Here is a 115,343-nt window from a genome sequence, read left to right as displayed (position 1 = left end):
ATGGCGCGGGTAGGCCTGCGCCAGGGCCTGGCACTCGATCAGGCGACGCACGCGGTAGATGTCGATGATGGAGGCAATACTGGGGATTGCCACCGATACGCCGCAATTCGGTGCATGCCGCACCAAGCCTTCCTTGGTGAGGATACGGAAAACCTCGCGCAAAGTATTTCGGGATATCTCCAGACTCGCGCTCAGAGCCGCCTCAGACAGACGCTGGCCGGGTAAAAACTCGCCTTTCACGATCTTCTGGCGGATCAGATCGGCCGTACGTTCATTCAGTGTCAGCTTGTTTGCCGGGAGTTTTGGTGTCATACCTGAAAAAAAAGTTACGGCAGTACGCAGCGCTGTCGAAGATTCGCGGCTCTCAAGCCGAAGTAGATTGCGCTTTTTACCAGATTTCGACCGCAGTACACCTGAATTTCTTTGCCGAATGCCTGTCGCTGCTGGAATTTTGACAACTTTTATAAGGGTTTACACGGCTGTCTGGGTTGCACTATTGCTGAGCATAATTCACGGAATGAGGGGTAATATTTTTTATATTGTTAGATTAAAAAATACTATTGTTCGACAATACATTGTTTATCAGTAACCGATATTTCATTTATTGTTCACAAGCTGGCATGAATTTTGCTAAATTTATCGAGTTGACGAGCGCGAAAAGTCAGCACGAGGACTGGATTTTTACAGGTACAAGGAAAGATCAACATGATTAGTGGTGTCAATCTGTGGCCGCTCATTGGGGTAGCCGTCATCATCGCGGGTTTCATCCTGCGTTTTAACCCCATGCTGGTCGTGATCATCACGGCCATCGCGACCGCCTTCGCGGCCGGTTTTCCTCTCGACAAAATACTGACCACCATCGGCAACGGGTTCATCAAGACCCGCAACCTGCCGTTGATCATCTTGCTGCCGCTGGCGGTCATTGGTCTGCTGGAGCGCCACGGACTGCGCCAACATGCGCAGAGCTGGATCAGCCGCATCAAGTCGGCCACCGCCGGTCGCCTGCTCCTGATTTACCTAGGCGCACGCCAGCTTACTGCCGCCATCGGTCTGACTAGCCTGGGCGGGCATCCGCAAATGGTGCGTCCGCTGCTGGTTCCCATGGTCGAAGGCACGGCCGAAGTGCGCTACGGCAAGCTGCCCGAGCCCATTCGCTATAAGTTACGCGCCTATTGCGCGGCCACCGACAACGTCGGCCTGTTTTTCGGCGAGGATCTCTTTGTGGCGTTCGGCGCTATCGTGCTGATGACCACCTTCCTGCACGAAGCGGGCATCGATGTCGAGCCGCTGCACGTCGCTGTATGGGGCATCCCGACGGCGATCTGCGCCTTTGTCATTCACGGCTGGCGACTCCATCGCCTGGACAAGATGTTGTCGCGTGAACTGACGCAACTCGCGCCACGCTCCGGCCCGGATGGCGCTGCCAGCGCAACGGCCAAGGGAGTCTGACCATGATTTTTTCCATTCAATACCTGTACTACCTGGTCGGCGCTATTTTGCTCATCACGGCGGGCATGACGCTGGCCGACGCTGGCCATCCAAAGCGCTATTCAAGCGCCTTGTTCTGGGCGCTTTATGCCTCGGTTTTCCTGATCGGGGAGCAATTGCCGCCCATGTGGGTCGGCACGGGCGTGGTCGTCATGGCCTTGATTGCCGGCTTCGGCGGCGTTGGCGCGGGTCGCCACCGCGAGCGCACGACCGAACAGTACCTGGCCAGCGCCAAGCGGCTGGGCAACAAGCTGTTCATGCCGGCACTGGCGATTCCGCTGGTCACGGTCATTGGCACCTTGTCGGCCAAGTACCTCAGTGTCGGCGGCCTGCCCCTGATTGATCCAAAAAACACCACGCTGGTAAGTTTGGGCATCGGCTGCGTCATTTCGTTCGGGTTGGCCTGCTGGCTGACGAAGGAAAGCCCGGTGCAAGGCATCCGCGAATCGCGCCGCCTGACTGACGCGCTGGGCTGGGCGCTGGTGCTGCCGCAGATGCTGGGCATGCTGGGCCTGGTGTTCTCGGACGCAGGCGTGGGCAAGGCCGTGGCCTTTGCCACCACCAGCTACATCAACATGGACATCCGGTTTGTGGCCGTGGCGGTTTATGTCATCGGCATGGCGCTGTTCACCGTGGTCATGGGCAACGGTTTTGCGGCTTTCCCGGTGATGACCGGCGGTGTGGGTGTGCCCATTCTGGTGGGCGTGTACCACGGTAATCCTGCCGTCATGGCCGCCATCGGGATGATGTCGGGCTACTGCGGCACCTTGCTCACGCCCATGGCCGCCAACTTCAACGTCGTGCCCGCCGCGTTGCTGGAGCTACCCGACAAAAATGCGGTCATCCGGGCGCAGGTTCCGACGGCGCTCACCTTGCTGCTGGCCAATGTCTTCTTGCTATACTTTTTGATGTTCCGCTAACCAGGACGCACCATGCCAGTCGCTGCCCCCCTGCGTATTTTGCTCACCGGCTTCGAGCCCTTCGAGCGCGATTCCGTCAATCCCTCCTGGGAAGTGGCGCACGCGCTGGAGGGCTGGTCGTGTGAAGGTGCCACGGTACATGCCGTGCAATTGCCTTGCGTCTTTGGCCGCGCCATCGAGCGTCTGGATGAGGCGCTGCTTCAGTGGCAGCCGCAGTTGGTGCTGGCACTGGGACTGGCGGGCGGGCGCAGCGAAGTGTCGCTGGAGCGGGTCGCCATCAATGTGGACGACGCCCGTATTACCGACAATGCGGGCCAAAACCCGGTTGATACACTGGTGGTGCCTGACGCGCCTGCGGCCTACTTCTCGACACTGCCCATCAAAGCCATCGTGCGTGACTTGCGCGCGGCCGGGTTGCCCGGTGTGGTCTCCAACACGGCGGGCACCTTTGTTTGCAATCATATTTTTTACGCCTTGATGCACCGCCTGGCCAGCCAGCCGGCCTTGTCGCAAACGCGCGGTGGCTTTATCCACCTGCCTTATCTACCTGAACAAGCGGCCCGCACCCCGGGCGCGCCCAGCATGGCGCTGGTCAACCAAATTGAGGCCCTGCAGGTGGTGATCCGAACCGCGCTGGTCGTGCGCCAGGATGTGCGCGAGACCGCAGGCCAATTGCACTGACAAACGCTGCCCGGTCCAGCAGCCGCGCAGCCTTTTTGGAGAGCCCTATGAAAATGGATCTGAATAGCGACCTGGGTGAGAGTCTGGGCGCATGGCGCATGGGCGACGACGCCGCGATGCTGAGTATTGTGAGCAGCGCCAACGTGGCCTGCGGCTTTCACGCCGGCGACCCGGCCGGGATACTGCGCACGCTGCGCCAGGCGCACGCCAACGGCGTGGTGGTGGGGGCGCATGTAGCCTACCGCGACCTCGTCGGTTTTGGCCGGCGCAACATGGACGTGGCAAGTGCCGACCTGATCGCTGATGTGATCTACCAGATCGGCGCACTCAAGGGTCTGGCCGCTGCAGCGGGCACCAGCGTGCGTTACGTCAAACCCCACGGCGCGCTCTACAACACCATCGCCCACGACGCCCGTCAGGCGAACGACGTCATCACCGCCATCCGCGAAGTAGACCCCCGCCTGACGCTGGTGGCGTTGGCGGGCTCGCCGCTGCTGGGCTGGGCGCAAGCGCAGGGTCTGCGCGTGGTGGCCGAAGCTTTTGCAGACCGTGCCTACACACCGGCGGGCGCGCTGGTGTCGCGGCGCGAACAAGGTGCCGTGCTGCATGACGCCGACCTGATTGCCGAACGCATGCTGCGCCTGGTTTGCGACGGGGTGATCGAAGCCATCGACGGCAGCCGGGTAAGTATTCAGGCCGATTCGATTTGTGTGCATGGCGACAATCCCGACGCGGTGGCCATCGCCCGCCAGGTGCGTGCACGCTTGACGCAGGCGGGCGTGGTCATCGAATCGTTTGAAGTGGCGGCGGCATGATGCGGTTTTTGCCGGTCAACTTGAACGCCTTGCTGGTCGAGTTGGACAACCTGGAGCAGACCCTGGCCCTGCTGGCTTCGCTCAAGGACGAGCCGATCGCCGGCATTGAGGAGTTGGTGCCTGCGGCCCGCACCATCTTGATCCGCTGGCGTCCGACCGCCTGCAGCATGGCCGACCTGGTGCGCGAGATCGGGCAGCGCGATGTCAGCGCCCGTGCCCAGCGCAGCGCTACGCTAATCGAGATTCCCGTGCATTACACCGGCGAAGACCTGGCCGATGTAGCCCAGCTGCTGGGCATCACGCCCGAAGAAGTTATTCGCCGCCACACCGGCAGCGAGTACACGGTCGCCTTCACCGGCTTTGCGCCGGGTTTTGCCTACCTGAGCGGCGGCCACCCCAGCTTCAACGTGCCGCGCCGCAGCACGCCGCGCACGCGCATTCCTGCGGGTGCGGTCGGCCTGGCGGGCACCTTCAGCGGCATCTATCCGCAGGCCAGCCCAGGCGGCTGGCAGATCATCGGCGTCACGCCCACGGCGATGTGGGATCTCGCGCGTGAAGTACCCGCGCTGCTGCAGCCCGGCTACCGGGTAAAGTTTATCGATATCGCTACTATTTCAAGCGCTCAAAATACAAAAGCAACAGAGGCTGGAAGTCAAAAATTCTTGGCGTCTTTGGCATCGCAAAGTCTCACCCACGTGCTGGGCGACGCCGCGCTGGAAGTCCAGTCCCCCGGCCTGCAGACCCTGTTTCAGGACCTGGGCCGCAGCGGCCAGGCCGGGCAAGGCGTGTCGGCCTCCGGCGCCATGGACCAGACCGCGCTCAAGGTCGCCAACCGCCTGGTGGGCAATGCCTCGGACAGCGCCGGTCTGGAAACCGCCGGCGGCGGCCTGTGCCTGCGCAGCCGCGGCGACACAGTAGTGGCCGTAACTGGCGCCGATGTGCCCCTCACCGTCACCGTCACCAGCGCCAACGGCCATCGCTGGCAGGCCGCGCGTTACCAGCCGCTCGCACTGGCCGATGGCGACACCCTGACGATGGGCCCACCTCAGGCCGGTCTGCGCACCTATCTGGCGGTGCGCGGCGGTTTTTCCGTGCAGCCGGTGTTGGGCAGTTGCTCGACCGACACGCTGGCTCATATCGGGCCCCCGCCTCTAGTGGTCGGCGACGTGCTGGCGATCCGGCCGGTTCAGCATGGGGCGGTGGTGGGCCTTCGCGAGGAACCGCCCACCGACCTGCCGACGACGCAGCAGGTAGTCACGCTGGACGTGGTGCTGGGGCCGCGCACCGATTGGTTCACAGCCGAGTCGCTGGAGCGCCTGCACAGCCAGCCATGGCAAGTGACACCGCAGTCCAACCGCGTCGGCATCCGTTTGTTGGGCGAAGTGGCGTTGGCGCGGGCCGTGCCGGATGAATTACCCAGCGAAGGCACTGCGTGGGGGGCTATTCAGGTGCCCCCGAGCGGCCAGCCGGTGCTGTTTCTGGCGGATCATCCGCTCACCGGCGGCTATCCCGTGATCGGCTGCGTTGCAACCTACCACCTGGACCGGGCCGGGCAGATTCCGATCCATGCCTGGGTCCGATTTAACCCCATCCGCGACTTTGAGCCGACCACGACCGGGGCGCGCGACACCGCTTGCCCCACCGACAATTGCTAGAGACTCGTCATGAAAAAAGTTTTGATTGCCAACCGGGGCGAAATCGCCGTCCGCATCACCCGCGCTTGTGCTGATTACGGCGTCAAATCCGTGGCGGTGTATGCCGATGCCGACCTCGGCGCCCTGCATGCCCGCATGGCTGACGAGGCCTATGGACTGGGCGGCGACCGCCCCGCCGACAGCTATCTGAACATCGAGAAGCTGCTGGCCGTGGCCGTGCGTAGCGGGGCCGACGCGGTGCATCCCGGCTACGGTTTTCTGTCCGAAAGCGCCACGTTTGCCCAGGCGGTGATCGATGCCGGCCTGCTCTGGATCGGCCCGTCGCCCACCGCGATTGCGCGCCTGGGTGACAAGGTGCAGGCCCGCAAGATAGCGCTGAAAGTAGGCGCCCCGCTGGTGGCCGGCACGACAGAGCCCGTTAAAGACGCCAGCGAAGTGTTGGCCTTTGCCGAGCAGCATGGCCTGCCGGTCATCATCAAAGCGGCGTTTGGTGGTGGCGGTCGCGGTATGAAAATCGCGTGGCGCATGGACGAGGTGGCCGAGCTTTTTGAATCTGCCGTGCGCGAGGCCATCACCGCGTTTGGGCGCGGCGAGTGTTTTGTCGAGCAGTTCCTGGACTGCCCGCGTCACATCGAGGCCCAGGTACTGGCCGACACCCATGGCCATGTAATCGTGCTGGGCACGCGCGACTGCTCGCTGCAGCGGCGCAACCAAAAGCTGGTCGAGGAAGCGCCCGCGCCGTTCCTGAGCGACGCGCAGCGCAGCCGCATCCACCAGGCGGCGCACGACATCTGCACCGAAGCCGGCTACACCAACGCCGGCACGGTCGAGTTCCTGCTCAGCGGCAGCGGCGCCATCTCCTTCCTCGAAGTCAACACGCGCCTTCAGGTCGAACACACCGTCACCGAGCAGACTACCGGCATCGACCTGGTTGTCGAGCAGTTGCGCATCGCCGATGGCCACGCGCTGACCATCACCGAGACACCGGCACCACAAGGCCACGCCTTTGAGTTCCGCATCAACGCCGAAGACGTGGGACGTGGCTTTCTGCCGTCGCCGGGTCTGGTCACGATGTTTGCACCGCCGTCGGGTCCGGGCGTGCGCGTAGACGCCGGCGTCGAGTCCATGTCCACCGTGCCCGGCACGTTCGATTCTCTGATGGCCAAGCTCATCGTCACCGGCGCCACCCGCCAGCAGGCCATAGCTCGTGCGCGCCGGGCGCTACAGGAGTTCCGCATCGAAGGCGTCGCCACGGTGTTGCCCTTTCACCGGGCGGTCATGGCGCACCCGGATTTTGTCTCCGAAGAACCTTTCAAGGTCCACACGCGCTGGATCGAAACCAACTTTGCCAACACCGTGGCCGCCGCCGCCCGCGCTGAACCGGTCCCGGACGCCAGCCTCTTTCGCACCGCGATGGAAATCGACGGGCGCCGTGTCTCCCTTGGCCTGCCCGCCGAACTGTTGCGCGGCATGCTGACACCCCAGAGCAGCGCAGACGGCGCACCTGCAGGCCCGGCTGAAACCACCGAAGATAGCGACGCCGTGGCATCGCCCATCGCCGGTACCTTGCAGTCATGGAGCGTGGCTGACGGCAGCGAGGTCAACAAGGGCGACGTGATTGCCGTCATGGAAGCCATGAAAATGGAGCTGCAGGTCACCGCCCATCGCAGCGGGCGCATCACACTGCAGGCCCGGGCCGGCAGTTACCAGTCCGCAGGCGCGAGTCTGGCCAGCATTGAATAACCCGGGCAGGGGCCAGAAGGACAGGCGCCGCAGGTCTCTATGAACGACGCCTCAAAGCCGCGAGGATTTACCGGGTGCCAAAGGGAACCATGCAGCCAGACGTCATGCTGAAGATTCAAAACAGGCCCTCGGAGTGACTGCTTCTGTTTTACAGGTGGTGGCCGGGAATGACCGGTCTTCAAAACCGTGACGGTGACTGATTTAGCCCAAAAATTTCAGCAATACTATGGCCTATTTTCGGACCAGGCGCAGCGCCAGTTCATGCGAAAGTCTGGGATGGGATACTCTGGCGTAGGGCGGCTTCGGCCACACCCAATCAGCCTCACGGAACAGAACTCTCATGGCGTTAATGTCGCAGTGATAGGGCGGACCCTCGATGAAACCCTCCTGACTGGCGGCTGGCCGTATCACCTGCATGAACATCGCCCATAGACTACCGCCTTGTTTTAGCCACTGAAGCAATTGCCGGGAATAATCGAGCCAATACTCCGGATGAATCGCGCACAAGCAGGTTTGCTCGTAAATGGCATCAAACGGTTTTCCGGGTTGGAAGCTCAGCACATCCGCTTGAATGACCTCTGCGTGGAGGCCCTGGGCGTCCACAAGAGCCCGCGTTGTTTCTACAGCGGCTGCGGTGTAGTCGATTGCCAGGACTTCAAAGCCGCGTTTCGCGAGTTCTGCGACTTCCCAGCCACTACCGCAGCCTGGGACGGCGATACGGCAGGGTTGAAGTTCACCACTATCGAGCCACGCTGTAAGCTGAGGACTTGGGCCAGCTCGGTCCCATCCTGTCTGCTTTTTCTCGAAACGTTCTTGCCAAAACTCAGTCGTCGGGCCCGCCATGTCAAATACTCCGTGGTTAAGGTGAGTGGCTGCAGCAGGCGGCCCAACACGGCTTACAGCCCGAGCCCCTTCCAACCTTCGTGCCCAAGCTTCTCCAGCGTCTTGATGTTCACTTCAAAAATGGCTTCGGCTTCGGGAAATGCTTCTACTGCGCGATCAATACTTGCCTCGCGAATCAGATGCATGATGGCAAACGGAGCGCGGTTGGTGTAGTTGCCAATATCTTCTGGCGCAGTTCCGTCGAACTGGAACTTCGGGTGAAAGCTTGCCAATTGCACAACACCTTCAAGCCCATGCTCGTTGACGACGTCTTCCGCAATTGCCAGAAAATCATTGAAGTCGAGGAATTCTTCAAACAGCGTGGGGTGAATCAGCAAGGTGGTGTCCACCTCCTCCGCCGGCGTCGCAACGAAAAGCTTGAGCTCGCGGTCGAGCTCTTCCAGCAGGTCGTCGGCGTGCCGGGCGTGGCTCACGACCATCCTCACCTGGTTTTTCACATACACCGCTTTGGCGAACGGGCATAAGTTCAGCCCGATCACGGCTACTTCGAGCCACTGCCGGGTCTGCTTTAAAACTTCTTGGTCGGTCATCGCTTAAGGTCCCGGAATTAATGCAAGGCTTTGAAACGAACGCGCTTCGGTTTGGCACCCTCTTCGCCCAGACGTTTTTTCTTGTCGGCTTCATATTCCTGATAGTTGCCGTTGAAAAATGTCCATTGACTGTCGCCCTCCGCCGCGAGAATGTGCGTCGCGATGCGGTCCAGGAACCAGCGATCGTGGCTGATCACCAGCACCGAGCCCGCAAACTCCAGCAGCGCATCTTCCAGTGCGCGCAAGGTTTCCACGTCGAGGTCGTTTGACGGCTCGTCAAGCATCAGCACGTTACCGCCGGCAATCAAAGTTTTAGCCAAATGAAGGCGCCCGCGCTCCCCACCTGACAGCGTACCGACGCGTTTTTGCTGGTCGGCGCCATTGAAGTTGAAGCGCCCCGCATAGGCGCGACTGGGCATGGTGAACTTGCCGACGGTCAACATGTCCAGCCCGCCTGAAATGTCTTCCCAGACGGTCTTTTCGTTCGCCAGGTTATCGCGATGCTGGTCTACAAAAGCCATGCGGGCGGTCTTGCCGATCACCACTTCGCCGCTGTCGGGCTGCTCCTTGCCGGCGATCAGTTTGAACAGTGTCGATTTACCGGCGCCGTTAGGGCCGATGATGCCGACGATGGCGCCGGCCGGCACCTTGAAACTCAGATTGTCGATGAGCAGCCGGTCTCCGAAGGACTTACTGACGCCCTTGAACTCGATGACTTCGTTGCCCAGGCGCTCGGCGACGGGAATGAAAATCTCCTGGGTTTCGTTGCGCTGCTGGTATTCGAAATCTGACAGCTCTTCAAACCGCGCCAAGCGCGATTTGCTCTTAGCCTGGCGCGCTTTCGGATTCTGGCGCGACCATTCGAGCTCTTTCTTCAAGGCTTTGGCTCGGGCTTCTTCGCCTTTGTGCTCGAGCGCAAGCCGCTCGCCTTTTTGATCCAGCCAGCTGCTGTAATTACCTTTCCACGGAATGCCGTGACCGCGATCGAGTTCCAGAATCCACTCAGCGGCGTTGTCAAGGAAGTAGCGATCATGGGTAATGGCCACCACGGTACCCGGGTAGCGCTGCAGGTATTGCTCCAGCCAGTCCACTGATTCGGCGTCCAGGTGGTTGGTCGGCTCGTCGAGCAGCAGCATGTCGGGCTTGGACAGGAGCATGCTACATAGAGCCACACGACGCTTCTCACCACCCGAGAGCAGGCCGATTTTGGCGTCCCAGGGCGGCAGGCGCAACGCGTCGGCGGCAATTTCAAGCTGGTGCTCGGAATCGGTGCCTGCAGTGGCGATGATGGCTTCAAGCCGGGCCTGTTCGGCGGCCAGCGCGTCGAAATCCGCATCGGGCTCACCATAGGCTGTGTAGACCGCATCGAGCTGAGCCTTGGCGGCAAACACCGCACCCATACCCGCTTCGACACTCTCGCGCACGGTGTGCTCGGGATTGAGCTTGGGTTCTTGCGGCAGGTACCCAATGTTCAGACCCGGCATGGGCGTGGCCTCGCCTTCGATCTCGGTGTCGAGGCCTGCCATGATCTTGAGCAACGTCGACTTGCCCGAGCCGTTGGTGCCAAGCATGCCAATCTTTGCACCGGGAAAGAAGCTGAGAGAAACATCCTTCAAAATGTGGCGTTTGGGCGGCACGATTTTGCCGACCTTGTTCATGGTAAATACGTACTGAGCCATCAGAATTACTTTGATAAAAATAGGAAACAACGCAAAGAAACGGACTGCTAGCCGCCTGTGCACAGGATTTTTACAGGCATTTGCAATTGTCTTCGCAGACTAAAACCACACGCCATCCTCTGCAGGCCGACACCTCAAACCAAGGCGCGTTTTTAACGTGAATACCCAGATTATCGTTCCGTGCCACAATACTTAGGTTGGTGGTTCCAGTTGCCTTCAATATTCGGGCATATTCTGGGTAGTACCTTCAGTCACTACTTACAGGGTTTTTAGCCCAACTTTCTGACTCCATCTGCCTTTGACTGGCGGGTTGCTTTCAAACAAAGCGCCCAACGGGCCGATCTAAAGCGTCCACTGGGCGCAACACCATGACATTTGAAGAATTGAACTTGGCCCCGGCCATTCTTAAAGCTGTGCTTGAGCAAGGCTACGAAACTCCCACGCCCATTCAGGCACAGGCCATTCCGGCCATGCTTGCGGGCAACGACTTGCTCGGCGGCGCTCAAACCGGCACCGGCAAGACGGCCGCGTTTACCCTGCCGATGCTGCAGCGCCTGAGCACGGAGCCCCGGCTAACCAATCGGCGCGGCGTCAATGCGGTGCGCGCGCTCATCATGACGCCCACACGCGAGCTGGCCGCCCAGGTGGAAGAAAGCGTACGCACTTACGGCAAATACCTGGACCTCACCTCGATGGTGATGTTCGGCGGCGTCGGCATGGGCGCGCAAATCGAAAAACTGCGTCGTGGCGTGGACATTCTGGTCGCCACTCCCGGACGCCTGCTCGATCATGCCGGCCAAGGCACGCTGGATCTGAGCCAGGTACAAATTTTGGTGCTCGACGAAGCCGACCGCATGTTGGACATGGGCTTCATTCACGACATTAAAAAGGTGCTGGCCCTGGTGCCCAAGCAGAAGCAGACGCTGCTGTTCAGCGCCACCTTTAGCGACGAAATACGCGAACTGGCCAATGGCCTGCTGCGCAGCCCGGTATCCATTCAGGTGACTCCGCGCAACACCACCGTGCAGCGCATCACGCAAACGATTCACCCGGTTGGTCGCGGCAAAAAGAAAGCGCTGCTGACGCACATCATCAACGAGCACAACTGGAGTCAGGTGCTGGTGTTCACGCGCACCAAGTTCGGCGCCAATAACGTCGCGGAACACCTGACCAAAAACGGCATCGTCGCCATGGCGCTGCACGGAAATAAAAGCCAGACGGCCCGCACGCAAGCCCTGCAGGGCTTCAAGAGCGGCGACATCCGCGCACTGGTAGCCACCGACATTGCCGCTCGCGGCATTGATATCGATGAGCTGCCACATGTGGTGAATTACGAGATCCCTAACGTCAGCGAAGACTATGTGCACCGTATCGGCCGCACTGGCCGCGCGGGCAACAGCGGCGAGGCGGTGAGTCTGGTGTGCCTGGACGAAGAAGGCTTCATGCAAGACATCGAGCGCTTCACCAAACAGAATATCGAGAAAGTGGTCGTACCTGGTTTTGAAGCCGAACCGGGCGAAAAAGCCGAGCCTCTGGCGATGGGCCGCCAGACCATTTGGGGTGGCCTGGGCAAACCGCCCAGCCGCGACGTCATGCAGGCTGCCGCAAAAGCAGCACGCAGCGAAATGATGACGCGCATCCGCGACACCAAAGGTGCCCAGCCAGGGCGTGGCGGCGAACGCAGCGCCGGCGGCGGTAGCAATGGCGGTGGGCGCGGTCGCAATCCAGTCGGTGGCAATGGCGGTGAAAGCCGTGGCGACAGCCGCGGCGGTAATGCGGGTAATGGCGGTCGTCGCGGCCCTGCCCCGCAAGGCCAACCACGCCAAAACTCGGGTTATTCACAAGGTGGCCAACCTTCGGGGCAACCCAGAAACGCCTACGCACAAGCGCCTCGTCAACGCGACAGCGAGCCACGCAACAACTTCGATGACCAGCAGCCGGCCAGCCACGCTTCTTCGGGATTTCCTTCCTCTGGACAACCGACGGGCAACCGCAACAACTTCCGCGGAAACCGTTCCGGCGGTGGCTCTGGTGGCGGCGGCGGTGCTGGGGGTCGTAACAACGGACCGCGTCGGTCCGGCGGACCTGGCTCGTTTTCCGGCCGATAGGACTTAGGGCTTCTGTGCAAGGCTCATGCGCAGCTATTTATTCAATAGCAGCAGAGCGTTCACCTGGTTTTCGATCCGAGCGCTGACACCATCCCGCCATGCGTGGGCTTTTCGGCTGCGATGGTGCCTGCTCCGTCACGAGCAGGACGTCGGAGTGGACGGATCAAACGCGGTGGGTCAAAGCCAAGGCGATTGAAATAAAAATGCCGTGGATATTCGCGGCGGCGATCGTTTCCTTGATGGCTGGCGTCAGTCGCGCGGGATTATCTGCCTCCGCAAGCAGCCGTCGGCTGGCCTTGACAGACCAAACGGCTGGCAAGAGTCCCGCGACACACGACGGCGGCAAAGCGCCCAGAACGACGGAAAACGCGAGCCAAAGATAAGCCGCCGAAATCAGAACGATGTAGCCCCAGCGCGCTTTTTGCGGGCCGAGGAGGACCACCAGCGTACGCTTGCCGCTGGCTGCATCAGCCAGCGCGTCGGGAAACTGGTTGAGGTAAAGAATGGCGGCGACCAAAAGCGCGAAGGGGAATCCGGCCACCAGCGGGTGGGAAGAGAATTCTCCGCGTTGCACGAAATCGGTACCCAGCACCACCAGGAGCCAGCCGCCGGTAATCGCGCCCTCACCGACGCCGCGCGCCATCAGCTGCAAAGGCGGCGCAGAGTAGGCCCAGGCCATCAGCAACCCGATCAGACCAATCAAAAGAAGACCGCCAGCCGAATGCGCGGTCAACCACAAACCAGCTGGAATCACCGCACCAAGAAGGGCATAGCCAAAGCGCCGAGTTTCGCGCAGGGTCAAGACACCATTCTGGATGAATCGGCTACCCCCGGTGAACGGAAACAATCGCGTTTGATTGTTGGCGTCCGCACCGTTCAGTGCATCGTAGTAATCGTTCACCACGTTTGCGCCGGCATGAGCCACGAGCGCGAACAATACCGTCAGCAGCGCTTTCACCCCGTTGATCGTCAGACCGTCGGCGCTAGCCGTCGCCAGGCCAATCAAAGTCCCCACCAGCGTCACGCTCAGAAAGGCAGGTCGCGTCGCGGCAAAGTACTTGACAAACGGGTTACCAAAACGCTGCCGGTTAGGTTCGGGTGGGTTCATGGTGCTACTTTGCGCGCGCGCCGCGCCGTGTCTTCGTCGCGCGCCGCATCGATCACCCGCATGACGGCATTGAGGTCGGCAAGTTTTTCATGACGCCTGCAGTGCCCGGTGAGCACGCTCTCCGGCTGTAGCATGCCGGTTTCATAGAGTGACCAGATTTCCTTGCCGTAATTGGTGCGCAGAAGCTCGGGAGCAAATTGACCGAAGTAAGTCGCGAGGTTGTCGACGTCGCGTTCCAGCATTCGGCTGGCGTTATTGTTGGCCGCGGCGTCGATCGCCTGCGGCAGGTCGATGATCACCGGGCCGTCGCTATCGACCAGCACGTTGTACTCTGAAAGATCGCCGTGCACGATGCCAGCGCAGAGCATCCGGACCACCTGCCGGATCAAAACGGCGTGGTAGCGCCGGGCATCGTCCGGGCTCAATACCACGTCGTTGAGCCGCGGCGCCGGTGCACCGTTTTCGTCGGTCACCAGTTCCATCAACAACACGCCTTCGTGGAAATTGTAGGGGGTCGGCACTCGCACCCCGGCTGCGGCAAGGCGGTACAACGCGTCAACCTCCGCATGCTGCCAGGCGGCTTCCTGTTCCTGACGACCGTATTTGGAGCCCTTTGCCATCGCTCGGGCCTGCCGGCTGTTCTTGATCTTGCGACCTTCGGTGTAATCGACGGCCTGCCGGAAACTGCGTTTGTTGGCCTCCTTGTAGACCTTGGCGCAGAGCACTTCGTCGCCGCTCTGGACCACGTAAACCATGGCCTCCTTGCCGCTCATGAGCTGGCGGATTACCTTGTCGACCAACCCGTCGGTGACCAGAGGCTCGATTCTGCTGGGCGTCTTCATGCTGTCTGTTCGCTTTTGTGAAGCTTGCCGTAGGCGGCGAGCAAGCGTTGGTGCATGTCGCAGTTGACGAGATTCATGCCGAGAGAGGGCTGGCCGAAGAAGCGTAGCTCGCCTCCAAGCAGTGCCTGCGCCTGGCGCAACGTCTCGGCACCGTACAAAATTTGGAGAGTCGCTGCAAAACTGGCCGAATCTTCAAGCTTCTGCAGACTCTCGATACAGCCGTAAACACGTCGCCGCTCGATGTTGATCTGTCCGAAATGGCGAATCCATTCACAGCCTTCGTCGACGGCTTCTCGGTTACCGCAAGCCAGCGCCAACAGCGTTTTGAGTTCACCAACGCGCAGGTCTCTCCAGAACGCGTCGTCGCCAGGCGCCAGGCCGATCAAGGCCGCAACCAGGCGATCCTCCGTCAAGCCACTTTCATTGAGCGTGTCGAGCAAATCGGCACATTCCGCCTGATCGAGTTCGGGCAAATGCAGGATCGCTTCGCGAATGCTGTTGGCCACGCTGTTGTTTTCCCATTCAAGTTCGTCGATCGGGTAGATCTCTGACATTCCCGGAACCAGAACCCGGCAGGCATAGACCCCCAGATGGTTGAAGTCAGCCACGTAAATATCATGGCCGCTGGCGTGAACGCATTCAACCAGCCAGGCGTAGTCTTCGGCGGTGCTGGTGCTGAAGTTCCAGTCGTGAAAGGCAAAGTCCGGCTTCGTGCCGAGGAAGTTCCAACTGATGATGCCGCTGGAATCGACAAAGTGGATCTCGATGTTGGGCGAACTGGCGATTTCTTCGAGGTCGAAACCAGGTTCGGGGAATCCGGCGAGGGCGTCAAGCGCACGGCCTTGAAGCAGCTCCGTCAAGGCGCGTTCCAATGCAATCTCAAAGCGCGGGTGCGCGCCGAAGCTGGAGAAGCAGCCCTGGTCCTGCGGATTCAGCAGCGTCACATTCATCACCGGATAGTTGCCGCCGAGCGAGGCGTCCTTGACCAGAATGCCGAAGCCGGCGTCGCGCAAGCCCTGTACGCCGGCCGCGATGCGCGGATAGCGGGCGATGACGTCCTCGGGCACGTCAGGCAGACACAGCCCTTCGCTGATGATGCGGAACTTGATGTGGCGTTCAAAAATTTCCGACAGCGCTTGCGTCCGCGCCTCGGCCCGCGTATTACCGGCTGACATGCCATTGCTGACGTACAGGTTGCCGATGACGTTAACAGGGAAATAAACAGTCGCGTTGTCGCGCTGGCGGACATAGGGAATGGCGCAAATGCCGCGTTCGGCGTTGCCCGAGTTAAAGTCCACTAGCATGCTGGCGTGGATACTTCCCTTGGGGTTGTAGAACTGCTGAAGTTCGGGTGTCAGCAGCGCCTGCGGCCATTCGCCGTCTTCTTCGGGCTGAAACCATTGCTCATGCGGATAATGCACAAAACTGCGGTCCCCTCCCCCTTTTTCGCTTTCGGCGTAGCGTTGGCCGAGGTAGTAATGGTTCCAGAAATAGTTGCAGGAAAGGCGCTCAAAGAACTCACCCAGCGCACTGGCCAGCGACGCTAATTTTGAGGCGCCCTTGCCGTTGGTGAACATCAGTGGGCAATCCCGGTCGCGCACATGCACGGACCAGATACCGTCGACAGGGTTAAGCCACGAGCGTTCTTCGATATGAAAGCCAAGGCCTTCCAGTTTGGCCTGCATGGTGTTGATCGAGGATTCGAGCGAGGCATCCTTGCCGACGATGAAACTTTCTGCTTGCATAGATAGGTCCTGCTAAGTCCTGGGTACTGACTAATCACTGTTTGAGCACCGACAATAAATCACGGCCTTCCGAGGTGCCCCCCCGGCGAAGCGCCGGGACGTCGAGGCATTTAAGGGCCAGCAGCGGTTTACCGCATAAGAGTCGATATCCGCCGATCGTTGTCGGAGAGCTAGGCTTGGCAACCGGTCATGAGCGCGTTCCGGCGAATAGGAAGTGCGAGTCTGGATTATCCTGCATCCGCGCTTCAGATTCGCTCGCCGTTATCGCCCTGCGCGCCCGCAGTCGGTTCGCAAGCGTGGGTCGCGCCGACGCCAGCATCATGGGGGCGAGACCCCGGTGCGAGAACGCGACCGTTCATGTTTCTGTTGAATGCGTCTGCGGTCCGCTCTAGACCTGAAGGTGACTGCACCCCCAAATAGCTGCTACTCTAGAAGAAAACGAAGGTCGCCAAAGCAAAGAGCTGCGCCCCCTCAACCGCGATTAACCGGTTGGCGAGAGCGCGTCAGGACTGACTTTTGCGCGCGTCGTCGCTTCGCTGCGGCCGGACTGATTGGGAGTGCACCGTGATCCAAGAACTACTGACCCGAAGTTGGGCCACGTGGCATAGCCTGTTTGCGATATTGGGTCTTGCCACTTACGTCATCGCCTCGCACGCACGTCGGCAGCGCCGTCACCCGTCAGCGGCCATTGCCTGGGTCGTGTCGCTCACATTGGTGCCCTATTTGGCCCTTCCGCTGTATCTGCTGCTCGGTAATCGAAAGGTCGTTCGCGACCAGTCGGCCCGACCAACGCTGGCGTCGGTGCACGCGGTTCACCCGTCCAACGCACCCGCAGCCAGATTTCAGCATCTCGCTGCCGCGATGGGTCTTCCCCCTGCATCGTCTTATCAGCAACTCGCCATTCATAAAGATGGACTCGACGCCCTGCAGGCGCTCCGGACTGTGATGCTTGGCGCAACCCGCACGCTGGATCTTTCCACTTTTCTTCTGGGACGAGACGTGCTGGGTGACGAAGTGAGCCAAATTCTTATGCGGCGAGCTCAAGAAGGCGTACGGGTGCGTCTTCTGATTGACGGAATCGGCGTCTATTTGGGAGGTCGTCCGCACCTGAAACGGCTGTCCGCTGCAGGCGTTCAGGTTGCATTGTTTGTTTCACCGCTGCGCTCACCTCTGCCAGGCCGCACCAACCTGCGAAACCACCGGAAGATGGTGATTGCAGATGGAGAGCGAATCTGGTTGGGCGGCCGCAATATGGCCGCTGAATACTTCACCGGCGACCCGGCTTTGAAGTCTAAAAAAACGCCCTGGATCGATTTGACTTTTGACTTTAGCGGTGCCCTCGCACGGCAGGCGCAGCATCGGTTCAATCAGGATTGGATCTTCGCAACACAGGCACCCGAGTCTGACGTGTCCCCGCCGGAGGTGCAGGCTCCGGCGTCTGGCACGGCGGGTGGCCAGCTAATTGCAAGTGGACCGGATCAGGTCGACGACACGGTTTACTCACTGCTCATCTCTAGCTGCTTCACCGCCCGGACACGAATCCTGGCAGTGACGCCCTACTTCGTGCCAGACGCGACGCTATTGATGGCGTTGACATTGGCCGCGCGGCGCGGGATCGAAGTGGATCTGGTGCTTCCGCACCGATCCAACCACCGGCTGGCCGACATGGCACGCCCTGCCGCACTGCGCGACATGTCGGGGGCGGGTGCCCGCGTCTGGTTGCTTCCAGGGATGATTCATGCCAAGGCGATCATCGTCGACGACCACCTCGCCTTAGCCGGTTCGGCCAATCTCGATGAACGCAGCCTGTTTTTGAACTACGAGTTGATGGTTGCTTTTTTCGAGCCCCATGACGTCCAACGCTTCGCGCAATGGATCGCCCAGCAACGCGAAGGCGCTCGACTGTACCGTGGCCGGCCGCCCGGCGTGCTGCGTGAGTTCTCAGAGGGACTGGTCCGGTGGCTGGCATTCCAGCTCTGAGCAGGCCATCCAAATCAATGCCGTGTTGGGGCCGATGATGGCAATGGCCTGCTTGTTCTTTGCAAAAAACGTCGCCATCACACCACGCGCAAAGTTCACCGTCTATGAGGTCGGCGGTTAAAGAAAGGCACATCGGCATTTCCAATCCCGGGTGCTTCATTAGCGCCCGGTAAGGTGCTTTTCAGGGGGCACCAAGGTCCTCTCGGATGAGCGACCGCCCGCGTTGCTGTTGCGACATCTCCGGCAAAAAATGACCTCGTTGCGAGAAACGTTGTCTTACACGGCGCTCCTAGTTTGCGTTGACATAGATCAATGCGGGTGATACCTTGCATGCGCAAACTCAACCCCATACCAGCAGTAAGGAAAAGAGATCGCGCCATGAAAAACCCGACCATCCATTCAGGTGTTTACACCTTGAAACTTATGTGGGTCCTAGCGATCCTCGCCGCAGTTTTCATCGCCTCGATGCCTCAGACCGCCCGAGCGCTCCCCCTGTTTGCACGCCAGACCGGGCAAAACTGCGTGGCCTGCCATGCTGGCGGACAGTTCCCTGAACTCACGCCCTACGGCCGCCTGTTCAAGCTGACGGGCTACACCATGGGCGAACGGACCGTTCCGGTGTCCGTCATGGGCGTACTCTCGAATGCCATGGTTGCCGACACCTCCAAGACCGACGATGCAGGTGCCGACTTCCAGAAAAACGGGCAGACCGTTTTCGCGACAGGGAGTCTGTTCCTGGGCGGCAAGGTGACCGACAACATAGGCGCATTGACCCAGATCACTTTCAACCCGTATGCAACGCAGGGCGTGGATGGAAAGTTTCACGGGCACACCAACGCCGACAACATGGACATTCGCTTTGCCGATCGCTTCGTCGATGAAAAACGAGACCTGATCGTCGGCCTGTCCGTCAACAACAACCCGTCGGTTTCTGACCCCTGGAACTCGTCGGCCGCCTGGATGCAGTATGTGCCTTCGTCAAGCCTCACCAGCAACCGATTTATCGACGCGACCACGCCCTATCCCAGCTACTCGACCGGCGGCAACATCGCGGGCGTCACGGCTTACACCTACTTGAACCAGTCGCTTTATGCCGAGTTCGGCGGATACAGCACGTCCCGAGGGCTGTTGTCCTTCATGAGCGCCGGTTTGGGGGACGACAGAACCACCAAGCTCAGGGGCATCAATCCTTACTTGCGGCTGGCGTGGAACCATGAATGGGGTGCCCACAGCCTGATGGTCGGAACCTCCGCCATGGCGGCCCAGATTTATGACAGTAATCTCGACACGTCCGATCCCACCACGACCCGTCACACCAGGGATTGGAAGATCGACGCACAGTACCAGTATTTACTGGATCCGCATACCGTGACCGGACAGCTCGTCTTCGCGCGCAACCGCACCCGTTATTCCGACGCTCAACAGGCCAACCCAACGGCGTCTGCCTTTGTCGACGCGGCGGGCAACCCCTTGGCCGGCCCCAACGCCGAGGACACAACCAACCTGATGCGGGCCAAACTGACTTACACCTACCAGGCACGGTATGGTGGAAGCGTTGCGTTTTTCAACCGGACCGGCAGCACGAATACCGCCAATCAAACCTCAGGCTATGACCCTGTCACGATGAGCATCACGTCCGACCCGGGCGCTCAAGCGCCTTCCTTACGGGTCGGCGGTAACCTCTCTGGCAATCCTGCGACCCGCGGCTTGACCTTCGAAACGTTCTGGCTCCCGACCCAGTACGTGCGAATCGGTGCCCAGTACACGGCTTACAGCCGCTATAACGGCGCGTCGGACAACTACGACGGCTTCGGACGTAACGCCCGGGACAACAACACGCTGCTCTTCTATCTCTGGGCCGCGTACTGATTCGGCCTCGGACCTACGACCTGTCAAGCCGCCTTGAAACCATCCAGGAAATTCACATGAAGCTCGCATACCTCGTTCTCGCTCTTGCTGGCGCAGGGCTCGCCGTTGGATGTTCGAATCCAACCCGCTCGCGAAATTTAGCGGACCCCACGGTGACATCGCTCACAATGGCGCAGCAAGTTTGCGCTAACTGCCACGGGGTCACGGGAAACTCTGTGTCGCCCAACTTTCCCAATCTGGCGGGCCAAACACCGACTTATTTCATGGCCCAGCTGAACGGCTTCAAGGGCCACGGCCGGCAAGATCCGGCAGGCTTCGAATACATGTGGGGCATAAGCCGAAGCCTGACGGACGCGCAAATCAGTGGGCTGGCAAGTTACTACGCGAACCAGAAGCCCGCGCACCAGGCCATCGAAGGGGCCGCTTCTCGCATGTCGGCGGGCAAGGAGATTTTTGAAGCCGGTGTGCCCGCCAAAAATGTTCCCGCCTGCTTGGGCTGCCACGGCGCGGAAGGACAGGGCAACGACACTTTTCCGCGCATCGCGGGCCAGCACGCCGACTACCTCGTCAAGCAGTTAACGGTGTTCCAGCGGACCAACGACCGGCCACTGGGCGCGATCATGGAGACCGTCGCCCATGAACTCACCCGAGATGACATCGAGAACGTCGCCGCTTATGTACAAGCCATGCCCAATCGGTAGCCGGGTCCGGTACCGATAACGCGGGAGCTATCAGGGAGACAAGCCACGTAATGCGCCGTGCGGCTGAGCGTCGCACCCCTCAAAAATTAACGCTTGAAATTTAACGCGCTAAAAACCACGGCGAGTTTTCTGTGACCGACTGAGTTCGCCTCCGAGGCAGTTCCAGCGTTTTTGAAAATCGACACCGGGGTTGCAAGGGCTGACAATGTGCCCTTCTCCCAGATTGCACACCGTGCACCTCTCTATGTCATTTTCTACCGATTGCAGCCTTCCAGGAAACCTGGATTCTGTTCATACGCTGGCCGAACTCTTCGCGTGGCGTATTGCGAAAACACCGCAGGCGGATGCCTACCTTCAATACGACACAGCCACCCGTCGCTGGAAAGGCCTCTCCTGGCATAGCACCGGGGAGCGAATGGCCCGCTTTGCCGCGGCCCTCGAACGCCTGGCGCTGCCGCGCGGTGCCCGCATTGCAATCCTGCTTCCCAACGGTCTCGATGCGGTATGCATCGACCAGGCAGCGCTGGCTCAGGCTTGCGTTCCAGTGCCGCTGCATGCGATCGACAATTCCGCCAGCATTGCCTACATCCTTGGCGACAGCGATGCCTCGGTACTGGTGGCTTTCTCCGAGGGGCAGTGGCAGGCCATTGCCGCCACCGGGGTGGTACTGCCTTCGCTGCGCCAAGTGGTCGTCGTGCAAAAGGCCTCGGGCACGCCGTCCGTCGCGGGCAGCGTGCCGGTAAGCTCGCTGACCGACTGGCTATCACCGGCCGACGCTTCCGCCGATAGCCGGCTCGCACCGCAGCCGCCCGAGCCTGGCGAACTGGCCGCGCTGGTGTATACATCTGGCACAACGGGCAAGCCCAAGGGGGTGATGCTGACCCACGATAACGTGCTGGAGAACGTGAAGGCCACGCTGCAGCGCGTGTCCCCGGCGGCGGCGGACGTGTTTCTTTCGTTCCTGCCGCTGTCTCACACCTTCGAGCGCACCGCTGGCTACTATTTACCGATAGCCGCCGGCTGCAGTGTGGCGCATGCGCGGTCGGTCGCGCAGCTGTCCGAGGACCTGAGGGCCGTGCGGCCCACGATCCTGATCTCGGTACCGCGCATCTACGAGCGTGTGTACGCGACGCTTCAGGAGCGACTGTCTGGATCGGTGCTGAAATTGCGCTTCTTCGACTGGGCGCAGGCGGTCGGTTGGCGGCGCTTTTGCCGCGCCAATCAATTGCCCGTAACGAGCACGGTGCCGGCGCTATTAGACCGCCTGACGTGGCCGCTGCTGGAGTGGTTGGTTGCGAGGCCGCTGCTGATGCACTTCGGCGGCCGGCTGCGCGTGGCCGTGAGCGGCGGCGCGCCGCTGTCTCAGACCATTGCCCATAGCTTTCTCGGGCTCGGGCTGCCGATCCTGCAGGGCTACGGCATGACGGAGACGTCCCCCGTGGTCGCCGCTAACGGCCTGGATGACAACGACCCGTCCACCGTCGGCCGCCCGCTGCCGGGCGTTGAAGTGTGCATTGGCGATCACCAGGAGTTGCTGGTACGCAGCCGCAGCGTCATGCGCGGCTACTGGAAGCGCGAGGAAGACACCGCGGCAGCTTTCGTCGATGGCTGGTTGCGCACCGGCGACCAGGCGGCGATTGAGAATGGGCGAATTCGCATCCTCGGTCGATTGAAGGAAATCATCGTGACCTCCACCGGCGAGAAAATCGCGCCGGCCGACCTGGAACTCGCAATCACCACCAACCTGTTGTTCGAACAGGCCTACGCGTTCGGCGACAACCGTCCCTTCATCGCCTGCATCGTGGTGCTCAGCCGGACCGGGTGGAAGCACCTGGCCGTTGCGCTGGAACTCAACCCGGACGACAGGGAGAACCTGAACGCGCCCAGCGCACGCGAGGCGGCGCTGCAACGGATACGCGAGCTCACTGCCACGCTGCCGTACTATGCCCAGCCCCGTGCGGTAGCGCTCACCCTTGACCCGTGGACCATCGAGAACACGCTGATGACGCCAACGCTAAAGCTCAAGCGCAAAAACCTGGCGGCACATTTCGCCGGGGTGATCGAGCGGCTCTACCAGCGCTGACGGGTACCGCCTTCACCCCCGCACGGCCCCGAGCGCCGGATAACCACCCGGTTGCGGATTCGGCCCCTTGCGCAATACGGCCATCCTTCCCCGCATGGACGCAATCTCCACCGTCTGGCTCGCGATGATTTCCTCGGCGAGTTGCCGCACCATCGGGTCGCGCCCATGAATCAGCACCAGACGCGCCATCTCGACAGCGCCCTCATGATGAGGAATCATCATCGCGAGGAAGTCGGAGTCGGGCTGCCCGGTGTAGCCTGATTGATGCATGTCGCTCATCATGCGCGCCATGCCAGTGCTCATCCCGGCCTCAAAACTGCCCTTTTCTTGATCCTTGCCATGACCATTTTCTTGGTGCGCGTTGTGGTCTGTCATGCGGTCTGCCCCTTGGTTCCGGGCCGCACATAAACCAAATTAATACTTTTCTTGTTACGCAACTCGCCAGACGGAAGCTTCAGTGCACCCAAGGGAATCTGAGTGATCAGTTTGGGTTGCAGCGGTGTCGAGACGTCAAAGGCCGAACAAACGACCTGGCCAGCGTTGGGGGTGCCGGGCAGTTCGTCCTGCTCGTGGGCCACGTAGAGCAAATTGTTGGCTGGGTTGGTCCATAGACCATGGGCCTCGCGACCCCCGGTGTACACCATGCCGACGACTTTCTGTTGGGAAATCGGCACCGAGCGGTCAATGATCGCGAGGCGACTTGACGCCGCGCCGTTGGGTCCGCCGTCGTCCACTCGTGCGAGGCTCATATAGGTTACCTGGCCGCGTGCGTTATCAACAAACTCAAGGTGGTTGGGTCGCGCCATCTCGCCCAGTGGGATCGTCGCCAGCACGGTGCCAGGATCTTTCACCGAAACGAGAGACACGGCATCGGCGAGCTTATGCGACAGCCACATCTGACTACCATCCGGCGAGAGTTTTTGAAACGGCGTAAACGCTGGTTTGTCCTGCATGCTCAAATCGACCAACCGCAAGCGCTTGGGCCGCGAATAGCCCTGTGCATCAGGATTCACGTGAAGAATTTCGAGCTGCGCCACTTTCTGGCTGATGACGAATGCGAGCTTGCCGTCCTTGGAGAACCATACCTGTGCAGGGCCATTGAGCGTGGGCACATAAGCACGCACCGCATTGGAAGGCGCACCGCCAACTTGTTTTTTTGCCTGCTCCACATCGAGAATGGCGATGCGATCCTCGCCGCGCAAGGTAACCCACAGCTCGCGGCCGTTGCGCGTGAAGGTGGGTTCGTGCGGCTCCCGGCCCAACAAAATGCCGCTGGATAAGCGCTCTGGATTCGTCGTCGGACCGGCTTGCGGATTGGTCACGTTGCCGAGCACGCGCCGATTCACCGAGTCAATGAGGTAAATGTTGCTGCTGCCCCGGCCCGAGGTGGCGAGCAGTGTGCCGTCGGGGTTAGGCACCGCGCCGTGGGCGTCAACGCAGCCGTGGTACAGCGGTTTGTGGATCATTGCCGCATGCGTCGGCATCACACCCCCGGTGACAAAACGAAACGGCGGACGTGCGTCCTCGTCAAAACTGGTCAGGTTGATCGTGGTTTCCACCTGGTTGCTCATCGGATCGATGACGCTGATGGTGTTGGAATCCTCGTTGGTGATGAACACCCGGTCCACGGCGGCAATGTCAGCAGCCGTCGCCATAGGGGAGACAGCCGTTGCGACGGGGCCTTGCGCCAATGCCCAGGGTGCTGCTACGGTGGCGGGCAGTACTGCCGCCATCTTGAGGAAATCGCGGCGTGCGTCGTTCAGTGGTTCGCTCATAGGTACCTTTTTAAAATCGGTTAATGTGATAAATCCCGGCCAAAAAGCGACTGGGAGGCGATCTGTTTTATCGGGTGAATAATGCCCACCCGATCTTTAAAGCGGTTTTTAAAAGTCGGCTGCGACCGCCAACTTCAGGTTAATTTGCCAGGTTTCGCTGACAATCCTGCCCTGGCCGAACGTCAACACGTAGCAAACCTGGATAAGCACCACCAAGCGGTAGACGTAACTCTGCCCCCATTTATTCCGTGGACCAGGGTTTTATTGCATGGAGCTCCTTTTTTGGCGCTGCTAGGGATGCTCTGAATACCTGATCGTGCTGTCGAGTAGTGCGCCGTTGATTTTCAAAAAGTTGAATTCACGGACACGCCACACGAAGCTTTTTATTTTTACTTCCGTTTTGGGGCCTTCACCAATGTAGCTCACATGGCCGGAGCTGGTCGGTGGCGAAAGCGCGGAGTGGTGGACTCGTCGGGCAGGCGCTCAAACGCCTGGAGCTGGAGAAACTAACGACACTTAGGAAGCGTTAGTCAATCGCCCTTCAGTCGTCCGGGAATTAGGGAAAACACCGAACAATACCAATCGGTATTTATTTATACTTGTGGTTCGTGATTAGTCTGGACCCCACCGGGGATCACTGAAATCATGACAGGTGAAGAACCGAAAGGTTCTTCGGTACAACTGGTCATGCATTTTCAGGGAAACCCGCATGCTACTGAATCACTTTTTTTCCAAAACGCTTGCAAGCTTGACTTTCGGACTTGCATTGTGTTTCGTCACCACCCACGCTTCAGCCGCATCCAGCGCGATGTTAAAACCTGATGACTTTGTCGGGATATCCTTTTGGCTTATTTCGATGGCGCTGATCGCATCGACGGTCTTTTTCTTCCTGGAGCGTGACCGCGTTTCTGCCAAATGGAAGACATCGCTCACCGTCTCCGGCCTTGTGACGCTGGTGGCCGCAGTGCACTATTTCTATATGCGGGAAGTGTGGGTCACCACCGGCTCAACGCCAACCGTGTTTCGCTACATTGACTGGCTGATCACCGTGCCTTTGCTGATGATTGAGTTTTACCTGATCTTGTCAGCCATCACGAAGGTGCCCGTCGGTATCTTCTGGCGTCTCATGATCGGCACGCTCGTCATGCTGATTGGCGGCTATGTGGGCGAGGCAGGGTACATGTCGGTGCTGCCAGCCTTCATCATTGGTATGGCGGGCTGGGCGTTCATTCTCTATGAAATTTTCATGGGCCAGGCCAGCAAAATCAACGCACAAAGCGCGCCGCCATCGGTGCAGTCAGCGTTTAATACCATGCGTTTGATTGTGACTTTCGGCTGGGCAATTTACCCAATCGGCTATTTCTTTGGCTACTTCACCGGCAGCAGCCCAGCCAACAGCGCAAATGCATTGAACATTATTTATAACCTGGCTGATGTGCTCAACAAGATTGCCTTCGGTCTGATTATCTGGACGGTCGCCGTGAACGAGTCCGAGAGCATGAGCAAAAAGCAAACGCTGTAATTTCCCGGCGCTTTCTCCATCCGGAGCATCGGAAACAATTCTTTTCCGGGCCTGCACAGCGATGTGTCTTACCGACTGAAACGGAGACTTTCAATGCCTTCACCTGTCCACCTGCGGATCGCAAATCCGCATGAGAAGCTGGAGACCTTGCTCCCTCAGGTGGAATCGCGTATGCGCGACGCAGCAGGGTCTCGAGCTGGTTTTTCGGAATCCGGTGAGATTGGCGCGAGGTCGGCTGCAGCCTATCATCTGGGAGCCGGAGGCCAACGTGTGAGGGCTCGACTAGGTCTTGCTGCGGGTCTGGCGCTGGGGCTGTCGGACAACGACGTGTTGTGCATTGCAACCTGTGCAGAATTAATGCACAACGCCTCGCTAATCCATGACGACTTGCAAGACCGGGATCACTTCAGACGCGGGCAGCAAGCCGTGTGGGCAAAGTATGGCGGCAACATCGCCATCTGCAGCGGGGACTTTTTGCTGTCAGCAGCTTATTGCGCGCTGTGCACGATCAGCCAGCCCGCTGCTTTGCCGTCCCTGCTGGCGCTGCTCCATGAGCGCACCGCCATGGCTATCGACGGGCAATGTGCAGACCTTGCCGGGCTTGACGCCCAGGCCGATGGCGTTGGGCTTTATACAAAAATTGTCATGGCCAAATCCGGTGCATTGCTGGGCTTACCGCTGGAACTTGCGCTGCTGGCATCAGGATACGAAGACGCTGTACCAGTGGCGCGGCAAGCTTGTGAAAACTTTGCCGTCGGCTATCAGATATTTGATGACATGGAAGACCTGGTTGGCGATGCCGAGCGCATTGACGGCGGCGGAAATAAGCGCCCGGCTCTGAATATTGTTCTCGTTTCCATCCAGTCCCAGTCTCGTGCTGCGGCAACTCTTCGTGCAAGAAATCTTGGCCTACAGCACTTGGCGCTGTGCGAGTCCAACGCTGCAAAGCTGCCGTCCGGCGCGGGCGCCTTACTGCTTGGGTTTTCCGCCGATATGCGCCGTAAGCTGACGGGTAACTTGTTGCGGGAGACCCGCTGATGCAAGCCCTGGTCATCGGCGCCGGATTCGGTGGCATGGCGGCTGCATTGCGTCTGCGGGCCAAGGGTTACCGCGTGACTCTGGTGGACCGCTGCGCCCAGCTCGGCGGACGTGCGCAGGTGTTCGAGCGCAATGGTTTTCGCCACGATGCCGGCCCTACCGTCATCACGGCGCCGTTTTTGTTTGACGAGTTGTTCGCCTTGTTCGGCGAAAAATTTTCCGACCATGTCACGCTGGTTCCGTTGAAGCCTTGGTACCGGTTTTATTTCGCCGATGGCGATACCTTTGACTATGGCGGCACGCTCGAAGAGACCCTGGCTGAGATTGCGCGCATCGAGCCACGCGATTGCGACGGCTACCGCAATTTGTTGAGTCATTCGAAGCGTATCTTCGACGTCGGTTTTACCGAATTGTCGGCGATGCCGTTTCACCGGCTGCGGACCATGCTCAAGCAGATTCCCAGACTGCTGGCCCTGCGCAGCCACGAAACGGTCTGGCAGCTGGTGTCCCGCTACCTGAGCCACCCGAAGCTGCGCCAAGCGTTCTCCATCCAGCCTCTGCTGGTGGGCGGCAATCCTTTTGACACGACCAGCATCTACGGCTTGATCCATTATCTGGAGCGCGCTTATGGGGTGCATTTCGCGATGGGGGGAACTGCGGCCATTACCCGAGCTTTGGGCGCGTTGATGGCGCGGCAAGGGATTGAAATCCAACTCGGTCAGACGGTGGCCTCGCTGACGATTGATGAAGGCGTCGTCAAGGGCATCGTCATGGCTGACGGGCGGAAGGTGATGGCCGATCTCGTGGTTTCCAACGCAGATCCAGCGCATCTATACAGCCAAATGGTCAAGCCCTCCGAGCAAGCCATTTCAACGCGGCTGAAGCTCGGTGCCGCCGCGTTTTCAATGGGGCTTTTCGTTTTGTATTTCGGCACCACGCAAACCTATCCCGAGGTCGCGCACCACACCATCTGGATGGGTGAGCGCTACCGCGAACTGCTGGCCGACATTTTCGACCGTAAGACTTTGGCCGAAGACTTTTCGCTCTATCTGCACCGGCCAACGGCCACGGACCCGAGCTTTGCGCCGGCGGGCTGCGACAGTTTCTATGTGCTGTGCCCGGTGCCCAATTTGCTGGGAAAACTGGATTGGGCCAAGGAAGGCCAGGCCCTGCGCGACCGAATCGTTGCCGCGCTGGGTAAAACCATCCTACCCAACCTGGCGGCGACAATTACCGAAGAATTCTTCATGACACCGAAGGACTTCGAGCATGATTATTTAAGCCAGCACGGCGCCGGGTTTTCAGTGTCCCCGTTGTTTCGGCAGTCGGCCTGGTTTCGTTTTCATAACCGGGCAGAAGGGCTGAAAAATCTTTATCTGGTCGGCGCCGGGACCCATCCGGGGGCCGGGCTACCGGGTGTCCTGTGCTCCGCCAAGGTCATGGATGCACTGATTCCACTCGCTGGATCTGCATGACAGAGTTGGTTCAAGCGGCGGTTGCAGGGCCTGCGCTGACAGCCAGCGCCAACAGCGTGCTGGCCGCAAAAGGGCGCAGCTTTTATTGGGCCCGTCAATTGCTCGGACCCGTGCATGCCGCCCGGGCCACGCGCCTTTATCGACTCTGCCGCTACATTGACGACCTGGCCGACGAGACCAGCTCGGTGCTGTTGGCAAAAGAAGCGCTGGCCGGCGCTGCTGCGTCGATACGCGGCGGCCATTCAAACCAGCCAGTGATCCAGGATGGACTGGCTTTGCTGCAAGAGTGCAGCATTGATTCCGATATCTTCCTGGATCTCATAGCGGGTGTGCAGTCCGATCTTGAACGGGTCCGCATGCCCGATATGGATGCACTGCTGCGCTACTGCTATCAGGTTGCAGGAACGGTGGGGCTGATGATGTGCAAGGTGCTGGATACTGACGAGCCAGCCGCTTTTCCGCACGCGGTTGACCTGGGCATCGCGATGCAACTAACGAATATCTGCCGCGATATTGCCGCCGATGCAGTCCTTGACCGTCGCTATTTGCCGGCCGATCTGGTGGGCGATCTGGCGCCTGAGGCGCTGATCAATCCGACTGGAATACTGCGCGATACGCTACGGCAATGCGTCGCCACCCTGCTCGACTGTGCGGATACCTATTACCAAAGCGGCGAACTCGGCCTGTCCTATCTGCCGGCGCGCGCGCGCAGCAGTATCCTGGTGGCGGCTCGGATGTACCACGCCATAGGCCGGCAGCTCAGAGCGTGCAACTATGCCTATTGGACCGGGCGCATCGTCGTGCCGCCATGGCGAAAGGCCGTCATCACGACACGAGCGCTGGTAGCGATTCCCGTAAGCCGCTCATTCTGGCGGCATCCGGAACTTCACGACAAGCGCCTGCACTTCGCACTCTCGAATTGTCCGAGTTTGAGCAGCGCGTCTTTCCTGCATCATGCGGCGTGACGTTGAACTGTTGATTCTGGGAGGCGGCTGCGCCGGGCTGAGTCTGGCCATGCGACTAGCCCAGCTCGGTCATCGCGCGCCTGCGACATTGATCCTCGAGCAGCGGCCGCGCTATCTCAACGATCGGACCTGGTGTTTTTGGGGCGGCGAAGCGACGCCTTTCGCCCAATTGGCACAGCATCAATGGCCCGTCGTCAAAGTACGCAACGCAGATCAGACCGTGCGTATCGATTGCGCCAGCACTCCCTATCGCATGCTGGCCGCCGAGCAGTTTCAAGCGGTTGCACAGGCCGCGTTGATGGATGCGCCGCAGCTGCATCTGCAAATGGACACGCCGGTCCTGTCAGAGCCACAGTTTCACGGCGGGCGCTGGCATCTGGACACCGCGGTCGGGCAACTGACAGCGGCCATGGTCGTGGACACCCGGCCCCTACAGATGCCGGCGCTTGGCGGTGCATTGCTGTGGCAGTCTTTTTATGGCTATGAAATTGACTGTTCTCAGACTGTTTTTGAGCCAGGGTGCGCTGACCTGATGGATTTTTTACCCGCAAACCCTGAGCGGGTTGCTTTCACCTATGTGCTGCCGATTTCAAAAACGCGGGCGCTGGTGGAGTTCACGGTCTTTGCCGTTGCGCCCCTCGCAGCCGATGATCTAGCGGCTGAGCTGAATGCTGCTATTGCGCAGCGTGTCAACGGTGCCCATTTCACCGTGCTGCGCACAGAGCATGGGGTGCTTCCCATGGGCCTCGATCGCTCGGCTTCTGGTTGGGCCGAATTTAAGCCGGCTTATGTGCGGGTGGGCGTTTCGGCAGGGGCTGCCCGGCCAGCAACAGGCTATGCATTTCAACGCATTCAGCGCTGGGCTGCTGGCTGCGCGCAGGCAATAGCCGGGGGCGGTTGGCCGATCGGGCACGTCAAGGATCCCGCTTTACTCTGGCAGATGGACCGCCTCTTTTTAAACCTCATTCGCCGCCAGCCCGAATTGGCGCCGCAACTGTTTATGACGCTGTTTGTCCGTGCGGACAGCCAAAAGGTGATCCGTTTTCTGAGCGACTGCGGCAGTCTTCTTGATTACACGTCCATTATTCTGGCCTTGCCAGTCAAACCGTTTTTACAACAATTGTTTAGCGCCGCCAGTTCTGGCCAAAGCTTGCCAGCAGGCTCGTAACATGGCAAACCATTCCTACCCGCGAATGAACGCCGTGCGCCTTCAGGGGATCGTATTTTGTGCGGTTGCCGTGATAACGGTAGGCTTTTCAGTACTGCTGGCCCCGATGAATCCTCGGCACGAGCTAGTGCTTGTAGCCTTGCTGGTGGTGTTGCTGGGCGTCCCGCACGGTGCGCTTGATCCAATTTTCGCGCAGTCGTTGCAACGCATCCAAGGGCGTGCGCGCTGGATCGGGTTTGTGGTTTTGTATCTGCTACTGGCGGCCCTGGCAGTGGCGCTGTGGTGGCTTATGCCGACGCTATTTTTGATCGGTTTCCTGCTGTTGTCAGTGCTTCATTTTTCGGGTGACCCAGCGCCCGGTGCCGGGTTCGCGGCGCGCCTGCTTTACGGCATCGCCGTGATAGCCCTGCCCGCCGCGCTGCATGCGACTGAACTTTTCAGGCTTTTCTCCATGCTGGTGGGGAGCCCTGCGGCGCTCCACGTTACTGCCGGACTTCAGCTGATTGCCTGGCCTTCGGTGCTAGCCCTCGCGCTGCTGGTGCTGCGCGACGCGCGGCGCGATCGCCTGGCTGCGCTAGAGATGGCGGCAGTTGGCCTGTTGGCCCTGATGGCGACGCCGCTGCTGGGGTTTGCTGTCTTTTTCTGCGGCATGCACAGCGCGCGACACATATTGCGCACGCAAAAGTACGCCAGCGTCACGCCGCAACGGCTCTTTTTGGTGGCCGTCACGCCTATGTTGGCAGTTCTCGCAATGGCCGGCGCAGGCTGGGCTCTGCTCCCCGATTCTCCACCCGACGAGCGCTTGCTACAGTTTGTGTTTGTGGCACTGGCAGCGCTGACAGTCCCGCACATGCTACTGGTGGAACGGGTGCGTTTCACAGGCTGGAAGCATTCAGTGTGATGCGGTAAAGAGAGTTTGAATAACGGATCGTGCAAACACATCACTTGGCCTCCGGGTCATTGTCCGGAAGCTCAATCCTTGTTCATGCCCTGTGGCAACGGTCTGCCAATCCTGGGGGTCAAGCTGGCTGTAATGAGATTGGAGCTTCATAGTCACGCCTTACCGGGGTCATTGCAGCTGTATTGCACTTCAAAGTTAAGACCGCGAGAAAAACCTGGTTCGCTCTATTTTCATGAAGATGCCTCGAAACGATAGACGAGCCGTCCTGCCCGATTTTTTCTCCCCTTTCAAAGTCGGGCGCCGCACACCCTCATGGCGAGAGCGCGAAGTAAGTGACCAGCGTCAGCGCTATGGCCGTCAACGCAATACCCATCCAGACGCCGGCATCCGTCCAGTACCCTGGCGGAATTTCTTCCGTACTCAATCCTTTGGTGATCCGGCGGAACTGCACAATTGCGATCACGTTTGCCGCCGCGCCCAGCAGCAACAAGGTGATGCCGATCCAGAGCGTGAACCCGCGATGCAGCGAACTGGGGGGCGTTCGAGCAACCACTTGCAGGAAGAGCCCAAAGCGCTCCACCACGAAGCCGAATCCCATCAGCGCAATGGCTGAGCGTTGCCACGCCAGGAGGGTCCGTTCCGCTGCAAACAAAACGCGTGGATCTGAAAGATAGGCCATGCTGCTTTGCTTCAGCTTACTGTTTGAACACGAACTCGGCCAAGGCCTTGACCTGCGCGTCGCTCAACCCGGCAAACGGCGGCATCGGGACTTGGCCCCACTTGCCGACGCCCCCCTGCCGGATGCTGGCTTCGAGTTTGACGAGCGCTTGGGCGTCCCCCTTGTATTTGACCGCTACATCGTGATAAGCCGGTCCAACGATCTTCTGGGAGATAGCATGGCAACTGAGGCAGGCGTTAGCGTTGAGTAAGGCCTGTACATCGATGGCGGGGCCTACCCCGGCCGGGGTTGATGGCACGGCCGGGTCTGTTGGCAAAACAGCGCCCGGCGCGGGAGGAGCCGACACAGCAATCACGCTGTCGTCGGTGGCCTTGGCCGTGCCGTAGGCTACCGCCAGGTAGGCCCCGATCTGCTTCACCTCGCTGTCGCTGAGGGGTGCGCCGTAGGCATGCTGCATCTTTACCATCTCAGCCGTCCACTGGGGCTGGGTCATGCCCGGTGGCTGGTAATTGACGTAGTCGGCCGAATGACAGATGGCGCACTTTTCCATCGCCATCGCGTAGCCCGGTAGTTGCGAAGGGCGTAGCTTGGCGGTTTCGGCGGGAAGCTGGATGGTATTGGGCGCTGACGTGGCCTGAGTGGCCAAAAATAGGGCTCCACCGGCGAGTGCGAGGCCTGATACGAAACGCGAAATGGAATTCATACAGTACTCCTCAGACGACCGTGACGGCGGTGGACTCGATCACGTGGCGACGATAGCCGCCCGGGTTCCAGTCCGCTGTAGCAGGCTGTACCTCGCCCTGCTGGTTGCTGGCACGCACCATTAATAGCGTGCGCCCTCTTTTGGCGAAACTTATAGGAAGCCGCCATTCTCGAAATGAGTAGCGTCCCAGATCCGCGCCAAGGTTCGCGGTTCGCCAACTCTGCCCGCCGTCGATCGATACCTCAACCGTCTTCAAGCCCGCCCCGCTGTCAAAGGCAATGCCTTTGAGGTCGAGCCTTCGCCCGACCGGAAGCACCCCGCCTGCCACCACGCTCGTGATGAAGCTACGCACCGGCAAGGTCGAGATGGGCCGTGTTTTAGCGGCGGTGGTGCCGGGCGCCACGCACTGGCAGTCGTTATCAGGCATGCGATAGGCGGTCGTCATAAAAAACGCATCATGTCCGTCGAAGGTGTGGTCGATCACTTCGATCTCCGACAGGTGCTTGACCCAGTAAGTGCCAAAGTAGCCCGGAACGATCAGCTTGATCGGATAGCCGTTCAGGAACGGAAGCGCCTCGCCATTCATGCTCCAAGCCAGCATCACGTCGGAGTGGAGGGCGTGCTCGACGTCCAGAGCTTTGCGGAAGTCGGGCGTGCTGGGCAGTACGGGGGTGTCCAAGCCGTTGAAAGTCACCTGCTTGGCGCCGGCGGCAATTCCGGCTTTTTCCAGCACTTTCTTGAGCGGTACGCCGACCCAACGCGCATTGCCCATCGCACCGTTGGCGAGCTGGGCGCCAAACACTCGCGGGGACGAGTAGCCGCGGCTATTGCCGGAGCACTGATTCACAGCAACGATCTCAACCGGCTCCGCCAGGCCCTTGAGGTCGTCGAGCGACAAAGACAAAGGCGTGCTCACCAGGCCCTTCACGGCAAGCCGGTAAGTAGCGGGATCAACGGAGGTTGGAATGTTGGCCAGGTGATAGCGTACGAAGAAGGCGTCGTTGGCGGTGATTGGCCCCTCATTGAACACTTCGAACGGGGTTTCCAGGTGCGGCGGTCGCGTCGTCACACTAATCAATGGACGCTTGCCTGGATACTTCAATAGCGGACGCGGACCGTTGGCAAACGTAACGCCCTCGCCGGTATCCAGTCCACGCGCTGCCAGGGCGGCCAGTGGCGACGCGGCCAGCGCGAGCAGACCGGCGCCCCCCACGAAGCGGCGCCGGGAAGACACGAACCGTTCCGATGGGTTGAGAAAATTGAGATCAGAGTTCACGGGCAAGTTCTCCTAGGTTTAACGCTTCGAACTGACTCAGGACATCACTGGAATAACGCACCAGCTGATCCAAAACAATTAAATCCACGGCACGGAAACGCTCATATCATGCCAAACATTACAAAAAAGAGCTGATCTGCGACGCGGGCGCGTTATCGCCACAGACGTCCGGTGCATTCGGTTTATTCCATCCAGAAAATATTTTGAGTGTCTAGCTCAACCATCCGAACACCCACCGGTTGATCAGCGCACCGCCAACCACCAGCCAAACAAACAGAATCAGCGCCAGCAGCAACGGCTTGATGCCGGCTTTGCGGATGGACGAAATATGTGTCGTAAGACCCAGGGCCGCCATCGCCATGGCAAGCAACACGGTGTCGATCTCGTTGGTCAGGGCCACTGCGCTGGCGGGCAGCAGGCGCAGCGAATTGAAGAGCACTACAGCCACAAAGGCAAAAGCAAACCAAGGCACTGCGAGCTTGGCTTTGGGTAGCGCTGCATAACCGTCGCCAGCCTGCCCGCCGCCGGCTCGCTTCGCGTCGTGACGCGCCAACCAGGCAGACAGCATGATGAGGAACGGCGCCAGCATCATCACGCGAACCATCTTGGCGATGACTGCGGTATCTGCTGCATGGGGACCGACCGATCGTGCGGCTGCCACGACCTGCGCCACCTCGTGAATAGTGGACCCGGCATAGATACCAAATCCTTCGGCGCCGCCGGGAATGAGCGCCCAATGCTGATTTAACTCGAACAGCGCAGGGTACAAAAAGATAGCAAATGTGCCAAACACCACCACGGTCGCCACGGCAACAGTGACCTGTTCGGCGCGAGCCCGCACCACGGGCTCGGAGGCCATCACGGCAGCAGCCCCGCAAATCGAGCTGCCGGCACCAATCAACATAGCGGTATTGCGGTCCAATCCCAGCCACTTGATACCGATGTAGCAAGCCAGCGCGAAGGTAGAGCTCAGCACCAGGGCGTCAGTGGCTACTCCGGCAAACCCGACATGGCCAATGTCCTGCACCGTCAGCCGCAGACCATACAGCACCACACCCAGGCGCAGCAGGCTTTGTTTGGAGAAGCTCACGCCCCCGCCACAAGTCGCAGCAAAGCGCGGGTACAGCGTATTTCCGACCAGTATGCCGAGCACGATGGCCAGAGTCAGTGCGCTGAAGCCATGCGCTTGCAGCCAGCCAATGCGGCCGAGTGTCATCCCGGCTGCCGCCAGGGCAGCGCTGATCGCCAGACCAGGCAACAGCCGTACAAATGCGTTCGAGGCTGGCTCTACGGACATAGCGGCAGGGTTTATTGACGAAGCGGATACGGTCGTGGTCATGGCTGTTCTCTCTTTATCAATGCAGTTGGCTTTGAATGTAGAGATTCTTGAATAACCTGTAAAACAGCTTATTTAAGTAAGATATAGCTATTTAATTGGTATAGAAACGGAACTTAAGCCATGGACATACTGCGTCTCACCCTGCGCCAATTGCAAATTTTCGTAGCGGTGGCCCGCATGGGAAGCACCACGGCAGCGAGCGCCGAAGTGTCGTTGTGCCAATCAGCCACAAGTTCTGCGGTCAATGAACTTGAACGCCTGCTGTCAATGCGCCTGTTCGACCGCGCCGGTAAGCGCTTGCTTCTCAACGACAACGGCCGCGCCTTGCTCCCACGGGCGCTTGCGTTGCTCGACGGCGCTGCGGGTATTGAGCGGATGACGCGCGACGGGATGGAGCAGGCCCAGTCGCTTCGCATTGGCGCAAGTACCACCATTGCCAACTATGTCCTACCGACGCTCCTCGGCGTGTTTTTCGGAGAGCGATATCAAGACCGAACCACTGCCTGGCGCTCTAGCGTAAAAATCGGCAACACCCGCGTCATCTGTGATGCGGTCGCAGCATTCGAGCTGGATATTGGCCTGATCGAGGGGCCTTCTCACCAAGCGTCTCTGGCCGTTACCCCTTGGTTGCAGGACGAATTGATCATTGTTTCGTCGCCGGACAGCATGCTAGCCGGACTCACGCAAGGACCCGCTGCGGTCGAACGGGTGTCGGTAAAGGCGCTACGCGACCTCGTATGGCTGCTGCGCGAACCGGGTTCTGGCACCCGGGAGGCAACGGACCAGTTGTTGCTGCCGCACCTTCGCTCTTATCGGCGCAGCATCGAGATTGGAAGTTCCGAAGCAATCAAGCATGCAGCAGCGGAAGGTCTGGGCGCAGCCTGTCTTTCGCAATGGGTGGTGAGTGACCTGGTCAAGAGCAAACGCCTGCGCCGCATCCCGACCACCCTACCCAAGCTGACACGCCAGTGTTATTTGGTGGTTCACCATGACAAGCAAGCAACGCCGGCATTGCTTCGCTTTATCGCTCAAGCCACGTCATTCGTAAGTCCCTCTGCAAATAGCGAGACCGGTAAGCCTTCGCTGTAGGGCTTATTTACAGCCAGGTGCCATTGGCATCAGGCACCGCGCGTCGTTTGCGCCGATGCAGCCATGCTGACGTGGTTTGTAGGTCATTCATGGGACCGCGTCAGACTACCTAGAAAAAAGTAAGCCATTGTTACCACCCGCCAACTTTGGCTAACACATTAAGTGTGGTCGTAACCTTTGGAATCACGTTTCCCGCCATTGCCGGCCAGTTTAGGTCGCTGCCTTCCGAACGGTTGCATTGCAGCGCAGTGACTCTTTGACGCCATTCAATCGGTCCTCGCTACTTTTTTCAGGCCATCTTGATTTGTAGGTGATTTACCTACACGTTCACACCTTTCAAATTTATCATTTTTGCTTCCTAAAAAACCGCTTTTTAGCGTCCATTTTTTTCTGTCTTTATTAGATCGATAGAGAGGAAAATTAGCTTCTTTTTTACAAAAATAATCGCAATAAATATCAATCTTTTTTCTAACTATTTTTCGTAAAAATAGTTGCTTTCTTAAAGTCAAAATTCTCTACACCATGTAAGCCCATTCCTACAGCTTATGTGCGCCAGCGCACGTACGACAACGGCGCCACCCATGGACTTCACAGTAGACCCCGTGGCTTCAGATTGAGTTTTTTCATGCGCCACAGCGACCTTTCAACTCCAAAGCTGAAATTCGGAAGATGGCTTGAGCCGCTAACGGGTTCATTTCATCCTCACTGCGATGGCAGCTTTAATTACATTCAAATACATTAAATATGCAAAGACGAGATTTTTCCAAAGCTGCATCAGCATTAGCCGCTCTGGTCCTGGTACCCGGCTGCGGCGGCGGTGGCGGCGGCGGTGGTTCAGCAACACCAGTTGCAGCTGGCGCAGCCCCCGGGTTGGCAGGTCCATCTACTTTGGCATCTACACCAACCCGCGCGGATGGTTTGGCTGCAATGGGCACCAACCTGTCAGGGATGGAGTGGGCCGCGCCCGGCCTGCGATTTGGCACGAGCACCATGCCCAACCTTGATTTCACCGTGCCACGCAAAGCCGACGTTGCCTACCTTGCAGCGGGTGGCTATAACAAGAATCGTTTGCCGATACAGTGGGAAATGCTGCAGCCCATGCTGCACGATACGCTCGCCAATGCAGCGGCCAAATCGATGATCGGCAACCCGGGCGTATTCCACGCGGGCTATGAGTCCTACATCACCGGAGTGCTCGACGCCCACGCCGCCGCCGGGACCAAGTGCATCATTGACTGCCACAACTACTGCCGCTATCAGGACTTCACTTTTCAGGCCGATGGTTCGGTTATTGGCCTGACAGCACCCGCAGACCCATTGCGCCGGCCGTACACCACCGACAACACGCAGGTTCAAGTTCGGATTTTTGCATTGGCTGCGGGCGCGACGCTCAAGCAGTCCAACTTCAGGGATTTTTGGACCCGTGTGGCAACGAAATGGCAGAGTCACCCTGGCCTGGGCGGCTATGGCCTGATGAATGAGCCCCATGACCTGCCGCAACCCGGTGGGCTCGTTGCCTCGAACGGAGGGGAGGACTTGACGATCTGGCCAACCTTTGCCCAAGGGGCGATCAATGCCATTCGCGCAGTGGACGCAACAACCCCGATCTACGTCGCGGGCAACGAATGGAGCGCCGCAATGTCCATTGCGACGCAAAACCCGGGCTTCCCGCTGGCGGGCGCCAACCTCATCTATGAAGTCCATATGTACCTGGACGCGTTCAGCAACGGCGCTGCCTTTGACTATGACACCGAGGTGGCCAAGAACTTCAGTGCCGGTTTCGGCACGGGTGCTATTCAGCCGTCCACGGGACTGGACCGTATCAAGCTTGCCACCGACTGGGCCAAAGCCAAAGGCGTCAAACTGGCGTTGACCGAGGTGGGGATGCCGATCGATGACCCGCGCTGGCAAGAGATGTTCACACGGGCCGTCACGTATGCGTGCGGCGCGGGCTGCGAAGTCTATAGCTGGATGGGGGGCAGCCACTGGCCTATCCGCAACTACGCCATCAACCAGGCACCGGGTTGGCACCAGAACAAAACACTGCCGCCGCTCGTCTCCGGGGCGCTGCAGGCGTCTGCAGGGATGGCCCAGGTTTCTATATTCGATGACGGTCCAGGTTATGCACCTGCCGGCACGCCCGTCACGATCACGGTGTATGCCCGCGGTAACTTGGCTGCACCGGTCACCCTAACGGTCGCATCGAACAACGGCGGTACGCTGAGCAAGTCATCGCTTACCATTCCGGCCGGTCCCAATGGGAAGGACACCTATACCTACACGTCTGCGTCCAACCGCGTCGCCACACTGAGCTACGTCGGCGACGGTCAACTGGCAGGCCAGGTCCCGCCTGCGCGCAAAATCTTCTCGCTCAGCGATCCGGTGGCCTATGCCGCCACTAGCGTACCTGACGCCGCGCTGGCGATCATCGCCAAATACAGTGCCTGCAAATGGGAGCTGGCCGACGGCTACACCGACTTCATGCAGGGCGCACCGGCGGCAGATGGTCAAGAGGTCCGTGCGATCAGCGATTCGGGCTATGGCTCGAGCCCGGGCAACGCCATGGAGATGGTCAACTGGACCAACAAGGACAGTGCTGCCATGGGCACGATGGCGCTGCCGGTCATGCGCGTGACGAATGGTAAAAAGAATTCGGACCATACGGTTGATAACACGTTCGGATTCTGGTGCAAGAAGTCCACCCCGACGGCTGGCACCGAGCCCGATCCGACCAACCGGGTGCCCTACAACCTTGAAGACGCGCACTTCGCCATCGCTGCCGTGAGCGTTCCTTCCGCGAACAACACGGGCGTGGTGTTCCAAGCCTCTCAGGCAGAGCAGCTGTACACCTCTGAACTCGGTTTCACCAACAGCCAGCCTCAAGCCCGGTGGGTCGATGCAAATGGCCAAACGGTACAGCTGACCAGTGCTGTCAAGCTGAATGCCAATACCCCCTCAGTCGTGGCCTTTACGTCGGCACAGGGCGCGCAGAAATTGCGCGTCAACTCTGCCGTGGTCGGTAGCAGTGCGGCGACTTTCGCGCCCAGCGCTTATGCCCAAATGCTGATCGGTTGGGGGTTCCTGAGCTACTACCCGCGCGACGGCTTCATGGGAAATATTTACGCGGTGATTTCGGGTAAAGGCGCCCCTTCTGCTGGCGAACTGGCGGTGCTGGAGAAATACTTGGCAACCACAGCCGGCGTCACCTTGGCATAAAGGGAATAGCGCAACGAACTGACTAATAAGAAAAAGACCGGTATCTTTCAGTTGAGAACCGCAGAATCTCCTTAAAATTCTGCGTGACTTATGAAACTACCGTAATCGCCGCAGCCACGTCACCAACAGCCGCAACACTGGTGGCAGACGGTCTTTTCGTGGACGACATCCAGGTCCGTCGCTGCGGCTGGTGTCGGGCCACATCGGTCTACCGCAATTACCATGACACCGAATGGGGGTTTCCTGTAGCGGACGAGCGAAGGCTCTTTGAGAAAATCTGTCTGGAGGGTTTTCAGGCGGGCCTGAGCTGGCTGACTATTCTGAACAAACGCGAAGCGTTTCGGAGTGCCTTCATCAATTTCGACGCTGATCAACTCGCGCAGTTTGACCTTCGCGATGTCAAGCGTTTGCTCGGCGATGTCGGTATCGTGCGCCACGCCGGGAAGATTGCCTCAACCATTAACAACGCCCAGCGCGTGATCGAATTGCGCCGCGAATTTGGGAGCCTGGGCGCGTTTGTCTGGCAGTTTGAACCCGGTCTGGCCGACAGGCCAGGATGCATGTCGCACGCGGTCGTGAAGGCGATGCCTATTTCGCCTGCCGCAGTGGCCCTTTCCAAAAACCTTAAGAAGCGGGGCTGGACCTTTGTAGGTCCGACTACCCTCTATGCCTTCATGCAGGCCATGGGGCTGGTGAACGATCATCTGGACGGCTGTGTCAGCCGCCAAGCCGCGCTGGATGCGCGTGCAGCGTTCACGGTGCCGCGTCCAGGCCTGGCAAGCGCATGACGGCCGCATTATTCCGTTTGAACCGCTGCCGATCGGCGGGCGCGCACCTGCTGTACACGCCGATTTACCAGGGGGGCCGCCAATATCCATTTGGCCCGCGTGAGCCAGCCCAGGCGAAGTGACGGATCCGTCATTTTCGAATAAAAGTCCTCAGGGTCATGCGCAACGCCCCAGTCATGCACGGGCAGACTTGCAAGGTCAGACGCGGCGTACTGCGCATGGGAATCCTGGCAGCCATCCCACGACCGCCTGCCATTCGCGTGAATACCGTAGCCGGCGCTCCGGCCCTGAAGTCTGAGCAAAGCGGCTGCCTGCGCATCCAACAGCGAATCGGTCACGTAGGCGTCGGTCTGCACCCAGCGACCCTGCAAATACACTTCCCCGACCGCATGCGTGATGGCGCTGGGGTTAGTGTCAATGATGCCGTGCAAAAACGCAGTGGACATCGTGACAAAGCGCAAGCGTGCAGACACACCCGAGGAACGAAGAAGGGCGACGAAAAGCGTGCCCTTGGTGTGGCAGTCGCCGCGCCCGCTCTTCAAAACGGCACCGGCAGACATGTGATCGAAAGCAGCGACACAGCCAAAAGGCAAGGACTTAATGAAATTGTGAATTAGCACCGCTTTTTGAATATCAGTCTCGGCCAACTGAGTCAGCCGCAGGGCACAGATTCTCAACTTGGGATCTTCCAGATCCAGTAGCCGGCTGGAGCCCCGCCATTTATGAGGAGCGTCTTCATTAAGCAAGGCAAGCATAGTTCTCCAAGTCTATTCTTAGGTACATTGGATGTCTGACCGCTGGCTAGTTTCGCAGATTGCTGGACAATCGTACATCTCTTCCTCCTTCACCACGGACTCTCACCCATGCGACTTCTACACACCATGCTGCGCGTCGGCAATCTTCAACGCTCTATCGACTTCTACACCCAGGTGTTGGGCATGAAGCTGCTACGCACGTCGGAAAATCCGGAGTACAAATATAGCTTGGCATTTGTGGGCTATGGCAGTAATCCAGACCATGCAGAAATCGAGTTGACCTACAACCACGGCACCGAAAGTTACGACATGGGGACCGCCTACGGTCATATCGCATTGGGCGTGCCCGACATTTATGCGGCTTGCGACAAGATCAAATCGTCGGGCGGGAACGTCACCCGCAAAGCAGGCCCGGTCAAAGGCGGCAACACTGTCATCGCTTTTATAACCGACCCAGACGGCTACAAGATTGAGTTGATCCAACGTGCCGAAAATGCTGCCGGAGCGGGTCTGCGCTAATTGCGTTCAATGGGCCGCAGTACGTTCAACTGCGGCTCAACGCCCCCGGGTGACCACTTCCTGCAGGAGTTCAGCGAAGCGTGCAGCGGATTCCTTTGGCTTCTCCAGTGTAGGCAGATGACCGCAATTTTTTAGCACATGAAAACGGGCGCGTGGCAGGCTGTCAGCCAGCGCACGACCCACTGCCAGCGGCACCAGCGCGTCTTCCTCGCCCCACAACACCAAGCCTGGCATGGTCAAATCGCCCAGCCGTGAGGTCGCCTCTTGGCGCGCTTCCAACGAACGCGCTTGCGCGGCTCCAGCCCTGGCTCCAACGCGCTGCGCCATCGCCTTGAAGGTCACCGCCGCGGCCACCGCTTCGGGGTGTACGACCAGACCGGCGAGCATGTCAAAGACTGCGGCAGGGGTGGCTTCAAGGCTGCCAGCCAGATCAGGACCACCCGGTTGTGGTGCAGCCGGACTACACCCCATCAGCCACAGCGCCGTCACGCGCTCCGGCGCAGCCAAGGCCACTTCCAACGCCAAATTACCCCCATAAGACGTGCCAACTAGCGCGAATGTTGCGGGAGCGCGCGCAAGGATGTCGTCAACGCTATCTTCGAGCCGGGGTTTCGGCGACAACATCACGTGCGCCTCTATCGCATCGCCGAGTTCAGCAATGACGCCTTGGTACATCGCCTCGTCGCACAGCAAGGCAGGGATAAAAACAACCGGTGTAGGCGTTGAAGTCATTGAACATTCCTTTGCGTTGAGAAGCGAATGGCAGCAGATGTGCCCGGGTTCGCCATCAGTTCCTCCGGATTAAGCATGAAGATTGATTGTGGATTATTCTGTGTGGAATTATTTGGCTCTGCACAAAACGGCGCTTTTCACCCGCCACATAAATTTAAGGACAGGCATGACCACTGCATCGCGTTTTGAGCTTTTTTCTTTTTGGCGGACATCCGCTACCTACCGCGTGCGAGTCGCTTTTAACCTCAAGGGAGTTCAGCCCCATGAGCGCAACGTCGACATGGACGGAGGAGAACAGCGAAGCGAAGCGTTCTTAAAAATTAACCCGATGGGCGCCATTCCGGCGCTGATCGATCACGAAGAAGGCCCGTCAAGCGCGCCCCTGACACAGTCTCTTGCGATTCTCGAATTTCTGGATGAGATCTATCCGTCCCCCGCGCTTTTGCCTACCGATCCTCATGCCCGCGCACGGGTTCGGTCGCTGGCTGCGATGCTCGCCGCGGATACCCACCCGTTGATTACGCCTCGCGTCAAAAAATACCTGACTAGCGAAGGAAAATTTGATGATGCGGCTTGGCGCGCCTGGCAAATCCACTGGTTCACCACGGGCCTGCAGGCGGTCGAACAGCGGCTCGCCAGCGAGCAGGCAACCGGTACTTTCTGCCACGGCGAGTCCGTCACCATGGCCGATATTTGCTTGGCAAGCATCATGGTGATGATCCCGATTTTCAAGATCAAGGTTCCCAACATTCCGACGATTGACCGCGTCCTGGTAGCGTGCGAGGCGCTGGATGCCTTCGCGAAAGCAGCACCGAGCCGACAAGCGGGCGCGCCCAAGATCTGATTCCGGTTGTTAAACCGACTGCTTGCGACTATTTTTATAACCTATCGCACTCGCTCGGACTTGGCCGGATGGCTACTACCATTAGTCGTCTAACTTTTTAGGAGGAAGTTAAGGCGAAGTGCCGCGGCAGATGGGACGCCTGATAAGCCAGCGCCGTGACCTGCGCCCAATTGCCGCGCGCCAACGCATCGGCAGGGGTAAGCCACGAACCCCCCACGCACACCACATTGGGAAGCGCTAGAAACTCGGCCGCGTTGGCTACCGACACCCCGCCTGTCGGGCAAAACCTCACATCGCCAAACGGACCGTTCCAGGCCTTGAGCATGGCGCTTCCGCCGGCTTGAAGGGCGGGAAAAAATTTCAGTTCAGTCAGGCCAGCTTCTTGCGCCATCATGATTTCGCTGCCCGTCGCAACGCCGGGCAGAAGGGGTAGCCCGGCATCCCGACACGCCTGCCCCACCGCGTGGGTGTAGCCGGGGCTCACCGCAAATCGGGCACCGGCCATGGCACACGCTTGGGCGTCAGCGGCACTACGCACCGTGCCCGCACCGACGACGGCTTCGGGAACGTCACGCGCTATCGCTTCCATACAGGCCAGGGCCTGGGGCGTGCGCAGGGTAATTTCGAGCATGCGAATGCCCCCGGCCACGAGCGCGCGTGCCAACGACACGGCTTGATTGACGTCGCTCAGCACAATCACCGGAATGACGGGGGCGTCCCGCATCACCTGCAAGGCCGTCAACCTGCAGCTCACATTCAAATTCACATCCACGTTAACGCTCCTTGTTCAGCCGTCATCGCGTGACGCCGCATACCCGTGAACAATCCCCGGCCCATGCCGATGCCGTTGCGCTGGCGTAAGTCCGCAGGCATGACCGCCACCTGCCGCGCGGCCCATTCTGCCTCGGCCACCAACACCTGCAACTCGCCGCAAAGTGCGTCAACGCGAATCACATCGCCATCACGTACCTTGGCGAGGGGGCCACCTGCCGCCGCCTCAGGCGACACGTGAATGGCCGCGGGCACTTTGCCCGATGCGCCGCTCATCCGGCCGTCAGTGACGAGGGCCACCCTGAACCCCTTGCCTTGCAGGACCGCCAAGGGTGGCGTGAGCTTGTGGAGCTCTGGCATGCCATTGGCCTGGGGGCCTTGCCAGCGCACCACGCAGACCACATCGCGTTCCAGCTCACCCACATTGAAGGCGGCGTGCAAAGCCTCTTGCGAATCGAAAACGCGGGCCGGTGCTTCGATCACATGCCGGTCATCAGGCACAGCCGACACCTTGATCACGCTGCGGCCCAGGTTGCCTTGCAGCAGCTTGAGCCCGCCGGTAGGACTAAATGGGTTGGCCACTGGTCGCACAATTGTTTCATCCTTGGAGTGCCCAGCGTCATGCCACGCCAGGGAGGCACCCGCCAACGCCGGCTCGCGGGTGTATTCGCGAATGCCGCCTTCGCGCACCGTCAGCACGTCTTCGTGCATAAACCCGCCATCCAGCAATTCACGAATCACCAGCCCGGTGCCGCCAGCCGCCTGGAACTGATTCACGTCGGCGCTTCCGTTGGGATACACATGCGTCAGCAAAGGCACAACATCGGACAAGGCTGAAAAATCATTCCAGTCAATCACAATGCCCGCTGAATGAGCCACCGCGACCCAGTGGATCAAGTGGTTGGTTGAGCCGCCGGTGGCCAGCAAGGCCACCATGGCATTGACGATGGCGCGTTCATCAACCACTTGCCCTATGGGTGCAAACCGTTTGGATTTGATGATGCTCAGGACTGTGCGCGCCGCTTCACGGGTAAGCTCGTCGCGCAGCGCGCCGCCGGGCGCTACAAAAGCAGTGCCGGGTACATGCAGGCCCATGGCCTCTAGCAGCATCTGATTGCTATTGGCGGTGCCGTAAAAGGTGCAGGTTCCAGGGCTGTGATACGACTTGAGTTCGGCGTCCAGCAAACCCTCCCGCCCGACCAACCCTTGGGCAGCCTGTTCGCGTACATGGGCCTTTTCTTTGTTGGGAAGCCCCGAGGGCATGGGGCCGGCGGGCACAAACACTGTCGGCAAATGCCCAAACTGCAGCGCCCCGATCAAGAGGCCCGGCACGATCTTGTCGCACACACCCAGCATCAGCGCAGCGTCGAACATGTCATGCGACAACGCGACGGCGGTCGCCATGGCAATCACATCGCGGCTGAACAGGCTCAGCTCCATACCGCTGGTGCCCTGCGTGACGCCGTCGCACATGGCAGGCACGCCGCCAGCCACTTGTGCGGTGGCGCCTAACTTGCGCGCTTCGTCCTTGATCAGGGCGGGGTAGCTTTGCAACGGCGTGTGCGCCGACAGCATGTCGTTGTAGGCCGTGACGATCCCGATATTGGGCGCGTGCTGGGCGACGACCTTAAAGCGGTCATCCAGCGGCATGCCCGCCACGGCATGCGCCAGATTCGCGCATCCCATGCGGTCGGCACTGGGCGCGCGGGTGCTCGCCGCATGCAACTGTTCAAGGTAGGCGCTGCGCGTTGGGCGGCTGCGCTCGATGATTCGGGCGGTGATCTCTGAAACTGCGGAATGAAGCGCCATGCTGTGCCCCTTTATAAGTTCGTAACCTCGTTACTCACCCTATCGTAATGGGTTACAGGCCCGGTCGACGCCGTTACGGTGACTGCCAGGGTACCCAACAGGCGATCAAAAAATCAGGGCAAGGATCGTGGCCCGCAGGCTTATTGAATACTGATTTCTACCCGCCGCGCTTCGGCATCGCTACCGCTATCGGCCAGCGGCACGGGCTTTTGGAGTTCAATCTGCCCCGCTGCAACGCCGGCAGCCCTCAGGGCATCACGCACCGTCAAGGCACGCTGGCGGGCCAACGCGGCATTTCGGCCAGCATTACCCGTCGTGTCGTGAAAACCGGAGATCAACAGCTTGCGGCCCGACTTGGCGCCCTTGACCACATCGACCAACGCTTCGCCCGCGCCCGCTGCAAGATCAGCCTTACCCGAGGCGAAGTAAAACTTCACAACGCCCTGTTCGACCTTGACGCTGGCCAGATCCGAAGCAGCCTGCGCCACGTCAGCGGCGCTCAAGGCGACCGTTGCCGGCGATGGGATGAGCGGCTGGGACATCGGAGCCGCAGCGAAAGCCAAAGGGGCGGCTATTACGGAAATAACGGGCTGATGGCGCTGAAAACCGATCACACCAGAAACCAGAGCAATGACCAGGGCCACCACCCCGCCGACCACTGCCAATACCAAGCCCTGCTGGCCGTCATCGTACTGAGAAAACATTACCCGACTCCCGTCACAAAAACTCTGCGCATTGTAAAGTGCGATGGTGGAAAATCCAGCCAACCCAGCGCCGTCACCCGCACTCGTTTCCCGCCGCGATCCAGCGTCCATGCTGGAAGCCGTGCTGCGCGAATGGGGCGGGCAAACCGATTTGTGGATATTTGCATACGCCTCGCTGATCTGGCGACCCGAATTTGAATTTGCAGAAGAGCGTTTCGCCACCATTCACGGCTACCACCGCGCGTTGAAAATGTGGAGCCGCGTCAATCGTGGCACACCCACGTTACCGGGGTTGGTCTTCGGCCTGCTGCCCGGAGGCAGTTGCAAAGGGGTAGCGTTTCGCTTGCCGAAGGCCCATGCAATCGACGCGCTGCCAGTCTTGTGGGAGCGTGAAATGCCCAACGGGGTTTACGATCCAAAATGGCTCCGCTGCCAAACGGCGACAGGCCAGGTCAGGGCGCTGGCGTTCACGCTTTCAAAGCGCAGCCCCAGCCATACGGGCGTATTGAGCGAAGAGGCGTACCGGCAGATTTTTTCGGACTCCTGCGGGCGTTATGGCAGCACCCGCGACTACGCACAACTGACTTATGACAAACTGCGCACGCTGGGCATTCATGACCGCGCCCTCGGAAAACTGTTGGCGCGGGTCAGCCGCTGACCCGCCGCGCTCCCCCCGGTCAGGCACCGCTTTGAGAAAAAAAAGGCGGGCACCAGGCCCGCCGAGCAAAGGCTGCAAGGAAAGCAGCCTTGGCCCCGATTACTCCAGACTGATGCTGGTCGCCTGGATGCTGCCATCCGGCAATGCAAAACCCTTGACCTGAAGCTTGACGCCGTTGACCAAGCCGGCCAGAGTAATTCCGGCGCCAAACTTCACCCCGCTGGTGAGCGTTACCGTGGCTACGATTCCGCCGCTGGACTTCAACGTGAAGGTGAGCGACGTTGGAGTCCTGTTGAACACAATCCCGTGCAGTTCAAACTTGGACTGGTCATTTTCATCTTCGAGTTTGACCTTCTTCGCCACCAGCACCCCACGGACCAGGCTCCCCTCGATCTGGACCCGGACACCTAGGCCGAGGCCCGCCGGAACAGTGGCGCCACTGGCGTCGACCAGCAATCCGTTGACGCTGAACTTGCTGGAGGATGTGAAGTCCGTGATCGTGCCTTCAAGTTCGGCCTCGTCGTGGTCTTCGCTTTCCGCGATCACGGCACGGACTCGCAATGCCGTGCGTGTACCGGTCGTAGGCGTGGTGGCTATCCGCACCCGCACCAGTAGACCATTGGCCAAATTGGCGGGAACATCAGCGGTTGCAGCGTAGTTGATGATCAGCGTGCCGATCTTGAAGGTTTTAGCCGCGCTGTCGAGGGCGCTGACCGTGCCCTGTAATTTGAAGGCGTTCACGTTGACTAATAACTTGCGTTCAATGCGGGTGGCCACCAGTGTGTTGGTCCCAGGATCGACGAGACCGTGCACTTCGACGACGTCGCTAAGCTGCAGAATCGCCAGGCTCAAGTTATCTTCAAAAATAGTGCTGAGCGTGATCTGTACTTTCTGCCCGAGCACTGACAACGTCTTGACAGTCGTATCAATGCTGTCGATGGGGCCGAGTAGCGTACTGCTGAAGCTGATCTCGTCAGCGTCAGCCGAGGCCGTGTCCGCGGTCCTGGAAACAGCCTTTCCCTTCACACGGACCATCATGCCGAGCTTCAGCTCACTGCGGTCGTGCGAGCCGCCGTCCTCGTCCAGGACTCTGGCAATCGAATCATCGAAGCGCACGCCATTGACAATAATCGAGCCGATGCCGGAAATGGGCCCCACCGAGAGCGAACCGGTGCCGCCGCCGCCGACACCAGCCACGCCACCGCCGCCTCCTCCGCCGCAGCCGGCCAGGGTTAGCGCGCCGGCCAGCATGGTCAACAAGCCCTCCCGGCGTGTGATGCGAGGAAAAGCAGGTGTTTTATGCGCAGTTTTCATGGGAGGCTCTCTTTGGTTGTTGTAAGAACGAGGGATGGGGAAACCGGGGGCATGGCCTGCGACCAAGTGAACAGGCCGATTCGTAAACTTTGGTCCTGCATGCGGCCGGCGCGATGGTCGTCCGCAATCAGTTCTTCGAGTTGGGGCGCGATCTCATTGAGCATGTTGCGCCACTGCTGCATCATGATACGGCGGGCCTGGGCCAGCGATTCGGCCGAGAGCTCGTCGGCAAAAATGGCTTGCTCAAGTTCCTCGCTACCGTCGCCGAGCACGTTGGCGGTCGCCGCGCGCAGGTGGTCGCCCACGTTGTCGCCCAGATAACCGACCATGCGCGCCCAGTCCCCGCGGGGCACAAAGGCCTCCTGCAGGACGTGCACAGTGTCGGTGCTGACGTCGTGCGCGGCCAAACGCAGGCGACACAGTTCTTCCATCAGCGTGCGCGGGTGCACATCACGCGTGACCGACTGGGCCAGGGACTCGAAACTGGGGGCCGGCCCGCTTCGCGCCAGGGGCTGGGGCCGGCCGGTTGCGGTGTGCAGCGCCGGGTCCGCCAGCCAGCGCATAAAGAGCTCGGTGACCGGCGAACGGCGAGGCTCGGCCGGACGCGCCGGCTGATTCTTCAGGCGCGTGACTTCGCGGCGGGTCAGTCCGGTGGTGGCACTAATGCGGCTCGTCAGGCGGCCTGAGGGATGATCAGCATGGACCAGCCGCGCAGCTTGGACAAACGCCTCACGCAGGCGCTCCTCAATCATCTGGATGGTGATGCCCTTGCCTACGCACAGCTGCGCCAAGGGTGTGAGCACGTTGCCAACAGCCCCCAACAACAACAACTTTTCCGCAGCAAGGGCAGAACCAGCCAGCGACTCTGTAGCGACATTCAAGGTTTGCATCAGCATGATGTCTGCATCATAAATGTGTAGAACGCACATTTACAATAAAATTTGTAACACGAGCATTAGGCGCTTGAGTCGATGCGCTTAAAAAGCGCTGCCCCAATTAAACAAAGTGTGAGGAAGTCACGACAGTGCCGGCCCGCGACAGGTCGAATGAGCGGTCAGTGTGTTGCCGCTAATAACGGCCAACGTCGGTACGCCACACTGACGTACCTAGTCATCGCATGTCGTTGCCTTGCAACTCCAGGATGTAAGCGCGGTTGAAGGCGACCAAGCGCCGGCCAGGAACGACAAAGCCGCCACCTGGCTCGGGAAATCCCGAAGCCAGATGGCGGCTATGCGTTAGAGGACCTTGCGACCCTTTTTCGTCAGATCATGCGAGATCGTAGCGATCAAGGTTCATCACCTTGGTCCAGGCTGCCACGAAATCATGCACGAACACCGGCTGCGAATCGCTGCAAGCATAAACTTCTGCGATAGCCCGGAGTTGGGAGTTCGAACCGAAAACCAGGTCGACCACGGTACCGGTCCACTTGACTTCGCCCGACGCCCGATCACGCCCTTCCAGCACCTCGTCGGAAGCCGCAGACCTTTGCCACTTGGTGCTCATATCGAGCAGGTTCACGAAGAAATCATTGGTCAGCGTTTCAGGCCGCTGGGTGAAAACACCGTGCTGGGCCTGCCCGACGTTGGCATTCAGGGCGCGCATGCCGCCAAGCAAAACCGTCATCTCGGGCGCGGTCAGCTTCATCAGGTTCGCGCGATCGATCAACAGCTCCGCCGCTGGCCGCGAGTGATCCTTCTTGATGAAGTTGCGGAACCCGTCGGCAGACGGCTCCAGCACGGCGAACGAGTGCACATCGGTCTGCTCTTGTGAAGCATCGGTACGCCCTGGCGCGAAAGGAACCGTCACATCGTGCCCGGCTTTCTTTGCTGCTGCCTCAACCGCGGCACCGCCGCCGAGGACGATCAAGTCAGCTATCGAGATCTTCTTGCCGTCCGACTGCGCGCCGTTGAAATCTTTCTGAATGCTTTCCAGAGTGTGCAGCACTACCGCCAGTTGGGCCGGCTGGTTCGCTTCCCAATCCTTTTGTGGTGCCAGGCGAATGCGTGCCCCGTTGGCCCCGCCACGCTTGTCGCTGCCGCGGAAGGTTGCCGCCGACGCCCAGGCCGTCGAAACCAGTTGGGAGATGGACAGTCCCGATGCGAGAACCTTGGCTTTCAAAGCGGCAATGTCCTGCGCCCCAACCAGCGCATGATCTAGCGCCGGAACCGGATCCTGCCAAATCTCTGCTTGCGCAGGCACCATAGCGCCAAGGTAGCGAGAAATTGGTCCCATGTCGCGGTGTGTCAGCTTGTACCAAGCTTTGGCATAGGCGTCTGCAAACTCTTGTGGGTTCTGGTGAAAGTGCCGGGAAATCTTCTCATAGGCTGGATCCATCCTCAGGGAGAGGTCCGTCGTGGCCATGAATGGCGCATTCCGCTTGGTCGGGTCGTGCGCATCAGGCACGGTGCCAGCGCCAGCGCCGTCCTTGGGCTTCCACTGATGCGCACCGGCAGGGCTCTTCGTCAGCTCCCACTCATAGCCGAACAGCGTGTCGAAGTAGCTGTTGTCCCACGTAGTTGGGGTCGCCGTCCAGGCGCCTTCCAGCCCGCTGGAGATTGTATCGACGCCTTTTCCGCTGCCAAAACTGCTGGTCCAGCCCAAGCCTTGCTCCGCTATATCGGCGCCTTCGGGTGCCGGACCCTTGTAATCCTCAGAGGCCGCGCCGTGGCATTTGCCAAAGGTGTGTCCGCCGGCGCAGAGTGCCACGGTTTCATAGTCGTTCATCGCCATGCGAGCAAACGTTTCGCGGATGTCTCGCGCTGCAGCGATCGGGTCGGGGTTGCCGTCCGGTCCTTGCGGGTTCACGTAAATCAAGCCCATCTGCACGGCCCCGAGAGGCTGCTCAAGTTCGCGGTCGCCGGTGTAGCGCTCGTTTCCAAGCCAAGTGTCTTCAGGTCCCCAGTAAATGTCCTCGCCTGGCTCCCAGACGTCTTCGCGTCCACCGGCGAAACCGAAGGTCTTGAACCCCATCGAATCCATAGCGACAGTACCGGTCAGAACGATCAGATCAGCCCAGGAGATTTTGCGACCGTATTTCTGCTTGATCGGCCACAGCAGGCGGCGCGCCTTGTCCAGGTTCACGTTGTCCGGCCAGCTGTTGAGCGGCGCAAATCGCTGCGTGCCGAAGCCTGAGCCCCCACGGCCGTCAGCGATACGGTAGGTGCCTGCGCTGTGCCAGGCCATACGGACGAAAAACGGGCCGTAGTGGCCATAATCTGCAGGCCACCAGTCTTGAGAATCGGTCATCAAGGCGTGGAGGTCTTTGACCACGGCGGGCAAATCGAGGCTCTTGAAGGCCTCGGCGTAGTTGAACTCCTTGCCCATGGGATTTGACAGTTCTGAGTGCTGCTGCAATATCTTCAGGTTCAATTGGTTCGGCCACCAGTCTGCATTTGTTCTGGTCCCAGCTAATGTGGCCTTGAGAGCAGTGCTCGGAAACGGGCATTTTAATTCGGTCGACATGGTTCTCTCCAGAGGTTAGCGGTAAGTTATTACCTGGTCGACTGTAGAGTCTGGCCACCGATTCATCAACGAAATATTTCCAATCGCAGCGATAGTGTGGTCAGACAAAGGCACCCCGCCTACCTCTTAGCCTACGCTGCCGGGTGGCGCTCAACGGCGCTGGACGCGCTCATGTGACTGATTTGAAAGACGTGGCCTCTTCTACCCCAGCCAGGCGCATCAATACCGTTGCCGAGTCCCCCTTCAGCAGCCTGAAGAAGGAGGGAGGCAAACTCAGACGTGTTTAAGTACATTAAAGGTTTTTACAACCTAATTTTTAAGCACGGTCATCTCGACCAGATAAGTCCGCTTGCGTTCAAGAACGCCTCCAACCCGGCGCTGAAATCCGTCTGCAAAGGTGGGCGAAGTGCCGCCAGCGTATCGACTTATCATCCCCCTTGTTAGACGCCCGACCGCAATTCGGCAAGACCCACAGTAAAGCGAGAACTGATCATGATTTACGAACTCCGAACCTACCATTGCGCACCAGGGCGACTGCCCGCGCTGAACGACCGGTTTCAATCCATTACGCTCAAATTTTGGGAAAAATACGGAATTCGCCAAGTGGGGTTTTGGACCGCCCTGATCGGGCCAAGCAATCAGACGCTGACCTATATGCTGCAGTGGGAAAGTCTGGCAGAGCGCGAAACCAAATGGAACGCCTTCGCGGCGGATCCGGAATGGCTGTTAAAACGGGCCGAAACCGAAGCAAAAGCCATTATTGTCGAGCGCATCGAAAACTACATTTTGGCGCCAACGGCGTACTCCGCCATGCGTTGAGCCGGAGATTGGGTTGGCTGTTATTGGCAGCTAACCGATCTCTCAGGTCGGCTTTCAGCGAAAGTTTTTGGCCGCCTGCTTTTGTTCAAAGGCGTCCTTGATCGTAGCCACAGCAGCCGCTGAGAAATCTATCTGCGAGGTCTGCTGAGCACTGCGGATACAAGCGGCGTCACTGCGCCAGATCCAACATTTCGCAGGTAAAAAGACGCCTGGGGATGCCAGGCGGTCTGCATTGAGGTGCGCCGTTGGGTGTCAGATACCTCCCGGTTCGGGGCAAAAGACCATTGATATTGCAGGTTGATGCATCTGCATTTAAAATGCATACAGAATGCTTCTTTTGTGTCGATTGTTTAAAATACATTGCAGGCACTGTCATGGCGCGGTCAATGGCTGACGCGGTGTTATGCAGTGACGAAAGATCGTGCAACTTGACAGAGGATTCTCTTCATACGTCCGCGACGACGCCTTCCTCGCCTCCTCCTTGGACGTCATAAGACGGCTATGCAACCAATTTCGAAATCGTTGACGCCATCGTCGGTAGTCGGCCGTGCTTAAAGCTTCGTCTCATGAAAAAAACATCCTCAAAAATCATTCCGATTCGTGTGCAGGCGGCCGAAGCAGCCGGAGGCGGATTGTTCTCGGCGTATGAAAAGCAGATCCGGATATACCCGAAATCTGTGCACGGCTGGTTCGCCAACCGCCGTTGGTTAATGGTCTGGGTGACCCAGGCGGTGTTCTATGGTCTGCCGTGGCTGCAGTGGAATGGGCGGCAGGCCGTGTTGTTCGACTTGTCCGAGCGGCGGTTTTTTGTGTTCGGCCTGATGCTGCATCCCCAGGATTTCATTTATCTCGCCGTGCTTCTGGTGATTTCCGCCTTGGCGCTGTTCTTCGTCACGGCAGTCGCAGGCCGCGTATGGTGTGGATACGCCTGTCCACAGACGGTTTACACCGAGGTATTTTTGTGGTTTGAACGTCGAATTGAAGGTGATCGCATCGCCCGAATGCGACTGGACGCCGCACCTTGGAGTATTGAAAAGATCACCCGCAAGGTCGGCAAGCAAGCGGTCTGGCTTGCCATCGGCTTGCTCACGGGGTTCACGTTTGTCGGCTACTTCACCCCGATGTACACGCTGGCGGCCGAAGCAGCGGTGTTGTCGTTTTCGCCCTGGGAATGGTTTTGGGTACTTTTTTATGGTTTCGCCACCTACGGCAACGCCGGCTACATGCGGGAACAGGTGTGCAAATACATGTGCCCCTACGCAAGATTCCAAAATGCGCTGATTGATATGGATTCAATGGTCATTGCTTATGACACGGGTCGCGGCGAAGCACGCGGGTCCCGGCCGCGCACGGCCGATCCAAAGTTGCTGGGTCTGGGCGACTGTATTAATTGCACCCTTTGCGTACAGGTTTGTCCGACCGGCATCGATATCCGCAATGGGCTTCAGAACGAATGCATCGCTTGTGCCGCTTGCGTCGATGTTTGTGATGATGTGATGGGGAAAATGGGCTATGCCCCTGGATTGATTCGGTATTCGTCTGGAAATGGCATGGCCGACGCATTGACACCGAAGCAAATGACCCGCCGCGTGCTGCGGCCACGCGTTCTGATCTACGGCGCCTTGCTGCTGGTCACCAGCATGGTTTTCCTGGGCAGTTTGTCGATGCGCAAGGGCTTTGCGGTCGATGTGATTAAAGACCGGGGTGCGCTGGCGCGTGTCGTCGATGACGGGGCAATTGAAAACGTCTACCGACTTCAGATTACGAACGGGACCGAACAGACCCAGCAATACAGCGTGGAGGTGTCTGGTCTGCCTGGACTCACTCTGGCGTTGCCGGCTCAACTGAGTGTTGAGCCGACGGGCATTGGCTCCCTGCCCGTGCGGCTGACTTTAGCGGCAGAAGCGGCAGAAGCTTATCGAGGGCACGCCAATCCCATCGTTTTCGAGATCCACACAGGTCAAGCGGGCGACCTCAAGACAAGCCGGGAAAAATCAGTTTTCTTTGTGCCGCGCTGACGGCGGGGATTCCAGCGAACGTGAGCGCTGCAGCGGTTTACCAACGGCAGCTTCCGCAATGGTCAAAATCCGATTTAATCAATCGGCGCGGCCATTGCAGCAGTGCCGCAGCGCGTAAAGCAGCCGTGCGAGCTAATGTCCCCTATACAGACCAGCACTATCATCCGGGAATGCACCCCAGCGGGAAGCTGTGGGGAGCGGTTGTTTTCGCCCTTCAATGACACTCATCAGTTGATCCCGTCGGTGCGCATACCAGCGCAGCAGGCATTCGCGATCGCGGCAGGTCGTCTCGCGTATGCGCCACTCCTGATTGGTCTGGCGCCGGAACGCTGCGCGGTCGGGGGTCAATTTACTTGCGCGCCGGTAGACCCGTCCTAGCTCGCGGTCAAGCCGGCTTAGCTCCGCGTCGGAACAAACCATCCTGTCGGGCACTGAACGAGCCCTCGTGCAATCAAAACCCGGCCTCGGCCGCCTTGTGGCGCCCGGATATTGCGGCACTTGCGGCGCCAGTAGTTCAGCCGTTGCGAGGTCGACTTGGATCGGCTGCGACCCGGACCCAGACGGGCCAAAAGGCGTCGACCCGCCTTCCTCCGAGCCGACCAGCCTGGTTGTGCTGTTCGCGGTGGCCTGAGCCGACTTTTCAGCCACCGCCCGGGAGTCTCCTTGCGCCAGCGTCTGCCGCACCGCTGCCAGCCCTTCGGCTGCAAACCGCGACTGCTCGTAGCCTTCGCCGTATTTGGCGACGTAAGCGTGCAAGCTTTCCGAGTACAGCAGCTCGGCACGTTTGAGCAGCTCCGCACGGTCGGCTCCGACGGGAGAACCTGCATCAAGCGCGAGTCTGGCGTAGTGCGCGCCCAGCTGGTACTTCGCGTTGGCCGACTCGACCGAACTGGCGCCTCTGAGCTTGTCCGCGACCCGGCACGACATCAAAAACGCAACTTCCGCGTCGCGCGGCCGTTCTGCAGTGGCGGCCTCCTTGCCGATGACCATGAATGTCGTAATATCCGCCGCGATCAATCCGGACACGCCGTCCTGAAGCGGAAAATGCCCGTCTTTTTCGCCCGCCACTAATGTCGCGGGCTGCCGAGAACATGCGTCACTCTGCCCCGAGGCGAGCACTTCGGACTGCGGCGCCGGACTACCGGCTGTGGGCTTGCCGGGCACCGGCGATGAATCTGCGTTGAGTGCTACCCATACTCCCACGAGGGCCGCGGCCGCAAGCAGAAACCCCGACGCGAAAACGATCAACTGCCGTGGTGTCAGCGCCACCGGCGGCGACTGAAGACCTGTTTCGGGTTGATCCGGCATGAGCGGTGGAATACCCATTGTCAACCCGCCAGGCGCGGGTGATGAGGCCGAGCGCGGTCTCTTCCATGCGCCCGTTTCGGGAGCGGCCGCGAGCGCAAACCCCGCTGCGAGAACGGCTGCTAGACGATTGGTGATAGACATGCCGATACCATAGCGCGGCAGGGCCCGCGCGCGAGTAGGACGCCACCCTTTGATGCATGAAAGCCCTTGCCGGCGAGGTCAAACCGAGTGTCTTCGTTCGGTGCATGTTATTGCACTGGAGGTGTAGAAGTTCTCGGATGCAGGTACGGGAAGACTAAATGTCCGGCCTATCCGATGGCGAGCAGGCAATCTCTATACTGGAAGAATGTCCGAGCACACCTCCTCCATTGCCGATCTTCGCAAAAGCTACGAACGCGCCGAGCTGAATGAAGACGCTTCGCAAGCCGACCCTCTGAAACAATTCGACCAGTGGCTGAACGAGGCGATCGCGGCCCAAGTGCCTGAACCCAATGCGATGACGCTGGCCACTGTGGCGGGCAACTTACGCCCTTCCACCCGCGTGGTGCTGATCAAAGGCTTCGATGCGCGCGGCATTGTGTGGTTTACCAACTACGACAGCCGGAAGGGCCATGAACTCGCGGGCAACCCCTATGCGGCGCTACAGTTTCACTGGGTAGAACTGGAGCGCGTCGTGCGCATTGAAGGCGTCGTCGAAAAAGTGTCTGCCGAAGAAAGTGACGTTTACTTTCACAGCCGCCCTCTGGATTCCCGCATCGGTGCCTGGGCCAGTCCACAAAGCGAAGTGATTTCAAGTCGCCGGGTACTGGTGGCCAATGCCGCCTTGTACGGCGCCAAATTCCTGTTGCAGCCGCCGCGCCCGCCGCATTGGGGAGGCTACCGTCTCAAGCCCGACAACTGGCAGTTCTGGCAAGGCCGAAAAAGCCGCTTGCACGATCGCCTACGGTATACGCAGCAGGCTGATGCCAGCTGGTTGCGCGAGCGCCTGGCACCTTAAAAACGCCCGCAGGACGCTCACATCAAAAGCTCGTTCAAGCGTTCAATGACCTGGTGCTGAACCGCTTGCAACTGTTCAATGCCAACGCTGCTTGGCGAAATCTCAGCCAGCGGCACCAGCACAAAAGCCCGCTGCAGCATGCGCGGATGAGGAACTGTCAGCCGGACAGAATCAATGCGGGCCGAGCCGTACAACAGCAAGTCGAGATCAAGCGTGCGTGGCGCATTGCGATAAGGCCTCTCGCGCCCTGCACCTTGCTCGATCCGCTGCAGTTGCGCCAACAATGCAGGCGCGGTCAGACCGGTTTCCAGCGCGACCACCGCATTGATATAGTCAGCCCCCGATGCCGGGACTTCGGTCGTTGAATCGGTATCGATGGGCGCTGTTTTGTAGAGGCTGGAAGCCTGGCGCAGCTGCGTAAGCGGCAAACGACTCATGGCCATGACAGCCAGCCGGAGCGCCACCACGCCATCGCCGACGTTGGCACCCAGGGCAACGTAGGCCCTGACGCGGGGAGCCTTGCTGACGGCCTCGCTTGGCGACTCTCCAGCGCGCATCCGGGTGCCGACCTCAATGGTTGGGAGTGGCCGCGTCGGGGTGCGGCAAGGGTTGCTCGCCGGTGCCTTCTGCATTGGCGGAGTTGACCTGGTTGGCGGGCTTGCGGCGACGGCGACGTTTTCTGGCCGGCGGCGCAGCGCCCTCTTCCAAGGAGGGCTCGCCCGAATCATCCGACTGGCGGCCGGCACTTGAACGAGGGCTAGGCGAATTGGCGGACGAACTTCCCACCTCAGCAGCAGGCCGCCTGACCCGGACCCGGGGCGACTGCGGTTTTTGCAACTGGGCCTCCCTCACCTCTTCAATCATGACGTGGCGTTCATCGTCATAGGCGGTACTGAATTTCTCCCACCATTCGGCAAGCTCGGCGTCGATCTCGCCGGTCTGGGCACGCAGTCGCATAAAGTCGAAGCCGGCCCGAAAGCGCGGTTGCTCCAGCAACGAGTAGGGAGAGCTGCCCACACGTTTTTCAAAGCGCGGCTGCATGGTCCAGATCTCGCGCATATCGGTGCCCAGCTTACCTCGGCCGGAGACGTCTCCGATCTTGGCGTTGAAGGCATCGTCGATCGCCTCCTGCAGCGCAGGCATGCCATGCTCGCCGCGCTTGAGCCGGCGATCCCAGCCGTCCCGTACGTCGGACCACAACACACAAGACAACAAAAAGCTGGGCGCAACCGGCTTGCCTTCGCCAACGCGGCGGTCGGTGTCCTGCAAGGCCAGCTTCAAAAACGGGTTACCGGCCATCTCAACCACCACGTCGAGCAGCGGATAGATGCCCGTGCCCAAACCGAGGGTTTTGAGCTGCTCAATACTGGCCAGCGAATGACCGGTCTGCAACAGCTTGAGCATTTCGTCAAACAGGCGCGACTGCGGCACGTCGGCCAGCAAGCCTCTCATCTCACGCAGCGGCGCAGCCGTCTTGTCCTCGAATTTGAAGCCCAGCGCATTGAGCTTGGCGGCAAAACGCACGGCGCGAATGATGCGCACCGGATCTTCCCGATAACGCACTGCCGGATCGCCAATCATGCGAACGATTTTTTTCTTGGCGTCGCGAATGCCATTGTGATAATCGACCACGATCTGCGTTTCAGGGTCGTAATACATGGCGTTGATGGTGAAGTCGCGGCGTGCGGCGTCTTCTTCCATCGAGCCCCAGACGTTGTCGCGCAGGACGCGGCCAGAGGCATGAACGGCGTGCTTCATGCCGGCCAGTTCGCTCTTGCTGGTGCGCTCATTGCCGCCCACCTGCTCGGCCAGGCTGCTGTCCAGGTGGGCGCGGAAGGTTGAGACCTCAATCACTTCATGCTCGCGGCCGCGGCCGTAGATGACGTGAACGATGCGAAAGCGCCTGCCAATGATGAAGGCCCGGCGAAACAGGCTTTTCACCTGCTCGGGCGTGGCATCGGTGGCGACGTCGAAGTCCTTCGGCCGCAGCCCGACCAACAGGTCGCGCACGGCACCGCCGACCACAAAGGCTTCAAAACCGGCGTGCTTGAGCGTGTGCACCACGTCCATGGCGCGCTCATCGACCAGTTTTGGATTGATGCCGTGTTCTTTGAATCCAACTTCCTGACGCTTGCCGAAAGGCGATTTTTTAACTCGCTTGGTACCGGACTCCAAACTGGTTGATTTGCCAAACAGCTTATCGATAAATTTTTTGATCATGATTCTTTAAAACTAGGCCGGACAGACGCTGACGCAACAGCAGCAAGCACCGTCCCCATCTGATGACGCGGGGCAAACCGCAGTGGCCTGACGGCAAGCGCTGCCCCGAACTGACTAAAACAGGTCAAGTATGCGCCATCCGCGCTCAATTGCCACGGCGCGCAAACGCTGGTCGGGGTTGGTGGCGACCGGGTGCGTCGCTCGCTCCAGCAGCGCAAGATCGTTCAGTGAATCGGTATAAAACGTGGTTTCCACATCGTTCCAGCTCAGCCGCCGGGCTGCCAGCCAGGCCTCGACCCGCGCCACTTTACCCTCGCGAAAAGAAGGTATTCCTTTGATTTCCCCAGTGACCTCGCCCAGAGTATTCCGCTCAAGCTCGACAGCGATGAGATCGCTAACGCCAAAAATCCCGGCAATCGGACCCGTCACAAACTCGTTCGTGGCCGTCACAATTACCAGTTCGTCACCCGCCGCCCGGTGTTGCTGAACCAGTGACTGAGCCTGCGTCGTGATAGATTTTTGAACCACCTCGTTCATAAATCGGGCGTGAGCAGCTATTGATTTAATAGCCCCTTGTTTCCGCATCGCTTGGGTAGCGAAGCGCACGTACTCGTGAATGTCGAGCGTGCCAGCTTGGTACTGGGCAAAGAAATCGACATTGCGGCGCTTGAATTCGGTCGCGTCGCACCACCCCATCGTGATGGTGAATTCGCCCCATTCGTAATCGGAATCGATCGGAATCAGGGTATGGTCCAGATCAAACAACGCGACCTTGCGGCGCCCCCCCTGCCGTTTCACTTCGCCGGCCTCGGCCGCTTTGGTACGCACTTCTCTGAAAGTCATTCGCTCTCCAGCATGGATTTGATCAGTGGAATGGTGATGGTCCGCTGGGTTTGCAAGGCGTAACTGTCCAGTTGATCCAGCAACTGCATCAGGCTTCCCAGATCCCGCGAAAAACGGGTCAGCATGAAATCCATGACCTCGTCGCTCAGAAACACACCGCGCGCATCGGCTTCGCGTCTGAGTACAGCGCGTCGCTCAGTCTCGGTTAACGCCTGCAAGCCAAACACATGACCCCAACCCAGGCGCGTGCGCAAGTCCTCACGCAAGGCCAGATCGGCCGGCGGTACATTGCCGCTGGCCAGCACCCAGCGCGGGACGCCGTCCGCGGCACTCAGCGCATTCACGAACCAGTTGAAAGCGACCTGCTGTTGTGCCGCCGTGTAGAGGTGACAGTCGTCCAGAATCACCGCGGCCCAGGACTCATTGAACTCACCCGGCTCCAGCACCGACGCATCGATCCAGCCGACCAAAGCGCCCTGCGCATGCAACACCTCGGCGACGGCTTTCAGCAAATGGGTCTTGCCGCTTGCGGCTTCACCCCAGAGGTAGGTCGGTACCGACGAACGCAGGGCGTTGCCGGCCCAGAGTGCCAGGTGTTTAACCACCGCCTCATTAGGTCCGACAAAGAAATTGGTAAACGAGGGGGCGGAAACCAGCCCGATATCCAATGCAAGCTGTTTCATCCCTGGCATGGCGCGAATCATCCGCCGTACAACTTGCTGGCGATGTAGCCGGCTCGCAAACGCCGAATGCCGACCAGCAGCACCGCACTGGAGGGCAACGCAATCAGAACGCCGAGAAAGCCAAACAGCTGCCCGAAAGCGAGCAGCGCAAAAATGACGGCCAGCGGGTGCAGGCCAATGCGCTTGCCGACCAGCCGCGGGGTCAGGTAAAAGCTCTCCACCAGTTGGCCGGCGCCATAAACGCCAGCCACCACCAGCACGCCATACCAACTACCGAACTGCAAAATTCCAGCCAAAAACGCGAGAATCATGCCCAGACCAAAGCCCAGGAAGGGAATGAAAAAGGCCAGCCCGGTAAACACGCCGACCGGCACGGCCAGATCAAAACCGAACAGCGTCAGCGCCAGACTGAAATAGATCGCCAATACCCCCATCACCAACAGCTGGCCGCGCAGATACTGGCCCAACACGCTGTCCGCTTCCTCGGTGAAACTGTCAAATGAAGCGCGCATCTTCGGTGGTACCAACTCGACCACGCGGGCGACAAACTGGTCCCAGTCATTCAACAGGAAAAAAAGCGCCACCGGAATCAGCACTACATTGCCGATGATCGTCAACGCCACGCTACCTCCCAGCTTCAGCGACGACATAACCGATATAAACGCCTCTTCCACGTTGGCATTGAGGTACTTGACGACAAAAGTCTTGATGCTCCCGACGTCCAGCGACACCTTGATGCCGAACTTGGCCAACCAGGGGACCAATGAGGTGTTGAGCCGATCCGCCAGCAGCGGCAGCTGGTCCCGGAGCAAAGGCAGTTCCTTGGCAAAAATCGGCACCACCAGTAGCAGGATGGACAAAAGAATCAGAATAAACAGGGTCTCGACGAGCAGGACTGCCACGACCCGCGGCACCCGGCCACGGTCCATGTCATCAAGTTTATTGACCACCGGCGTCAACACATAAGCCAATACGGCCGCTACCACAAAAGGTGTCAGCACCGGCCCCAGAAACCACAACGCCAAAATCGCCAGCGCAGCGATCAGGCACCATGTCCCGGCGCGTTTTTGGGTAGAAGTAAATTGCATACAACCTGACGGAGGTGAACCCTTAGAATCTTAGGCTGGATTCTATCGGGCTTGCGCCCCGCGCCCGGACTGAACAACCGCCACTCGTACCCCAGCCCTACCAACCCAACCCGTATGAACACTTCCACCCCTTCTCCCCTGAGCTACAAAGACGCCGGCGTTGACATTGACGCCGGTGACGCGCTGGTTGAACGCATCAAGCCCTTGGCAAAAAAGACATTGCGCGAAGGCGTGTTGGCGGGCATTGGCGGCTTCGGCGCGCTGTTTGAGGTGCCCAAGCGCTACCGGGAACCCGTGCTGGTGAGTGGTACGGACGGCGTGGGCACCAAGCTGCGGCTGGCCTTTGAGTGGAACATGCACGACACCGTAGGGATCGACCTGGTGGCCATGAGCGTGAACGACGTGTTGGTGCAAGGCGCCGAGCCGCTGTTCTTTCTGGACTACTTTGCTTGCGGCAAACTTAATGTAGATACCGCCGCCGCCGTGGTCGGCGGCATTGCCCGAGGCTGCGAGTTGAGCGGCTGCGCCTTGATTGGCGGGGAAACGGCTGAAATGCCCGGCATGTATCCCGAAGGCGAGTACGATCTGGCCGGTTTTGCCGTGGGCGTGGTGGAAAAATCAAAAATCTTGACAGGCCGCGAAGTCAAGCCCGGGGACGTGGTGCTGGGCCTAGCCAGCAGCGGCGTGCATTCCAACGGTTTTAGCCTGGTTCGCAAGTGCATTGAACGAGCCGGCGCCGATCTACCTGCCAGCCTGGACGGCAAGCCTTTTAAACTGGCCCTGATGGAGCCAACGCGGCTTTATGTCAAAAACGTTCTGGCGGCACTGGCGCAGCATCCGATCAAGGCACTCGCCCATATCACGGGCGGCGGCTTGCTCGAAAACATTCCCCGCGTACTGCCCGAAGGCACGTCCGCACACCTGAAAAAAGGCAGCTGGCCACAAACCGAACTGTTTGCGTGGCTGCAAAAGACGGCCGCCATCTCTGACTTTGAAATGAACCGCACCTTCAACAACGGCATCGGCATGGTGGTGGTCATCGATGCGGCCAGCGCCCCGGCTTGTGCAGACTCACTGCGCGCGGCGGGCGAGTCGGTTTATGAGATCGGCGTGATTGCCCCCCGTGGCGATGACGCCGCCGTCATCGTCAGCTGATGCATCCCGCGCAGCGACTGAAAAAGAACTTCAAGGCAACGTTTCATGCCTATCCCGCCTAAGGCCTCACGACGCACCGACGCCTCTCCAAGCCCGACGCGGCGCTTGCCAGCCGCCATCTGGGCGCTGGGCTTTGTCAGCTTGCTGATGGATATCTCTTCCGAGATGATTCACAGCCTGCTGCCGGTCTTTATGGTGACAGTGCTGGGCACCAGCATGTGGGCCGTCGGCCTGATTGAAGGCTTCGCCGAGGCCACGGCCCTGATCGTCAAGGTGTTCTCGGGCGTGCTCAGTGATTACTGGGGCAAGCGCAAGCCGCTGGCCCTGCTGGGTTATGGGCTGGGCGCTGCTTCGAAACCACTCTTCGCCTTGGCCACGACCACGGGTCTGGTGCTCGCCGCCCGCTTGATCGACCGGGTTGGTAAAGGCCTGCGGGGTGCACCGCGCGACGCGCTGGTGGCCGATCTGGCACCGCCCGAGATGAGAGGCGCAGCGTTCGGACTGCGCCAATCGCTCGACACCGTCGGGGCTTTCGTCGGACCGCTCGTCGCCATGGGCTTGATGCTGCTCTGGGCCAACGACTTCCGGGCTATTTTCTGGGTGGCAATAGTTCCGGGGTTCATGGCCGTGGCGTTACTGCTATTTGGTGTCCAGGAACCTGTGCCAGCCTTGGCAGCGCCCCGTCATAACCCTATTAGCAAAGCCAATCTGCGTCGTCTAAGCGCCTCCTACTGGCGCGTGGTCGCCATTGGCGCGGTGTTCACGCTGGCACGCTTCAGCGAAGCCTTTTTACTATTACGCGCCCTGCAAGGCGGCTTGCCCGCGGCTTACACGCCGCTGGTGCTGATAGCCATGAACCTGGTTTATGCACTCGGCGCTTACCCTTTCGGCAAGCTGTCGGACGCCGTCAGCCACACCACGCTGCTGGCTTGGGGCCTGGTGGTGCTGATTGCCGCCGATGGCGTGCTGGCTGCGAGCAGCCACTGGGCTTGGGTGTGGGCCGGCATCGCCTTGTGGGGACTGCACATGGCCATGACTCAAGGCCTGCTCGCGACCATGGTCACCGACACCGCCCCGACTGACCTGCGCGGCACAGCCTTCGGTTTTTTCAACCTGATGAGCGGCTTGGCGATGCTGCTGGCCAGCACAGTGGCAGGCGTTCTTTGGGACCAACTAGGCGCGCCCGCCACCTTCGCGGCGGGGGCCTGCTTTAGCTTGACGGCGCTCATACTGCTGTGGTTCTGGCGCAGACCCGGCGTCTCGTAAACGCCTCCTAAACAGCGGCTGCGCCGAGAAATTTTGCACCGGACCTTATCAAGCAGGCCCTTCAAAGATCCAGCGCCGTAATACCTTGGTTATTCGCTCTGTCGCAACTGAGCCAGACGCTCGGCCATGGCGCCGATATCCGGTGCGTCATCGGCATACCGCAGGTAGACCTCCAGATCGGCCACCGCCCGCGCCGGCTCGCCTTGCGCCGCCCAGGCCAGCCCGCGATCGCGGTATTCGGGCCATGCATCGGGCTGCAACACAATCAGGCGGTTCTGCACAGGAATCAAACGCGGCCAGTCTTCCTGGGTTTTGTGAATCTCCTTCAGATTGCACAGCATGCGGTTGATGATCTCGCGCGGAAGCGCCGACTGCAGGTAAAGACCCATGGGGACTTCGAACTCATCAAGCAGGCCGCTGCTGCGCTGCCGGAACGGCGCCAGTCGTTCGGCCAGCTCTTCGCGGCTTAGGGACTGGCCACTGAGCGGGTCAATCAGCACCTGACCCTTAGGCAGGTTGACTTTGACCATGAAATGTCCGGGAAAAGCCACGCCCCGCGCATTCAACCCCAGTCCCAAAGCCAACTCCAGCCAAAGCACCGCCAGCGTGATGGGAATGCCGCGCCGGGTCCGCAGCACCGCGTTCAGGTAGCTGTTGTCCGGATCGTAGTAGTCATTGACGTTGCCGCCAAAGCTGAGGTCCCTAAAAAAAAACTGATTCAGCGCTCGCAGGCGTTGGAGGTCGGGTGAATCGGCAGGCAGCCGCCGTTTGAGGCGGGCCAGCAGCTGGTCCACATCGCCGAGCACCTGCTGCACGTCCAAGCCCGGGTACTCGTCCTGGGCCAGACTGATGGCGGCTTCGAGCAACGGAAAATGCTCATCGCTCTGCACCAGGCTGGAGAAATACTGCAGCGGGGACGGTGTGGCCAGATTTAATTGCATAGCGATACTTTCTCACAAACCAACGCACCGTGTAAATCGGGAAATGCCTCCGGGTGGCCCCGCGATCAACCTGAAGCAAGTCCAGCCAGTTGGATCAGCGCCGAAGCAATTGGCGCAACTTCAATCCCGACACCCGGAGCGCTGCGAAATAAATAACGCCCGAGACGGTAAGAACCAGGGCCAGCAAGCCAATTCGCTGTAAATAATGGCTTTTGAGGCCGATCCAGCTCACCGCTCCCGCGGCCCAAAGCAAAAACACCGCCAGTAGCGCACTTGCCGCCAGCACCTGGATCGCAAACACGCCCCAACCCGGCGCGGGTTTGTAGCTTCCACGTCGTATCAGACCAAAGAGCAACAACATCGCATTGATCAGCGCGCCAATGCCGATGGCCAGCGCGAGCCCGGCGTGCTGAAACCCTGGGACCAGGACCAGATTCAGGAGCTGCGTGATGACGAGTACCCCGACCGCAATGCGTACCGGTGTTTTAATGTCCTGGCTGGCATAAAAACCCGGCGCCAGCACCTTGATGGCGACCAGCCCCAGCAGCCCTGCGCCGTAGCCCATCAATGCAGTCGTGGTCTGCTGCACATCGCGGTCGCTAAAAGCGCCATAGTGGTACAGCGTAGCCACCAGCGGCTGAGAAAAAGTCAGCAAAGCCACGGCGCAGGGCACCGCCAGCAGCACCACGATGCGCAAGCCCCAGTCGAGCATGGCCGAGTATCTGCCGGCGTCGCCTGCCGCTTTGGCGGCCGCAAGTTGCGGCGTCAGCACCACGCCGATCGCGACACCCAGCATGGCCGTCGGAAATTCCATCAAACGGTCGGCATAAGTCAGCCAGCTGACACTACCGGGCGTCAGATGCGATGCGATCTGGGTATTGATGAGGAGGGAAATTTGCGCCACACTCACGCCCAGCAAAGCTGGAACCATCAATTTTGCTATGTTTTTAGTAGCTGGATCTGACCAGGCCACCTTGATCATCGACCAATTCCAACCTATCCTTGGCAGTAAACCGAGACGCAGCAATGCCGGCACCTGTACCGCAAGCTGCAATATTCCGCCCAGCATCACGCCGCCACCCAAAGCGTAGACCGGCTCGATGCCCAAGGACTTGAACCAGGGGGCGCCCAACCAGGCCGCAGAAATCATGGCGACATTCAGCAGCACCGGCGTGGCCGCGGACACCGCAAAATGCCGCCAGGTATTGAGCACACCCGAGGACAGCGCCACCAGGGACATAAAGCCGATATACGGAAACATCCAGCGCGTCATCACCACGGCAGCTTCAAACCCGCGCGGCTGCTGCTTCAAGCCACTCGCCATGGCCCAGACCAGCGCGGGCGCCGCGGCCACACCGGCCACACAAGTCAGCAGCAGCACCCACGTCAACAGCGTCGCAACCCGGTCAATTAGCAGCTTGGTAGCCACCTCGCCGTTCTTGGCCTTGCTACCTGCCAGCACCGGCACAAAGGCCTGACTGAACGCCCCTTCCGCAAAGAGCCGGCGAAACAGGTTGGGAATACGAAATGCCACGTTGAAAGCATCGGTCATGGCGCTGGCGCCAAAAGTCGACGCAATCAACAGTTCCCGCACCAAACCGGTGACGCGGGAAACCAAGGTGAGCAGGGAAACGGTGGAGGCGGATTTGAAAAGTGACACCGCAGGAGTTTATGCGTTGTCGCGGAGCCCGCCCTCGGAGCTTTTGGGGCTGGCGGCATTACCGCGTCACGGCAGGCATGAACAGTCGTCACTTTCCGGGCGGGGAATCATCCTGAACACCTCTTTTGTTCTATTTACAAAAGCCCGCGCTGCACGAACAAGCCCTTACAAACTGCTTGGACTTCTCCTCCTCATGTACAAAACGTTGCTGCCAACAACGCTCGTGATCTCCGGCAAAAGGATGCCAAGCAGCGATTGTGGGAGGGTTCGTTGCAGCCCAGCCACGGTACGATCCAGAATCTTTGCTTGTCTGACGCGGGTGAGAAACGGTCCTTGTCTCAGCCCCTAAAAGTGGCAGCAACACGGTGGTTTAATTTTCAGCGGTGCACCTATCAAGATGTCAAATTTCTGGTTATTGAACAAATCTTCTGCTGCCGCGCCTGGCTACGGTGCCTTCTCACGGAGTCGATTCGGACCCGCCTGCGCCGTATTTTCTTTAGTGGCGACAGGTCTTGCCGTGGCCCAGGCGCAAGAAGGCGGGAGCACAACGCTGAAAGAAATCGTCATCAGCGCCAGCCGCGCCGAACAGCGCCGCTTCGATGCACCGGGCGCAATCGACTCGGTGGAGGTAGACCCGTTCCACACCGCGTCGCCCCTGGTTAACTTATCAGAGCTGATGTCCGGCGTGGCCGGCCTGCAGATACGCGATCGCCAGAACTTTGCGCAGGATTTGCAGGTCTCGGTACGCGGCTTCGGTACCCGCTCGACCTTTGGCGTGCGCGGCGTGCGTATTCTGGTCGACGGCATCCCTGCGACCATGCCTGATGGGCAGGGCCAGGCCGCTACCGCCAACCTGACATCGGTCAAACGCATTGAATTATTGCGTGGCCCGCTAGCGCAGCTGTATGGCAACGCCGCTGGCGGCGTGCTGCAGCTATTCACCAAGGACCCGCCGGTCACTTCGGGCAAACCTGAATACGGGCTATCCGCGGGCTTCGGGTCGAACAAGCAGCGGCATTTCGACGGCGGGATTGGCGGCGGCAGCGAAACGCTGAGCGGCCTGCTCGACGTCTCGCGCTATTCGACCGACGGATTTCGTGACCACAGCGCTGCCCGCAGGGAGCAACTCAACACGAAGGTCGTTGCCAAACCGTCGAGCGACACGACCCTCACGGGCATCGTCAACCTGTTCGATCAGCCACTGGCACAAGACCCACTGGGGCTGACACATGCACAGTTCGCGCAAAATCCGCGACAAGTAATTCCTGCCGCGAACGCCTTCAACACCCGTAAGACGATTGAACAACAGCAGGCTGGCGTAGTCGTCGACCACAGGCTATCGGCGGCCGACACCCTCAATGCACGTCTTTATGGAGGCGCGCGCAAGGTAGACCAAAAACTCGCACTATTGACAAATGGCGTCGTCAACCTCGATCGCAACTATGCGGGTCTGGGTGCCAGCTGGACCCACACCACGCGCGTCAACGCGTTGCCACTTCGCTGGACGGTCGGCATGGAGGCCGACCAGCTGAAGGAAACCCGCAAGGGATACGACAACATTGGCGGCAATAGCGGCGCATTGCGCCGTAATGAAGACGACAGCGCCAGCAACCGCGATCTGTTTGGCCAGGTCGACTGGACTTTCGCGCCGGATTGGCAAGCCATTGCAGGGGTGCGCGCGACCACGGTGCGTTTCAAGGTTGATGACCACTTCAATCCTGCCGCTACCAGAACCAGTGGAAACGTGGAATACCGCAATACCAGCCCGGTCGTCGGACTGGTTTGGCATGCCGCAGAAACGCTCAATGTGTATGCCAATCTAGGTACCGGCTTCGAAACGCCGACGCTGGCCGAAAGCGCCTACCGCCCTGATGGCGCAGCGGGACCCAACTTCGCATTGAAGCCGTCGAAAAGCACACAGAGTGAAATCGGTATCAAGTCGCATAGCGGCAGACATACCGTCGATGCGGCGCTGTTCGATGCGAGAAGCCGCGATGAAATCGTGTCTCAAACCAGCGGCGGTCGCGCCACTTTTCAAAATGCCGACCGCACCCGCAGGCGCGGTGTCGAGGCGTCGTGGTCGGCAAACTGGGCGGGCGCCAGCACTCGAATCGGCTATACCCTGCTGGATGCGCGCTTCGATGCACCCTACACCAACGCGCTGGGAACGGTCCCGGCCGGCAACCGGCTGCCGGGCGCGCCACGCCATAGCCTGTCAGCCGAAGTCGAAACAAGCCTTGGGGACTCGATGAAAGGGGGGCTGGAAATGCGCGTCGAGAGCAAAACCTCCGTGAATGACCGCAACAGCGACGCCGCCCCAGGCTATGCGGTGTTCAACGCCCGCTTGGGCAAGGAATTCACGTTCGACGGCGTGAAGATGGTGTTGTATGGCCGCCTTGATAATCTGTTGGCTCGGAACTATGCCGGGTCGGTCATTGTCAATGATGCGAACGGACGCTACTTCGAACCTGCGGCGGGAAGGCGGCTATTTGTGGGCGTGCGAACCCTTTTTTAAGATCTTCCCCGGCCCTGCACAAATCATTGCTACACGAATTGCGAATCGCGCCACCGGGATAACGCACTCCTTCGAGACGGCACAGAGGAACCGCAAGTGAGACACCAGCTCTATCGTATAATAATGGGCTTTGCTAGCATCATCCGCAGACTCCTCCCAGGATTAAAGGAACTCATATATGGCTACCGCCAAACCCAAGAAAAAGAACCCCCGCCTCGCCTCCGGTCGCAAACGCGTCCGCCAGGACGTCAAACTTAATGCGGCAAACACCTCGCTTCGGTCTAAATACCGCACCGCTGTGAAAAACGTCGAAAAAGCCGTACTCACTGGCGACAAAACCAAATCCGCAGAACTCTTTGCCAAGGCACAGAGCATTGTGGACATGATTGCCGACAAGGGAATCTTTCACAAGAACAAGGCCGCCCGCGATAAAAGCCGCTTGTCCGCCAAAGTAAAAGCGCTGGCGCTGAAAGCCGAAGAACCACAGGCCGCCTAAGCAATTAGAGCAACCCGCCCGGACTGCCTTTAACCAAAGACAGTCCGCCGTTTTGTAGGGTGCGCTGCAGCAAAGTGGAAAGCCGCCAAAGTGTCATACTTTGGCGGCTTTTTTACGTCTTATCGTTTAGGTTGCCGGTCGGCTCTGTCAAGGCTTCGGTGCATCGGGAAGCAGACAGGCTTCAGCAATTTGAAGATTGTTGTCGGTCGCAAAGTTGATCACGAAATCCCAAGCCATGGGCTCGGCTTCGCGTAACTCGGCGTTGACCACCACGCTTTTGACGCCATTAATGACCATCGGAAAGCACCAGCGCGAATACGTCAAGTGGCTGCCGGGCTGCGGTCCCCCTGGGCGAAACTGACTCATGACGCCGCATAGCCTGTCGGCCCAGTCGCTGGGCCGGAAGGTTTTACCAAGCTGGGTAATGCCCTGAATGAAAACTTCTTTGGCGGAATTGGAGACCATCGGATGGAAGGTTTTTTGCGCGCCAGGGGCAAGGATATGGCCCCATGCTGCATCGCACAAGTATTCTATCTTATATAAGACTCAGGCCCGCTGGGACCGGCCATCCCAAGAGCAGGTTGTCGGCACGACAGTGATTTACTGTGATGCACTATCGTCATGAAAAGCGCCGAGCTCTGCGCCTAAAATCACTGCAGACCCGCCTACTTGCTAGCGGCCTGCTGTTTTGTTTGCCAACGTCCTCGGAGTTTTCCCCATGACCGCTTCCCTTCCCAGTCATATTGAAGCTGCTTCCCCCCATGTGATGACGACTTACGGCCGCCTGCCGATAGCGCTGTCCCATGGCCAGGGATGCCGCGTCTGGGACGTCAACGGCAAATCCTATTTGGACGCCTTGGGTGGTATTGCCGTCAATACCCTGGGGCATAACCACCCCAAACTGGTCCCGGCCTTGCAGAACCAGATTGCCAAGCTGATTCACTGTTCCAACTATTACCATGTGCCGCTTCAAGAAACGCTGGCGGCCAAACTGGTGGCGCTGTCTGGCCTCGAGAACGTATTTTTTTGCTCTACCGGCCTGGAAGCCAACGAGGCCGCGCTGAAACTCGCGCGCAAATTTGGTCATGACAAAGGCATCGAAAGACCCGAGATCGTGGTCTACGAAAAAGCGTTTCATGGCCGCAGCATTGCCACCCTGAGCGCAACCGGCAACCCCAAGGTGCAAGCCGGTTTTGGACCGCTAGTGGAAGGTTTTATCCGCGTCCCGATCAATAGTATCGAGGCGCTGAAAGCAGCGACCGCCGGCAATCCCAATGTCGTCGCTGTATTTTTTGAAGCCATCCAGGGCGAAGGCGGCGTCAATAGCATGACCGACGACTATCTGCGGCAGGCGCGCAAGCTCTGCGACGAGAACGACTGGCTGCTCATGATCGACGAGGTGCAATGTGGCATGGGCCGCACCGGCAAATGGTTTGCGCATCAGTGGTCAGGCATCAAGCCGGATGTAATGCCTCTGGCAAAAGGGCTGGGTTCAGGTGTGCCCGTCGGTGCGGTGGTCGCCGGTCCCAAGGCCGCCCATATCTTTGGCCCCGGCAACCACGGCTCAACTTTTGGCGGAAATCCGCTGGCCATGCGGGCCGGCGTGGAAACCATACGCATCATGGAAGAAGAGGGCTTGTTGGCGAATGCGGTCAAAGTAGGCGACCACCTGAGGGCCTCCCTATCCCGCGAATTAACCGGCGTACGCGGCTTTAAAGAGATCCGCGGCCGCGGCCTCATGCTCGGTATCGAGTTGGCCCAACCGTGCGGCGAACTGGTCAAACGCGCCGCCGACAACGGCCTCTTGATCAGCGTCACGGCCGAAACCGTGATCCGCATCGTGCCTTCATTGATCATGACCACGGCGGAAGCAGATGAAGTGGTCGCCATTTTGTGCCCGTTGATCAAACAGCTACTGCAGAAAGGCGCATGAACATGAACCCAGAGGCCACGCCCACCCTCAAATCGCTGAAGCATTACCTCCAGTTCAGCGACTTGAACGCCGCCGAATACGCCTACCTGTTTGAGCGTGCCGCCACTATCAAGAAAAAATTCAAGGCCTACGAAAAGCACCAGCCGCTGGCAGACCGAACGATGGCCATGATTTTTGAGAAGGCTTCCACGCGCACGCGCGTGAGTTTTGAGGCCGGTATGTACCAGCTCGGCGGTAGCGTTGTGCACCTGACCACGGGCGACAGCCAGTTGGGCCGTGCCGAGCCGATTGAGGACAGCGCCAAAGTCATCAGCCGGATGGTGGACTTGGTCATGATCCGCACTTTTGAGCAGACCAAAATTGACCGCTTTGCGAAGCACTCGCGCGTGCCGGTTATCAACGGACTGACCAATGAGTTTCACCCCTGCCAGATCCTGGCCGACATCTTCACCTACATCGAGCACCGCGGCTCCATACAGGGAAAGGTCGTAGCCTGGGTAGGCGACGGCAACAATATGGCGAACACCTGGCTGCAAGCCAGTGAAATTCTCGGCTTCAAGGTTCACGTCAGCACGCCGGGCGGTTACGAGGTGGACCAGTCCATCGCAGGCATTCGATCGGCCGAGAGCTACCAGGTCTTCAAGGACCCCCTACAAGCCTGCGCCGGTGCCGATCTGGTCACCACTGACGTGTGGACCAGCATGGGCTACGAAGCCGAGAACGAAGCCCGCAAAAAAGCCTTTGCCGACTGGTGCGTGGACACCGAGATGATGCGCACGGCGAAACCCGATGCCTTGTTCATGCACTGTCTGCCGGCGCACCGCGGGGAAGAAGTTGAAGCCGACGTGATTGACGGCCCGCAGTCAGTGGTTTGGGATGAAGCAGAAAACCGGATGCACGTTCAAAAAGCGCTGATGGAGTACCTGCTGCTCGGCAAGCTCAGCTAAAGGCAAGCGCAACACGCGCAGTTGCAAACGATGGGGCTCTATCACCTAGCCCCGGCCAACAAACGGCATGGTTGTGGCCATGATGGTCATGAATTGAATGTTGGTGGAAAGCGGAAGTTCGGCCATGTGAACCACCGCATCGGCCACTTCGTTAACGTTCATCATGGGCTCCACGGCGATCTCTCCGTTCGCTTGCGGCACACCGCGAGTCATCGGCGCAGCGAGCTCAGTCAGGGCATTGCCGACATCAATTTGCCCACAGGCGATGTTGTACTTGCGACCATCGAGTGAGAGGGATTTAGTGAGGCCGGTAATGGCGTGCTTGGTCGCCGTGTAGGGCGCTGAATCAGGCCGGGGTGCGTGAGCTGAAATGGACCCGTTGTTGATAATGCGGCCCCCCTGCGGAATTTGGTCTTTCATAATTTTGACAGCGCCTTGTGCACACAGAAATGAACCTGTCAGGTTGACGTTGACCACGTGCTGCCACTGCTCGAAACTCAAATTTTCAAAATTGACGTGGGGCGAACTCACACCGGCGTTGTTGAACAGTACATCAAGCCGCCCGAACTTTTCCTGGATGTTGGTAAATAAGGCCGCGACCGACTCGGGTCGACTCACATCGGTGACGACTGGCCATGCACGATCGGTAGCCGAAGCTTCCGCGACCTCGTTGAGTAGTTCAACCCGGCGCCCCGCCAGCACCACGGAGTAGCCGACCCGCAACAGCGCCAGTGCAGCCGCTTTTCCGATGCCGCTGCCAGCGCCGGTGACCAGTGCAACCTTGTCATTTGAATTCATGCTGTGCCTTTATTTTTCTCTTTATCTGAATTGAATTGAGTTGAGTTGATACAGCATTCGGTTGCCGCCAATCACGCTGCCAACAATTGCCGGAGTACGAACGGCAGAATGCCGCCATTGCGGTAGTAATCCACCTCGATTGGCGTATCCACACGCAAGGTCACCACCACTTCCTGACGCGAGCCGTCGGCGCGCGTGATGATCAGTTTGGCATCGCTCTGCGGCTTGAGCTCGGGGTGCGGAATTACGTCGATGATTTCCGAGCCGGCGAGCTTTAGGGTCTGCCAGGATTCGCCCGGCTTGAACTGCAGCGGCAGCACGCCCATGCCGACGAGGTTACTGCGGTGAATGCGCTCGAAACTGCGCGCCACCACGGCCTTGATGCCCAGCAGCTGGGTGCCCTTGGCGGCCCAGTCGCGCGAGGAGCCGGTGCCATATTCTTCGCCGGCAAAAATCACCGTCGGTGTACCTTCTTCGATATATTTCATCGCGGCATCGTAGATCGGCATCTTCTGGATCACGCTGTCCGGCATGCGGTGGCCGGGGTAAAACAAGGTCACTCCGCCCTCCTCGCGCGAGCCATCGGCCGCGGCATGAATCATCAGGTTTTTAATCCGTACGTTGGCGAAGGTACCGCGCATCATCACGTCATGATTGCCCCGGCGCGACCCGTAACTGTTGAAATCGGCCTTCTGCACGCCGTGTGCCTGCAGCCACAAGCCCGCTGGCGAGCTGGCCTTGATCGCGCCTGCTGGCGAAATATGATCCGTGGTGATGGAGTCGCCAAACAAGGCCATGATGCGCGCGCTTTTCACATCAAACCCATCACTTTGGCCTTTAGCCCCCTTCCCCTCCTTTTCAGGCGCTTCAATTTCCATTCCAAAATTCTTGAAGAATGGCGGCTCCGCAATGTAGGTGCTGGCGGGCCAGGTATAAGCGGTACCGGTTACCCCCTTTATTTTTTCCCAGAGTTTGCCCGGCTCGGTTTTGACCTTGGCGTAATTGGCCCGGAAAGCCTTGCCATTCATGGCGTACTTCATCAGTTTTTCGATCTCCTCGCTGGTCGGCCAGATATCGCCCAGGTAAATATCTTTCCCGCCCCGACCCTTACCCACCGGCTCGGTCATCAGGTCGCGCATCACCGTGCCGGCAAGCGCATAAGCGACGACCAGCGGCGGGCTTGCCAGGAAATTGGCCTTGATACTCGGATGGATGCGCGCTTCGAAGTTGCGGTTGCCCGAGAGCACGGCCGCGCACACGAGGTCGCTCTTGGCGATGGCTTCATTGATCTCCGGTGTGAGATCTCCCGAGTTTCCAATGCAGGTAGTGCAGCCATAGCCGGCCAGCGCAAAGCCGAGTTTCTCAAGGTACGGCAACAACCCCGTTTCCGTCAGGTATTCAGTCACGATGCGGGAACCAGGCGCCAACGAGGTTTTGATGTGCGGCTGCACTTTCAGCCCCGCCTCCACCGCCTTCTTGGCCAACAGCCCGGCGGCCAGAATAACGCTCGGATTGGAGGTGTTGGTGCAGCTGGTAATCGCCGCGATCAGCACATCCCCGTTGCCTATGGTCACGTTGGCGGGAGCGGATGCCGCGGCACTGGCCGTCGTGCTGAGGCGCGAATCGTGGGTCGGTCCATGCGCCATCGCCAGCGTCGGCCGGTTAGCTTCCATTTCCACCACGGAGCGCGCTGCGCCCGGCGCTACCGGCGGGGCGGCGGGCAGCGTGTCCTGGCGTCCGTCGTCTGTTCGACGCACCAAGTGACGCGTGTTCAGCATTGCGGCGGGCTGATTAAATCCATTCTCGCCGTTGGGTTTGCTGAACAGCGCACCGAACTGACTTGCCACCTCACCCAACTCGATCCTATCCTGGGGCCGTTTGGGGCCGGCCAGGCTGGGCGTGACATCGCCCAGATCTAGCCTGACCACCTGCGAGTAGTCGATCTCACCTGCGCTGGCCACCCCGAACAGTCCCTGCGCCCTGAAATAAGCCTCAAAGGCTTCGATCTCCCCCTTGGATCGCCCTGTGCCTTTAAAGTAATCAATGGTTTTCTCGTCGACCGGAAAGAACCCCATCGTCGCGCCATACTCGGGCGCCATATTTCCGATGGTGGCGCGGTCGGGAAGCGCCAGCGTACGCGTGCCTTCGCCGAAAAACTCGACAAACTTGCCCACCACTTTTTCACGACGCAAGGTTTCCGTCACGCGCAATACCAAGTCGGTGGCGGTGACGCCCTCGCGCAGTCGGCCGGTCAGCTCCATGCCCACCACGTCCGGGGTCAGAAAATATACCGGCTGGCCCAGCATGGCCGCTTCCGCCTCGATACCGCCTACGCCCCAGGCCACCACCCCGATGCCGTTGATCATGGTGGTGTGGCTGTCTGTGCCGACCAGTGAATCAGGGTAGTAAATATCCTGGGCGGCCTTGTGAACACCGCGCGCCAGGTATTCCAGATTCACCTGGTGCACGATGCCAAAGCCGGGTGGCACGACGCCAAAAGTGTCAAAGGCCTGCATGCCCCACTTCATAAATTCGTAGCGCTCACGGTTGCGCTGGAATTCGAGCTTCATATTCAAATCCAGCGAATTCTTTTTGCCGTAGAAATCCACCATGATGGAATGATCCACGACCAAGTCCACCGGTACCAGCGGCTCGATCAATTTTGGATTCTTGCCAAGCCGCGCGGCCACGCTGCGCATGGCAGCCAGGTCGGCTAGCAGAGGCACGCCGGTAAAGTCCTGCAGGACGACGCGCGACACGATAAACGGAATTTCCTGGGTGCGCTCCGCATTGGGCAACCAATTGGCCAGCTCTGCGACATGCTCGGCCGTGACTTTCTTGCCATCGCAGTTGCGTAACACCGATTCAAGCACGATGCGCAGGGACACCGGCAGGCGCGCAATCTTCGGAAACTGTTTTGCCAGCGCCAGGAGGGAGTAGAACTTCCCGGTCTTGCCTGAAGCAGTCTTGAAGACCTTGAGAGTGGATGCGAAAGCGTGGGCAGGTGAACGCAGTTTGGCCATGGCAAGCTCCTTTAACTTCTATTAAACCAGTACCCCCATTCTGGCAGGCACTTGGTCGGGCAGGAAGAGGGCCTCCACATATCCGGTTTGGCAGGCCGAGCTTTGGCCCCGCGGGGGACAATAGGGCCATGACGCTCAAGATCCCTGAATTACTCCTGCCCGCCGGTTCGCTCGAAAAAATGCGCGCCGCCTACGATTTTGGCGCTGACGCGGTGTACGCCGGTCAGCCACGGTACTCCCTGCGCGCGCGCAACAACGAATTTCGACTGGAACAGATCCAGATCGGCATTGAAGAAGCTTACGCCCGTGGGAAAAAGTTTTTTGTCACCAGCAACCTGCTGCCACACAACGACAAGGTGCGCACCTATCTGCGCGACATCGAGCCCGTCATCGCCATGAAGCCGCATGGCCTAATCATGGCGGACCCCGGCCTGATCATGATGGTGCGCGAAAAATGGGCGGAAGTGCCGATCCACCTCTCAGTGCAGGCCAACACCGTGAACTGGGCGACGGTAAAGTTCTGGCAGAAAATGGGCGTGGTGCGTATCATCCTTTCGCGCGAACTAAGCCTCGACGAAATCGAGAAGATCCGGGAAGAATGCCCCGACATAGAGCTTGAAGTGTTTGTACACGGCGCGCTTTGCATCGCCTACTCGGGCCGCTGCCTGCTGTCAGGCTATTTCAACCGCCGCGACTCCAACCAGGGCACCTGCACCAATGCGTGCCGCTGGAACTACACACCACAAGCCGGTACCGACGACACTGATTCCGGTGAGGTCCAGCCCTTGACCCTGGAAGACGGTTTCAGCTTTGCCGAGGAGCAGCAGGACGCCGACCAGACGTTCGCGGCTTGCGGCGGCAACCCGCGCCACCCGCTGGCGGACCGGGTCTACCTGCTTGAAGAAAAGGAGCGCCCCGGTCAACTCCTGCCCATCATGGAAGACGAGCACGGCACTTACATCATGAACAGCAAGGACCTTCGCGCCGTGGAGCACGTGGAGCGGCTGGTAAAAATCGGGGTTGATTCGCTCAAGATTGAGGGTCGCACCAAAAGCCGTTACTACGTCTCCCGCACCGCACAGGTCTACCGCCGCGCCATCGACGATGCCGCCGCCAGCCGTCCGTTCAACCCTGCATTAATTACCGAATTGGAGGGCCTGGCCAATCGTGGCTACACCGGTGGCTTTCTGGAACGTCGCCCGGCGCAGGATTACCAGAACTACGAAACCGGGAGTTCCGAAATGCGCCGCAGCCAGTTCGTCGGCGAGGTCAAAAGTACGCGCGATGGCTGGGCCGAAGTGGAAACAAAAAATCGGTTTCAGGTTGGCGATACGCTGGAAGTCATTCACCCAAGCGGTAACCGTACCGTGCAACTCACGGGCATGAAGAGTCTGGACGGCGAAGACATTAACGTCGCTTCGGGAAGCCCGCTACGGGTCTGGATTCCGCTTCAAGCTCCGGTGGACGGAGCACTGCTGGCGCGACTGCTTTAGTGCGTATGTCAGCCAGCACCGACACGTACTTTGGACGGCGGCTGATGACCGACTTTTCTCAGATCGCCTAAATTCCGTAGAGAAATTAACTACTCAACGGAGTCTGTATGAGCACCATCCCGTCCGACCATGAAAAACTTTGGGATCTGATCAAAGACATCAGATTCGGTATGTTCACCCATCGCCATGCCAATGGCATGCTTCACAGCCTGCCGCTGACCACCCAGAACAGGTCTATGGATGAGGCCGCTACGCTTTTCTTTTTTATTTCCCGTAAAAGTGAAGTGGACAGTCAGATTCAGCAAGACAACCATGTCAACGTGGCTTACAGCAGTCCAAGCGACGACCGCTACGTGTCGGTCTCAGGCGACGCGTTTCTTGTCGAAGACTCCGGCAAGAAAGAAACGCTTTGGTCCCCCATGGCCAAGGCCTGGTTTCCGGGCGGTCCGACCGACCCCGACCTGGCGTTGATGGAAGTACGTATCAATCACGCGGAATACTGGGATGTGAAGGAAAGCAAGATGGTTCAGCTGGCAAAAATGGCAAAGGCAGCCTTCACCGGTGAGCCCCCGCGCGATCTGGGCGAGCACAAGGAATTACGGATGTCGTAAAGGTTGAATGCCGTCTAGCTGCACGCAGAGTGCACTAGACGCCGCTCGAACTGGCGCGGGCCAGCCGACCAGCACATATTCATCCCCGCAAAAAAAAGCCCGGCCGTATTTACAGCAGAGCTTTTTTATTTATCCGACCACTCGTGATGCCGCCGGCTCTGGTCAAACGAACTTTAAGCGGACACGCTGTCCTTGACGGTTTCAGCCAGATCGGTGTAGTCCTTGACCTGGTCAAAATTCAAATATCGGTACACCTGCTCACTGACCGGAGCCAACACCCTCATGTCCGCCATGTACTCCGCTTTGGTCGGGATGCGCCCCAGCTTGGAGCAGATGGCAGCCAGTTCCGCAGATCCCAGGTAGACATTGGAATTTTTCCCCAATCGATTGGGGAAATTGCGGGTGGAGGTGGAGAAGACGGTCGCGCCCTCTTTCACCTGCGCCTGATTGCCCATGCACAAGCTGCAGCCTGGCATTTCCAGGCGCGCACCGGCTGAACCGAGCACGCCGTAATGGCCTTCTTCGCTCAGTTGCTTCGCATCCATTTTGGTGGGTGGCGCCATCCACAGCTTGACTGGAATATCACGCTTGCCTTCGAGTAGTTTTGAGGCGGCGCGGAAGTGGCCGATGTTCGTCATGCAACTGCCGATGAACACTTCATCGATCACGGCGCCTGCCACATCGCTCAACGTCTTCACGTCGTCCGGATCGTTAGGGCAGGCCACGATCGGCTCATGAATGTCGGCCAGGTCAATCTCGATGACGGCAGCGTATTCGGCGTCGGCGTCGGCCTTGAGCAGTTTCGGGTCTGCGAGCCAAGCTTCCATGGCGGCGATGCGACGCTTGATCGTGCGCACATCCGAATACCCTGTCGCAATCATCCACTTCAGCATCGTGATGTTGCTGGTGATGTACTCAATGATGGGCTCTTTGTTCAAATGAACGGTGCAACCGCCAGCAGAACGCTCGGCCGACGCATCGCTCAATTCAAAGGCTTGCTCGACTTTCAGGTCAGGCAGGCCTTCGATTTCCAGGATGCGGCCCGAGAAAATGTTTTTCTTGCCCTGCTTCGCAACCGTCAACAAACCCGCCTTGATGGCGTACAGAGGAATCGCGTTGACCAGATCGCGCAGTGTGATGCCGGGCTGAAGCTTGCCTTTGAAACGCACCAGCACACTTTCGGGCATGTCTAGCGGCATCACGCCCGTGGCGGCGCCGAAAGCGACCAGACCGGAACCTGCCGGGAAGCTGATCCCGATCGGAAAACGCGTGTGGCTGTCGCCGCCGGTGCCGACGGTGTCGGGCAGTAGCATCCGGTTGAGCCAGCTGTGGATGATGCCATCGCCGGGGCGCAATGGGATGCCGCCGCGGTCGCTCATGAACTCAGGCAACTCATGATGCATTTTCACGTCAACCGGCTTCGGGTACGCTGCGGTGTGGCAGAACGACTGCATCACCAAGTCCGCGGAAAAACCCAGGCAAGCCAGATCTTTCAACTCGTCCCGGGTCATCGGGCCGGTGGTGTCTTGCGATCCCACCGACGTCATCCTGGGTTCGCAGTATGTGCCGGGACGCACGCCCTGACCGGCTGGCAAGCCGACCGCACGTCCGACTATTTTTTGGGCCAGCGTAAACCCATGGCCGCTGTCTGTAGGGTTCTGCGGCAAACGGAACTGGGTAGACACCGGCAAGCCCAATGCGGCACGCGCCTTTGCGGTCAGTCCGCGGCCGACGATCAACGGAATACGCCCACCGGCGCGCACTTCGTCAAACAGCACCTCACTCTTGAGCTTGAACTCGGCAATCACCTTGCCGTCTTTCAGCGCCTTGCCGTCATAGGGGCGCAGTTCAATCACATCGCCCATGGCCATCTGGCTGACGTCCAACTCGATCGGCAACGCGCCAGAGTCTTCCATCGTGTTGTAGAAAATCGGCGCGATTTTGCTGCCCAGGCAGACACCGCCGAAGCGCTTGTTAGGAACGAAGGGAATGTCTTCGCCGGTAAACCACAGCACCGAGTTGGTCGCCGACTTGCGCGATGAGCCAGTGCCCACCACGTCGCCGACGTAAGCCACAAGGTTTCCCCTGGCTTTGAGTTCGTTAATAAATTTAACCGGACCGCGCTTGCCGTCTTCTTCGGGCGTGACGCCAGGACGTGCGTTCTTGTGCATGGCCAGCGCGTGCAGCGGAATGTCCGGGCGACTCCATGCGTCGGGCGCGGGAGACAGATCGTCGGTGTTGATTTCCCCGGCGACTTTGAAGACCGTCAGCTGGATCGATGGGGGGACTTCCGGGCGGCTGGTGAACCATTCCGCGTCGGCCCAGCTCTGCAGTACCGCTTTGGCGTACGGGTTGCCTTTGTCGGCTTTTTCCTGGACGTCATGGAACTGGTCGAACATCAGCAAGGTGTTTTTCAGGCCGCTGGCGGCTTGACGCGCGACGCTCTCTTGCGCGTCGTCGAGCAGTTCGATCAGCGGGCTGATGTTGTAGCCGCCCAGCATGGTGCCGAGCAGTTGAGTAGCGTGTACGCGTGAAATAAGCGCACATTTTTCTGTGCCGTGCGCCACCGCCGCCAGGTAGCTGGCCTTGACTTTGGCCGCGTTGTCGACACCGGCCGGAACCCGGTGGGTAATCAGTTCCACCAGAAACGCTTCTTCGCCTTTGGGCGGATTCTTTAGCAGCTCAATGACCTCACCCGTCTGCTTGGCCGACAGAGGCAGAGGAGGAATCTCCAGTAGCGCCCGTTCGGCGACATGGTTGCGGTAGGTTTGCAAGAACTCGGATGACATGCGGGCTTTTCCTGTATTCAAAATCGTTGAGGGAATCGTGCGTCAAAAAGGCGTTTTATTTCGTGATCGCCACGGGCTTGGGCGCATCCAGCACGCTCGGGAGCGGGTTCAGCTTTAACGCCTCGGCCATCGCCACTTGCGTCGGGCTCATGCACTCATCAGCCAGTCGAACGCCTAGTTTCTGGTTCATCAGCATCGATTTGTTGGCCAGTTGCAGCCATACCGCACCCGCTTTCTGGTCCTCCAGGCGAATTGCACCGGTCGTGGTGGGGACTGGGAACATACGGTATTTGAAGTTTTTCCCCAATACATCAAAGTAGCCGGGTGCTTTGGCGTCGGCGGTGAGCGTGACCGATGCACCGAGTTCGCACGGCAGCTTGCCCACTTCCACGCGCTCGGCAATTTGAAGCTCGGCAGGGGTTAGTGCCGCTTCGGCGGCTTCTATGCCCGCTGCCACATTTTTAGCGGCACTCTTGAGATTGGTACGGCTGGCGCTGACCGCAGGCTTCTTCTTTTTGGCAGTATGGCCGGTGGTCGTCTGCGCGGTCGCCAGGCTGGAGGCTGCCATTAGCAGCGCTGCGGCGAGTGTGACGACAGCGGGTGCGGTGTGGGTGATTTTCATGATGTCTCCTTGAATTGGATCGGACCTGCTGAGTGATAGCTCAGTGAAGAGCCGTCTGAAAATAGATTTTCGCTTCTGGCGGAAGCGCCCTGCCGGTCTGATGCGCCCGCTCAAGCACTTGCCAGAAATATCGGTAGCTTGCGCGGTCGTGCAATTTACCCTCGAAACTGATCGGCGCCCAGTTAGAGCGGTCGGCAGCAGCTATTATTTTTGTCGCCTTTTCAATCTCGCTCTCGCTCGGGGAAAAGGCCGCGAGGATGGGACGGATCTGATTGGGGTGGATGCTCCACATGCGGGTGTAGCCCAGTTCCCGGGCGGCACGTCGCGCGGCAATCTCTATGGCCCCAAGGTCATTGAACTCCGTCACCACACAATGCGAGGGTACCTTTCCGTAGGCGTGACAGGCCGAAGCGATCTCCAGCTTCGCACGCACCACCAGCGGGTGGGAGAACTGCCCCTGACTGCTCATGCCTTCAGCCGGAATCGCGCCGCCATGAGCAGAGACGAAATCCATCAGGCCGAAGCTAATGGACTGCACCCGGGGATGCGCGGCGATTTGAAACACGCGATGAACAGCAGCCGGAGACTCAATCAGCACATGCAGCGGCAGATGGTCGGCCGATGCAGCACGCAACGCTCGCTCGGCCTTGATCACGTCATCGACGGATTCCACCTTGGGAAGCATAATGTGCGAGATCGTGTCCGCCAGATTTCCCGCAATGACGGCCATGTCCGATTCAAAGGCGGGATGCCCCACCGCATGCACCCGGACAGCAACGCGCGCCTTGCCACTGGCCAGGGTGGCCAGCGCGACCACCATCGCCGCGTGGTCCGCTTCACCGCCCATTGGCGCACCGTCTTCACAGTCCAGCGTGACGTCAAAAACGCAAGCACCAAACTCTTCGATCATCTCGGCCTGCAACTGAAGGCTTTTGCGCATTCGCGCCTCCACCCCGCTGTAATGATCGCAAACCGGTAGACCACAAGAGGCCGCCTGAGCGCCCAGAAGAACTTCCCGGGGATGCAGCACTGCGCCCACGCCTTTTACCGCGCGTGGTCGGCGCTCCCCCGCGAGGGCTTTCGCAACTTGAGACGGCTGGGCGGCCTTCATGGGATTACAGCAAGTGCGCTACGCCGGCTTGCTCGTCCTGCAACTCTTTCAGAGTTTTGTTGATCCGCTCCTGGCTGAATTCGTCAATCGCAAGCCCTTGCACCAATTTGTATTCGCCGCCTTCGGTGGTCACGGGGAAACCGAAGATGACGTCTTTGGGGATGCCGTACTGACCCGTCGATGGCACACCCATCGTGACCCACTTGCCGTTGGAGCCCAGCGCCCAATCACGCATGTGATCAATCGCCGCATTGGCAGCGGACGCTGCGGAGGACACGCCACGCGCTTCGATGATGGCCGCGCCGCGTTTGCCCACGGTAGGCAGAAACACCTCAGCATTCCAGACCTGGTCGTTGATCAGATCTTTCACGTTCTTGCCATTGACGGTGGCGAAGCGGTAATCGGCGTACATGGTCGGCGAGTGGTTGCCCCACACCGTGAGTTGTTCGATGTCTGCCACTTTCGTGCCGGTCTTGGCCGCGATCTGGCTCAGGGCGCGGTTGTGGTCCAAACGCAGCATGGCGGTGAAGTTTTTGCCTGGCAGATCTGGCGCGCTCTTCATCGCAATGTAGGCATTGGTGTTGGCGGGGTTTCCCACGACCAGCACCTTGACATTGCGGCTGGCGACGGCATTGAGTGCTTTTCCTTGGGCGGTGAAAATCTGGGCATTGGCAGCCAGCAGATCGGCGCGCTCCATGCCGGGACCGCGTGGGCGGGCACCGACCAGCAGGGCGTAGTCAGTGTCTTTAAAGGCGGTCATGGGGTCGCTGTGCGCCTCAATACCGGCGAGCAGCGGAAACGCGCAGTCGTCCAACTCCATGATCACGCCTTTGAGCGCTTTCTGGGGACCTTCAACAGGAACTTCCAGCAGTTGCAAGATGATCGGTTGATCTTTGCCCAGCATTTCGCCAGAAGCAATGCGGAACAGCAATGCATAACCGATTTGGCCGGCTGCACCAGTAACGGCAACACGAACGGGTTTTTTGCTCATGACGAAACTCCAGAAAAGTTAAAAATCGGTTGGCACAGATTGTGAAATAAGAGATTTGGCGTCAGCCCGGGCTTTTCGGATAAATTGGGATCGCCTTAAACCGCTTGGAGAGAACCCCAAAATGAGCAGGCTGCGCATTAAACTCAGCGCCATATTTTACGCTTGAAAAATGTACGAAGTCAATTTGTCTTATATCTTATATAAGATATGATTCCAGGTAATTCCCTGCCTTCTACCGAGCCGATGCGCGTCGAACCGCCATTTAAATCGCTGTCTTCATGGCAACCATTTTGTCCCCATTGACCCACCCCGTCGCCCTCACTGCCGCCAGCGAGGCGGGCGCGGGTGTTACGCCGGCTTTTAGCCCGCTGTATCAACAAATCAAGGTCTTGATCCTGAAAAGTCTTCAGACGGGAGAGTGGAAACCGGGCGAATCAATTCCCAGCGAGATGGACCTCGCGGCGCGATTTCGCGTCAGCCAGGGCACGGTGCGCAAGGCGATAGACGAGCTTAGCGCGGAAAACCTCGTCATGCGACGCCAGGGCAAGGGCACGTTTGTCGCGACCCATGCCGAACACCACGTGCAGTACCGCTTCTTGCGATTGATGCCTGACAAGGGCGACACCAGCAGCGAGGGGCCGGCCGAACGGCGCATCATCGACTGCAAACGTCAGCGGGCTTCTGCAGACATTGCCCGCCCGCTCACCCTGCGTCCGGGCGACGCCGTGTTGCAACTGCGCCGGGTGCTGGCTTTTCAGGGCGCACCCACCATTCTTGAAGACGTCTGGCTGCCAGCCGGTCCGTTTAAAGGCCTGACCGCTGAGCGGCTCGCCACTTACCATGGTCCGATGTATGCCTTGTTCGAAACCGAATTCGGCGTCCGCATGGTGCGTGCCGAAGAAAAAATCCGGGCGGTTGCGGCCGATGCGGCCGCCGCCGAATTACTTGAGGTGCCGGTCGGCGAGCCGCTTTTGAGTGTTGAGCGTACCGCCTTTACTTATAACGACCTGCCCATGGAGTTGCGCCGGGGCCTCTATCGCACCGACACCCACCATTACAAAAACGAGCTTAGTTAACGGTAATACTTGAGAACCCACCAAGGTTTGCAAATAGCTTTGCTGCATTGCAATAGAATTAAAAGGTTGGACTGGCGACCGCATCCCCGGTTACCACCAGTTATAAAAATCCACGAAAGCCCAAAAAATGACTGAGCTGGCATCTAAACAGCGTTCCAATCGGCCCGAGTTTCGCAACATCCACGCCCTCACCGATCTTCCCAGTTATCGCCTCCCCCTTGCGGGACTGGTGTCCATCCTGCACCGCATCAGCGGGGCCATCCTGTTCTTCCTGATGCCCTTTACCCTCTGGATGTTCGACACCTCGATTTCCTCTGATCTTTCCTTTGAGAAATTCAAGGCCGCATTCAATGTGGGAATGCTGGGCCTGCCCGGTGGGCTTTGGAAACTGGTCGCGCTGGCTCTGATCTGGGCCTACCTGCACCACTTTATCGCAGGTCTCCGCCATCTGGTGATGGATACCAACCATGCGGCCGTCAGCAAGGAGTTCGGCAAATCGTCTGCCGTCTTTACGCTGGTCGTCAGCATCGCCCTCACGCTCGTGCTGGGCGCCAAGCTGTTTGGCCTTTACTAATTCAACGGAAGCACACTATGTCTGTCAATTTCGGCTCCAAGCGCATCGCTGTCGGCGCTCACTACGGTCTGCGTGACTGGTTGGCCCAGCGCGTGACGGCAACCCTGATGGCCCTCTTTACCCTGGTGGTTTTGGCGCAGATCATTTTCAGCAAAGGGCCTATCGGCTACGACAAATGGTCCGGCATCTTTTCGTCTCAATGGATGAAAGTGCTGACTTTCACCGTCATCATCGCCCTGCTAATGCACGTGTGGGTGGGCATGCGCGACATCTGGATGGACTACATCAAACCAGTCCAGTTGCGGCTGCCTTTGCAGGTATTCACCATGGTGTGGATGGTTGCTTGCGCCGGCTGGGGTATTCAGGTGCTGTGGCGCCTCTGAATCCCTTCTGACTTTTTGACGACCAACTGTAAAAAATTATGACTGTATCTTCCAATCTTCCCAAACGAAAATTCGACGTGGTGATCATCGGGGCCGGCGGCTCCGGCATGCGTGCTTCGCTGCAACTGGCCAATGCCGGTTTGAACGTCGCGGTCCTCTCCAAAGTATTCCCGACGCGCTCGCATACCGTGGCGGCGCAGGGCGGCATCGCTGCATCGCTGTCGAATATGAGCGAGGACAACTGGGATTACCATTTCTACGACACCGTCAAGGGCGGCGACTGGCTCGGCGACCAGGATGCGATTGAGTTCATGTGCCGCGAAGCGCCCAATGTCGTTTATGAACTCGAGCATTTCGGGATGCCGTTCGACCGCAACCCCGACGGTACGATTTACCAGCGTCCGTTCGGCGGCCACACGAGTAACCACGGCGAAAAAGCAGTGCAGCGCGCGTGCGCCGCGGCCGACCGGACCGGCCACGCGATGCTGCACACGCTGTACCAGCAAAACGTCAAGGCCCGTACCAACTTCTTTGTGGAGTGGATGGCGCTGGACTTGATCCGCGACGCAGAAGGCGACGTGGTGGGTGTGATCGCGCTCGAAATGGAAACCGGCGACGTACACATTCTTGAAGCCAAGACCGTGCTGATGGCCAGCGGCGGCGCGGGCCGTATTTTTGCGGCATCGACCAACGCCTTCATCAACACCGGTGACGGCCTGGGCATAGCGGCACGGGCCGGCATTCCGCTGGAAGACATGGAGTTCTGGCAGTTTCACCCGACCGGCGTGCATGGCGCTGGCGTACTGCTGACCGAGGGCTGCCGCGGCGAAGGAGCCATTTTGCGCAACAGCGATGGCGAGCGCTTCATGGAACGCTACGCGCCCGCTTACAAAGACCTGGCGACACGCGATTTTGTGTCACGCTGCATGGACCGGGAAATCAAGGAAGGCCGCGGTTGTGGGCCGAACAAGGATTACATCAACCTCGACATGACCCATCTGGGTGTCGAGACCATCATGAAGCGACTGCCGTCGGTGTTCGAGATCGGCCATAACTTCGCCAACGTCGACATCACCCGTGAGCCGATTCCGGTGGTCCCGACCAATCACTACCAGATGGGCGGTATCCCGACCAACATCCACGGGCAGGTGGTCGCGCCGAAGAACGGCGTCAGCGAGGTTGTTAACGGTCTTTATGCGGTGGGCGAATGTTCCTGCGTCAGCGTGCACGGCGCCAACCGGCTGGGCTGCAATTCCTTGCTCGATCTGCTGGTCTTCGGGCGCGCCGCGGGCAATCACATCGTTGAGTTCAATCAGAAGAACAAAGCCCACAAACCCCTGCCCGCCGATGCAGCCGACGCCTCGCTGGCGCGCCTGAGCCGGCTGGAATCGACCACGGGAGGCGAATACGCACAACGAGTGGCCGACGACATCCGGGCGACCATGCAGCTGCACGCGGGCGTATTCCGCACGCAGGTCAGCATGGACGAAGGTGTCGACAAAATCGCCAAGCTGCGCGAACGCGTCGGCAACATCGCCCTGGCTGACAAGTCGAAAATTTTCAACACCGCTCGCATTGAAGCCCTTGAGGTCGAAAATATGATCGAAGTGGCGCAGGCGACCATGGTTTCGGCTGCCGCGCGGCATGAATGCCGTGGCGCCCACACCGTTCTGGAATATGAGCGCCCTGCCGACGACGTCGATTGCCCGCTCGGTCGTGACGACAAAAACTGGCTCAAACACTCGCTGTGGCACAGCGCGACGAACACCCTCAGCTACAAGCCGGTTGTCCTCAAGCCGCTGACAGTTGAGTCCATTCCGCCCCAGGTCCGCACATTCTGATCCGGCGAAGTCAAGGAGAAAATCAAATGGCGAAACGTACTTTTCACATCTACCGCTACGATCCGGACAAGGATTCCAAGCCCTACATGCAAACCATTGACGTCGAACTCGATGGCAGTGAGCGCATGCTGCTGGATGCCTTGATGAAACTCAAGGCGCAGGACCCGACCATCTCGTTCCGCCGCTCCTGCCGCGAAGGCGTCTGTGGCTCGGACGCCATGAACATCAATGGCAAGAACGGTTTGGCCTGCCTGACCAACATGCGCACGCTTGCGGGCACGATCGTTTTGAAACCGTTGCCAGGTTTGCCTGTCATACGCGATCTTTTTGTCGACATGACGCAGTTCTTCAAGCAGTACAACTCGATCAAGCCTTACCTGATCAACGACAACCTTCCGCCCGAAAAAGAACGCCTCCAAAGCCCGGAAGAGCGGGACGAGCTAAATGGCCTTTACGAGTGCATTCTGTGTGCCAGTTGCTCCACGGCCTGCCCTAGCTTCTGGTGGAATCCGGACAAGTTCGTTGGCCCGGCTGGTCTGCTGCAGGCCTATCGCTTCCTGGCCGACAGCCGCGACGAGGCCACCGAAGAGCGACTGGATAATCTGGAAGATCCTTACCGCTTGTTCCGCTGCCGCACCATCATGAACTGCACCGATGTCTGCCCGAAAGGACTCAATCCTGCGAAAGCCATCGGCAAGATCAAGGAAATGATGCTTCTGCGAACGGTCTGAAAATGGAACCTAGCGGACTTACCGATAAGACATCCGAACTACTTGACCAGCGCGGTTTAAGCAAGCTGAGGTGGCGCTGCCGCCGCGGTCTGCTGGAAAACGACCTGCTGATCGAGAAATTCTTTTTACGCCATGAATCCACATTGACCGTCAGGCAAGCCAAAGGCTTGGCTGATTTAATGGAACTGGCTGACAACGATTTGCTCGACCTGCTGCTAAAAAAGAAAGAGCCCGGCCAGCTGACTGAGACCAAGGCACAAGCCACTGCCTCCACAATGGAAGCATTTGAAGTTTTACACGTGCTCCGCCCTGCGGCTGCCGGGCCCCTGACCAGCCCAATTTGATACGAGAGAAAGAACCGAACATGAAGTTAGCCGACAATAAAGCCACCCTGTCCTTCAGCAATGGCAGCCCGAGCGTAGATTTGCCCATGTACCAGGGCACTGTAGGCCCTGATGTTGTGGACATTCGCAAGCTGTACGCGCAGACCGGCCTGTTCACGTATGACCCAGGTTTCTTGTCGACGGCGTCCTGTCAGTCTGCCATCACCTACATTGACGGCGACAAGGGCGAACTGCTGTACCGCGGTTACCCGATTGAGCAGCTCGCCACCAATTGCGACTTCCTGGAAACCTGCCACCTGCTGCTATATGGCGAGTTGCCCGACAGCGACGAGAAAAAAGATTTTGTCAGCCGCGTGACCACCCACACGATGATCAATGAGCAGATGCAGTTTTTCCTGCGGGGCTTCCGCCGCGACGCGCATCCGATGGCCATCATGACCGGTCTGGTCGGGGCGCTGTCGGCCTTCTACCATGACAGCACCGACATCAATAATCCAGTGCATCGCGAAATCGCCGCGATCCGCTTGATTGCCAAGATGCCAACGCTGGTGGCCATGGCCTACAAGTACACCGCAGGCCAGCCTTATATGTACCCCCGGAACAACCTGAGCTATGCCGGCAACTTCCTGCACATGATGTTCGCCACACCGTGTGAAGAGTACAAGGTCAACCCTGTGCTGGAACGCGCGCTGGACCGCATCTTCATCCTGCATGCGGACCACGAGCAGAATGCATCGACGTCCACGGTTCGCCTGTGCGGTTCATCCGGCACCAATCCATTCGCGGCCATTGCAGCCGGTGTCGCCTGTCTCTGGGGTCCGGCGCACGGCGGCGCCAACGAAGCCGCGCTCAACATGCTTGGTGATATTCAGAACAACGGCGGCATCGAGAAAATCGGCGACTTCATCAAGCAGGTCAAAGACAAGAACTCCGGTGTCAAGCTGATGGGCTTTGGTCACCGCGTCTACAAAAATTACGACCCGCGCGCCAAACTGATGCAGGAAACCTGCAAGGAAGTGCTGCGTGAGATGGGCTTGGAAAACGACCCGTTGTTCAAGCTAGCGATGGCCCTGGAAAAGATCGCACTGGAAGACGACTATTTCGTGTCCCGCAAGCTCTACCCCAACGTCGACTTCTACTCCGGCATCGTGCAGCGCGCCATTGGCATTCCCGTGCAGCTGTTTACCGCGATCTTCGCACTGGCCCGCACTGTGGGCTGGATTGCGCAGCTCAACGAAATGATTGGCGACCCCGAGTACAAAATTGGCCGTCCGCGTCAGTTGTACACCGGATCAACTCAGCGGGACGTGAAGCCCCTGGCCCAGCGCTAAGCTGGCAATCGTTTTATCGCCCTACCCCAGGCCTGCCAGATGGCAACATCGGCGGGCTTTTTAATGTGTGGCGCTCAATAATCGCATCGCATCGGCTGCCATGCGTCAGAGGCTTTCTTAAATCGCTGATCGAGTCCGTCCGATAGGCGCCGCACCCAAAGCCACGACCAAGTTTCAAACTATTGTTTGAAGGACAACCATTTTGGCAGGGTAGTCATCTCCTATTACGATGACTATTTTTTGTTTAATTGGAACAAAATGTAGATTCATCGCCAAATGCGATGCCGTCACACCATGTCCATCAAAAGCTCTGATCGTAACTTCGCCCGCCGCATTGACTTGACTTCGCTCCAGTTATTTGTAGCGGTGTGCGAGCTCGGCAGCATTGGCAAAGCGGCTGAGCGCGAATTCATTGCCGCTTCCGCAGTCAGTAAGCGCCTAAGCGATCTGGAGGCCACATTGAGCACCCCGCTGCTTTATCGCCACGCCCGGGGCGTCGACCTGACCCCGGCGGGTGAAAGCCTGTTACACCACGCCCGCTCGGTACTCTTCAGCCTTGAAAGAATGCAGGGTGAACTGAGCGAATACGCCAACGGAGTGCGCGGCCATGTGCGCATACACGCCAGCATTTCGGCCATCGTGCAGTTTCTGCCCGAGGACCTTGGGGCCTTCATACGCCAGCATGCAGAGGTCAAGATCGACCTGGAAGAACACCTCAGCACGGAGGTGACGCGTGCGGTTCAGGAGGGCGCTGCGGACCTGGGCGTCTGCAATACCGCCCATGGCACGGGGGACCTCCAGACCCGCCCCTACCGCAATGACAAATTAGTGCTGATCGTTCCCAGAGGGCACGATCTAGCTGCGCAAAGTGCTATTTATTTTGAAGCAGCCCTGGAGTACGACCAGGTCGGCCTGCCTTCCAACAGCTCGATTTACCTGGCTATGCGGCAAGCAGCGGCGGCCGTGGGCCGCACCCTCAAACTGCGCATCCACGTCACCGGACTGGACGCCATGTGCCGCATGATTCATAACGGCTTGGGCGTGGGCGTGATGCCGCAGCGCGCCTTTGACTTAATGCACGGTGTGGGTGAACTGGAAGCCGTCGAGCTGCTGGATGACTGGGCGGCGCGCCAGATCGAGCTGGTGGCGCGGGATTTCTCCACACTACCGCTGACCGCCCGGCTGCTGGTCGATCACCTCACCACGCCCGCAGCCCCCTAAAATCACATTCGAGATCACAAAGGAAACCCCATGGGACGCACCCTCTACGACAAAATCTGGGACGAGCACGTCGTTCACACCGAAGAAGACGGCACCTCGATTCTTTATATCGATCGGCATCTGGTCCACGAAGTCACCAGTCCGCAAGCCTTTGAGGGCTTGCGCGAAGCAGGCCGCAAGGTTTGGCGTATCAGCTCGATAGTCGCCACTGCCGACCACAACACCCCCACCACTGGCTGGGAGTTGGGCTACGACGGCATCACCGACCTGGTCAGTAAAGAGCAGATCACCACGCTGAACAGCAACATCAAGGAATTTGGCGCAGCGGCGTTCTTTCCGTTTCTGTCAAAACGTCAAGGCATCGTGCATGTGATCGGCCCCGAAAACGGCGCGACACTTCCTGGCATGACGGTGGTTTGCGGTGACTCGCATACCTCCACCCACGGTGCTTTTGGCGCGCTGGCGCACGGCATCGGAACCAGCGAGGTCGAGCACGTCATGGCGACGCAAACCCTGCTTGCGAAAAAAGCCAAAAATCTGCTCATCAAGGTCGAAGGTTCGCTGCCCAAAGGCTGCACCGCCAAGGACATCGTACTGGCCATCATCGGCAGGATCGGCACGGCAGGCGGCACCGGTTTCACGATTGAATTTGCCGGCTCGGCGATCCGCGCGCTCAGCATGGAAGGCCGCATGACCATCTGCAACATGGCCATTGAAGGGGGTGCGCGCGCCGGCTTGGTGGCAGTGGACCAGAAAACCATCGACTATCTGAAAGGTCGTTTGCTGGCCCCTGGAACGGACCCCAAAACCGGCCAGTTTGTCGGCGGCCCGGAATGGGACATGGCGGTGCAATACTGGTCCACGCTGCACTCCGATGCCGATGCAACATTCGATGCGACGGTTGAGCTGGATGCCAGCCAGATCCTGCCACAAGTGAGCTGGGGCACCTCGCCCGAGATGGTGCTGTCGATCGAAGACAAGGTGCCCGACCCCGAGAAAGAAAAGGACGCCAACAAACGCAGCGCCATTGAGCGGGCGCTGACCTACATGGGCCTGGAGCCCGGCAAGGCCCTGAACGATCTGTACATCGACAAGGTCTTCATCGGGTCGTGTACCAACAGCCGCATTGAAGACCTGCGCGACGCCGCGGCGGTGGTGAAGAAGCTCGGTCAGAAAGTTGCCAAAAGCGTCAAGCTGGCCCTGGTGGTGCCGGGCTCTGGCCTGGTCAAGGAACAGGCCGAGCGCGAGGGCCTCGACAAGATTTTTATTCTGGCAGGTTTTGAGTGGCGCGAACCCGGCTGCTCCATGTGTCTGGCGATGAACGCCGACCGACTGGAGCCAGGCGAGCGTTGCGCCTCGACCAGCAACCGCAATTTTGAAGGCCGTCAGGGTGCCGGAGGCCGCACCCATCTGGTCAGCCCAGCCATGGCGGCGGCAGCGGCGGTGCATGGCCATTTTGTCGACATCCGCAAATTTGTCTAAGCCCACGCTTCAGGAAAATTATTATGAAAAAAACTACGGCACTCCTCATTCTTTCACTCGGTTCACTGGCCTTTTTACTGGTCGGATGCAATACCTTTCGAGGCATCGGACAAGACGTGCAAAAGGTTGGCGAGAAAATTGAAGGCTCTGCGAAGAAAAAATAATGCAAACATTCACTGTACACAAGGGCCTCGTGGCCCCGATGGACCGCGAGAACGTCGACACCGACGCGATCATTCCCAAGCAGTTCCTCAAGTCGATCAAAAAAACCGGTTTCGGTGTCAACCTGTTTGACGCTTGGCGCTACCTGGACGCGGGCTTCCCCGGCCAGGACCCAGCCGCGCGCAAGCCGAATCCGGACTTTGTGCTGAACCAGCCCCGCTATGCAGGTGCCTCGATCCTGCTGGCGCGCAAGAACTTCGGCTGCGGCTCTTCACGCGAGCACGCGCCCTGGGCGCTGGACCAGTATGGCTTTCGCGCCATCATCGCGCCCAGCTATGCCGACATATTTTTCAACAACAGTTTTAAAAACGGCCTGTTGCCTATCGTGTTGCCCGAGGCGCAAGTGGCGCAACTGTTTGACGAGGTGACCGCTTTCCCCGGCTATACGCTGACGATTGATCTGGAACGCCAGGTCATCGTCAAAGCGCAAGGTGAAGAGCTACCTTTCGAGGTGCAGGCTTTCCGTAAATATTGCTTGCTCAACGGCTTTGACGACATTGGTCTGACCCTGCTCCAAACCGAAAAAATCAAGGCGTTTGAAGCCGAACGCCTGGCGCAAAAGCCCTGGCTGAACCATACGGTTTCGACCTGATCCATCAATCAAATCAAGCTCCTGCGCCATAGCAGAAGGCATTCTTTCCCATAAAAAATAGAGCCATCATGAAAATAGCAATTCTCCCGGGCGATGGCATCGGCCCTGAAATCATCGCCGAAGCGGTCAAGGTTCTCGGCGTTCTCGACCTGCCCTTCGACACCGAAACCGCCCTAGTCGGCGGCGCTGCCTACGAAGCCTTTGGACACCCGCTACCTGACGCCACGCTGAAGCTCGCCAGAGACGCCGACGCCATCCTGTTTGGCGCGGTAGGGGACTGGAAATACGACAAGCTCGATCGCCCGCTGCGCCCGGAACAAGCCATTCTGGGTCTACGCAAAAACCTCGGCCTGTTCGCCAATTTTCGCCCTGCCATCTGCTACGAGCAGCTCACCCACGCCTCCAGCCTCAAGCCCGAGCTGGTGGCAGGCCTGGACATCCTCATCATTCGCGAGTTGACAGGTGACATTTACTTTGGCCAGCCGCGCGGCCGTCGCATTGCAATCGACGGACACTTTCCGGGTTCGGAAGAAGCCTTTGACACCATGCGCTATTCACGTCCCGAAATAGAACGTATTGCCCACGTCGCCTTCCAGGCGGCGCGCAAGCGCAGCAAACGCGTGACCAGCGTCGACAAAGCCAATGTGCTGGAAACTTTTCAGTTCTGGAAAGACGTAGTCAGCGAAGTTGGCCTGCAGTATCCGGACGTAGCGCTGGACCATATGTACGTGGATAACGCAGCCATGCAGTTGATCAAGGCCCCGAAGAAATTTGACGTCGTGGTCACCGGCAACATGTTTGGAGACATCCTGTCGGATGCTGCTGCAATGCTGACGGGAAGCATCGGCATGCTGCCTTCGGCCAGCCTGAATGACAAAAACCAGGGCCTGTACGAACCCAGCCACGGCAGCGCGCCGGATATTGCCGGCAAGGGCGTCGCCAATCCGCTGGCCACCATCCTGAGCGCCGCCATGATGCTGCGCTTCAGCCTGAACCAGCCTGAAGCTGCCGCGCGCATCGAGAAGGCCGTCGGCCTGGTGCTGACCCAGGGCCTTCGTACGCCGGATATTTACAGTGAGGGCACCACCCGCGTGGGCACGGTACAAATGGGTGATGCGGTGGTCAGCGCCCTGGCCTGAAGTATCGAGCTGCGGCAGCTTTACCCAGGCGGTCGCAGCGGCGCCAAACAGCGTGGTCCGAGGAAGTACCCGTTCCCACACCAATAACTAGCGCTGGCGAGCTTTACGCGGTTTGCGGAAGAAAAACCTGCAGCGCGCTGAGGGTCTGCGCGGTCGCACCCCGGTTACGAGCCGCGAACGCCAGGCTTGCTGACACGGCATTCGCTTGTGACTGCGTATCGCTGAGCAACCTCACCGCCGTCTGCACGGCGGCCGAAAGGTTCGCTACCCGACGGGCCGCGCCGGCCGATTCCGCCATATCGGCGGCCTCGGCAAAGTTGAAGGTGTGCTTTCCCATCACCACGGGGCAGCCACAGGCGGCGGCCTCGATCAGGTTCTGGCCACCCAGTGGCGCAAAGCTGCCGCCCAGCAACGCCACATCGCTGAGCCCGTAATACAGCGCCATCTCGCCCAGCGAGTCGCCGAGCCAGACATCGGCGCGCATCGCTTCGCCGCTGTCGGCGGGTCCCACGGCCCACTCCGAGCGACGCGAAACACGCAAGCCGTGTTGTTCAGCCAGCGCCTGCACATCATTGAAACGCTGTGGATGCCGTGGAACGATCAACACTTTGAAGCCGCCAGTCCAAGTGGCTTCAAAAAGAGGGCTTGCTACCGTAGTGGTTCCGCCAGGCGTGTGGAGGCCCTGAGCGACCGCGCTTATTTGCTTGAAAAATTCATCTTCTTCACCGTCCCGGGAGCTGGCGAACATGAGCACGGGTTGTGTCAATGCGCGCCGCCACGCTTTGCCGTGCGCCAGCTGACCCGCGTCGGGCGTGGCGTCAAACTTGAGGTTGCCGAACACGCCGGCCACCCGGGCGCCCAGCTGGCGAAAGCGATGAGCGTCGTCCTCGGTCTGCGCATACACCGCCGACAGCGCTCCGTAGGCAGGGCGTGACAACGACGCCATGCGCAGCGCCTTTTTCATCGACAGTTCTGAAAGCCTGCCGTTGACGAGTACCAGGGGCATCGCGCGCAGCGTCGCGGCGGTCACCAGGTTGGGCCAGATTTCGGTTTCCATTAGCAGCCCAAGCCGAGGCTGAAAGTGGCTAAAAAAACGGGCTACAGCGGTTGGACTGTCCCATGGCTGCCACACCTGAACATCTCCTGGTTGCAACAACCCCAGACCTGCAGCGCGGCCCGTGGCTGTGCCATGCGTCAGCAAAATGCGCAGCCCTGGCGTTTGCGCGCGCATGGCGTTGAGCAAGATCGCCGCCGTCCGGGCTTCACCCAGCGAAACTGCATGCACCCAAACGAGCTCCGAAGAAATCTCCGCTGGTTGGGTGTAAGACCCAAAACGTTCCTCCATTGCCGCCAGATAACCGGGCTCCTGGCGACCCCGGCGTATTAGCTTGCGGCGCAACAAAGGTTGCGCCAACCACATCAGTTGGGAATATAACTTCAGGGCCAAGGCGCTCATGCGGGAACTTGAATGTGTACCGTTCGGCATGCCAGCCAAGCTTGCCATACGGCCTCAACGGAGGGTGTGGGTTGCGCAAACACGCTCACTTGGCGCCCTCCGGTCTGAGGCCCGGTGCGCCAAGCGGTGTCGAAGTTGTAGATCTGAACATGCGGCAAATCCAGCGCGACGGCGATATGGCTGACGCCGCTGTCAACCCCAATCACGCCAGTACATTGCGCCAATTCTTCAGTCAATGCGTCCAGCGTTAGCAAAGGCCAGATTTGGGCTTGCGCCGTATCGGTGGGGGCATCAGTACCATCGCATTCATTCAGCGCCTCTGCGATCGCCTGACTCGTCACCAATTCGCTGGCGTTGCCATACGGAAGCGCCACCTGGAAGCCCGCCGCATTCAGACGCCTGCCAAGCGCTATCCAGTGACTGAGCGGCCACTCCTTGTCTGCACGCGAGGTGCCGTGCACCAATGCCACCTTCATTGCCAGCTTGTCAGCAGCGAATGAGCTTTGCTGGTCTTTGAGCGAAGGTAGGTCTAGTCCAAAATGCGGGCCCGACCGCAGGCTGTACCCCAGTGCGCGTGCCGCCAGTTCGCGCGAGCGCTGCACGGCAGGGGTATGCGGTTCAATGCGGATGGCGACGTCAGCCACCCACCGGGTAGGTGCCTCGTAAGCAGAGCCCTCGGTCTGGTTGGCTAGCGCATAACGCTGGCCTCCAGGCGCCAGCCGTGCCATCCGCGCCACCAGCGCAGATTTACTCAAACCCTGGAGATCAATGACCGCGTCGTAGGCCTCTTGCTGCAATTGGGCGCGGAACGTGCGCCATTCGCGACGCGTCGCTGCCGTCCAGACTGACTTGCGCCAACGCCGGATCTCACATGGAATGACGCGGTGCAGCCCGCGGGACCGCGCCAGCAGCGGCGCAAAGGATTTCTCCACCACCCAGTCGATCTGCGCGCCGGGCAAGGCCGCACCAATATCCTGCACCACCGGCAATGTATGCACGACGTCGCCCAACGAAGACAGTTTGACCAACAAAATCTTCAAGGCGCCCCCACCTTTATCGCTTCGTTGAGGGCGCGGCGTTGGGTCGATGGCATCAATGCGCCGCTGCCGAAATACTTGCGTCTGGTTTCACGCTGCGCAGCAATGCCAGCATCTCGGCCTCGATGCGCTGGAGCGCTTCAGGGCTGTGCCCCTCAAAACGAAGCACCAGCACAGGCGTGGTGTTAGACGCCCGGATCAAACCAAAACCATCCGGCCAATCCACCCGCACGCCGTCAATAGTCGATAGCTTGGCAGGCGCGGCAAAATGAGCCCCTTTTATCAACGCTTCCACCACCGTGTGGGGTTCTCCCTCGCGGCAGGTCACGTTGAGTTCCGGCGTACTGAAGCTGGTGGGTAGCGCGTTGAGCAAGACACCCGCATCGGTTACGCGGCTGACAATTTCCAGCAGACGCGCACCCGCATACGTGCCGTCGTCAAAGCCGTACCAGCGCTCCTTGAAGAAGATGTGCCCACTCATTTCGCCGCCCAGCGGCGAGTTGATTTCCTTCATCTTGGCCTTGATCAGCGAATGCCCGGTTTTGTACATCAGGGGCACGCCGCCCGCCGCTTCAATTTCCGGGGCCAGACGCTGCGAGCATTTCACGTCAAACAAAATGGTACCGCCCGGCACGCGTGAGAGCACGTCACGTGCAAACAACATCATCTGCCGATCCGGGTAGATGTTCTGGCCGTCCTTGGTCACTATGCCGAGCCGGTCCCCGTCGCCGTCAAAGGCCAGCCCCAATTCGGCATCGCCGCTTTTCAAAGCGCGCATCAAGTCCTGCAGGTTTTCCGGTTTGCTCGGGTCAGGATGGTGGTTGGGGAAATTGCCGTCAACTTCGGTGAACAACTCGGTGACCTCACACCCCAGCGCTCGAAAAATGGACGGCGCCGACGCGCCAGCAATGCCGTTACCCGCATCAATAATAATTTTCAAGGGCCGCGACAACTTGATACCCGAGACAATGCGCTCGCGGTAAGCGGGCTCCACGTCGACCCTTTGGATGATTCCGGGGGCGGCCGGCAGCGTCCATGTTTCCGCCTCGATCACGCGCCGCAAGGCCTGGATGTCGTCGCCATAAATCGCGCGCCCCGCCAGCACCATCTTGAAGCCGTTGTAGTCCTTCGGGTTGTGGCTCCCTGTAACCTGAATGCCCGAGGTGGCCAACGTGTTGGCTGCAAAATAAAGCATGGGGGTAGTGACCATGCCGACGTCCAACACAGCCACGCCTGCCGCCGCAAGACCGCGTATCAGCGCGGCGCTGAGGGAAGGCCCGCTCAACCGGCCATCACGACCAACAGCTACGGTTTTCTCGCCTTCTGCCAGGGCAATCGTGCCAAAGGCTTTTCCCAGCGCTTCAGCCACCTCTTCGTTGATGGTGGCAGGAACCACGCCGCGAATGTCATAGGCCTTGAAAATGGATGCGTTGACTTGCATGGAAGAGGGTCTTTCTGAAAGTTTGCGTTCGATGATTGTAGGCGGCACCCCCTCCGCTAGCAGCCCGGACAAGACCTTCAGGGCATGTCCGGAAACGGCTAGTCCAAAGCCCTGCCCGGCGTATCATTTCTCCATGGCCAGCGCAACCGTCTCATTAGCCGACAACGAGTGCTACCTCGCCCTGAAAGCGAGGGACGCCCGATTTGACGGTTGCTTTTTTACCGGTGTCACGTCCACCGGCATCTACTGCCGGCCGGTCTGCAGCGTCAGAACCCCGAAGCGTGAAAACTGCCGCTTTTTCCGTCATGCGGCGCAAGCCGAGCAAGCGGGATTTCGTCCTTGTCTGCGCTGTCGGCCGGAACTGGCTCCGCATTCGGTGGTCTGGTCGATCCAGGACGCTTCCTACATGCTGGCGCATCAGGCGGCCCGTCTGCTCGACCAACCCGACGGATGGTCCGACGCGACGCCCTCGGTGAACAAACTCGCCGCCCGCCTGGGTGTCAGCGACCGCCATGTACGTCGAATTTTCGAAGCACATTTTGGTGTCTCGCCGCTGCAGTATTTGCAGACGCGACGCTTGCATACCGCCAAGCAACTTCTGGCCGACACCAATTTACCGATTACTCAAGTCGCGCTGATGAGTGGCTTTGCCAGCCTGCGGCGCTTCAACGCTAGCTTCGTGGCGCACTACCAACTCAACCCGTCGCAGTTACGACGTCAGGGCGCTGACCGCGGCGGCAATGGCAATGGCAATGGCACGACCATTCGGCTCGGCTACAGGCCGCCTTACGACGTCGCGGCCCTGCTCTACTTTTTCAGCCAGCGCTGCATCAAAGCGATTGAATTTATAGCTGCAGACGCAGAGCAGCCGGGAATCGCCAGGACGTTTCGCGTCGAGTCGGAAGGCACGGTGCATGCCGGCTGGTTGCATGCCAGCTTTGACGAGGCACGATCCCAGCTGGTTCTGCGTGTCAGCGATTCACTCCGGGAAGTGCTGCCGTTGGTGATTTTCCGAGTGCGCGCCCTGTTTGACCTGGACGCCGACCCGACCGCCATCAACAGCGTCCTGCACAACGCATTTCCAGCGGGCGACGGGCTTCGTGTACCCGGCGCACTGGATGGCTATGAGCTGGCGGTGCGTGCGGTGCTCGGCCAGCAGATCACGGTGGCGGCGGCCCGCACGTTGGCGCAACGCCTGGTCGATCGGTTTGGCGAACCGATTTCAACGCCATGGGCTCAACTGACGCATTTGTTTCCCGTCCCCGCCGTGCTGGCCGCTGCCAGCGGCGACGCGCTGGGCCAGCTCGGCATTGTCAAGCAGCGGCAGGCCGCCATCGTCGGGCTTGCCCAGGCCGTCACTGAGAAACGCCTGCAATTGCACGGCGCTGCGGATATCAACGCGACCGTGGCGACGCTGAAAGCGCTTCCCGGCATTGGAGACTGGACGGCGCAATACATTGCCATGCGCGCCCTGCGCTGGCCGGATGCGTTTCCGGCCGCCGATGTGGCATTGCAGAAAGCGCTGGGGGTGCAACACTTAAAAAATCCGGCCAAGCACGCTGAACAAGCCTCACTGGCCTGGAAACCCTGGCGCAGCTATGCGGTCGTTCGCGCCTGGAGCGGCAGGCTGGCCGCCGATCTCGTCGCGTCGCCAAACACGGTTGAATTGGCGACTTCCTGTGGTTCTCCTGCAAGGCAAAGCGCGCTAAAGGAAACAAGGCACTCCCCGCAACTCTTTGGAAAATCAGAGCACTCAAGGAATCCCTCATGAAATTCGATCCTTCCATCGTCCAAACCAGCCTGCCGAGCCCTCTGGGGCCTATCGTTATCGCGTCAACGTCCAAGGGCCTGGCAGGACTTTGGTTTGTTGAAAACCAGCGCTATCTGCCGCCCGAGCTCACTGGGCAAGTCGGCGCCCTGGTCTGGCCCAGTGGTCCCGACCATCCCGTGCTGAAAAAAGCCAGCCAGCAACTTGCCGACTATTTCACTCACCAGCGCAGCCGTTTTGATGTGCCGCTCGATCTGGCAGGCGGCACGCTATTCCAGCAAGCGGTGTGGCGGGCACTGCTCGCCATTCCGCACGGTGACACCGTCAGTTACGGCGAGATCAGCCTCCGCATTGGCAGACCGACCGCTGTTAGAGCAGTGGGCGCGGCTGTCGGGCGCAACCCTATCAGTATCATCGTGCCGTGTCACCGCGTAATGGGCGCCGACGGTTCGCTTACCGGCTACGCAGGGGGACTCGATCGCAAAACCGCACTACTCAAGCTTGAGGGTGCATTTCAGGAAAGCATGCTGTGAGTTCAAGGTCTTCAGATCGCGCGGGTGCCGCCGCCCTCGCCAATAACAATCCCAAGCACTGGGTCACCGATTTCGGATTGCTGGCGGCCATATGGGGCGCTTCATTCCTCTTCATGCGTATTGGGACGGTCGAGTTTGGGCCGCTGCCGACTGCGGGCGTCCGCGTAGCGATTGCGGCTGGCTTCCTGCTGCCTTTCGTATGGCTGCGCGGTCTATTGCCGGAGCTGAAGAAAAACTGGCGCAGGATTTTCTTCATCGGCATGCTTAATTCGGGCATTCCTTTTGCCTGTTTCTCATTTGCGCTGCTGTCCATCAGCACCGGGCTGTCGGCCATTCTTAACGCCACGGTGCCAATGTTTGGTGCGCTGATTGCCTGGGGATGGCTTAGAGACAAACCTAACCGCTCACGCGTATTGGGGCTGGCTATCGGCTTTGCTGGCGTGGCCCTGCTTGCGTGGGATAAAGCCAGCTTCAAGCCCGATGCCTCGGGAGTTGCGCCCGGCTGGGCCGTGCTGGCATGCTTGCTGGCCTGCCTGTGCTACGGTATTTCGGCCAGCTACGCCAAGCGCTATCTTTCAGGCTTGCAGCCCCTCGTGACGGCCGCAGGCAGCCAGATCGGCGCGACGCTGGGGCTCGCCTTGCCTGCCGTTTGGCTATGGCCCGCACGCCTGCCGAGCACATCGGCCTGGCTGGCGCTGCTGGCAGTTGGGGTGGTGTGCACCGGACTGGCGTACATCTTGTTTTTTCGCCTGATTGAAAACGCCGGTCCGCCGCGCGCGCTGGCAGTCACGTTTGTGATCCCTGTCTTTGCCGTGCTCTATGGCACGGTATTTCTCGGAGAACGCGTCACGCCGTGGATGCTCATGTGTGCCGGCGTGATTGTGTGTGGCACCGCGCTGTCCACCGGGCTTTTGAGGCTTGGGCGGGACAGAACCTTGGGGCGGTGATTCCCGCCGATCCGTCAGACGCAGGCGTCCAATAGCCCGGCAGTGAGCTATTGGAGGGCGCCGGCCACCACATTAATACTGAGCGCCAGAATCAACATGTTGAACCCGAAGGAAAGTACACCATGCACCAGCGTGAGGCGGCGCATCTCGCGCGAGGTCACCTGCACGTCGGACACTTGCGAGGTCATTCCAACCACATGCGAGTAATACAAAAAATCGAAATAATCGGGATCAAGGCCACCGGGAAACTGCAGGCCTGGCCCGTCGGGCTCATTCAACCGCTCTTTATGGTAATAACGATGGGCATAACGAAACGCGAATATGGTCTGGATGAATAACCAGGAAGCGGCCAAGGCGCCCATCGACAACGCAATATGAAGCGCGCGCTGCGCGCCCGCGTGGTTCCGAATCTGCTGCAGCATCAGCGTAATGGCCGTCACACACGCGACCGTTGCCAGCAGCATCAGCAAAAAAAGTATCACACTCGGTTCGTCTTGCGCCTGAGCCCGCGTTCGCGTTCGTTTTGAATCAAAGCGCACACATAGCCACCAGGCCAGCATCAGATACACGCCAATACCCACACACCATCCGAAGAGTCCGCGAAACTGCCACTGCATCGGAAGCGGAATCGCCGCGGCGGCAACGCCAATCAAAAAGCCATAGACCAGCCGTTGTGGACCTGTGGTTTCTGAAAGATGTTTGTGCATGGTCACTATTGTGAGGCAGCGGCACTCCCCCTTAAAACGCATTTTCAATAACCGCTCAACCTGTTCCTACGGCCGCTTGAACTGGCTGGACCTTGCCGGTCGGAAGGCAGGGGTCACGCGCTTCCAGCTTAAACCGACCCGGTTAAGGGTGCTGGCGGCTTTCTGGTTGATAGGAAAGTACTGCCCAGTCACCTGCCGCCTATTGCGCACCTTGTCGTTAATTTGCTCGCAGATGTAGCTTGCCGGCCAGCTTGAGCCCGTCGCGGAAATTCATGCCCATAAGGGTGAACTGCATACCACCGACAATCAGTTCCACTACCTGCACAGCATAAAAAAATACGTCGAATTCACCAGTAGCGGCCTTAATGTTGAGAAAAATCGCCGCTGGAATCATTACTAACAGGCCGTTGGTGCCGATGATCGCCATACGCTTCTTCTTCTGAACAACAAGCCCTCCTTTGCGCGTTTTGCCAAGTGCGAAGCCGGAGCCGCCGGTAGCGACCATGAACGGCACCAGCAAGAAGAGGCCGTAAACAATGGCGTGTTTGACTGCGGCCACAGCCGCACTGTCAAAAAACACCTCCGAGACTAGGGTGGAAGTCCAGAAGCCGGCGAGGAGAAACATCGCTGTGGTGCCGGCGATCGCGTGAATAATGGGCTTCATGCTCGGGAATCTTTCTTCGGAACGGGAGAGTCGAGCCGTTCATAAACAGTGTTTAAGGTTTGTAGTGTGTTCTTAAGGTCTTGCAAAGGAAGGCCAATAACGAGTCCGTTAGCCCAGACCGCCTCCATGGCCATCGCCTTAGTAAAAATGCGTTTGCCCATTTCGGTCAAGACATAAAGGGGCGAGCGCTGGTGGCGTGGGTTGATGCTCTGCTTGAAGAAGCCGTCCTCCTCCAGTCTATTGAGCTGCTTCTGTGTCCCTTGTCGGGTGATCCCCATCGCTTCAGCGATCTGCGGCGCAGAAAGGGGCTTTCCAGCTAATGCCATGGCACCCAGCACTTGCCAGCGGGCACTGGTGAGATTGAAGGGCTCAACCAGTTGGTCGCCTTTCTCCAAAAGGCGGCCATTCAAACGGAAGACCATGAGCATAATGTTGGTTAATATGCCGGCCTCGGGGGTTGGCTCGATTGTCACAATGGATTCCTTTATGGTCAGTTGGATTTCGCAGCCGCCTGTATGAGGATTGCTCAGTGCGCTTAATGACAACCAGTTTCCACTAACGGAAACTGGTTGTCAATAATTATTTATCGCTAAGAAGGGGCGTCTCAGAAAACGAGGTGCAAAGTAAGTTGAGCGTGCGAGGAGGCTGGAATCCAGCAGTACAGCGTTGGCACCGGCTCTCGATTCTTGGCTACGTGAGGCGACACAACGCAGATTAGCAATCTTCTTGGTTAAGTCGATCTTGCTGTCGGTCATCTGACGCTTACGTTCGCCTTTATGAACGCCAGGCCTGTGGGTTGCCCAGACCGAGGGCACCAAGTTCTGACTGCAAGTCGTCACCGAACTGAAGAACCGCGGAGTGCAGGACATCTTCATTGCCTGTGTGGATGACCTGAAAGGCTTTCCCGAGGCGATTGAAGCGGTGTTACCGAAGACGGCGGGCAGCTGCGTATGTGTGCACATGGTGCGCTACAGTTTGAACTTCGTAGGCTGGATTCTGCGCAATTAAAGTCGTAAATATGTCTTCAAACCAGGGTGTCGGTCGGCCGCAATGCTGCTGAAACGGGCGTCGGCTTTGCCGCTTGGATTCAACCGGTCAAGGCAACAAGTTGGCTAAAACGTTAAGCGGTCAATCGCGGCGGGCAACAAATTTCCAGAGGAAGATGCCTTCCGACGCGGCCACCGCTGCAAAGGCGGTGCTTTAATGATGAACCGCTATGTCCTGGACATGGTTAGGTAAATGAACCGCATCCATGATTTCGCCAGTCTGGGCGTTGAAGATGTCCAAAGGAGAAGCGGTAAAAGGAGGCTGGTCAAGTCCAACCAGCAGGTATTTACCGTCCGGTGTATCGCTCAATGCGCGTGATGTCCAGGCTCGTGTTCTTCAATGAGGCATTGAGTAATTCCCCACCGGGGTAGCTCACCGCTCGCACGGAGTTGGCAACCCAATTGCCAGTTTGCCTGCTGGTTGAAAATTCGTTGGGTGAGCACTAAACGCCGACGCTTCGGCTAGATTCTTTGTCATCAGATTCCAACCACCAAACTCGCCCGAAGTCAGGTCGGCCAGTGTCCAGACCAAGCGGCATGGCGCAGGTGAAATACTCATGCGGCGCGTAGCCCAGAAGCCACGGTCGGATAGCGCAACACGAGCTTCAGTTCTGTCTTCATCCGCTGGTTGTTCAATCTTCTTGACTCGCTCATGAAACTTAGCAGCATCAGCGACAGCTGCTGCTGCGCCGTGCTGCGCGGAGCCCGGGGCGGCCTTGGCAATTGGTAGAGATCAGCCGCCAGATCAAAATAATCGCCCATCTTCATCCGCGTGTCGTCGCTGACATGGGTAACTCGTTGCGGCTTGCCGCGCCACAGAGCTGCCAGACAGGCTCTTGCCAGGTCGTCGGCATGAATATGGTTGGTGTAGACGTCGTCCTCCTGGCGCAGCACGGGCGTACCCTTGAGCAGCCGCTCTCGCGGCGTACCACCTTCGCGGTCGGAGGCGTAGATACCGGGAATTCGCAGGATGTGTATCTTTGTGCCGGTGGCGCGTCCAAACAGGCGCAGATGGCCTTCTGCATGCACGCGGCGCTGGGAGCGCGGCGTGTGCGGGTTCACGCTGCGGGTTTCGCTCACCCAGTCGCCGCCGCAGTCGCCATAGACTCCGCTGGTCGACCCATAAACCAGCGACCTCGGCAGGCTGCGCAGACGCAGCGTGCGCAGAAGCGCCAGGGTACGGGGGTCGCTGCGCCAATCCGGGTTGTGATTAGGAGGCGGCGCCAGATGCACCACACGGGTGGCCAGCCCGGCCAGTCGGCGCAGGGTGGCAGCGTCATCCAGATTGCCTTGCAAAGGGGTGATGCCCTCCGCTCGCAGAGCCGGCAGGCGCGCGGCGGTGGAGGTGAGGGCGATAAGTTTGAGCTTGGGCGGCAGCTGGCGGGCGACGCGCAAACCGACATCACCGCAGCCCACGATCAAAACACGCTCACGGCGGAAACGGGAAGGCAGTGCGCCAAGGGGAGTTAGGTTTGAAGGCAAAATTGGGGGTTGCTGGAACACCAGCCGAGCTAATTAACGAACTGAATAATAGTACTAGCAAGGATACCGACTATGAGTTTCAACGTAACCGTGCAACCAAGCGGCCGGACTTTTACCGCTAAAGTCGACGAAGCGCTGCTGGCCGCCGCCATTCGACAGGGAATTGGCCTGCCCTACGGCTGCAAGGACGGTGCGTGCGGTTCCTGCAAGTGCAAGAAGCTTGAAGGCACGGTGACGCATGGCGCGCACCAGCTCAAGGCCCTGTCGCCCGAGGAAGAAACCAATGGCTTTATATTGACTTGTTGCGCCGTAGCCGACACGGACGTGGTGATCGAATCGCGCCAGGTAACCGATGAAAGCGCTTTTCCCATCAAGAAGATGCCTTCGCGGGTGAGCAGCTTAGTCCGCGCCTCGCGCGACGTGATGATTATTCGCCTGCAGTTACCCGCCAGCGAACTGCTCAAATACCATGCCGGCCAGTACGTAGAAATTTTGCTTCGCGATGGGGACCGCCGTGCTTACTCCATGGGCAACGCTCCGCACACGCAGGTCGATGCCCCTGGCTTGGAACTGCATATTCGCTACATGGCGGGCGGGAAATTCACCGAACACGTCTTCGGCCCAATGAAAGAAAAAGAAATTTTGCGTATCGAAGGACCCTATGGCAGCTTCTTCCTGCGCGAAGACAGCAACAAACCGATGGTTCTATTGGCATCCGGCACCGGCTTTGCGCCCATCAAGGCATTGATCGAACACATGCAGTACAAGAACATCACGCGCCCCGCCGTGCTCTATTGGGGCGGCAGACGCCCAGCCGACTTGTACATGACTGACTGGATACTTTCCAAAGTAGCCGCGATGCCCCACCTGACCTATATTCCAGTCGTCTCTGACGCCCTGCCTGAAGACCACTGGACCGGCCGCACCGGCTATGTTCACATGGCTGTATTAGAAGATTTTCCCGACCTGTCTGGCTACCAGGTTTATGCCTGCGGCGCGCCGATTGTGGTGGATTCAGCCCGCGCCGACTACAGCGCGAAGGCAGCCTTGCCGGCCGAAGAGTTTTACGCCGATTCGTTCACCACTGAAGCCGACAAGGCAAAGGCGGGGTAAATTAAAGCGACGCGGAATCAGAGTTTTTTGAACTATTCAAACCAAACAACACTAGAAAAAAACCGATAGTTCAGGAACTACCGGCGCCTTACGCTAGCCCTTCCAGCCCCATTTACTCACCCAGATAAGCGGCCTTGACGCGCGGGTCGTTGAGCAGCTCTTTCGCGGCACCGTTCATGGTGACGTGGCCCGATTCCATGACATAGCCTCGGTCTGCAATGCCCAAGGCGCGGCTGGCGTTTTGCTCCACAAGCAAAACGGTGACGCCGTGTGCGGAGACGTCGCGCACGACCTCAAAAATCTTGTCCACCATGATGGGCGACAAACCCATTGACGGTTCGTCCAGTAGAAGCACCTTGGGGCGGCTCATCAGCGCACGGCCCATGGCCAGCATCTGCTGCTCGCCGCCGGACATGGTCCCAGCCAGCTGGTCTTTGCGCTCGCGCAGGCGCGGAAACAACACAAACATTTTCTCGATGTCGGCGGCGATTTCGGGCTTATCGTTGCGGACGTAGGCGCCCATCTGCAAATTTTCGATGATGGTCATGCGAGCGAACACGCCACGGCCTTCAGGCACCATGGCCAGGCCTTCTTTCACCAGATCCCACGCGCCGCGGCCCCTGATGCTTTTCCCCATGTATTCGATGTCACCCGCCAGCATTGGCTGGGTGCCGGTGATGGCTTTCATGGTGGTGGTTTTTCCGGCACCGTTGGAGCCGATCAAGGTGACCAGTTCGCCTTCGTTGACTTCAAAATCAACGCCCTTCACCGCCTGAATGCCGCCGTAGGCCACCTTGAGGCCGGTCACTTTAAGAAGTGTATTTACCATGTCTTTGTTGTCCTTCAATGACCTGTACCCAGATAGGCACTGATCACTTTTTCGTTTTTCTGCACCTCGGCGGGCGGGCCTTCAGCGATCTGTTTGCCGTAGTCAAGTACCGTCACCCGGTCACACAGGCCCATGACCAATTTCACGTCGTGCTCAATCAGCAAAATAGTGCGGTTGTCCTTGCGGATCTGGTCGATCAGCTCGCGCAGTTGCACTTTTTCCGTCGCGTTCATGCCGGCGGCCGGCTCGTCAAGGGCAATCAGTTGTGGATCGGTAGCCAGTGCCCTGGCAATCTCAAGACGCCGCTGGTCGCCGTAGCTCAAGGTGCGCGCCTTGAAATCAGCGTATTTGCCGATGCCGACATATTCCAGCAATTCATGGGAACGTTGGGCGATGGCGGCTTCTTCATGCTTGAAGCCCGGGGTGCGAAACACCGCACCGATCAGGCCGGAGTGGGTACGGATATGCCGGCCAACCATCACATTCTCGAGTGCGGTCATGTCGGAAAACAGTCGGATATTTTGAAAGGTGCGGGCAATGCCGGCCTTGGCAACCTCGTGCACCGCCGTCGGTTTGTAAGGCTTTCCGGCCAGCTCAAAGGTGCCGCTGTCCGGCGTATACAGGCCGGTCAGCACATTGAAGAAGGTGGTTTTTCCGGCCCCGTTAGGGCCAATCAGACCATAGACCTGTCCACGCTCAATATGGATGCCGACATCACTGAGGGCCTGCAGCCCGCCAAAGCGTTTAGACACGCCGGCGACTTTAAGAATGGTTTCGCTCACGTCCATTCTCCTTAGCTTTTAATGGATTTGACAAGCGACTTGCCGTGCTCCGGCGAAGGCCAGAGGCCGCGGGGCCGCATGAGCATGATGGTGATCATGGCGAGCGCAATCAACAACTGGCGAAGGATGGCAGAGTCCAGTCGGCCATCGGTCATGGCCTGCAACGGCCCGGCCACGTAGCGCAATACCTCTGGCAGCGCTGCCAGCAGTAATGCGCCCAGAATGACTCCAGGCAAATGACCAATGCCGCCCAGCACCACCATGGCGACGATCATGATCGACTCCATCAGGCTGAACGACTCCGGCGAGACAAAACCCTGAAAGGCGGCAAACATCGAACCCGAAACGCCGCCAAACGTGGCCCCCATGCCGAACGCCAGCAGCTTCATGTTGCGGGTATTGATGCCCATGGCCTTGGCGGCGATTTCGTCTTCGCGAATCGCCATCCAGGCTCGTCCGATGCGTGAGTTTTCCAGCCGGTGGCAAATGATTACCGAAATGATGACCAGCACCAGAAAGAGGTAGTAGTACATGGACACCGTGGTGATCTCGAATCCGAAGAGCTCATGCGCCTTACCCAGATCGAGTCCGAAAAACTTTATCGAGTCAATCTGGTCGATGCCTTTGGGCCCGTTGGTCAGGTTGATGGGACGGTCCAGGTTATTCAGGAAGACCCGGATAATTTCACCAAAGCCAAGCGTGACGATAGCCAGGTAATCACCGCGCAACTTGAGCGTTGGCGCACCCAAGGCGACGCCGAAGAGGCCAGCAACGGCAGCAGCGGCCGGAATGGTGGCCCAGATCGGAAGATGCAGACCGTTGGGAAAGGCTGCTGCAATAGCCGGAAAAGAGCCCGCCAGATGGGGCGAGCCGAGCAGCGCAAACAGATAGGCGCCGACTGCAAAAAATGCCACGTAGCCCAGGTCCAGCAGGCCGGCGTAGCCGACCACAATGTTGAGTCCGAGCGCAAGCAGTACATACAGCAGCGCCATGTCGACAATCCGCACCCAGGCGTTACCCCCTTGTTGCAGCACCAGCGGCAACACCAGCAACGCGGCTGCAACCACCAAGAAAGTAAGCAATTTATTAGGTTTCATCAGAACTTTTCCTTATCACTGAGCTTGATATCGACTTCGACAGCAGGCCTAAGCCCGGTCCGCCACACGTTCACCCAGCAAGCCCGAGGGCCGGAGCGTCAGCACAAAAATCAGCACGACAAAAGCAAAAATATCTGAGTACTGGCTGCCCAGCACACCGCCCGTCCAGGTCCCGAGATAGCCACCACCGATAGATTCGATCAGTCCCAGCAAAATGCCGCCCAGAACGGCTCCCCCCAGGTTGCCAATGCCACCAAACACCGCTGCAGTGAAGGCTTTAAGGCCTGGCAAAAAACCCATGGTGTGCTGGACGGTACCGTAGTTGGAGGCGTACATCACACCGGCCAACGCCGCCAGAACGGCACCGATGATGAAGGTCGCCGAGATGACCGTATCGGGCCGCACACCCATCAGCGCGGCGACGCGCGGGTTCTCGGAGGTGGCCCGCATGGCACGACCGAGTTTGGTGTAGTGCACCAGCCACATCAGCACCGAGAGCGAAACCGCCGTCGCACCCAGAATGAAAATCTGCGTGACGGTAATCACGGCACCGCCCACCTGAAGCGGCTCCGGTGGGAGCAGTGTCGGATAAGACTTGTAGTTGGGCTTCCAGATGATCATGGCCAGCGTCTGCAGCAGCAGCGACATGCCAATGGCGGTGATGAGTGGCGCCAGCTTGGGTGAATTGCGCAGTGGTCGGTAGGCGATTTTTTCAATCGCAAAATTCAGAGCACCACACACCACGAAGGCGATCAGCAGTGAAATCAGCAAAATCAGCCAACCCGGAGTCGAAGGCAATGCCTCCTGCATCCAGCGGATGATGGTCCAGCTGGTCAGCGCCCCCACCATCAATACCTCGCCATGGGCAAAATTGATCAGGTTGATGATGCCGTACACCATGGTGTAGCCCAGCGCGATCAGGGCATACATGCTGCCCAAAACAAGACCATTGATGATCTGCTGAAGCAATACTTCCATAACTAATCTCCATTAAATTGAAATTGCCAACTCTGCTTGCGCCGCAAACCGTCGGGATCACCGGAGGATCGCGCGAGTTAACAAAAAGCCCGCCTGTCAAAACCAGATAACTGGTGAACGTGGCGAGCTAATCCGCGAATTGTAGCCATGCGTGTGAAGCGAGAATCGAGCCAACACGAAAGTTTTCGCGGGGTTTACCCTAGAGAAACTTTATTTTCGCGGTCAAAGAAGGCTTTATCAGTTGGTTTTGTTTTTTATTAGTTTTTCTGATTGTTCCTGGACTTCAACTCTTTCAGCTTATCGGAGATTTGGATCTCCAGGCCCCGACTGACGGGCCTGTAAAACTCGGGCGGAGGCATCCCTTCCGGAAAGTAATTTTCACCGGCGGCAAAACCACCCTCCTCATTGTGGGCGTAGCGGTAGTTTTTGCCGTAATCGAGCTCCTTCATGAGCCGCGTCGGTGCATTGCGCAAATGCAGCGGCACCGGACGCGTGCCGTCTTTCTTGATCAAGGCCTTGGCTTCGTTGAACGCCTTGTAGACCGCGTTGGATTTGGGCGCAACCGCCAAATAAACCACGCATTGTGCCAGCGCCAACTCACCTTCCGGTGAGCCCAACCGTTCATAGACCTCGGCCGCATCCAACGCCATTCGCAGCGCGCGCGGGTCGGCCAGCCCGATGTCTTCGCTGGCCATGCGGATGAGCCGACGCGCCATGTAGAGCGGCTCGGCGCCCCCATCCAGCATGCGCATGAACCAGTAGAGTGCGGCGTCGGGGTCGGAGCCACGCACGGATTTGTGCAGCGCCGAAATGGTGTCATAGAACTGCTCACCGCCCTTGTCGTAGCGGCGCAGGCGCTCACCCAGCACCTTGAGCAGCCAGGCGTCGGTCACTTCGGTAATTTTCTCGCTGCGTGCAGCAACATCGAGGGACTCGAGCGTATTGAGTAAACGCCGGGCGTCGCCGTCGGCGTAAGCCGTGAGTCGCTCGATCGCTTCAGTTGCAATTATTTCGATAGCTGGTAGCGCCCGCTCCTCAAGAACTCTCATCACTATTTTTTTAAGGTCATCCTCGAGAAGCGGTTGCAGCACGTAGACCACCGCGCGTGACAGCAAGGCCGAATTCACTTCAAACGAAGGGTTTTCGGTGGTAGCCCCGATAAAGGTAAAGAGGCCGCTTTCCACATGCGGCAAAAAAGCATCCTGCTGACTCTTGTTAAAGCGATGCACCTCATCCACAAACACGAGCGTGCGCTTGCCGTTACCCTCCCCCTGCCCTTGCCAGATAGTGGCCTGCTCAACGGCTTCGCGAATGTCCTTGACGCCACCGAGCACCGCGGAAATAGTGATGAAATGCGCATCAAAACTGCTGGCCATCAGGCGCGCGATGGTGGTTTTACCGACACCGGGCGGTCCCCACAAAATGCAGCTGTGCGGCTGGCCCGACTCAAAGGCGATGCGCAACGGCATGCCTTCTCCGAGCAAATGCTGTTGCCCAATGACCTGTCCCAAAGTTTGGGGGCGCAGCCGCTCGGCCAGGGGTTGGTGGGATGAGGAGGTAGCCATAGAGTCCTTGAGCCTCGAATCAGGCGCGCATCACACCCTGCCGAAAAAATTCATTCGTCGTCACTGACGAATTACATCCGCTCCCTTTGGCGGCTTGTACTGAAAGGTGTCGATGGGCAGGTGCGGGTTGACTTCCACCTGGCTGAAGCTCAGCACAGAGCGCTGGCCGAAACTATCAAGGATTTCCAGCGCGGCCAGGCCGGTAGACTTTTCGCCCGCTCGAAAGCCCACACGCACCGCTTGCAACTGGCCGTCCTTGGCCTTGGGCGTGGCCACGACCCACTGCAGGCCGTCCTTGTCGGGTGCGGCAGCCAGCTTAAAGTCCGCCTGCAAGGCATGCAAATCCGGCGCGGCGGCAATCAGGGCTGCCGGCGTAGAGCCCAGCGCACCAGACTGATTGCGAGCGGTAACCTGGTTCAGATCCGCGTCATACAGCCACAGCGTCTGGCCGTCGGCCACGATGCTTTGCTCAAAAGGCTTTTTATAATTAAATCTAAAGCGATTGGGACGGGCAAACTCGAACGTGCCGCTGGATATCTTGCTGCGCGGGCTCTGGCCTTCCTTGGCAGGTGCCGTGACCACTTGGGTAAAGTTCGCACGACCGCTGCTCACGGTCTTCACGAAACTTTCAAGGCTTGCCAGTCCGTCTGCCCACGCAAAAGAAGCGCAAGAAGCTATTAAAACAGTAGCAACAAAATTTTTCATGGTCGTTATTCCGCCCGTGCAGGCACCAAAATTTCGCGCTGGCCGCTGCCACTCATGGCACTGACCAACCCCGCGTTTTCCATCTCTTCCACCAGGCGCGCCGCGCGGTTGTAGCCTATTTTGAGGTGGCGCTGCACCAGCGAGATGCTGGCCCTGCGGTTCTTCAGCACCACTTCAACCGCTTGGTCGTACATCGGATCTTTCTCACCCCCGCTGGTTTCGCCCGTCAGGTCGCCGTCACCATCGACCGTACCGCCTTCAAGCACCCCCTCGATGTAATTTGGCTCCCCTTGCTGCTTGAGATAGGCGACCACCCGGTGTACTTCATCGTCGCTCACAAAGGCGCCATGCACGCGGACTGGAAAGCCCGTCCCGCTGGGCATGTAGAGCATGTCGCCCATGCCGAGCAAAGCCTCTGCACCCATCTGGTCGAGTATGGTGCGGCTGTCAATTTTGCTGCTGACTTGAAATGACAGGCGCGTCGGAATGTTGGCTTTTATCAGGCCCGTAATCACGTCGACGCTGGGTCGCTGAGTCGCCAACACCAGGTGAATACCCGCCGCACGGGCTTTCTGGGCCAGGCGGGCAATCAGCTCTTCAATCTTCTTGCCCACCACCATCATCAAGTCGGCCAGCTCGTCAATCACCACCACGATGTAAGGCAGACGCTCCAGCGGCTCAGGCTGCTCGGGCGTCAGGCTGAAGGGGTTGTAAATAAATTCGCCGCCTGCCTTGGCTTCGTCAATCTTGACGTTGTAGCCCGCCAGATTGCGTACGCCCAGCTTGCTCATCAGCTTGTAGCGTTTTTCCATTTCGGCGACGCACCAGGTGAGGCCTTGCGCGGCCTGACGCATGTCGGTGACCACCGGGCATAACAAATGCGGAATACCTTCGTAGACACTCATCTCCAGCATCTTGGGATCAATCAACAGCAAACGCACATCCCGCGCATCGGCCTTGTAAAGCAGGCTCAAAATCATCGCATTGATGCCCACCGACTTGCCCGAGCCAGTGGTGCCGGCTACGAGGCAATGCGGCATTTTGGCCAGATCGGCCACCACGGCATTGCCACCGATGTCTTTTCCAAGCCCAAGCGTGAGCAGTGATTTGGCTTCGTTATAGGCTTGGGAGCCCAGAATTTCGCTGAGCTTTATAGACTGCCGCTTCGCGTTAGGCAGCTCCAGCGCCATGTAGTTTTTGCCCGGAATGGTTTCAACGACGCGGATGGAGACCAGGCTCAAGGCACGCGCCAGGTCCTTGGCAAGGCTAACCACCTGTGAGCCCTTCACACCGGTGGCGGGCTCGATCTCGTAGCGGGTAATAACGGGACCGGGCGCAGCGGCCACCACACGCACTTCGACACCAAAATCCCTGAGCTTTTTTTCGATCAACCGCGATGTCATTTCCAGCGTTTCGGGCGCCACGGTTTCCTGCCGCAACAATGCGCCGTCGAGCAAATTCACCTGCGGCAGCTTAGAGTCAGGCATTTCGATGAACAGCGGCTTTTGACGCTCTTTCGCTACCCGCTCGCTTTTCGGAATATCGGCCAGCGCGGGCTCGATCAGGACCGGCACCGGG

101 protein-coding genes and 1 pseudogene (1 of these 102 running past the window's edge) are annotated in these 115,343 nt (G+C 59.1%); 52 read left to right on the top strand and 50 right to left on the bottom strand.

Annotated features, from left to right (window positions below; translation table 11 throughout):
* Positions 1–312, bottom strand: the 5' end (the start) of a protein-coding gene (locus tag HHJ16_RS12700; RefSeq protein ID WP_296901122.1) for a GntR family transcriptional regulator. Its footprint begins 369 nt before the window's first position; the window shows 312 of its 681 coding nt (coding positions 1–312); the start codon lies at positions 310–312; its stop codon lies off the left edge, out of view.
* Here HHJ16_RS12700 and HHJ16_RS12695 point away from each other — a divergent pair.
* The 7 genes from HHJ16_RS12695 (at position 306) to HHJ16_RS12665 (ending at position 7,302) form a co-directional block, all read left to right on the top strand.
* The gene (locus HHJ16_RS12695) at positions 306–455 is read left to right on the top strand and encodes a hypothetical protein (RefSeq protein ID WP_296901120.1); all 150 of its coding nucleotides are present in this window, start codon (positions 306–308) and stop codon (positions 453–455) included. The genes HHJ16_RS12700 and HHJ16_RS12695 overlap by 7 nt on opposite strands.
* Positions 456–705: 250 nt before the next feature.
* A complete protein-coding gene (locus tag HHJ16_RS12690) occupies positions 706–1,449 on the top strand; it encodes a DUF969 domain-containing protein (RefSeq protein WP_296901118.1) in 744 nt (247 codons plus the stop codon).
* Positions 1,450–1,451: 2 nt separating this feature from the next.
* Positions 1,452–2,408 (top strand): DUF979 domain-containing protein, encoded by a 957-nt coding sequence (locus HHJ16_RS12685; protein WP_296901116.1) that lies wholly within the window; start codon positions 1,452–1,454, stop codon positions 2,406–2,408.
* A gap of 12 nt (positions 2,409–2,420) precedes the next feature.
* Positions 2,421–3,089, top strand: a complete 669-nt coding sequence (gene pcp, locus HHJ16_RS12680; protein ID WP_296901114.1) for a pyroglutamyl-peptidase I — start codon at positions 2,421–2,423, stop codon at positions 3,087–3,089.
* Positions 3,090–3,136: 47 nt separating this feature from the next.
* Positions 3,137–3,904 carry a 5-oxoprolinase subunit PxpA gene (locus HHJ16_RS12675; RefSeq protein ID WP_296901112.1) on the top strand — a complete coding sequence of 256 codons (768 nt, stop codon included), beginning with the start codon at positions 3,137–3,139 and terminating at the stop codon, positions 3,902–3,904.
* A complete protein-coding gene (pxpB, locus tag HHJ16_RS12670) occupies positions 3,904–5,559 on the top strand; it encodes a 5-oxoprolinase subunit PxpB (RefSeq protein WP_296901324.1) in 1,656 nt (551 codons plus the stop codon). The genes HHJ16_RS12675 and pxpB overlap by 1 nt, the downstream gene beginning before the upstream one ends.
* A gap of 9 nt (positions 5,560–5,568) precedes the next feature.
* Positions 5,569–7,302 carry a biotin carboxylase N-terminal domain-containing protein gene (locus HHJ16_RS12665; RefSeq protein ID WP_296901110.1) on the top strand — a complete coding sequence of 578 codons (1,734 nt, stop codon included), beginning with the start codon at positions 5,569–5,571 and terminating at the stop codon, positions 7,300–7,302.
* A gap of 231 nt (positions 7,303–7,533) precedes the next feature.
* On the opposite strand, the gene HHJ16_RS12660 is transcribed toward HHJ16_RS12665, so the two are convergent.
* The 3 genes from HHJ16_RS12660 to ettA are packed head-to-tail and all read right to left on the bottom strand — an operon-like array spanning position 7,534 to position 10,414.
* A complete protein-coding gene (locus HHJ16_RS12660; RefSeq protein WP_296901108.1) occupies positions 7,534–8,145 on the bottom strand; it encodes a methyltransferase domain-containing protein in 612 nt (203 codons plus the stop codon).
* Between the two features lie 53 nt (positions 8,146–8,198).
* Entirely contained in the window at positions 8,199–8,735 is a 537-nt protein-coding gene (locus HHJ16_RS12655) for a DUF1415 domain-containing protein (RefSeq protein WP_296901106.1), read from the bottom strand.
* A 17-nt stretch (positions 8,736–8,752) separates the two neighbouring features.
* Positions 8,753–10,414: an energy-dependent translational throttle protein EttA gene (ettA, locus tag HHJ16_RS12650; RefSeq protein WP_296901104.1), complete on the bottom strand. Its 1,662-nt coding sequence runs from the start codon at positions 10,412–10,414 to the stop codon at positions 8,753–8,755.
* A 368-nt stretch (positions 10,415–10,782) separates the two neighbouring features.
* Here ettA and HHJ16_RS12645 point away from each other — a divergent pair, with 368 nt between their 5' ends.
* Positions 10,783–12,522, top strand: coding sequence for a DEAD/DEAH box helicase (locus HHJ16_RS12645; RefSeq protein WP_296901077.1), 1,740 nt, complete (start codon positions 10,783–10,785; stop codon positions 12,520–12,522).
* Positions 12,523–12,685: 163 nt separating this feature from the next.
* On the opposite strand, the gene HHJ16_RS12640 is transcribed toward HHJ16_RS12645, so the two are convergent.
* The 3 genes from HHJ16_RS12640 to ycaO are packed head-to-tail and all read right to left on the bottom strand — an operon-like array spanning position 12,686 to position 16,217.
* Positions 12,686–13,630: a prenyltransferase gene (locus HHJ16_RS12640; protein WP_296901075.1), complete on the bottom strand. Its 945-nt coding sequence runs from the start codon at positions 13,628–13,630 to the stop codon at positions 12,686–12,688.
* On the bottom strand, positions 13,627–14,472 hold the full coding sequence (locus HHJ16_RS12635) for a PA4780 family RIO1-like protein kinase (protein ID WP_296901073.1): 846 nt from the start codon (positions 14,470–14,472) through the stop codon (positions 13,627–13,629). Before HHJ16_RS12635 ends, HHJ16_RS12640 begins: the two co-directional genes overlap by 4 nt.
* A complete protein-coding gene (ycaO, locus tag HHJ16_RS12630) occupies positions 14,469–16,217 on the bottom strand; it encodes a 30S ribosomal protein S12 methylthiotransferase accessory factor YcaO (protein ID WP_296901071.1) in 1,749 nt (582 codons plus the stop codon). The genes HHJ16_RS12635 and ycaO overlap by 4 nt, the downstream gene beginning before the upstream one ends.
* Before the next feature lie 564 nt (positions 16,218–16,781).
* Between ycaO and HHJ16_RS12625 the strand changes: the two genes are divergently transcribed.
* The 4 genes from HHJ16_RS12625 to HHJ16_RS12610 all read left to right on the top strand — a co-directional run bounded on the left by HHJ16_RS12625 (position 16,782) and on the right by HHJ16_RS12610 (position 22,850).
* Positions 16,782–18,197: a phospholipase D-like domain-containing protein gene (locus tag HHJ16_RS12625; protein ID WP_296901069.1), complete on the top strand. Its 1,416-nt coding sequence runs from the start codon at positions 16,782–16,784 to the stop codon at positions 18,195–18,197.
* A 378-nt stretch (positions 18,198–18,575) separates the two neighbouring features.
* Entirely contained in the window at positions 18,576–20,066 is a 1,491-nt protein-coding gene (locus tag HHJ16_RS12620; RefSeq protein ID WP_296901067.1) for a cytochrome C, read from the top strand.
* A 152-nt stretch (positions 20,067–20,218) separates the two neighbouring features.
* Positions 20,219–20,767 carry a c-type cytochrome gene (locus HHJ16_RS12615; protein ID WP_296901065.1) on the top strand — a complete coding sequence of 183 codons (549 nt, stop codon included), beginning with the start codon at positions 20,219–20,221 and terminating at the stop codon, positions 20,765–20,767.
* Positions 20,768–21,011: 244 nt separating this feature from the next.
* A complete protein-coding gene (locus HHJ16_RS12610; protein ID WP_296901063.1) occupies positions 21,012–22,850 on the top strand; it encodes a long-chain fatty acid--CoA ligase in 1,839 nt (612 codons plus the stop codon).
* A 12-nt stretch (positions 22,851–22,862) separates the two neighbouring features.
* Here the strand turns inward: HHJ16_RS12610 and HHJ16_RS12605 are convergent, their stop codons facing one another.
* Together HHJ16_RS12605 and HHJ16_RS12600 are read right to left on the bottom strand one after the other, a co-directional pair.
* On the bottom strand, positions 22,863–23,225 hold the full coding sequence (locus HHJ16_RS12605; RefSeq protein WP_296901062.1) for a DUF305 domain-containing protein: 363 nt from the start codon (positions 23,223–23,225) through the stop codon (positions 22,863–22,865).
* Positions 23,222–24,625 (bottom strand): YncE family protein, encoded by a 1,404-nt coding sequence (locus HHJ16_RS12600; RefSeq protein ID WP_296901060.1) that lies wholly within the window; start codon positions 24,623–24,625, stop codon positions 23,222–23,224. Before HHJ16_RS12600 ends, HHJ16_RS12605 begins: the two co-directional genes overlap by 4 nt.
* Positions 24,626–25,334: 709 nt before the next feature.
* Between HHJ16_RS12600 and HHJ16_RS12595 the strand changes: the two genes are divergently transcribed.
* The 6 genes from HHJ16_RS12595 to HHJ16_RS12570 all read left to right on the top strand — a co-directional run bounded on the left by HHJ16_RS12595 (position 25,335) and on the right by HHJ16_RS12570 (position 31,694).
* Positions 25,335–26,147 carry a bacteriorhodopsin-like gene (locus tag HHJ16_RS12595; RefSeq protein ID WP_296901058.1) on the top strand — a complete coding sequence of 271 codons (813 nt, stop codon included), beginning with the start codon at positions 25,335–25,337 and terminating at the stop codon, positions 26,145–26,147.
* Between the two features lie 93 nt (positions 26,148–26,240).
* A complete protein-coding gene (locus HHJ16_RS12590) occupies positions 26,241–27,185 on the top strand; it encodes a polyprenyl synthetase family protein (protein WP_296901056.1) in 945 nt (314 codons plus the stop codon).
* Complete coding sequence (gene crtI, locus HHJ16_RS12585; RefSeq protein ID WP_296901054.1) at positions 27,185–28,660, top strand: phytoene desaturase family protein; 1,476 nt, start codon at positions 27,185–27,187, stop codon at positions 28,658–28,660. Before HHJ16_RS12590 ends, crtI begins: the two co-directional genes overlap by 1 nt.
* On the top strand, positions 28,657–29,625 hold the full coding sequence (locus HHJ16_RS12580) for a phytoene/squalene synthase family protein (protein ID WP_296901052.1): 969 nt from the start codon (positions 28,657–28,659) through the stop codon (positions 29,623–29,625). The genes crtI and HHJ16_RS12580 overlap by 4 nt, the downstream gene beginning before the upstream one ends.
* A complete protein-coding gene (locus HHJ16_RS12575; protein WP_296901050.1) occupies positions 29,615–30,793 on the top strand; it encodes a lycopene cyclase family protein in 1,179 nt (392 codons plus the stop codon). The genes HHJ16_RS12580 and HHJ16_RS12575 overlap by 11 nt, the downstream gene beginning before the upstream one ends.
* A gap of 1 nt (position 30,794) precedes the next feature.
* Entirely contained in the window at positions 30,795–31,694 is a 900-nt protein-coding gene (locus HHJ16_RS12570; RefSeq protein WP_296901048.1) for a Brp/Blh family beta-carotene 15,15'-dioxygenase, read from the top strand.
* Between the two features lie 310 nt (positions 31,695–32,004).
* Here HHJ16_RS12570 and HHJ16_RS12565 read toward each other — a convergent pair whose 3' ends face one another.
* The 4 genes from HHJ16_RS12565 to HHJ16_RS12550 all read right to left on the bottom strand — a co-directional run bounded on the left by HHJ16_RS12565 (position 32,005) and on the right by HHJ16_RS12550 (position 35,649).
* Positions 32,005–32,373, bottom strand: coding sequence for a DUF202 domain-containing protein (locus HHJ16_RS12565; protein WP_296901046.1), 369 nt, complete (start codon positions 32,371–32,373; stop codon positions 32,005–32,007).
* A gap of 16 nt (positions 32,374–32,389) precedes the next feature.
* Positions 32,390–33,076, bottom strand: a complete 687-nt coding sequence (locus HHJ16_RS12560) for a c-type cytochrome (protein WP_296901044.1) — start codon at positions 33,074–33,076, stop codon at positions 32,390–32,392.
* A gap of 10 nt (positions 33,077–33,086) precedes the next feature.
* A complete protein-coding gene (locus HHJ16_RS12555; RefSeq protein ID WP_296901041.1) occupies positions 33,087–34,352 on the bottom strand; it encodes a molybdopterin-dependent oxidoreductase in 1,266 nt (421 codons plus the stop codon).
* Between the two features lie 211 nt (positions 34,353–34,563).
* Positions 34,564–35,649, bottom strand: a complete 1,086-nt coding sequence (locus HHJ16_RS12550; protein ID WP_296901323.1) for a YeiH family protein — start codon at positions 35,647–35,649, stop codon at positions 34,564–34,566.
* A 162-nt stretch (positions 35,650–35,811) separates the two neighbouring features.
* Between HHJ16_RS12550 and HHJ16_RS12545 the strand changes: the two genes are divergently transcribed.
* The 3 genes from HHJ16_RS12545 to HHJ16_RS12535 all read left to right on the top strand — a co-directional run bounded on the left by HHJ16_RS12545 (position 35,812) and on the right by HHJ16_RS12535 (position 40,784).
* Positions 35,812–36,780: a LysR family transcriptional regulator gene (locus tag HHJ16_RS12545; RefSeq protein ID WP_296901039.1), complete on the top strand. Its 969-nt coding sequence runs from the start codon at positions 35,812–35,814 to the stop codon at positions 36,778–36,780.
* A 744-nt stretch (positions 36,781–37,524) separates the two neighbouring features.
* A complete protein-coding gene (locus tag HHJ16_RS12540; protein WP_296901037.1) occupies positions 37,525–39,996 on the top strand; it encodes a cellulase family glycosylhydrolase in 2,472 nt (823 codons plus the stop codon).
* A gap of 83 nt (positions 39,997–40,079) precedes the next feature.
* A complete protein-coding gene (locus tag HHJ16_RS12535) occupies positions 40,080–40,784 on the top strand; it encodes a DNA-3-methyladenine glycosylase I (RefSeq protein ID WP_296901035.1) in 705 nt (234 codons plus the stop codon).
* 8 nt (positions 40,785–40,792) lie between these two features.
* Here the strand turns inward: HHJ16_RS12535 and HHJ16_RS12530 are convergent, their stop codons facing one another.
* Positions 40,793–41,539, bottom strand: coding sequence for a transglutaminase-like domain-containing protein (locus HHJ16_RS12530; protein WP_296901033.1), 747 nt, complete (start codon positions 41,537–41,539; stop codon positions 40,793–40,795).
* A gap of 108 nt (positions 41,540–41,647) precedes the next feature.
* On the opposite strand from HHJ16_RS12530, the gene gloA reads away from it, so the two are divergent.
* The gene (gene gloA, locus HHJ16_RS12525; protein ID WP_296901031.1) at positions 41,648–42,058 is read left to right on the top strand and encodes a lactoylglutathione lyase; all 411 of its coding nucleotides are present in this window, start codon (positions 41,648–41,650) and stop codon (positions 42,056–42,058) included.
* A gap of 36 nt (positions 42,059–42,094) precedes the next feature.
* Here gloA and HHJ16_RS12520 read toward each other — a convergent pair whose 3' ends face one another.
* Entirely contained in the window at positions 42,095–42,790 is a 696-nt protein-coding gene (locus HHJ16_RS12520) for an alpha/beta hydrolase (protein WP_296901029.1), read from the bottom strand.
* Between the two features lie 166 nt (positions 42,791–42,956).
* On the opposite strand from HHJ16_RS12520, the gene maiA reads away from it, so the two are divergent.
* The gene (gene maiA, locus HHJ16_RS12515; RefSeq protein WP_296901027.1) at positions 42,957–43,634 is read left to right on the top strand and encodes a maleylacetoacetate isomerase; all 678 of its coding nucleotides are present in this window, start codon (positions 42,957–42,959) and stop codon (positions 43,632–43,634) included.
* A 97-nt stretch (positions 43,635–43,731) separates the two neighbouring features.
* Here the strand turns inward: maiA and eda are convergent, their stop codons facing one another.
* The 3 genes from eda to HHJ16_RS12500 form a co-directional block, all read right to left on the bottom strand.
* A complete protein-coding gene (gene eda / locus HHJ16_RS12510; RefSeq protein WP_296901025.1) occupies positions 43,732–44,406 on the bottom strand; it encodes a bifunctional 4-hydroxy-2-oxoglutarate aldolase/2-dehydro-3-deoxy-phosphogluconate aldolase in 675 nt (224 codons plus the stop codon).
* The gene (gene edd / locus HHJ16_RS12505) at positions 44,397–46,214 is read right to left on the bottom strand and encodes a phosphogluconate dehydratase (protein WP_296901024.1); all 1,818 of its coding nucleotides are present in this window, start codon (positions 46,212–46,214) and stop codon (positions 44,397–44,399) included. The genes eda and edd overlap by 10 nt, the downstream gene beginning before the upstream one ends.
* A gap of 140 nt (positions 46,215–46,354) precedes the next feature.
* Positions 46,355–46,918: an OmpA family protein gene (locus tag HHJ16_RS12500; RefSeq protein WP_296901022.1), complete on the bottom strand. Its 564-nt coding sequence runs from the start codon at positions 46,916–46,918 to the stop codon at positions 46,355–46,357.
* Positions 46,919–47,027: 109 nt separating this feature from the next.
* Between HHJ16_RS12500 and HHJ16_RS12495 the strand changes: the two genes are divergently transcribed.
* Entirely contained in the window at positions 47,028–47,576 is a 549-nt protein-coding gene (locus HHJ16_RS12495) for a gamma-glutamylcyclotransferase (protein ID WP_296901322.1), read from the top strand.
* A 99-nt stretch (positions 47,577–47,675) separates the two neighbouring features.
* On the opposite strand, the gene HHJ16_RS12490 is transcribed toward HHJ16_RS12495, so the two are convergent.
* From HHJ16_RS12490 to katG, 3 genes are all read right to left on the bottom strand, one after another.
* Positions 47,676–48,890 carry a DUF5666 domain-containing protein gene (locus HHJ16_RS12490; protein WP_296901020.1) on the bottom strand — a complete coding sequence of 405 codons (1,215 nt, stop codon included), beginning with the start codon at positions 48,888–48,890 and terminating at the stop codon, positions 47,676–47,678.
* Complete coding sequence (locus HHJ16_RS12485) at positions 48,887–49,786, bottom strand: DUF6502 family protein (protein WP_296901019.1); 900 nt, start codon at positions 49,784–49,786, stop codon at positions 48,887–48,889. Before HHJ16_RS12485 ends, HHJ16_RS12490 begins: the two co-directional genes overlap by 4 nt.
* 370 nt (positions 49,787–50,156) lie before the next feature.
* Positions 50,157–52,352 carry a catalase/peroxidase HPI gene (gene katG, locus HHJ16_RS12480; protein ID WP_296901017.1) on the bottom strand — a complete coding sequence of 732 codons (2,196 nt, stop codon included), beginning with the start codon at positions 52,350–52,352 and terminating at the stop codon, positions 50,157–50,159.
* 492 nt (positions 52,353–52,844) lie between these two features.
* Here katG and HHJ16_RS12475 point away from each other — a divergent pair, with 492 nt between their 5' ends.
* Together HHJ16_RS12475 and ccoG are read left to right on the top strand one after the other, a co-directional pair.
* Positions 52,845–53,171 carry an NIPSNAP family protein gene (locus HHJ16_RS12475; RefSeq protein WP_296901015.1) on the top strand — a complete coding sequence of 109 codons (327 nt, stop codon included), beginning with the start codon at positions 52,845–52,847 and terminating at the stop codon, positions 53,169–53,171.
* A gap of 566 nt (positions 53,172–53,737) precedes the next feature.
* Positions 53,738–55,189 (top strand): cytochrome c oxidase accessory protein CcoG, encoded by a 1,452-nt coding sequence (gene ccoG, locus HHJ16_RS12470; RefSeq protein ID WP_296901013.1) that lies wholly within the window; start codon positions 53,738–53,740, stop codon positions 55,187–55,189.
* 132 nt (positions 55,190–55,321) lie between these two features.
* On the opposite strand, the gene HHJ16_RS12465 is transcribed toward ccoG, so the two are convergent.
* The gene (locus HHJ16_RS12465; RefSeq protein WP_296901011.1) at positions 55,322–56,638 is read right to left on the bottom strand and encodes a hypothetical protein; all 1,317 of its coding nucleotides are present in this window, start codon (positions 56,636–56,638) and stop codon (positions 55,322–55,324) included.
* A gap of 205 nt (positions 56,639–56,843) precedes the next feature.
* Between HHJ16_RS12465 and pdxH the strand changes: the two genes are divergently transcribed.
* Positions 56,844–57,494: a pyridoxamine 5'-phosphate oxidase gene (gene pdxH, locus HHJ16_RS12460; RefSeq protein ID WP_296901009.1), complete on the top strand. Its 651-nt coding sequence runs from the start codon at positions 56,844–56,846 to the stop codon at positions 57,492–57,494.
* 17 nt (positions 57,495–57,511) lie between these two features.
* On the opposite strand, the gene folK is transcribed toward pdxH, so the two are convergent.
* The 5 genes from folK to HHJ16_RS12435 form a co-directional block, all read right to left on the bottom strand.
* A complete protein-coding gene (folK, locus tag HHJ16_RS12455; protein ID WP_296901007.1) occupies positions 57,512–58,051 on the bottom strand; it encodes a 2-amino-4-hydroxy-6-hydroxymethyldihydropteridine diphosphokinase in 540 nt (179 codons plus the stop codon).
* Positions 58,052–58,064: 13 nt separating this feature from the next.
* On the bottom strand, positions 58,065–59,714 hold the full coding sequence (gene pcnB, locus HHJ16_RS12450) for a polynucleotide adenylyltransferase PcnB (protein WP_296901005.1): 1,650 nt from the start codon (positions 59,712–59,714) through the stop codon (positions 58,065–58,067).
* Positions 59,715–59,828: 114 nt separating this feature from the next.
* A complete protein-coding gene (locus HHJ16_RS12445) occupies positions 59,829–60,557 on the bottom strand; it encodes an HAD-IB family hydrolase (RefSeq protein ID WP_296901003.1) in 729 nt (242 codons plus the stop codon).
* A complete protein-coding gene (gene hda, locus HHJ16_RS12440; RefSeq protein ID WP_296901321.1) occupies positions 60,554–61,240 on the bottom strand; it encodes a DnaA regulatory inactivator Hda in 687 nt (228 codons plus the stop codon). Before hda ends, HHJ16_RS12445 begins: the two co-directional genes overlap by 4 nt.
* A 17-nt stretch (positions 61,241–61,257) precedes the next feature.
* On the bottom strand, positions 61,258–62,328 hold the full coding sequence (locus tag HHJ16_RS12435; protein ID WP_296901001.1) for an AI-2E family transporter: 1,071 nt from the start codon (positions 62,326–62,328) through the stop codon (positions 61,258–61,260).
* A gap of 114 nt (positions 62,329–62,442) precedes the next feature.
* Between HHJ16_RS12435 and purM the strand changes: the two genes are divergently transcribed.
* On the top strand, positions 62,443–63,483 hold the full coding sequence (gene purM / locus HHJ16_RS12430) for a phosphoribosylformylglycinamidine cyclo-ligase (RefSeq protein ID WP_296900999.1): 1,041 nt from the start codon (positions 62,443–62,445) through the stop codon (positions 63,481–63,483).
* A 45-nt stretch (positions 63,484–63,528) separates the two neighbouring features.
* Positions 63,529–64,749 (top strand): MFS transporter, encoded by a 1,221-nt coding sequence (locus HHJ16_RS12425; RefSeq protein ID WP_296900997.1) that lies wholly within the window; start codon positions 63,529–63,531, stop codon positions 64,747–64,749.
* Positions 64,750–64,838: 89 nt separating this feature from the next.
* Here HHJ16_RS12425 and HHJ16_RS12420 read toward each other — a convergent pair whose 3' ends face one another.
* Entirely contained in the window at positions 64,839–65,690 is an 852-nt protein-coding gene (locus tag HHJ16_RS12420; protein WP_296900996.1) for a tetratricopeptide repeat protein, read from the bottom strand.
* 94 nt (positions 65,691–65,784) lie between these two features.
* A complete protein-coding gene (murJ, locus tag HHJ16_RS12415) occupies positions 65,785–67,350 on the bottom strand; it encodes a murein biosynthesis integral membrane protein MurJ (protein ID WP_296900994.1) in 1,566 nt (521 codons plus the stop codon).
* Positions 67,351–67,867: 517 nt separating this feature from the next.
* On the opposite strand from murJ, the gene HHJ16_RS12410 reads away from it, so the two are divergent.
* Both HHJ16_RS12410 and rpsT read left to right on the top strand, forming a co-directional pair.
* Positions 67,868–69,865: a TonB-dependent receptor gene (locus tag HHJ16_RS12410; protein WP_296900992.1), complete on the top strand. Its 1,998-nt coding sequence runs from the start codon at positions 67,868–67,870 to the stop codon at positions 69,863–69,865.
* 178 nt (positions 69,866–70,043) lie between these two features.
* Positions 70,044–70,361 carry a 30S ribosomal protein S20 gene (gene rpsT / locus HHJ16_RS12405; RefSeq protein ID WP_296900990.1) on the top strand — a complete coding sequence of 106 codons (318 nt, stop codon included), beginning with the start codon at positions 70,044–70,046 and terminating at the stop codon, positions 70,359–70,361.
* A 147-nt stretch (positions 70,362–70,508) separates the two neighbouring features.
* Here rpsT and HHJ16_RS12400 read toward each other — a convergent pair whose 3' ends face one another.
* On the bottom strand, positions 70,509–70,826 hold the full coding sequence (locus HHJ16_RS12400) for a DUF3579 domain-containing protein (protein WP_296900988.1): 318 nt from the start codon (positions 70,824–70,826) through the stop codon (positions 70,509–70,511).
* Between the two features lie 253 nt (positions 70,827–71,079).
* Between HHJ16_RS12400 and HHJ16_RS12395 the strand changes: the two genes are divergently transcribed.
* Positions 71,080–72,294 carry an aspartate aminotransferase family protein gene (locus tag HHJ16_RS12395; protein ID WP_296900986.1) on the top strand — a complete coding sequence of 405 codons (1,215 nt, stop codon included), beginning with the start codon at positions 71,080–71,082 and terminating at the stop codon, positions 72,292–72,294.
* Positions 72,295–72,296: 2 nt separating this feature from the next.
* Positions 72,297–73,241, top strand: a complete 945-nt coding sequence (argF, locus tag HHJ16_RS12390; protein WP_296901320.1) for an ornithine carbamoyltransferase — start codon at positions 72,297–72,299, stop codon at positions 73,239–73,241.
* Positions 73,242–73,286: 45 nt separating this feature from the next.
* On the opposite strand, the gene HHJ16_RS12385 is transcribed toward argF, so the two are convergent.
* On the bottom strand, positions 73,287–74,039 hold the full coding sequence (locus HHJ16_RS12385) for an SDR family oxidoreductase (RefSeq protein ID WP_296900984.1): 753 nt from the start codon (positions 74,037–74,039) through the stop codon (positions 73,287–73,289).
* 71 nt (positions 74,040–74,110) lie between these two features.
* On the bottom strand, positions 74,111–77,062 hold the full coding sequence (locus HHJ16_RS12380; protein WP_296900981.1) for an aconitate hydratase: 2,952 nt from the start codon (positions 77,060–77,062) through the stop codon (positions 74,111–74,113).
* Positions 77,063–77,190: 128 nt separating this feature from the next.
* On the opposite strand from HHJ16_RS12380, the gene yegQ reads away from it, so the two are divergent.
* Together yegQ and HHJ16_RS12370 are read left to right on the top strand one after the other, a co-directional pair.
* The gene (gene yegQ / locus HHJ16_RS12375) at positions 77,191–78,555 is read left to right on the top strand and encodes a tRNA 5-hydroxyuridine modification protein YegQ (protein ID WP_296900979.1); all 1,365 of its coding nucleotides are present in this window, start codon (positions 77,191–77,193) and stop codon (positions 78,553–78,555) included.
* A gap of 107 nt (positions 78,556–78,662) precedes the next feature.
* Positions 78,663–79,166 (top strand): pyridoxamine 5'-phosphate oxidase family protein, encoded by a 504-nt coding sequence (locus HHJ16_RS12370; RefSeq protein ID WP_296900977.1) that lies wholly within the window; start codon positions 78,663–78,665, stop codon positions 79,164–79,166.
* Positions 79,167–79,339: 173 nt separating this feature from the next.
* Here HHJ16_RS12370 and HHJ16_RS12365 read toward each other — a convergent pair whose 3' ends face one another.
* Genes HHJ16_RS12365 through HHJ16_RS12350 form a run of 4 tightly spaced genes read right to left on the bottom strand, consistent with a single transcriptional unit; the run spans position 79,340 to position 84,679 of the window.
* Positions 79,340–81,955 carry a bifunctional aconitate hydratase 2/2-methylisocitrate dehydratase gene (locus HHJ16_RS12365; protein ID WP_296900975.1) on the bottom strand — a complete coding sequence of 872 codons (2,616 nt, stop codon included), beginning with the start codon at positions 81,953–81,955 and terminating at the stop codon, positions 79,340–79,342.
* Between the two features lie 55 nt (positions 81,956–82,010).
* Positions 82,011–82,577, bottom strand: a complete 567-nt coding sequence (locus tag HHJ16_RS12360) for a hypothetical protein (RefSeq protein WP_296900973.1) — start codon at positions 82,575–82,577, stop codon at positions 82,011–82,013.
* A 40-nt stretch (positions 82,578–82,617) separates the two neighbouring features.
* Positions 82,618–83,688: a CoA ester lyase gene (locus HHJ16_RS12355; RefSeq protein ID WP_296900971.1), complete on the bottom strand. Its 1,071-nt coding sequence runs from the start codon at positions 83,686–83,688 to the stop codon at positions 82,618–82,620.
* 4 nt (positions 83,689–83,692) lie between these two features.
* The gene (locus tag HHJ16_RS12350) at positions 83,693–84,679 is read right to left on the bottom strand and encodes a malate dehydrogenase (protein WP_296900969.1); all 987 of its coding nucleotides are present in this window, start codon (positions 84,677–84,679) and stop codon (positions 83,693–83,695) included.
* 278 nt (positions 84,680–84,957) lie between these two features.
* On the opposite strand from HHJ16_RS12350, the gene HHJ16_RS12345 reads away from it, so the two are divergent.
* The 12 genes from HHJ16_RS12345 (at position 84,958) to leuB (ending at position 95,615) form a co-directional block, all read left to right on the top strand.
* Positions 84,958–85,755, top strand: a complete 798-nt coding sequence (locus tag HHJ16_RS12345) for a GntR family transcriptional regulator (RefSeq protein WP_296900967.1) — start codon at positions 84,958–84,960, stop codon at positions 85,753–85,755.
* Positions 85,756–85,882: 127 nt separating this feature from the next.
* Positions 85,883–86,329: a succinate dehydrogenase, cytochrome b556 subunit gene (gene sdhC / locus HHJ16_RS12340; protein ID WP_296900965.1), complete on the top strand. Its 447-nt coding sequence runs from the start codon at positions 85,883–85,885 to the stop codon at positions 86,327–86,329.
* Positions 86,330–86,346: 17 nt separating this feature from the next.
* Entirely contained in the window at positions 86,347–86,712 is a 366-nt protein-coding gene (sdhD, locus tag HHJ16_RS12335; RefSeq protein WP_296900963.1) for a succinate dehydrogenase, hydrophobic membrane anchor protein, read from the top strand.
* Between the two features lie 38 nt (positions 86,713–86,750).
* Positions 86,751–88,553 carry a succinate dehydrogenase flavoprotein subunit gene (sdhA, locus tag HHJ16_RS12330; protein WP_296900961.1) on the top strand — a complete coding sequence of 601 codons (1,803 nt, stop codon included), beginning with the start codon at positions 86,751–86,753 and terminating at the stop codon, positions 88,551–88,553.
* A 26-nt stretch (positions 88,554–88,579) separates the two neighbouring features.
* A complete protein-coding gene (locus tag HHJ16_RS12325; protein WP_296900959.1) occupies positions 88,580–89,284 on the top strand; it encodes a succinate dehydrogenase iron-sulfur subunit in 705 nt (234 codons plus the stop codon).
* Positions 89,285–89,286: 2 nt separating this feature from the next.
* The gene (locus HHJ16_RS12320) at positions 89,287–89,628 is read left to right on the top strand and encodes a succinate dehydrogenase assembly factor 2 (RefSeq protein ID WP_296900957.1); all 342 of its coding nucleotides are present in this window, start codon (positions 89,287–89,289) and stop codon (positions 89,626–89,628) included.
* Between the two features lie 20 nt (positions 89,629–89,648).
* The gene (gene gltA / locus HHJ16_RS12315) at positions 89,649–90,959 is read left to right on the top strand and encodes a citrate synthase (RefSeq protein WP_296900955.1); all 1,311 of its coding nucleotides are present in this window, start codon (positions 89,649–89,651) and stop codon (positions 90,957–90,959) included.
* A gap of 300 nt (positions 90,960–91,259) precedes the next feature.
* Positions 91,260–92,180: a LysR family transcriptional regulator gene (locus HHJ16_RS12310; protein ID WP_296901319.1), complete on the top strand. Its 921-nt coding sequence runs from the start codon at positions 91,260–91,262 to the stop codon at positions 92,178–92,180.
* 30 nt (positions 92,181–92,210) lie between these two features.
* Positions 92,211–93,662: a 3-isopropylmalate dehydratase large subunit gene (leuC, locus tag HHJ16_RS12305; protein WP_296900953.1), complete on the top strand. Its 1,452-nt coding sequence runs from the start codon at positions 92,211–92,213 to the stop codon at positions 93,660–93,662.
* A gap of 23 nt (positions 93,663–93,685) precedes the next feature.
* Complete coding sequence (locus HHJ16_RS12300) at positions 93,686–93,826, top strand: entericidin A/B family lipoprotein (RefSeq protein WP_296900951.1); 141 nt, start codon at positions 93,686–93,688, stop codon at positions 93,824–93,826.
* Entirely contained in the window at positions 93,826–94,476 is a 651-nt protein-coding gene (gene leuD / locus HHJ16_RS12295) for a 3-isopropylmalate dehydratase small subunit (RefSeq protein ID WP_296900949.1), read from the top strand. Before HHJ16_RS12300 ends, leuD begins: the two co-directional genes overlap by 1 nt.
* Positions 94,477–94,544: 68 nt before the next feature.
* Positions 94,545–95,615 carry a 3-isopropylmalate dehydrogenase gene (gene leuB / locus HHJ16_RS12290; protein ID WP_296900947.1) on the top strand — a complete coding sequence of 357 codons (1,071 nt, stop codon included), beginning with the start codon at positions 94,545–94,547 and terminating at the stop codon, positions 95,613–95,615.
* A gap of 103 nt (positions 95,616–95,718) precedes the next feature.
* Here the strand turns inward: leuB and HHJ16_RS12285 are convergent, their stop codons facing one another.
* The 3 genes from HHJ16_RS12285 to HHJ16_RS12275 are packed head-to-tail and all read right to left on the bottom strand — an operon-like array spanning position 95,719 to position 99,549.
* Positions 95,719–97,071 carry a 3-deoxy-D-manno-octulosonic acid transferase gene (locus HHJ16_RS12285; RefSeq protein WP_296900945.1) on the bottom strand — a complete coding sequence of 451 codons (1,353 nt, stop codon included), beginning with the start codon at positions 97,069–97,071 and terminating at the stop codon, positions 95,719–95,721.
* Entirely contained in the window at positions 97,068–98,111 is a 1,044-nt protein-coding gene (gene waaC, locus HHJ16_RS12280; protein WP_296900943.1) for a lipopolysaccharide heptosyltransferase I, read from the bottom strand. Before waaC ends, HHJ16_RS12285 begins: the two co-directional genes overlap by 4 nt.
* A 52-nt stretch (positions 98,112–98,163) precedes the next feature.
* The gene (locus HHJ16_RS12275; protein ID WP_296900941.1) at positions 98,164–99,549 is read right to left on the bottom strand and encodes a phosphomannomutase/phosphoglucomutase; all 1,386 of its coding nucleotides are present in this window, start codon (positions 99,547–99,549) and stop codon (positions 98,164–98,166) included.
* A gap of 133 nt (positions 99,550–99,682) precedes the next feature.
* On the opposite strand from HHJ16_RS12275, the gene HHJ16_RS12270 reads away from it, so the two are divergent.
* From HHJ16_RS12270 to HHJ16_RS12260, 3 genes are read left to right on the top strand one after another with little or no spacing between them, the layout of a single operon-like run.
* Positions 99,683–101,320 (top strand): DNA-3-methyladenine glycosylase 2 family protein, encoded by a 1,638-nt coding sequence (locus tag HHJ16_RS12270; protein ID WP_296900940.1) that lies wholly within the window; start codon positions 99,683–99,685, stop codon positions 101,318–101,320.
* Entirely contained in the window at positions 101,317–101,850 is a 534-nt protein-coding gene (locus tag HHJ16_RS12265) for a methylated-DNA--[protein]-cysteine S-methyltransferase (RefSeq protein ID WP_296900937.1), read from the top strand. The genes HHJ16_RS12270 and HHJ16_RS12265 overlap by 4 nt, the downstream gene beginning before the upstream one ends.
* Entirely contained in the window at positions 101,847–102,797 is a 951-nt protein-coding gene (locus HHJ16_RS12260) for an EamA family transporter (protein ID WP_296900934.1), read from the top strand. The genes HHJ16_RS12265 and HHJ16_RS12260 overlap by 4 nt, the downstream gene beginning before the upstream one ends.
* 47 nt (positions 102,798–102,844) lie before the next feature.
* On the opposite strand, the gene HHJ16_RS12255 is transcribed toward HHJ16_RS12260, so the two are convergent.
* The 3 genes from HHJ16_RS12255 to HHJ16_RS12245 form a co-directional block, all read right to left on the bottom strand.
* Complete coding sequence (locus HHJ16_RS12255; protein ID WP_296900932.1) at positions 102,845–103,504, bottom strand: DUF1345 domain-containing protein; 660 nt, start codon at positions 103,502–103,504, stop codon at positions 102,845–102,847.
* 217 nt (positions 103,505–103,721) lie between these two features.
* Positions 103,722–104,168, bottom strand: coding sequence for a hypothetical protein (locus tag HHJ16_RS12250; RefSeq protein WP_296900930.1), 447 nt, complete (start codon positions 104,166–104,168; stop codon positions 103,722–103,724).
* Positions 104,165–104,713: a MarR family winged helix-turn-helix transcriptional regulator gene (locus tag HHJ16_RS12245; protein WP_296900928.1), complete on the bottom strand. Its 549-nt coding sequence runs from the start codon at positions 104,711–104,713 to the stop codon at positions 104,165–104,167. Before HHJ16_RS12245 ends, HHJ16_RS12250 begins: the two co-directional genes overlap by 4 nt.
* Before the next feature lie 241 nt (positions 104,714–104,954).
* On the opposite strand from HHJ16_RS12245, the pseudogene HHJ16_RS12240 reads away from it, so the two are divergent.
* Positions 104,955–105,161, top strand: a pseudogene (locus HHJ16_RS12240) (transposase); the annotation flags it as partial.
* Between the two features lie 608 nt (positions 105,162–105,769).
* On the opposite strand, the gene HHJ16_RS12235 reads toward HHJ16_RS12240, so the two are convergent.
* Positions 105,770–106,696 carry an NAD-dependent epimerase/dehydratase family protein gene (locus HHJ16_RS12235; RefSeq protein WP_296900926.1) on the bottom strand — a complete coding sequence of 309 codons (927 nt, stop codon included), beginning with the start codon at positions 106,694–106,696 and terminating at the stop codon, positions 105,770–105,772.
* Positions 106,697–106,768: 72 nt separating this feature from the next.
* On the opposite strand from HHJ16_RS12235, the gene HHJ16_RS12230 reads away from it, so the two are divergent.
* On the top strand, positions 106,769–107,809 hold the full coding sequence (locus HHJ16_RS12230; RefSeq protein WP_296900924.1) for a CDP-6-deoxy-delta-3,4-glucoseen reductase: 1,041 nt from the start codon (positions 106,769–106,771) through the stop codon (positions 107,807–107,809).
* A gap of 112 nt (positions 107,810–107,921) precedes the next feature.
* Here the strand turns inward: HHJ16_RS12230 and HHJ16_RS12225 are convergent, their stop codons facing one another.
* The 7 genes from HHJ16_RS12225 to HHJ16_RS12195 all read right to left on the bottom strand — a co-directional run.
* Positions 107,922–108,638 carry an ABC transporter ATP-binding protein gene (locus tag HHJ16_RS12225; protein WP_296900922.1) on the bottom strand — a complete coding sequence of 239 codons (717 nt, stop codon included), beginning with the start codon at positions 108,636–108,638 and terminating at the stop codon, positions 107,922–107,924.
* A gap of 14 nt (positions 108,639–108,652) precedes the next feature.
* A complete protein-coding gene (locus HHJ16_RS12220) occupies positions 108,653–109,426 on the bottom strand; it encodes an ABC transporter ATP-binding protein (RefSeq protein ID WP_296900920.1) in 774 nt (257 codons plus the stop codon).
* 5 nt (positions 109,427–109,431) lie between these two features.
* The gene (locus tag HHJ16_RS12215; protein ID WP_296900918.1) at positions 109,432–110,517 is read right to left on the bottom strand and encodes an ABC transporter ATP-binding protein; all 1,086 of its coding nucleotides are present in this window, start codon (positions 110,515–110,517) and stop codon (positions 109,432–109,434) included.
* A 48-nt stretch (positions 110,518–110,565) separates the two neighbouring features.
* Positions 110,566–111,495, bottom strand: a complete 930-nt coding sequence (locus HHJ16_RS12210) for a branched-chain amino acid ABC transporter permease (protein WP_296900916.1) — start codon at positions 111,493–111,495, stop codon at positions 110,566–110,568.
* 257 nt (positions 111,496–111,752) lie between these two features.
* Positions 111,753–113,060 carry a replication-associated recombination protein A gene (locus HHJ16_RS12205; protein WP_296900914.1) on the bottom strand — a complete coding sequence of 436 codons (1,308 nt, stop codon included), beginning with the start codon at positions 113,058–113,060 and terminating at the stop codon, positions 111,753–111,755.
* Positions 113,061–113,120: 60 nt separating this feature from the next.
* A complete protein-coding gene (gene lolA / locus HHJ16_RS12200; protein WP_296900912.1) occupies positions 113,121–113,765 on the bottom strand; it encodes an outer membrane lipoprotein chaperone LolA in 645 nt (214 codons plus the stop codon).
* 5 nt (positions 113,766–113,770) lie between these two features.
* Positions 113,771–115,343: DNA translocase FtsK (locus HHJ16_RS12195; protein WP_296900910.1), on the bottom strand; the 1,573-nt coding region annotated here is incomplete at its 5' end.

The sequence above is a fragment of the Polaromonas sp. genome (genome assembly GCF_012927485.1).
Classification (GTDB): domain Bacteria; phylum Pseudomonadota; class Gammaproteobacteria; order Burkholderiales; family Burkholderiaceae_C; genus Polaromonas.
The sequence above is the reverse complement of the archived record's forward strand: the minus strand, read 5'-3'. Positions and strand labels throughout refer to the sequence as shown.

Bases quoted from the DNA above. Each gene is read 5' to 3' on its own strand.
- HHJ16_RS12690 (WP_296901118.1), top strand. From the start codon at position 706: ATGATTAGTGGTGTCAATCTGTGGCCGCTCATTGGGGTAGCCGTCATC.
- HHJ16_RS12685 (WP_296901116.1), top strand. From the start codon at position 1,452: ATGATTTTTTCCATTCAATACCTGTACTACCTGGTCGGCGCTATTTTG.
- pcp (WP_296901114.1), top strand. From the start codon at position 2,421: ATGCCAGTCGCTGCCCCCCTGCGTATTTTGCTCACCGGCTTCGAGCCC.
- HHJ16_RS12675 (WP_296901112.1), top strand. From the start codon at position 3,137: ATGAAAATGGATCTGAATAGCGACCTGGGTGAGAGTCTGGGCGCATGG.
- pxpB (WP_296901324.1), top strand. From the start codon at position 3,904: ATGCGGTTTTTGCCGGTCAACTTGAACGCCTTGCTGGTCGAGTTGGAC.
- HHJ16_RS12665 (WP_296901110.1), top strand. From the start codon at position 5,569: ATGAAAAAAGTTTTGATTGCCAACCGGGGCGAAATCGCCGTCCGCATC.
- HHJ16_RS12660 (WP_296901108.1), bottom strand. From the start codon at position 8,145: ATGGCGGGCCCGACGACTGAGTTTTGGCAAGAACGTTTCGAGAAAAAG.
- HHJ16_RS12655 (WP_296901106.1), bottom strand. From the start codon at position 8,735: ATGACCGACCAAGAAGTTTTAAAGCAGACCCGGCAGTGGCTCGAAGTA.
- ettA (WP_296901104.1), bottom strand. From the start codon at position 10,414: ATGGCTCAGTACGTATTTACCATGAACAAGGTCGGCAAAATCGTGCCG.
- HHJ16_RS12645 (WP_296901077.1), top strand. From the start codon at position 10,783: ATGACATTTGAAGAATTGAACTTGGCCCCGGCCATTCTTAAAGCTGTG.
- HHJ16_RS12640 (WP_296901075.1), bottom strand. From the start codon at position 13,630: ATGAACCCACCCGAACCTAACCGGCAGCGTTTTGGTAACCCGTTTGTC.
- HHJ16_RS12635 (WP_296901073.1), bottom strand. From the start codon at position 14,472: ATGAAGACGCCCAGCAGAATCGAGCCTCTGGTCACCGACGGGTTGGTC.
- ycaO (WP_296901071.1), bottom strand. From the start codon at position 16,217: ATGCAAGCAGAAAGTTTCATCGTCGGCAAGGATGCCTCGCTCGAATCC.
- HHJ16_RS12620 (WP_296901067.1), top strand. From the start codon at position 18,576: ATGAAAAACCCGACCATCCATTCAGGTGTTTACACCTTGAAACTTATG.
- HHJ16_RS12610 (WP_296901063.1), top strand. From the start codon at position 21,012: ATGTCATTTTCTACCGATTGCAGCCTTCCAGGAAACCTGGATTCTGTT.
- HHJ16_RS12605 (WP_296901062.1), bottom strand. From the start codon at position 23,225: ATGACAGACCACAACGCGCACCAAGAAAATGGTCATGGCAAGGATCAA.
- HHJ16_RS12600 (WP_296901060.1), bottom strand. From the start codon at position 24,625: ATGAGCGAACCACTGAACGACGCACGCCGCGATTTCCTCAAGATGGCG.
- HHJ16_RS12595 (WP_296901058.1), top strand. From the start codon at position 25,335: ATGCTACTGAATCACTTTTTTTCCAAAACGCTTGCAAGCTTGACTTTC.
- HHJ16_RS12590 (WP_296901056.1), top strand. From the start codon at position 26,241: ATGCCTTCACCTGTCCACCTGCGGATCGCAAATCCGCATGAGAAGCTG.
- crtI (WP_296901054.1), top strand. From the start codon at position 27,185: ATGCAAGCCCTGGTCATCGGCGCCGGATTCGGTGGCATGGCGGCTGCA.
- HHJ16_RS12580 (WP_296901052.1), top strand. From the start codon at position 28,657: ATGACAGAGTTGGTTCAAGCGGCGGTTGCAGGGCCTGCGCTGACAGCC.
- HHJ16_RS12575 (WP_296901050.1), top strand. From the start codon at position 29,615: ATGCGGCGTGACGTTGAACTGTTGATTCTGGGAGGCGGCTGCGCCGGG.
- HHJ16_RS12570 (WP_296901048.1), top strand. From the start codon at position 30,795: ATGGCAAACCATTCCTACCCGCGAATGAACGCCGTGCGCCTTCAGGGG.
- HHJ16_RS12565 (WP_296901046.1), bottom strand. From the start codon at position 32,373: ATGGCCTATCTTTCAGATCCACGCGTTTTGTTTGCAGCGGAACGGACC.
- HHJ16_RS12560 (WP_296901044.1), bottom strand. From the start codon at position 33,076: ATGAATTCCATTTCGCGTTTCGTATCAGGCCTCGCACTCGCCGGTGGA.
- HHJ16_RS12550 (WP_296901323.1), bottom strand. From the start codon at position 35,649: ATGTCCGTAGAGCCAGCCTCGAACGCATTTGTACGGCTGTTGCCTGGT.
- HHJ16_RS12545 (WP_296901039.1), top strand. From the start codon at position 35,812: ATGGACATACTGCGTCTCACCCTGCGCCAATTGCAAATTTTCGTAGCG.
- HHJ16_RS12540 (WP_296901037.1), top strand. From the start codon at position 37,525: ATGCAAAGACGAGATTTTTCCAAAGCTGCATCAGCATTAGCCGCTCTG.
- HHJ16_RS12530 (WP_296901033.1), bottom strand. From the start codon at position 41,539: ATGCTTGCCTTGCTTAATGAAGACGCTCCTCATAAATGGCGGGGCTCC.
- gloA (WP_296901031.1), top strand. From the start codon at position 41,648: ATGCGACTTCTACACACCATGCTGCGCGTCGGCAATCTTCAACGCTCT.
- HHJ16_RS12520 (WP_296901029.1), bottom strand. From the start codon at position 42,790: ATGACTTCAACGCCTACACCGGTTGTTTTTATCCCTGCCTTGCTGTGC.
- maiA (WP_296901027.1), top strand. From the start codon at position 42,957: ATGACCACTGCATCGCGTTTTGAGCTTTTTTCTTTTTGGCGGACATCC.
- edd (WP_296901024.1), bottom strand. From the start codon at position 46,214: ATGGCGCTTCATTCCGCAGTTTCAGAGATCACCGCCCGAATCATCGAG.
- HHJ16_RS12500 (WP_296901022.1), bottom strand. From the start codon at position 46,918: ATGTTTTCTCAGTACGATGACGGCCAGCAGGGCTTGGTATTGGCAGTG.
- HHJ16_RS12495 (WP_296901322.1), top strand. From the start codon at position 47,028: ATGCTGGAAGCCGTGCTGCGCGAATGGGGCGGGCAAACCGATTTGTGG.
- HHJ16_RS12490 (WP_296901020.1), bottom strand. From the start codon at position 48,890: ATGAAAACTGCGCATAAAACACCTGCTTTTCCTCGCATCACACGCCGG.
- HHJ16_RS12485 (WP_296901019.1), bottom strand. From the start codon at position 49,786: ATGCTGATGCAAACCTTGAATGTCGCTACAGAGTCGCTGGCTGGTTCT.
- katG (WP_296901017.1), bottom strand. From the start codon at position 52,352: ATGTCGACCGAATTAAAATGCCCGTTTCCGAGCACTGCTCTCAAGGCC.
- HHJ16_RS12475 (WP_296901015.1), top strand. From the start codon at position 52,845: ATGATTTACGAACTCCGAACCTACCATTGCGCACCAGGGCGACTGCCC.
- ccoG (WP_296901013.1), top strand. From the start codon at position 53,738: ATGAAAAAAACATCCTCAAAAATCATTCCGATTCGTGTGCAGGCGGCC.
- HHJ16_RS12465 (WP_296901011.1), bottom strand. From the start codon at position 56,638: ATGTCTATCACCAATCGTCTAGCAGCCGTTCTCGCAGCGGGGTTTGCG.
- pdxH (WP_296901009.1), top strand. From the start codon at position 56,844: ATGTCCGAGCACACCTCCTCCATTGCCGATCTTCGCAAAAGCTACGAA.
- folK (WP_296901007.1), bottom strand. From the start codon at position 58,051: ATGCGCGCTGGAGAGTCGCCAAGCGAGGCCGTCAGCAAGGCTCCCCGC.
- pcnB (WP_296901005.1), bottom strand. From the start codon at position 59,714: ATGATCAAAAAATTTATCGATAAGCTGTTTGGCAAATCAACCAGTTTG.
- HHJ16_RS12445 (WP_296901003.1), bottom strand. From the start codon at position 60,557: ATGACTTTCAGAGAAGTGCGTACCAAAGCGGCCGAGGCCGGCGAAGTG.
- hda (WP_296901321.1), bottom strand. From the start codon at position 61,240: ATGAAACAGCTTGCATTGGATATCGGGCTGGTTTCCGCCCCCTCGTTT.
- HHJ16_RS12435 (WP_296901001.1), bottom strand. From the start codon at position 62,328: ATGCAATTTACTTCTACCCAAAAACGCGCCGGGACATGGTGCCTGATC.
- purM (WP_296900999.1), top strand. From the start codon at position 62,443: ATGAACACTTCCACCCCTTCTCCCCTGAGCTACAAAGACGCCGGCGTT.
- HHJ16_RS12425 (WP_296900997.1), top strand. From the start codon at position 63,529: ATGCCTATCCCGCCTAAGGCCTCACGACGCACCGACGCCTCTCCAAGC.
- HHJ16_RS12420 (WP_296900996.1), bottom strand. From the start codon at position 65,690: ATGCAATTAAATCTGGCCACACCGTCCCCGCTGCAGTATTTCTCCAGC.
- rpsT (WP_296900990.1), top strand. From the start codon at position 70,044: ATGGCTACCGCCAAACCCAAGAAAAAGAACCCCCGCCTCGCCTCCGGT.
- HHJ16_RS12400 (WP_296900988.1), bottom strand. From the start codon at position 70,826: ATGGTCTCCAATTCCGCCAAAGAAGTTTTCATTCAGGGCATTACCCAG.
- HHJ16_RS12395 (WP_296900986.1), top strand. From the start codon at position 71,080: ATGACCGCTTCCCTTCCCAGTCATATTGAAGCTGCTTCCCCCCATGTG.
- argF (WP_296901320.1), top strand. From the start codon at position 72,297: ATGAACCCAGAGGCCACGCCCACCCTCAAATCGCTGAAGCATTACCTC.
- HHJ16_RS12385 (WP_296900984.1), bottom strand. From the start codon at position 74,039: ATGAATTCAAATGACAAGGTTGCACTGGTCACCGGCGCTGGCAGCGGC.
- HHJ16_RS12380 (WP_296900981.1), bottom strand. From the start codon at position 77,062: ATGGCCAAACTGCGTTCACCTGCCCACGCTTTCGCATCCACTCTCAAG.
- yegQ (WP_296900979.1), top strand. From the start codon at position 77,191: ATGACGCTCAAGATCCCTGAATTACTCCTGCCCGCCGGTTCGCTCGAA.
- HHJ16_RS12370 (WP_296900977.1), top strand. From the start codon at position 78,663: ATGAGCACCATCCCGTCCGACCATGAAAAACTTTGGGATCTGATCAAA.
- HHJ16_RS12365 (WP_296900975.1), bottom strand. From the start codon at position 81,955: ATGTCATCCGAGTTCTTGCAAACCTACCGCAACCATGTCGCCGAACGG.
- HHJ16_RS12360 (WP_296900973.1), bottom strand. From the start codon at position 82,577: ATGAAAATCACCCACACCGCACCCGCTGTCGTCACACTCGCCGCAGCG.
- HHJ16_RS12355 (WP_296900971.1), bottom strand. From the start codon at position 83,688: ATGAAGGCCGCCCAGCCGTCTCAAGTTGCGAAAGCCCTCGCGGGGGAG.
- HHJ16_RS12350 (WP_296900969.1), bottom strand. From the start codon at position 84,679: ATGAGCAAAAAACCCGTTCGTGTTGCCGTTACTGGTGCAGCCGGCCAA.
- HHJ16_RS12345 (WP_296900967.1), top strand. From the start codon at position 84,958: ATGGCAACCATTTTGTCCCCATTGACCCACCCCGTCGCCCTCACTGCC.
- sdhC (WP_296900965.1), top strand. From the start codon at position 85,883: ATGACTGAGCTGGCATCTAAACAGCGTTCCAATCGGCCCGAGTTTCGC.
- sdhD (WP_296900963.1), top strand. From the start codon at position 86,347: ATGTCTGTCAATTTCGGCTCCAAGCGCATCGCTGTCGGCGCTCACTAC.
- sdhA (WP_296900961.1), top strand. From the start codon at position 86,751: ATGACTGTATCTTCCAATCTTCCCAAACGAAAATTCGACGTGGTGATC.
- HHJ16_RS12325 (WP_296900959.1), top strand. From the start codon at position 88,580: ATGGCGAAACGTACTTTTCACATCTACCGCTACGATCCGGACAAGGAT.
- HHJ16_RS12320 (WP_296900957.1), top strand. From the start codon at position 89,287: ATGGAACCTAGCGGACTTACCGATAAGACATCCGAACTACTTGACCAG.
- gltA (WP_296900955.1), top strand. From the start codon at position 89,649: ATGAAGTTAGCCGACAATAAAGCCACCCTGTCCTTCAGCAATGGCAGC.
- leuC (WP_296900953.1), top strand. From the start codon at position 92,211: ATGGGACGCACCCTCTACGACAAAATCTGGGACGAGCACGTCGTTCAC.
- HHJ16_RS12300 (WP_296900951.1), top strand. From the start codon at position 93,686: ATGAAAAAAACTACGGCACTCCTCATTCTTTCACTCGGTTCACTGGCC.
- leuD (WP_296900949.1), top strand. From the start codon at position 93,826: ATGCAAACATTCACTGTACACAAGGGCCTCGTGGCCCCGATGGACCGC.
- leuB (WP_296900947.1), top strand. From the start codon at position 94,545: ATGAAAATAGCAATTCTCCCGGGCGATGGCATCGGCCCTGAAATCATC.
- HHJ16_RS12285 (WP_296900945.1), bottom strand. From the start codon at position 97,071: ATGAGCGCCTTGGCCCTGAAGTTATATTCCCAACTGATGTGGTTGGCG.
- HHJ16_RS12275 (WP_296900941.1), bottom strand. From the start codon at position 99,549: ATGCAAGTCAACGCATCCATTTTCAAGGCCTATGACATTCGCGGCGTG.
- HHJ16_RS12270 (WP_296900940.1), top strand. From the start codon at position 99,683: ATGGCCAGCGCAACCGTCTCATTAGCCGACAACGAGTGCTACCTCGCC.
- HHJ16_RS12265 (WP_296900937.1), top strand. From the start codon at position 101,317: ATGAAATTCGATCCTTCCATCGTCCAAACCAGCCTGCCGAGCCCTCTG.
- HHJ16_RS12255 (WP_296900932.1), bottom strand. From the start codon at position 103,504: ATGCACAAACATCTTTCAGAAACCACAGGTCCACAACGGCTGGTCTAT.
- HHJ16_RS12250 (WP_296900930.1), bottom strand. From the start codon at position 104,168: ATGAAGCCCATTATTCACGCGATCGCCGGCACCACAGCGATGTTTCTC.
- HHJ16_RS12230 (WP_296900924.1), top strand. From the start codon at position 106,769: ATGAGTTTCAACGTAACCGTGCAACCAAGCGGCCGGACTTTTACCGCT.
- HHJ16_RS12225 (WP_296900922.1), bottom strand. From the start codon at position 108,638: ATGGTAAATACACTTCTTAAAGTGACCGGCCTCAAGGTGGCCTACGGC.
- HHJ16_RS12220 (WP_296900920.1), bottom strand. From the start codon at position 109,426: ATGGACGTGAGCGAAACCATTCTTAAAGTCGCCGGCGTGTCTAAACGC.
- HHJ16_RS12215 (WP_296900918.1), bottom strand. From the start codon at position 110,517: ATGAAACCTAATAAATTGCTTACTTTCTTGGTGGTTGCAGCCGCGTTG.
- HHJ16_RS12210 (WP_296900916.1), bottom strand. From the start codon at position 111,495: ATGGAAGTATTGCTTCAGCAGATCATCAATGGTCTTGTTTTGGGCAGC.
- HHJ16_RS12205 (WP_296900914.1), bottom strand. From the start codon at position 113,060: ATGGCTACCTCCTCATCCCACCAACCCCTGGCCGAGCGGCTGCGCCCC.
- lolA (WP_296900912.1), bottom strand. From the start codon at position 113,765: ATGAAAAATTTTGTTGCTACTGTTTTAATAGCTTCTTGCGCTTCTTTT.